This is a genomic window from Microbacterium sp. zg-B96, assembly GCF_030246865.1.
In the GTDB taxonomy this organism is placed as follows: Bacteria; Actinomycetota; Actinomycetes; order Actinomycetales; family Microbacteriaceae; genus Microbacterium.
On record NZ_CP126738.1, the window covers coordinates 2,615,190 to 2,727,078 of the forward strand.

Genomic DNA, 111,889 nt, shown 5'->3' on the forward strand with positions numbered 1-111,889 from the left:
CGGATCCCACCATTCGTCGGCGTTGGCCTCGACGCTTTCGGATGCCGGGATGAGCCAGCCGCCGTCAGCAAGTCGCGCGACCAGGCCGGGCTGCGGGACGATGCCGATGTCGGGGGCGTTGCCGCCCTCTGCGAGCACCGCGATCTGCGCTTCGAACTCACCGGATCCCTGATAGTCGATCGTGATCCCGGTGCACTCTTCGAAGTCGGCCCATGACTCCACCAGCGCATCGGCCTCCACTTCGAGGATCGTGCCGCCGATGGTGACTTCGGCCCCGTCGAACGTGCCGTACTCCTCGTAATCCGCGCAGTCCGCCGCAGCGCCGCCATCCTGCACATCACCCGTACATCCCGCGAGCGCGAGCGCTGCGACCCCCATACCGGCCAGCGCGATCGTCAGCCGGGTGCGTGTTCGGTTCGACATCTTGCCTCCTCGTCGAGTGTGTCCCCGCCGGGCTCGCACAGCGATGTACGGGAACCGATTCCAGGCTCACGGTACGGGAACGCCCGAGTGCACACAACGACGATTGGTCACAACTGCATAACCCCGACGCGTTGCTGTGAACCTCGCCGAACATGACGAAGGCCCCGGATGCCGAAGCATCCGGGGCCTTCATCGAACAAGCGTGATTACTTGAGGGTAACCGTCGCGCCAGCCTCTTCGAGAGCGGCCTTGGCCTTCTCGGCGGCTTCCTTGGTCGCGCCCTCGAGCACGGCCTTGGGGGCACCATCGACGACGGCCTTGGCCTCGCCGAGGCCCAGCGAGGTGAGCTCGCGGACCGTCTTGATGACCTGGATCTTCTTGTCGCCAGCGGCCTCGAGCACGACGTCGAATGCCGTCTGCTCCTCGACCTCTTCGGCGGCCGCACCAGCAGCGCCGGCAACGGCGACGGGGGCAGCAGCGGTGACGTCGAACTTCTCCTCGAACGCCTTCACGAACTCGCTGAGTTCGACCAGCGTCAGGCCGGCAAACTGCTCGAGCAGCTCCTCAGTGGTGAGCTTCGCCATGATGTATCTCCTAGATAGATGGGGTTTGTGGGAAAGAGTCCGCAGGTCGCTTACGCGGCCTCAGCGGTCTCCAGCTTTTCGCGAAGCGCGTCGACGGTGGCCGCAGCCTTGCCCATCGTCGCCTTCATCATGCCCGCCGCCTTCGCCAGCAGAACCTCACGGCTCTCGAGCGAGGCGTACTTGTTGATCTCCTCGGCGGTGAGGGTGTTGCCCTCGAAAACGCCGCCCTTGATCACGAGAAGCGGGTTGGCCTTGGCGAAGTCACGCAGAGCCTTCGCGGTGGCGACGAAGTCGCCGTGCACGAATGCGACAGCCGACGGACCGTTGAGGTCCTCGTCCAGCGCGGTGATCCCCGCGTTCTTGGCGGCGATCTTGGTCAGCGTGTTCTTCACCACGGCGTACTGCGCGTCCTGACGGATGCTGTTACGCAGCTGCTTGAGCTGGGCAACCGTCAGACCGCGGTACTCGGTCAGCAGGACGGCGTTCGAGTTCTCGAAGTTCTTCGTGAGCTCGGCGACCGATGCATCCTTCTGCGCCATGGTCACTCCTTGGTATGTACGAGGCGCTCCGCAGTGGCGGGGCGCCAGCCTCGGTCCGGTGCTCGGGCAACAAAAAAGCTCCGGCGCAAGCGCACGGAGCTGGATTCCGAAGAATAAGTTCTGTACACCTGCGTGGGCCCCTGCTGTGCAGAGCTTCGATCGTCATGCGCTTGCGCGCACACCGATGACCGACGGTCTTTGGCTTGGCACCGAGTCTACGTGACGTGATCGCACCCGCCAAATCCGCCCGACCGCGTGCCGCACTGCGGGCGTCGCGAGGCGGGGTTAGGGTCGAAGACGTGACCCCCGAACTCTCCGCTCGCATCGTCGCGGATTCCCGCGACAGGGTGGCGTGGGTGCGGGCCCGGTCACGCGGCATCACCGCGACCGACGTGGCATCCCTCACGTCCGAGAAGTCGATCGCCCGGGCTGCCGACGCGAAGCTGATGGGCTCGGGGTTCTCCGGCAACGCCTACACCGATCACGGCCGCCGCCGCGAGCCGGAGATCGCCGCGTGGGTCGCCGCGACCCATGGCATCCAACCCTCGTCTGCGCTGTTTCACGCCGTGGTCGAGAAGCGGCACCTGGCAACGCCCGACGGGGTCGGCCTCGACGCCGGCGGTCGGGTGACGCTCGCGGAGATCAAGACGACCAACAAGCACTGGCGGTCGATCCCGCGGTCGTACATGCGGCAGGTGTGGTGGCAGCAGCACGTGCTCGGCGCCGAGCGCACGCTCGTGGCGTGGGAGCAGCATGTGGACTTCGTGCCGATCGGCGACGAGCCGCGCTGCGCCTGGGTCGACCGGGACGAATACGAGATCGCCAAGCTGGTCAAGCTCGCGACCGCGCTGATCGACGAGCTCTACCACCGCACCACCCAGCGCCGCGCCCTCATCGCTCCCCCCGTCGCCCCGCGCGAACCCTTCCGCGCCCTGGCCCTCGCCGAGTGAGTATTCCCGCCGCCGAGTGAGTATTCGCGGCCTCGAGTGAGTATTCGCGGCGTCGAGTGAGTATTCGCGGCAGCGCCCGCCCCGTGCCTCTTGGTTGATGAACGTCAACAAGTGACCTATAGTTGACCAGTCTCAACTATTGACTCGCATCAACTTTCCGGTCGCCAGTGTCGTCGCGCGGACTCGCACCGACCCGCCAAGGAGCTCCATTTGTCCACCCCGGCAACCCCCGCCGCACCCTCGAAGATGACGCATCGCCAGGTGCTCGAGGCACTGTCCGGCCTCATCCTCGGCATGTTCGTCTCGATGCTCGCCTCGACGGTGGTCTCCACCTCGCTGCCGGTCATCATCCACGATCTCGGCGGCGGCCAGTCGGCGTTCACCTGGGTCGTCACCGCGACGCTGCTGACCACGGCGATCTCGACCCCGATCTGGGGCAAGCTCGCCGACCTGATGAACCGCAAGCTGCTGTACCAGATCTCGATCGTCATCTTCGTGCTCGCCACCGCCGCAGCCGGCTTCTCGCAGAACCCCGAGACGCTCATCGCCTTCCGTGCGCTCCAGGGCATCGGCGCCGGTGGCCTGGCCGCCCTCAGCCAGGTGCTGATGGCCGACATCATCAGCCCGCGTGAGCGCGGCAAGTACATGGGCCTGTTCGGTGCCGTCATGGCCGTCGCGACCGTGGGTGGTCCGCTCCTGGGCGGCCTCATCACGGATGCCTGGGGCTGGCGCTGGAACTTCTTCGTCGCGCTTCCCGTCGCCGTCGCCGCCCTCATCATCGTGCAGCGGACGCTGCAGGTGCCGGCACGCCCGAAGGTGAAGGCCAAGATCGACTACCTCGGCATCGTGCTGTTGTCGGTATCGGTGTCGCTGCTGCTGGTGTGGATCTCGCTCGCCGGCGACTCCTTCGCCTGGTGGAGCCTGGAGACGGTGCTCATGGCCGGCGGCGCGCTGCTCGGCGCGGTGTTGTTCGTGATCGTCGAACTGCGCTCCCCCGAGCCGCTGGTGCCGCTGTCGCTGTTCCGCGACCGCACCTTCTCACTGTCGGTCGTGGCATCCATCGCCACCGGCATCGCGATGTTCGGCGCGTCGGTCTACCTCAGCCAGTACATGCAGCTCGCGCGCGGAGCGACGCCGACCGAAGCCGGCATCATGACGATCCCGATGATCGCCGGTCTGCTGATCGCGTCGATGGGCGTCGGCGCCCTGATCACCAAGACCGGCCGCTGGAAGGCGTTCCTCGTGGTGGGCGCGGTCCTGCTCGTCGCCGGCTCCACGATGCTCGCAACCATCGAGTCCGACACCAACTTCGTGCTCGTGTCGATCTACATGTTCCTCCTCGGCGCCGGCATCGGCATGACCATGCAAAACCTCGTGCTCGTGGTGCAGAACACCGCCAACCCCAGTCAGATCGGAGTCGCCAGCTCCGGGGTGACGTACTTCCGCAGCCTCGGCGGCACGATCGGCGTCGCCGTGATGGGCGCCGCGCTGGCCACCCGCGTCAGCGACCTCGTCACCGAACGCACCGACGACATCACCGCGGCGCTGGCCAGCCTGGGCGACGAGGGCGTGAGGTGGGCCGCGCAGCTGCAGACCGGCGCGCTTCCCGAGGTCGCCGCCATGCCCGAAGCCTTGCGCGTCGTCTTCGAGCAGATCTATGCCAACGGCATCTCCCGCGCGTTCCTCATCGCGGTGCCGTTCGCCGTGATCAGCCTCATCGCGATCGTGTTCCTGCCCAGCACCCCGCTGACGAACATGACCACCGCCGAGCGCCTGCGCGCGGCGGAGGCAGACCTCGCGACGGTCTCGGTCCCGGTCGGGATGGCCACCCTCACCGCGACGGGATCCCTGCCGCAGGTCGATGCGGATGCGGATGCGGATGCCGCAGTAGACGCGGATGCCGCATCCGAGGCATCCAGCGCACGCGACAGCCGACGCTAAAGTGAGCGCGATGGCCGGTGATGAGACCCCCGTGGAGCGCACCGTCGCGGTGCGCGCACTGGAGGCCGAGTTCGGCGAACTGATCAACCGGTTCCGCCGGATCGTCACCGACAACGCCCACCGGGTGAACCCCGGCATGCTCCCCGGCGCCTACAAAGTGTTCACCACGATCGTGCGCCGCGAGTCGGTCACCCAGTCGGCGCTGGCCGAACAGCTGCTCCTGGACAAGGGGCAGCTCAGCCGCACCGTGCGTGAGCTGGAGGAGCTGGGCCTCATCCAGCGAACGCCGGACCCGACCGATGGCCGCGCGAGCCTGCTGTCACCGACGGCCCTGGGCCTGGAGCGGCTCGAAGCCGCCCGCGCCCCCCAGCAGGACACCATGATGGATGCGCTGGATGCCTGGTCGGTCGCCGACATCACCAACCTCACCCGGCTCCTGCACGCCCTGACCGCCGGCACCCCGCCCGAGCCCCCGACCCCGGCCCCAGCACCCACCCCGTGAGACCACAGCTGGTCGCCGAGACCGTGGGAAGTTCCCAACGTCTCGGCGACCAGCTGTGGTTTCAGCGACTGAGCGGCGCCGACACCGCGCGTCACTGGGTGCGGAAGGCGGCGTCGAACGGGGCGTCGGGCGGCGGCCACAGCAGGGAACGCACGAAGTGCAGCGCCTCGGCGGCGCCGTGCAGGCGGTCCATGCCGGCATCCTCCCACTCGATCGAGATGGGCCCGGTGTAGCCGACCGCATCCAGCGCCCGGAACGAGTCCTCCCACGGCACATCCCCATGCCCCGTTGAGACGAAGTCCCAGCCGCGCCGCGGGTCCCCCCACGGCAGGTGCGACCCGAGCACCCCGGCGCGGCCGTTGCGCGGCCGCATCCGGGTGTCCTTGCAGTCCACGTGGTAGATCCGGTCCTGGAAGTCCCAGATGAAGCCCACCGGATCGATGTTCTGCCACATCATGTGGCTCGGGTCCCAGTTGAACCCGAACGCCGGCCGGTGATCGATGGCCTCCAGCGCCCGCACCGAACTCCAGTAGTCGTACGCGATCTCCCCCGGGTGCACTTCGTGCGCGAATCGCACCCCCTCCCCGTCGAACACGTCGAGGATCGGATGCCAGCGCGTCGCGAAATCCTCGAAACCCGCCTCGATGACCGACTCCGGCACCGGCGGGAACATCGCCACGAACGGCCAGATCGACGACCCGGTGAACCCCACGACCGTGTCGACGCCGAGCTTGCGGGCCACCCGCGCGGCGCGCTGCATGTCCTCGGCAGCGCGCCGCCGCACCCCCTCCGCGTCGCCGTCTCCCCAGACGTAGTCGCGCAGGATCGCCTGGTGGCGGAAGTCGATCGGCGCATCGCACACCGCCTGCCCGGCGAGGTGGTTCGAGATCGCGAACAGCCGCAGTCCGTGCCGATCGAGGATCTCCAGCCGCGACCGCGCGTAGGCGTCGTCCTCGTCGGCCCGGCGCAGGTTCAGGTGATCCCCGGATGCCGCGACCTCCAGCCCGTCGTAGCCCCACCCGGCCGCCAGGCGCGCGACCTCCTCGAACGGCAGATCGGCCCACTGTCCGGTGAAGAGGGTGACGGGATGTTCTGCCATGGCTCGGCTCCTTCGGGTGGGATGACCGTCAGCGCGCGGTCAGCGCGGTCAGGTACGCCAGCGATCGTTCGGCGAGCGCATCCGGGGATGCCGCGAGCGGCCGCCACACCGACGCTGCCACCGCGATGGTGGCATTGTCCCCCGTGAAGCTCTCCACGCCCAGGATCCCGTCGTAACCGGCGTCGTCGAGCGCGGCGAGCGTCGCGGGCCAGTCGGTGTGGTCGTCGCCGACCGGGCCGCGGTCGCTGCCGCACACCTGCACGTGGGTGATCGCGGCGCCGGCGGCGCGGATGGCGTCGGTGGGCCGCTTCTCCTCGATGTTCAGGTGATAGGTGTCCAGCGCCAGGCCGACCCCGGCCCCGAACAGCGGTCCGAACACCTCCACCGCCTGTTCGACGGTGTTCACCACGCTCGTCTCGTAGCGGTTGAGCGGTTCGATCGCGAGGGTCACACCGACTGCGGATGCCGCGTCGGCAAGCGGCGCGATGTTGCGTCGCAGCTGCGCGGTGGCATCCTCCCGCTCCTCCGGACTCATCCGCCAGGTGACGCCGGTGGGGGTGTAGAAGGGACCTGCCACCACCGGGCTGCCCAGCACGCGCGCCGATTCGATGCACACCGTCAGGTACTGCTGGGTCGCCGCGACGTTGCCGGCGCGCTCGAGCAGCGACCGGCCCGGACCCATGGCCCCCACTACGACCGCCGCGAGCCCCAGCTCCGCCAGCAGGTCCCGGGCCCGCTGGGCCGACCAGTCCCCCACGCTCTCCAGCGGCAGCTCGATCGCCCCGAACCCCATCGCGGCGATGCGCGGAGCCAAGCGCGCGAGGGACTCATCGGTCAGCGGGGAGGTCCACACCCAGGTGTTGACGCCGATCGTGCGGGGCATCATGGCATCTGGCGCTGCTGCCAGACTTCGGGGTATCCGGGCAGGTTCTCGCCGCCGAACTTGGCGTAGTGCCCGTCGGGCATGCCGTCGTTCTCGGTGAGGTACTGGTCGAGTTCCTCGGCGGTGATCGGGCTCTGCGGCAGTACCCACTCGGCCGGCACCTCCTCGCCGGCGAAGATCATCTGGGCCGCCAGCAGCGGGGTACGCCACTGGAAGTTCGAGTACACCGGCGCGAGGCCGGTCAGCCCCGTCTCCTGCCACTTGCGCAGGAAGCTCATCTCGTCCTCTCCGGTCATGACGGGGTAGTCCACCCCGGCATCCTCGAAGGCCTCGATCGCGGCGACCGCGCCGTCACCGGCATCCATCCAGATGCCTGCCACGTCGCCGGTGGCCAGCTCGTCCGCGATGATGTTCTTGATCTCGGCGGGGTCGGCTCCGGTGAAGTAGTCCACCGCGTCGATGCCCGCCTCGTTGAACAGCTTCTCGGCCGCGGCCCACCGGTGTTCCAGCACATCGACACCGGGGAGGATCCGCAGCGCCACGACCTTGTCGCCCTCCTCGAGGTTGTCGATGAGGAACTCGGCGGTGTCGATGCCCCAGGCGAACCCGCCAATGGGATGGATGAAGGTCACCGGGCAGTCGGTGTTCACGCCGCGGTCGAACACGATCACCGGCTTGCCCGTCTCGCACGCCCGCTCCACCGCCGGAGTCAGAGCCGCAGTGGAGTTGGGCGAGATGATGAACACGTCGCACTCGCCCTCGGCGATGAAGTAGTCGATGTCGGCGATCTGGGTGTCATCGGAGTCCTGCGCGTCGCGGGTCTCCATCTCGCTGATCGCACCGGCATCCTGCAGCGCCTGCAGCTGCTGGTTCATGGTGATCCAGCCGGTCTGGCGCCACGGGTTGGAGATCGACGCGTTGGCGAAGCACGCCTTCTTGGCCCCGGTGCTCGCGAACTCGGACGTGTCGACCATCTCGGCGTCGATGTGCTGCAGGTAGGGCTCGTCCTCGGGGCCGGCCGGCGCCACCTCGCGCTGCGCGAGCTGGGTGTCGTACATCTCCTGGTCGAACCACTCCTGCTCCTCCTCGGCGGCGGGGCTCTCGGTGTTGGCGGGGTCGACGTTCGGATCGGTCGTGCACCCCGCAAGCGCGAACAGGCCGACGAGGGCCACCGCCGCGGTGGCGATCTTCATTGATCGTCGCATTTCTAGTCTCCTCTGGTTGCTGTGCCACCGTCGGCGGCAGGGGCAGGTGATGCGGATAGTCGAGCCGAGGCGCCGGCGGGCGCGTCGGGCTCCTTCCCCTGATCGGGAGAAGCGGGTGGTGTCGCGCGGGGCCGGCGCGCGCGGAACGCGACGCCCGAATAGGCCACGGCCGCGATGATGATGACGCCCTGCACGGCATCGCGCAGCGTCGCGGGCACCTCGGCGATGTTCATCAGCAGGAACAGTGCTTCGAGCACGAATGCACCTGCCACGGCCGCGACGATCCAACCTCGGCCGCCCCCGAGCACGACACCGCCGAGCACGACCGCCGTGATAGCGACGAATTCGTAACCGCGCCCGACCGACGGGTGCACGCCGGCGTGGCCCACCAGCACGACGGCCGCCAGGGTCGCCGACAGCGACGAGATGATGAACGCGCGCGTGGTGACCCACCAGTCGCGGGCGCCGGCGTACCGCACCGCCCGGGCGTTGTCGCCCACGGCGATGAGCGTCTTGCCGAGCGGCCGGGTGGTCAGCCAGATGCCCAGCGCCAGCCAGGCCGCCAGGATCAGCACCGACCACGGCACGAAGTCGATCAGCGGCAGGTCCCGGATGCCACCGCGGCCGATTTGCCGGAAGCTGTCGGCGGGGTTCCCGGTGGCGGCCCCGCCGGTCCACCACATCACCCCGCCCAGCAGCGCCAGCATCATGCCGAGCGTCACGATGAACGACGGCACCTTCAGCAGTGTCGTGAGCAGGCCGTTGACGATCCCGACCATCACGCCGAACACCGCCATCAGTGCCAGCACCGGGAGCGTCCGGGAGTCGTCCTGCCCGACGAGGTTTCCGGCGATGATCACCTGCGCGGTGATGAGCGACCCCTGCGACAGGTCGAACTCGCCGGCGATGATCACGAAGTACTGTCCGATGGCGACGATCGCGATCGGGGCGACCCGCTGGATGAACCGCATGATCTGACCGGGTTGGGCAAACGACGGGTTGAGGATGATCACCGCTACCAGCAGCACGATCAGCAGCAGGAACACCGCCCCGCGCGGGCTCAGCAGGGTGCGGATGACGTTCATCGGCGGTCACCGCCTTCCGGTGCGTCCCCTGAGCCGGGCCTGCCCGGCGCATGCTCGGCCTCGGCGATGAGGCCGGCGGAGGCGGCGACCATCGCCGGAGCGGCGGTGGCCGCCGCGGCATCCCCGCCGGTGCGGGTACCGCCAGGGCCGAACCGCGCACGCCGGCGCACGATGGCGCGACGACTGTAGACGGCCACGGCGGCGACGATGACGACTCCGCGCACGACGTCCTTGAGGAACGGATTCACCTGCATGACGCTCATGACGTTGTCGACGACGGCGAAGATCGCGACTCCGCCGATCGTGCCCCACACCGATCCGCGTCCACCCAGCAGCAGCGTGCCTCCCAGCACGACCGCCGCGATCGACAGCAGCGCGTATCCGCCCTGCTGCCCGACGGTGGGGCTGCCCACCCCCAGGCGGCTGGCCAGCAGCAGGCCGGCGAGCCCGGCGAACACCGAGCACAGCACATGCGCGACGATCAGCGGCGGCTGGGTGCGCAGGCCAGACAGTCGCGACACGACGGGGTCGCCGCCGACGGCGAACAGGTGCGCACCGGTACGGGTGCGATCCAGCAGGAACCACACCACCGCGGCCAGCGCCAGCATGATGATCGTCGACACCGGCACCGGCCCGATGCCGGTGGCGCCCAGCAGCTGGAACGCCCAGGGCACCGAGCCGGCGCTCCCCTGGAAGTTCGTGTTGAGCACGCCCTGCAGGATGAGCCCCACCCCGAGCGTGGCGATGAACCCGTTGACCTTCAGCACCGTGACGATCAGCCCGTTGGCCAGGCCGATGCCGGCGCACACCAGCAACGTCAGCGTGACCGCCCAGGGGATGTTCGCCGGGTTTCCCGCCATGGTCGTCGCGGCGATGAGGCTCGCCAGACTCATCACGTAGGTCACCGACAGGTCCAGCGACGCGCCCAGGATCACGAGGGTCTGCCCGATCGCGACGAGCCCCAGCACGCTCATGCCGGTGAGGATGTCGCGGATGTTGCCGGGGCTGAAGAAACTGCGCCCGGTGGTCGCCACCAGGATCGCACCCACCGCGATCACGAGGATGAGGATGCCCAGCACGATGAGACTGGCGTCCAGGCGCACGCGCTTCATGGCTGCCTCCCTTCGGCATCCGGGGCCTGATCGAGGTCGTCGGATCCGGTCGCGGCGGCCAGCACCTCATGCTCGGCCGACCCCGCCGGCAGCTCCGCGATGAGTTCGCCGTCGCGCATGACGAGGATGCGGTCGCTCATGCCGATGACCTCCGGCAGTTCGCTGGAGACCATCAGCACCGCTTTGCCCTCGGCGGCGAGCTGGCGCATCAGCTGGTAGACGGCGATCTTCGCGCCGACGTCGATGCCGCGGGTGGGTTCGTCGAACAGCACCACCTGCGGGGCGGTGACGAGCCACTTCGCCAGCACGACCTTCTGCTGGTTGCCGCCCGAGAGGAACCGCACCTCCTGATCGAGCCGCCCGGCGGTGATCTCGAGGGACCCCAGGATGCCGGGTACCTCACGCCGCGCAGCGCGGGTGCGTCCCGCGAAGACACTGCGCACCACCAGCAGGGTGTTGTCCAGCGCCGATTGGCTCAGCGCCAGGCCCTGCGCCTTGCGATCCTCGGTGACCAGCGCGAGCCCCGCCTTCACCGCGGCGCGGGCGGTGCTCAGCTTCACCGGGCGGCCGTCCAGGCGCATCGTGCCGCGGCTGAAGCCGTGCACCCCGAAGATCCCCTCGACCAGCTCGGTGCGGCCGGATCCCTGCAGCCCTGCGACGCCCACGATCTCGCCGGCGTGGACGGCGAGGGTCACCGCGTCGACGAAGTCGTTGCCGCACCCCGCCAGCTCCACCCGGGCGGCGCCCCGCTCGGTGCCGGCGACCGGCCCGGGGAAGTACGCCTGGATCGGGCGGCCGACCATCCGCCGCACCAGCTCACCGGTGGTGAGGTCTGCGGTGGCATCGGTGGAGACCAGCGCACCGTCTTTGAGGATCGTGATGCGGCCGCACAGGTCGAAGATCTCCTTCAGCCGGTGCGAGACGTAGATCACGGCGACACCGCGCGAGGTGAGTTTGCGGATGATCGCGTACAGCAGCTCCACCTCGTGGTCGCTCAGCGCCGCCGTGGGCTCGTCCATCGAGATGACCCGTGCGTCGAACGAGAGCGCCTTGACGATCTCGACGATCTGCTGCTCGGCGACGGTGAGCGACCCGACCCGTCCCGCCGGGTCGATGAAGGTCACGCCGAGGTCGCTGAGCAGGTCGCGGGTGCGCCGCACCATGGCCCGCCTGTCGACGAAGCCGCCGCGGCGGGGCTCCCGGCCGAGGAAGACGTTCTGCGCGACGGTGCGCTCGGGCAGCAGGGTGAACTCCTGGAACACCGTGACGAGCCCCGCATCCATCGCCTGCCTCGGGTGTGTGAACGAGACCGGGTGGCCCTCGTACTCCACCGTGCCGGCGTCTGCCTGGTAGACCCCGGCGAGGATCTTCATGAGCGTCGACTTTCCGGCGCCGTTCTCGCCGACCAGGCCATGCACTTCGCCCCGGCGCACCTCGATGCCGACGTCCTGCAGCACGGACACCCCGAAGAAGCTCTTGCCGATGCCGTGGGCGCGCAGCACCACGTCGCCCGGACCAGCCGGGACGGGGGCGCCGGCCAGCGCGGTGTCGGTCATGCGTCCACCTCCACCCATTCCCGGCGCTCCGCCGAGGCCAGCACCGCCTCGGTGAGCTGCGCCGCCCGGAGGCCATCGGCGAAGGTCGGCAGCCCGTCCGGCGCACCTCCCCGGATCGCGGTGTGCACGTCGGCGACGAAGTTGTCGAAGGCATCCTGATACCCCATCGGGTGCCCCGCCGGCATCCGCTGCAGCCGGGCGGATGCCGCATCGGCGGTGGCGGGATCGCGCAGGAGCAGCTGGGAACCGTGACGCCCCCCGACCCACAGCTCCTCCGGCCGCTCCTGCGCGAATGTGAGGCTCTCGCCGGTGCCGTGCAGCTCCAGGACGAGTCCGTTCTTGCGGCCGGGGGCCATCTGCGACACCAGCAGCGTCGCGACGGCCCCGGAGCCGAGTTCGGCGAGCACGGCCGCGATGTCCTCGTTGCCCACCTCGCGATCGGCGCGCCGATCGAACACGCGCCGGGTCACCGCGGTCAGGCGCGCGATGCGCTCCCCGGTGACGAATTCCAGCAGGTCGCACAGGTGCGAGCCGATGTCGGCGAACGCCCGCGACGGGCCCCCGGATTCGGCATCCACCCGCCAGTCGTCGTCGGACGCGGCGAGCATCCAGTCCTGCAGGTACGCCGCCTGCACGCTCAGCAGCGTGCCGGTATCCCCACGGGCGACGCGGGCGCGGGCCTCGCGCACCATCGGGTGGTAGCGGTAGACGAACGGGACGGCGGCGACCACACCGGCATCCGCCGCCGCATCGACGAGCCGGCGCGCGTCGGCGGCGGTCGTCGCCAGTGGCTTCTCGCAGACGACGTGGTGCCCGGCCGCGATCGCGGCGAGCGCATAGGGGGCGTGCGTGGCGTTGGGAGTGCACACGTGCACGATGTCGATATCGGATGCCGCCACGAGCGCCGCGGCATCCGCCTCGATCCGCCCAGCCCCGAGTCGGCGCGCGGCGTCCGCGGCGCGAGCCGGTGTGGAGGAGGCGACGGCGACGAGCGGGGAGCCTGCCGCCTGCGCGGCGGCGGCGTGCACGCGGGCCATGAAGCCCCCGCCGAGTACCCCGGTTCGGATCGTTCCGACGCCGGTGTCGATGACGCCCGTTGTCATGCCGGCGATTCTCACAGCAGCGGGGGACTTTTGCTAGTGGGGTGGCAAAAGGGACCGAGTTGAGATGCGAATGGTGTGCGAGTGTCGAGGAGAAGTCCTGTGATTTACTGTGCCCATGGTCGATGCCGCACGCAGCACAGGAGCTGCGAATCCGGAGGCGGGAGAGATCTTCCAGATCCTTCGCGACGGTAGGGCGCGCACGAAGGCCGAGCTGGCGACGCTGACCGGACTGGCGCGGTCGACCGTGTCGTCCCGGGTCGATGCGCTGCTGGCATCCGGTCTCGTCCGCCCCGCAGGCGAGGCGGTCTCCACCGGCGGGCGGCCGCCCGTGCGAATCGCGTTCAATCCACTCGCGGGGTTCGTGCTCGCCGTGGATCTCGGTGCGACGCACGCCACCGTTGCGGTCGCGGACCTCGCCGGGCACATCCTGGGTTCCCGCACGCGGCAGCTCGACATCGCCGATGGACCCGAGCCGGTGCTCGACAGCGTGCTGGCCGATGCCGACGCGCTGCTCGGCGACATCGGCGCCCCGCCGGAGCGGCTGGTGGGGGTCGGCATCGGCGTGCCGGGGCCTGTCGAGCACTCCACCGGCCGCCCCACCAACCCGCCGATCATGCCGGGGTGGGATCGGTTCGACGTGCCGGGGTACGTGCAGGCGACGTACCAGGTGCCGGTGCTCGTGGACAACGACGTGAACATCCTCGCGCTCGGCGAGCAGGCGCTCGGCTGGCCTGGTGTCGAGGACCTGGTCTTCGTGAAGGTCGCCACCGGAATCGGCGCGGGCATCATCTCCGGTGGGCAGCTGCAGCGCGGCGCGCAGGGATCGGCCGGCGACATGGGCCACGTGCAGGTGCCGTACAGCCACGACTCCCCCCGGCCACCGGGCGACGAACGCGACCTCGAGGCCATCGCCAGCGGCACCGCGATCGCCGCGGAACTGCGCGCACAGGGCATCGAGGCGAGGGCGAGCTCGGACGTGGTCACGCTGGTGCGCTCCGGGAACCCGGCGGCCATCGCGGCGACCCGCCAGGCCGGCCGCGAGGTCGGTGAGGTGCTGGCGACGGTGGTGAACATGCTCAACCCCTCCCTCATCGTGATCGGCGGCAGCATCGCCCGCGCCGGCGAACACCTGCTCGCGGGGGTGCGCGAGGTCGTCTACCGGCGGTCGATCCCGCTGGCCACCCAGCATCTGGGCATCGTGCAGTCGCAAGCAGGCGAGACCGCCGCGGTGCTGGGGGCCGCGATCATGGTCACCCGGCACGTGCTGGCCCCCGCCAACGTCGACGCCCTCGCCGCCCGTGCCTGACCCGGCCCGGGTCCCCACCCTCCCCAAGACCGTGAGACCACAGCTGGTCGCCGAGACGTCGGGAACTTCCCACTGTCTCGGCGACCAGCTGTGGTCTCAGCGGGGGGTGCGGTCCGCGGCGGGGGACGCGACCCTGAGCGGATGCCGCAGGCGGCGGGCACGGGCGGCGCGGCATCCGCGACGCGGGGGCGAGTCTTTTCACCCGCGTAACACGGGCGAGACATACTCCGGGTTGACTGGGACCCCCAGCCCCATCCCGGGCCGAACCGAGCAGCACCTGCCGCCACCCGCGGAGCGCGAAAGGAGCGACCGATGAGATTCCGGCCGCTGAGATCGACCGCCGTACCCGATGCGGGACCCCTTGTCGTGTCCGACCCGCCCCCGATGATGAAGGCGGTGCTGTTCGACAAGCCCGGCCCTGCCGACGTGCTGCACGTCGCCAAGGTGCCGGTGCCCGCGCCGGTGCTCAGCGAGGTGCTGGTGCGCGTCGTCGCCGCCGGCGTCAACCCGATCGATGCCAAGACGCGCGGCGGCGGCGGCGCGACTGCCGGGATCACGTCCTACCCCAGCACGATCGGCTTCGACTTCAGCGGCGTCGTCGTGAAGACACCGTATGAGTCCCACCCGCTGCCGCCCGGCACGGAGGTCTACGGGATGGTGCCGTTCCCCCGGTCCGGCGGCACCTACGCCGAGTACGTGGTCGTCCCGTCGCTGTCGGTCGCCCGGAAACCCGCATCCCTCTCCCACGCCGAAGCCGCCGGCGTCCCGCTGGCCGCCCTGACGGCCTGGGGGCTCGTCGTCGAGACCGCCCATGCGCACGAGGGTCAGCGCATCCTCATCCACGCCGGCAGCGGCGGCGTCGGCCACTTCGCCGTACAGCTGGCGGCGTACTTCGGCGCCTACGTCATCGCGACCGGTTCGGAGCGCAACCTCTCGTGGCTGCGCGACCTCGGCGCATCCGTGGCGATCGACTACGCCACCACGCGCTTCGAGGACGTCGCCGGCGAGGTGGACGTCGTGATCGACCTGGTCGGCAACGTGTACGACGACACCGGTTCGCGGTCGCTGTCGGTGCTGCGTCCCGGCGGGCTGTACGTGCTGGTGCCCACCGGCGGGTGGCCGGGCTACGCGGAGGCGGCCGCGGCCGCCGGCATGCGGGCGACGTCGTACAAGGTCATCCCGGACGGCGGGGTACTCGCGACGCTCGCGCGCCTGCTGGAGTCGGGCTCGATCCGGGTGTTCCTGGACCGGGTCTTCGACCTCGACGAGGCGGCAGCGGCGCATCTCGAACTCGAGCGTGGGCACACCCGCGGTAAGTCGGTGCTTCGAGTCAGCGACGACTGACCGCCCCGAGCCCACCCGCCCGCTGCCGCCCGCTCACGGCCGCGTTCTTCCTGAGTCATGCGCCGGAAGGGGCGAGCACCCGCCGCGCCTCGGCGATCAGTTCGCCGGCAACCGCATCCAGCAGCGGGGAGCGCAGGTTCCACTGCTGCCAGTACAGCGGCACGTCCACGCCTGCCCCACCGATCGGCACCAGCTCACCGGCATCCAGCGCTTGCTGCGACTGCAGGCGGGGCAGCATCGCCCAGCCGAGGCCGAGTCGCACGGCGGCGGCGAAGTCGTTGGATGCCGGCACATAGTGCCGCGGCGGTGCATCCGGGTCGACGCCGCGACCGGCGAGCCAGGTGCGCTGGATATCGTCGCGCCGGTCGAAGTCCACCAGCGGCGCGGTGGCCAGCGCACTCGCGCTCGCCCCGTCGGGCAGGTGGCGGGCGACGTAGGCCGGCGTTGCAACCGCCTCGTACCGCAGCGTGCCGAGGGCGCTGACCGCGCACCCTGCGACCGGGGTCGCCCGCGACGTGACCGCGCCCATGACGGTGCCGTTCTCCAGCAGCGCTGCCGTGAAGTCCTGGTCATCGCGGTGCAGGTCGAACACGACCGGATGCCGCGCCGCCAGCCGCCCCAGCGGTGGCAGGAACCAGGTGGCGAGGGAATCGGCGTTCACCGCGAGCGGCACCGAGACCACACCCTCGTCCGGGTCGCCGAGCTCACGCAGCGCGTCATGCTCGAGCAGCCCCACTTGGCGGGCCAGGCGCACCACGGCTCCCCCGGCCTCGGTGAGCCGCACCGGTTTCGCCCGCACCAGCAGCACCCGCCCGACGTGCTCCTCGAGTGCCTTGATGCGCTGACTGACGGCGGACGGGGTCACGTGCAGGCGGCGCGCCGCGGCATCCAACGTGCCCTCGTCGACGACGACGGCGAGGGTCTCGGCCAGCTCAGCAGGAATCCGCATCATCAATAATGCTAATGGTACGGAAGAATCCTGAGCTGTACTGATAGCCGCCGCGGTCGTAGCGTCGAACCGTGCTCCCCTCCCTCGCCGCCGGATTCGCCCTCGGCCTCTCGCTCATCGTCGCGATCGGCGCGCAGAACCTGTTCGTGCTGCGGCAGGGGGTACGCCGCGAACACGTCGCGGCCGTGGCGACGGTGTGCGCGGTGTCGGATGCCGCGCTGATCGCGGCGGGGGTATCGGGACTCGGCCTCGTGTTGCAGGCGGTGCCCTGGCTCATCGACGTGGTGCGCTGGGCGGGCGCGGTGTTCCTGCTCGGCTACGCGCTGCTGGCGGCGCGGCGCGCGTGGCGGCCGTCGGGCGCAGCACTCCGGGCGACTGCGGCGGGTGGGGCGCCCGCGGCGGAGTCGGCTCCGGCGACGCCGGACGGCGCCGTCTCGACGGGCACGCGCCTGGGCCCTGTGCTGCTCACGTGCCTTGCACTGACCTGGCTGAACCCGCACGTCTACCTCGACACGGTGTTCCTGCTGGGCAGCGTCGCCAGCACCCACGGCGACCATCGTTGGGTGTTCGCCGCGGGTGCGATGACCGCGAGCGTCGTGTGGTTCTTCGCTCTGGCATACGGCTCCCGCGTGCTGGGCCGATGGCTGGCGACGCCTCGCGCATGGCGGGTGCTCGACGGGATCATCGCCGTCGTGATGGCGGCGCTCGCGGTCAGCCTCGTGCTGCCGCGGTGAACACGGTCGCGGTGACACCCGATGCACGGCACGATGGAGGCTATGAGGCGCGTGCACGTGATCGTTCGAGGCGACGTTCAGGGCGTCGGCTACCGGTACACGATGCGCATGGTGGCACGGGATGCCGGCACCTCGGGATGGGTGCGCAACCGCCGCGACGGCTCGGTCGAGGCGGAGATCGAGGGCACCGACGACCAGGTCGATGAGGTGCTCGCGTGGATGGCCGAGGGCCCGCCGGGATCCCGCGTCGACGACGCCGCCGTCACTGAGCGCGACCCGAGCGGCGAGGCCACGTTCGAGGTGCTCCCCGACGCCTGAGTCGCCCGTCCGCGCGTGCCCGCAACACCCGCTCCCCTGTCACGAATGAGGGCCGGCGGCGACCATCTGCGACGGGCGAGGGATCAAGCGAAGAGCCCCGGGAACGACGAAGGGACCCCGCCCGAAGGCGAGGTCCCATCGTGTAAGCGCGGTGGCTCAGAACACGTTGACATCCAGCGGGATGCCGGGGCCGAACGTGGTCGACATGGCACCCTTCTGGATGTAGCGGCCCTTGGAGCTGGACGGCTTCAAACGCACGATCTCTTCGAGAGCGGCGTTGAAGTTCTCATCCAGCTGCTCAGCGGTGAACGAGGCCTTGCCGACGACGAAGTGCACGTTGGCGTGCTTGTCGACGCGGAACTCGATCTTGCCGCCCTTGATCTCCTCCACGGCCTTGGCCGGGTTGGGGGTCACGGTGCCGGTCTTGGGGTTCGGCATGAGGCCACGGGGACCCAGCACCTTACCCAGGCGACCGACCTGGCCCATGAGCTCAGGGGTCGACACCGCGGCGTCGAAGTTGGTCCAGCCGCCGGCGACCTTCTCGATGAGCTCGGCGCCACCGACCTCGTCGGCGCCTGCGGCGATGGCGGCCTCAGCGGCCGGGCCCGTCGCGAAGACGATGACGCGGGCGGTCTTACCCGTGCCGTGCGGCAGGATGACCGTGCCACGGACCATCTGGTCCGCCTTGCGCGGGTCGACGGCGAGCTTGAGCGCAACCTCGACGGTCGAGTCGAACTTCTTCGACCCGGTCTCCTTGGCCAGCTGCACCGCCTCGGTGGACGAGTAGAACTTGCCGGGCTCGATCTTCTCGGCGGCAGCGTTGTAAACCTTGGACTTAGCCATGTTCGTTATCCCCTCAGTCCTCAACCGTGATGCCCATGGAACGGGCGGTGCCGGCGATGATCTTCGAGGCGGCCTCGATGTCGTTCGCGTTCAGGTCGGGCTGCTTCGCCTCGGCGATCTGACGGACCTGGTCCTTGGTGAGCTTGCCCACCTTGGTGGTGTGGGGCACGGCGGAGCCCTTGGCCACACCGGCGGCCTTCTTGATCAGCTCGGCTGCAGGCGGCGTCTTCAGGATGAACGTGAAGCTGCGGTCCTCGTAGACGGTGATCTCCACGGGGATGACGTTGCCGCGCTGCGACTCGGTCGCGGCGTTGTACGCCTTGCAGAACTCCATGATGTTGACGCCGTGCTGACCGAGCGCGGGGCCGATCGGCGGCGCCGGGTTGGCGGCGCCAGCCTTGATCTGGAGCTTGATCAGGCCGGTCACCTTCTTCTTGGGTGCCATGTGTTGCTTCCTCTCCTCGAGGGACCGGTCCTTAGCGCGGACCGTATCCATCTCCCGCGAATCCGGCGGTTCCGGACGGCGGTTCGTCTGCGCGCGCGTTAACGAACGTGCAAACCCCACAATCTTACCCGATGCCCGGTGCACGCGAGAACGCCCCGTCTGGCGTGAGCCGGGCGGGGCGTTCTCGGGTGCGTTCGGGGGTTTCGATACGCCGCCTGCGGCGGCTACTCAACCACCGGGCCGAATCAGAGTTTCGTGACCTGGTCGAACGAGAGCTCGACGGGGGTCTCGCGCTCGAACAGGGAGACGAGCACCGTGAGCTTGCCGCTCTCGGGCTTGATCTCGCTGATCGTGCCGGGAAGACCGGCGAACGAGCCTTCCTTGATCGTGATCGTCTCGCCGACCTCGAAGTCGACCTCGGCGGGGATGGAGCGCGCCTGCGTCGCGGAGCCCTTGGCGCCGCCACCCTTTGCGGATGCGACCTCCTTGATCTCCACGAGCGACTTGAGCATGTTGAAGGCCTCTTCGAAGCGAAGCGGCGTGGGGTTGTGCGCGTTGCCGACGAAGCCGGTCACGCCGGGCGTGTGACGCACGACCGACCAGGTGTCCTCGTTCAGTTCCATGCGCACGAGCACGTAGCCGGGGATCCGGACGCGCGTGACCATCTTGCGCTGACCGTTCTTGATCTCGACGACGTCCTCCATGGGGACCTCGACCTGGTAGATGTCCTCTTCCACCTCGAGCGTCGACTTGCGCTGCTCGATGTTCGCCTTCACCTTGCGCTCGAAGCCGGCGTAGGAGTGGATGACGTACCACTTGCCCGGCAGGCTGCGAAGTTCGGTGCGGAAGGCCTCGTACGGGTCCTCTTCGGCGTCTTCGTCGGCGTCTTCAGCGGCGCTGGCGGTACCTGCGGCGGCCGCGAAGTCGCTCAGGAAGTCGTCGTCCAGGGCGGGCTCATCGGGCTCGCCGTTGACGTCGGGGCCGTCGTAAGGAGTGACCTCGTCGGCCTCCTCCGCGACGCGCTCGGCCTGCTCTTCGGCGAGCGAGTCGGTGAGCACCTCGGCAGCAGCCTCGACCTCGGCGGCCTCGTCGATCTCCAGGGCGTCGTTCACGATGGCATCCGCCTCCGGGTCGTCGATTTCGATGTCGTCCAGCTCGCTCAGGTCCGCGTCGTCGCCGTCCTGGTCCTCGGCGTTGTCGTCCACGATGTGCAGCGCGAGGTGCTCAGCCGGCTCGGCGGCGCGCTCCTCAGCGGCGAGCACGTTGCCCTCCTGGGCTTCGTCGTCCTCGCTGGACTGCTCTGCGGCGGTCGCCCAGTCGGCGTCGTCGACATATTTTTCAGTCACTTGGGTTCTCTTCCGTTCGTGGTTCCGGTGACATCTCAGCCGAGGTCACCGGATTGCGTACGTCTGCGCGGCTCAGCTCGGGACGCCGAAGACGATCTGGACGACCCAGGTGAACACCCAGTCGAGACCGTAGACGATCGCCATCATGACGACGACGAATCCGAGCACGACCCCCGTGAACTTCAGGAGTTCTTGGCGGGTCGGGGTCACGACCTTGCGGAGCTCCGCGAAGACCTCGCGGAAGAAGTTGGCGATGCGCCGGAAGAAGTTGGCGATGCGCTGGAAGAAGTTGGGCTTCTTCGAGCGCGGCGTGTCGCTGGGGGCGACGCGCGGAGCATCGCCGGTCTCGACGACCTCGCCCTTCGATTCGTCCTGGACCATCAACTCCGCCTGTTAGTGACCTTGGTGTGCCAGCATGTGCTGACGCGCAGGGCGGACAGGAATCGAACCTGCAACCTGCGGTTTTGGAGACCGCTGCTCTGCCAATTGAGCTACCGCCCTAAGACCCGGAGGTCTTGGGTGAAATCGCACTCCTGTCGTGTCGCTGCGGGGCTTCCCGTCGGCGGGCACGGCGAAAGAATGCAGATTTCGACTGCACATCCCAGTGTACGGCATGCCTTCACTGCCCAGCGAATCACCCGGGGTCGGCGGCGGCCGGGATCAGTAATCTGCGATGCCGTAGCGGTCTGGCTCCGGCCACCGCTGGAAGGCCCTCCCCGACAGCACGTGCGGATCGATCCGGACATAGTGGTACTTCAGGGTGGGCACCCACGGCCGCAGCGCCAGCGCGTCGGCGGCGCGCACCTCATCGCTGGTGTCCAGCACGCGGGCACGGCCGCGGGCGACCACGCTCCACGCGTCGACATCGGTGTGATCGTCGACCTGGAACAGCACCTCGTCGTTCACGCTGAGCTCGAACAGCTTGCTCCCCGGCGCGGTGCGGAACAGGATCGCCCCGTCGGCGACGACGTAGTTCACCGGGAAGATGTCCATCACGTCGTGGACGTGCGTGACGATGCGGCCGAGCTCCTGCTCGGCGAGCTTGTCCCAGCATTCCTGGTCGGACAGGGCGGCAACGGGTTCCTGCGTCTGGTCCATGCCCACATCCAAGCGTGGAGGGGGCGCGGATGCCAGTGCTTTACGCCCCGCCGGCCCCACCCGCCGCACCCGGCGCCACCCGGATGAGCTTCTTGTTGACGAACTCGTCTGCTGCGAGCAGGCCCAGTTCGCGTCCGGTGCCGCTGCGCTTGACCCCGCCGAAAGGCAACTCCGGCGAGTCGGCGAGCACGAGGTTGACGTAGACCATGCCCGCTTCGATCCGGTCGGCCACGCGTTCGGCCTGCGCGGGATCCGTCGTGAAGACGTAGGAGCCGAGTCCGAACCCGGTGTCGTTGGCGATCTGGACGGCCTCGTCCTCGTCCGCGACGCGGTAGACCACGCCGACGGGTCCGAAGAACTCCTCCTGATAGGCATCCATGTCCGGCGTGACCCCGGTGAGTACGGTGCCGGGGTAGAACGCGCCATCGCGGGTGCCCCCGGTGACCAGCGTCGCCCCCTGCGCGACGGCGCGGTCGACCTGGTCGGCGAGGCGCTCGGCGGCGGTCACCGACGACAGCGGGCCCAGCACGGTGTCCTCCGCGAACGGGTCGCCCACGGTTGCTGCCGCCATGGCAGCGGTGAACTTCTCCAGGAACGCGTCATACAGCTCGTCCACGACGAGGAAGCGCTTGGCGCCGTTGCAGGACTGCCCGACGTTGTCCAGCCGCGCGTCGACGGCCGCCTGCACCACCTGGTCGAGGTCGTCGGTGGACAGCAGCAGGAACGGGTCCGAGCCGCCGAGTTCGAGCACGGCCTTCTTCAGGTTGCGGCCGGCGACCTCCGCCACGGCGGCGCCGGCGCGCTCGGACCCGGTGACGGAGACGCCCTGCACCCGCCGGTCGGCGATGACCTCGGCCGCCTGTTCGTTGGTGAGCCGCAGGTCGGTGTACACCCCCGCAGGGAAGCCTGCATCGGCGTAGATCTCGGCGATCGCGGCGGCCGACTGCGGGCACTGCGAGGCGTGCTTGAGCAGGATCGCGTTCCCCAGCGCGATGTTGGGGGCAGCGAAGCGGGCCACCTGGTAGTACGGGAAGTTCCACGGCATGATCCCCAGCAGCACGCCCAGCGGCGCCCGGCGGATGACGGCGGTGCCCTCCCCCAGGATGTCCACCGGGGTGTCCCCGGTGATCTGGTCGATGTGGTCGGCGTAGTACTCGGTGATGTCGGCGGCGAAGTCCACCTCGCCCTCCGCGGCGGCCAGGGGCTTGCCCATCTCACGCACGATGATCGCGGCGAGGTCGTCACGGCGCTCGCGGTGCAGTTCGGCGACGCGGCGCAGCAGCCGCGCCCGCTCGGCGGTCGATGACCGGCGCAGCCAGCCGCGGTAGGCCGCGTCGGCGGCGGCGAGGGCGGATTCCACCTCATCCGCGGTCGCAGTGGGGTAGGTGGCGAGGGTCTCGCCCGTGGCCGGGTTGACGACCGCATACGTGCTCATGATGCTCCGTTCCCCCGGTCAGTCGACGGGGATCAGCGTGTACTTGGTGGAGAGGTATTCGTGGATGCCTTCGAGGCCGCCTTCGCGCCCGACACCGGATTGCTTGACCCCGCCGAACGGCGCGGCGGCGTTGGAGACGACCCCGACGTTCAGGCCCATCATGCCCGTCTCGAGGCGGTCGATCATCCGGTGTCCGCGGGCGAGATCCTGCGTGAAGACGTACGACACCAGGCCGTACTCGGTGTCGTTGGCCAGGCGCACGGCTTCGTCCTCGTCGGTGAAAGTGGCGATCGCCAGCACCGGGCCGAAGATCTCCTCGCTCAGGATCGCGCTGCCGGCGGGGACGCCGGCGACCACGGTCGGCTGGTAGAAGGTGCCGGGGCCGTCGAGGGCGCTGCCGCCGGTGAGCACGCGGGCACCGCGCGAGACGGCATCCGCCACCAGTTCGGTCGCCTTCGCGACCGCCTTGTCGTCGATGAGGGGGCCGATCTGCACGCCGTCCTCGGTGCCGCGACCGACCGGCATCGCGGTGACCCGCTCGGTCACCCGGCGGGTGAATTCCTCGGCGACCGCGGCGTGCACGATGAACCGGTTCGCCGCGGTGCAGGCCTGCCCGATGTTGCGGAACTTCGCCAGTATCGCCCCGTCGACCGCCTTGTCGAGGTCAGCGTCGTCGAACACGACGAAGGGCGCGTTGCCGCCCAGCTCCATCGACACCCGCAGCACCCCCTCCGCCGCCTGCGCGATGAGCTTGCGCCCCACCGGGGTCGACCCGGTGAACGAGAGCTTGCGCAGTCGCGGGTCGGCGATGATCGGGCCCGACACATCGGCCGAGGTCGTCGTCGTGACGACGTTGACCACCCCGGCGGGCACACCCGCCTCCACCAGCAGCTGCGTGAAGAAGAGGGTCGTCAGCGGCGTGAGCTCGGGAGGCTTGATCACCACGGTGCACCCCGCTGCCAGCGCGGGAGCGATCTTGCGGGTGGCCATCGCGAGCGGGAAGTTCCACGGTGTGATGAAGAAAGACGGCCCGACGGGGCGCTGCGAGACGATCATCCGCCCGGTGCCTTCGGGGTTCAGTCCGTAGCGGCCGGCGATGCGCACCGCCTCCTCGCTGAACCAGCGCAGGAACTCGCCGCCGTACCCCACCTCGCCGCGGGCTTCGGCCAGCGGCTTTCCCATCTCCAGCGTCATCAGCAGCGCGAGGTCCTCCTTGTGCTCCTGCACCAGGTCGAATGCGCGTCGCAGGATCTCGCTGCGCGTGCGCGGCGCCGTCGCCGCCCACGCGTCCTGCGCGGCGACGGCGGCGTCGAGGGCACGGATGCCGTCTTCGGGCGAGGCGTCCGCGATCTCGCGGATGACCTGGCCGGTGGCGGGGTCGCGCACCGCGAAGGTGCGGCCGCCGGCGGCATCCGTCCACTCCCCGTCGATGAACAGGCGGGCCGGAACCCGTTCGAGCAGGTTCGCTTCGTTCGCTGCGGTCATCATGTGACTCCAGTTCGGTTGTGCTTTGCCCGGCGCAGGCTCGGCGGGGCATCGATTGAGAGGGTTTCGCCGCGGAAGAAGACGGGCCGCTTGATGGCCTGCCACACCATGATCACGATCCCGAGCAGGATGATCGCCACGCCCAGGATGAACACCAGCCCGACGCCGGCGATATTCGAGCCGCTGCCGTAGTCGGCTTTCATGCTGTCGCGCAGGGTGATGACGAACAGCGCCGCCAGGCTCACCCCGCCCACGAGCGGGAACAGCAGCGTGAAGAAGAACGAGCGGGCCGAATCGAACCACTGCTTGCGGAAGTACCAGACGCACGCGAACGCCGTCAGGCCGTAATAGAAGCAGATCATCATGCCCAGCGCCGTGATGGTATCCCACAGCACGTTCTCGCTGACGAAGCGCATGACGGCGTAGAAGCCGGATGCCACGACCGCCGACACAACGGTGGCGAACCCGGGCGTGAAGAACCGGGGGCTGACGGTGGCGAATTGCTTCGGCAGCGCGCCGTAGTGCCCCATCGCCAGGAGCGTGCGGGATGGCCCGACGAACGTGGACTGCAGCGACGACGCGGAACTGGTGAGCACCGCGAGGGAGACCAGGAACGCCAGGGGCCCCAGGATCGGTCCCGATAGGAAGAAGAACACGTTGTCCTGGATGTCGGGGTTTCCGAGCCCCAGTTCGCCGTCGCCGATGCCGGCGAACGACAGCAGCGCGATAGCAAGCAGGAGATACAGCACCACGATCGTGACGACGGTCAGCGTCGCTGCCCGGCCGGGGGTGCGCTCGGGGTCCTTGGTCTCCTCGTTCATGGTGAGGGTGACATCCCACCCCCAGAAGATGAAGATCGACAGCGAAAGGCCCGCCACCACCGCGGCGAGGTCGCCGACGGCGAACGGGTTGAACCAGGAAAGCTCCACCGGGCTGGCGTCGAACGCGCTGCCGCCGGCGACGTGCACGAACGCGGCGATGGCGAAGATCACCAGCACCACGACCTGGAATGTGACCAGCACGTACTGCAGCTTCTGCGTGGTCTGCATGTCGCGGTAGGACACGAACGTCGCCCCGACCATGAACAGCAGGCACACCGCGACGTTGATGCCCGGTTCGGCGGCGAGCGCCGCGATCGTCCCGGGGCTGCCTGCGATCTGATCGATCAGCAGGAACAGGAAGTCCACCGCGACCCCCGCCAGGTTCGACAGCACCAGGATCATCGCGGCGATCAGTCCCCACCCTGCCATCCAGCCCACCCAGGGCCCGAACGCGCGGGCACCCCAGGTGAAGGACGTGCCGGCGTCGGGCATCTGCTTGTTGAGCTCGCGGTAGCCGAACGCCACCAGCAGCATGGGGATGAACCCGACGAGGATGATCGCCGGCACCTGGAAGCCGACCTCCGACACCGTCGGCCCCAGCGCCGCGGTGAGGGTGTAGGCGGGGGCGATGCAGGAGATCCCGATGACGATCGCGCCGAGCAGCCCGACCGTGCCGGCGCTCAGGCCCTTCTTGGACAGGCCGCCGGTCGTGGTATCACCTGCAGTGCGTTCTTGCTGGCTCATGCTCCTGCTCCTTCGCGGGTGCGGGTGCGAGGCACGACGACCATCGGCACCGGGACTTCGTGCAGCATCTTCGCTGCGGTGGAGCCGAGGAACAGCCGCCGCGGCTGGGCGAGCCGGCTGGAGCCGACCAGGATGACTTCGCCCGGTTGCCAGTCGAGGTGGGTCACTGCCTCTTCGATGCTCGCCCCGCGCGCTGCGACTGCCTCGGCCTCGACCCCGCCGGGGAGCGCCTGCCGCGTCTCGGCGAGCACCTCTTCGGCGTGTGCAGCCCCGGCGATGCGGATCACGCCGGTGTCCACCGAGGGCGGCAGATCCACCGTCACCAGCGACAGCAGGCGCAGCGGTGCGCCGGTCGCCCGCGACAGCGTCACGGCCTCGGCCATCAGGGCCTCCGCGCCGGGGCGTGTGCCGACGGCGACCGTCAGCCGGCTGATGCCGACCTCGGGGGCGACCTTGCGCGCCCCCCGTGGCACCAGCACGACCGGCACGTCGGAGGAGTGCAGCAGCTGCGTCGTGGTGGATCCCAGCCGGTGGCGGCCGCGGGAACCGCCGTTCGCCGCGCCCACGACGATCAGACCGGCGCCGAGTTCACCGGCGATGTCGATCAGACCCTCGGCGAACGAGTCGGCGTAGCGGGCATGCTCGCGGTGCACGACGGACTCGGGCACCCCGGCGGCGGCCTCGGCCAGCCAGGTGTCTGCCTGTTCCCGCAGGTACCGGTCGTACCCGGCATCCGGCGGTGTGATGACGCTGCGCCCGTCGGAGGGCAGCACGATCACGATGTCGAGCTCGGCGGCGGATGCCGCGGCCAGCCGTGACGCGAAGGCCACCGCATCGCGCCCTGCCTTGGTGGCGGTGTAGCCCACGACGATGTGTGCGGTCATGAGCGACTCCCCTCGATGATGCCCTGCGCCGCGAGCCGTCCCATGCGGATCGCGCCGTCCACGTGCTGGTAGCCGGCCCCCGCCAGGTCGCTGCACGCGAAGCGGATCGGGCCGACCGGCGTGCGCAGATCGGCGCCGTAGCGGTGCAGGCCGCCCAGGTCGAAGCTGGCCGCGTACGCACCCCGCGTCCACTCCTCGCTCCCCCAGTCGCTCTCGTAGTACACGACCGGGTTCTTCGCGTCGGGGCCGTAGTAGTGCGACAGCGACTCGAGGATGCGCTCCTTGCGCTCGGTGGCGCTGAGGCGGAAGACATCGTCGGCGTTGCGGTCGGAGACGAAGCCCACGAGCGTGCCCCGCTCGTCGCCGTGGTTGGTGTTGTCGTACGCCTCGTGCGCCAGCTCGTAGGGGCTGAACGCGGTGCCCGACAGGCCCCGCTCGCGCCAGAACGGACGGTCGTACACGGCGTGCACCTTGATGACGAACCCCATCGACAGGTGCTGGTGCATCTGGTGCTGCAGCCGCGGCAGCGCCGGGACGAACGAGATGCGGTTGTAGAGCACGGGGGCAAGGGCGAGGATCGCCGCGCGCGCCCGCACCGTCATGCCGTCCGCGGTCGCGGTCACACCGGCATCCGACCACGCCAGCGTCCGCACCGGCTGCCCCAGGAACACGTCGTCGCCGAGACGCTCGGCCAGCAGCAGCGGCACCTGCTGCAGCCCGCCCACGACCCGCTTGTCGAGGATGAAGTCCGCGTCGACGAGGTTCGAGTAGCTGCCCGCACTCGCGGCCATGAGCAGCGACTGCAGCAGCGAGAACGCGTGCGTGGGCTTGGTGAGCATCGCCGACCCGGTGGCGAACGCGAGGTTGCGCACCGCTTCATCGTCGTCGGTCTGCAACCGCAGCCAGGCGTCCCACGAGATCGTGTCCCATTCCTGCGCCCTCGGATGGGCGTAGGGCCGGTCGGGGTCGATCTCGGCGACCATCGCGTCCAGGCGCTCGGTGATCTCCGCGATCACGCGCTCGGTGTCGGCGGCGACGGGGAACGCCTCACCGGTGAAGCGGGAAGCAGTGCCGTCGGGGCCGATGTAGACGCTCTCGCCCTCGCGGTAGCGATTGAAAGTCTCCAGGCCCAAGTCGGCGAGCGTCTCGATGAGCGCTTCCTGATCTGGTGACACCCACTGGCCGCCGATCTCCAGCATGGCCCCGTCGATCATGTCGGTCCACAGCCGCCCGCCCACGCGGTCGCGGGCCTCCAGGACGGCGACGGACAACCCGGCCTCGCGCAGCTCGTTGGCGGCGGTGAGGCCGGCAGCACCGGCCCCGACGATGACGACGTCTCGGGTGATCTCAGTCATGCGGGTTCCTCCGGTGGGCCGTCAGGTCGATGTCATCGTGCGGCGAGCGCGGATGCCACGACGTCCACACCCTCGTGGAGCAGCTCGTCGGGGATCGACAGCGGTGGCAGGAAGCGGATCACGTTGCCGTACGTGCCGCACGTGAGCACGATCACCCCTTCGGCCAGGCACGCCTTCGCGACCGCTCCGGTCAGCGCCGCGTCGGGGGCGCCGGTGGCGGGGTCGACGAACTCGGCGGCGATCATCGCGCCGCGGCCGCGCACCTCGCCGATGCGCGGATCGGCGGCCGCGATGGCCTCCAGGCGGCTCAGCAGGATCTGCTCGATCTGCTGAGCCCGTTCGATGAGGCCGTCGTTCTCGAACGCGTCGATCGCGGCCAGGGCGGCGGCGCACGCCACCGGGTTGCCGCCGTAGGTGCCGCCCAGGCCCCCGGCATGGGCGGCATCCATGATCTCGGACCGGCCGGTCACGGCGGCCAGCGGCATGCCCCCCGCAATTCCCTTGGCCGTCGTGACCAGGTCCGGGACGATGCCGAACAGTTCGCTGGCGAACATCGCGCCGGTGCGGGCGAACCCGGATTGCACCTCGTCGGCGATGAAGACCACGCCGTTGTCGCGGCACCAGTCGGCGATCGCCGGCAGGAACCCGTCGGCGGGCACGATGAAGCCGCCCTCGCCCTGGATCGGCTCGATGATGACGGCGGCGAGGTTGTCGGCGCCGATCTGCTTCTCGATGAGCCCGATCGCCCGCACCGCGGCATCCGGTCCGCTCAGCCCATCGCGCAGCGGGTACGACGCCGGGGCGCGATAGACCTCGGGGGCGAACGGCCCGAACCCGCTCTTGTAGGGCATCGACTTCGCCGTCAGCGCCATCGTCAGGTTGGTGCGGCCGTGGTAACCGTGATCGAACGCGACGACGGCCTGCTTGCCGGTGTACTTGCGGGCGATCTTCACCGCGTTCTCGACCGCTTCCGCGCCGGAGTTGAACAGGGCGCTCTTCTTGGCGTGGTCACCAGGGGTGAGGCGGTTGAGCGCCTCGGCGACGGCGATGTACGACTCATATGGCGAGATCATGAAGCAGGTGTGGGTGAACTGCGACGCCTGCGCCGTGATGGCCTCGACGACCTTCGGGTGGGCAGATCCGACCGTGGTCACCGCGATGCCCGAACCCAGGTCGATGAGCGAGTTGCCGTCGGCGTCGACGACCACCCCGCCGCCGGCGGCCACCGCCGCGATCGGCACGGTGTGCCCGACTCCCGCCGGGACCGCCGCGGCCTTGCGCTCGAGGATCTGCTGCGAGCGGGGTCCGGGGATGGCGGTGGTCAGCCGCCGCACCTGCGGCAGGCCGGGTCCGCCCTGCGGCGTCGTGGGGGTCGCGTCGATGAGGGTCATGGGGCGAGCGTAGGAGCCTGCGGGCGTCACGACACTCGCCACGCGGTATATTTCATGGCAATTGCTATACCTGGCGTATAAGAGCGGAGCGTGTCGTGGCGGCCACAGCGGACCTCGAACCGACGCTGGGGGCGCTGCTGGGAAGGCGGGAACTGCGCCTGCGGCTCGCGTCCGACGTGCACGATCTGCCGGGCGACGCCCTGGATCGCCCGATCCGCTGGGTGCACGGTTCGGACCTGGCCGACCCCACCCCGTTCCTGGCCGACGACCTCGTGCTGCTGACCACCGGCACCCAGTTCGCCGCCGCCGGCGACCTGGACGCGCAGCCGTACGTCGACTACGTGCGGCGGCTGAGCGGCCGCGCCGTCGCCGGGCTCGGCTTCGGTACCGAGGTCGCCCGCACCGGCATCCCACCTGCCCTGGAGCGGGCGTGCCGGGACGCCGGGATGCCGCTGTTCGAGGTGCCGTATGACACGCCGTTCATCGCGGTCGCCCGCGCGAACGCCGAGACGATCGCGGCGCAGGCGTACGCCCGGCGCAGCTGGGCGCTGGCCGCGCAGCGGGCGATCTCGCTGGCGGCGCTGCGCCCCGACGGCTTGGGTGCCACGATCGGCGAGCTGGCGCGCCAGCTGAACACCTGGGTGGGCATGTACGACGCGGCCGGCGAGCTGGTGCGTGAGCATCCCGCGGACGCGCTCGACGCCGACGCTGCACGGAGCGTGCACCACGAGGTCGGCGCCGTGCTGCGGCGCGGTGCCCGCGCCGGGTCGTCGCTGCGGCGCGACGGGCGCGCGTTCACCCTGCAGACCCTCGGCCGCGGCGGGAGGCTGCGCGGCGTGGTGGCGATCGCGGCGGGTGACCTGGACCGTGAAGGCCGCGACGTCGTGACGTCGGTGATCTCCATGGCCAGCCTCGCGCTCGAGCAGCATCAGCGACTGGGACGGGCGCGCGACGTGCTGCGCACCGGGATGCTGCAGTCGCTGCGCACCGGCGACCCGGGACTGGCGAGGCGCATCTCGCGCGACGCGTGGGGGCCGATGCCGGTCGCCCCGATCGTCGTGGCGGTCACGGATGCCGCCGCCGCGGCATCCGACGCCCTCGGCGAACTGCTGGAGTTGCGTGCCGACGAGCGACGCGGCGCACTGTTCTACGGGCAGGGCGACGACGGCATGGTGCTGGCGGTCGCCGCGGCGGAGACGGAGATCCTCGATGAGGTCGCGACGCTGTTCGCGCTGGCCCTCGGGGTCTCCGCGCCGACCGGGTACGACGGGTTCGACGCCGCGCTCCAGCAGGCCCGCGTCGCCCGCGACCGCGGCGGACGAGGGGTGACGCACTTCGCGGATGCCTCGCGCACCGGCATCCTCTCTGCGCTGTCCACTCACGAAGGCCGGGCGCTCGCGTCGGCGCTGCTGCAACCGCTGGTGGCACACGACGCCGCCCACGCGACGTCGCTGGTGCCGACCCTGCGTGCGTGGCTGGATGCCGACTGCTCGCACGAGGCCGCGGCGCGCGCTCTCGGGGTGCACCGGCACACCGTGCGCACCCGGCTGGCCGCGGCCGAGGCCGCGCTCGGGCGGGATCTGGCGGCGTTCGCGTTCCGCGCCGAGCTGTGGGCCGCCTTCGCCGCGCTCGGCTGACCCGGCGGCCGTCGCGCGGCCCGTCACCCGGCGTCGTTCGGTCGTCGCATCCGGCCCTCCCGGGCGCGCTCGAGCGCGCATTCGTGACGACCGAGCCCCCGGGCTCCCCCACCGGGATCGCTCGGTCGTCGCATCCGGCCCTCCCGGGCGCACTCGAGCGCGCATTTGCGACGACCGAGCGCCCGGGCTCCCCCACCGGGATCGTTCGGTCGTCGCATCCGGCCCTCCGCACCGGAGCGGCTCGCGGCGGGGGGCGCCCCGCAGGGCAGCAGGCTCAGCGGGGGGCGTGGGCCTCGAGGAACTCGTACACCTCGGTCGTGTCCACCCCGGGGAACGCCCCCGTCGGCAGCGTCGCCAGCAGGGTGCGGGGCGTGCGCACGTTCGGCCACGACTGCTCGCGCCACGCGGACTCGAGGTCGGCCGGGGCACGCCGGCAGCACACCTCGACGGAATGCTTCGACACCCCGCGGTTGGTGGTGTCGCGCCCGAGGAACCACTTGGTGTCGTCGAAGCGCACCCCCACGCTCACCGAGTGAGCGCCTTCGCTGGATGCCTCCACGCGCGCGGTGCACCAATACGTGCCGTTGCCGGTGTCGGTGTACTGGTAGTACGGGTTGAAGTGGTCGTCGACGTCGAACACGACGCGGCTGGTCCACTTGCGACAGCACAGCTGCCCCTCGATGGAGCCGAGGCGGTCGGTCGGAAAGTTGACGTCGTCATTCTCGTAGGCCTTGGTGATCGTGCCCGACTCGTGCACCTTGAGGAAGTGCACCGGAATGTCCAGGTGCATCGTCGCGAGGTTGGTGAACCGGTGCGCGGCTGTCTCGTACGACACCGAATAGGTGTCCCGCAGGTCCTCGATCGACAGCGCCCGGCGCTGCTTGGCATCGTGCAGCGCCGGCACGACGTGGGCTTCGGGGATCAACAGCGCCCCGGTGAGGTAATTCGTCTCGACCCGCTGGCGCAGGAACTCGGCATAGCTGTGCGGCTCGGAGTGGCCGAGGATGCGACTGGACAGCGCTTGCAGCACGGCGGTGCGCGGGTCCGCCTTGGCGGTCACGCGGCTGGACAGGTACAGCCGGCCGTTCTTGATGTCGGCCACGCTGCGGGTGGTCTGCGGCAGATCCGGCACGTAGTGCAGCGTGAAGCCGAGGTGCGCGGCGATGTCGGATGCCGTGCGCTGCGTGATCGGTCCGCCGGGGTGCCCGACGGCGTCCAGGATGCCGCGGGCGTGCTGTTCCAGGTCGGGGAAGTAGTTGTTCTGCGTGCGCATCAGCCGCCGCAGCGCCACGTTCGCGCGGCGCGCCTCTTCGGGGGTGGCCGACCGCTCATCGCGGAGGCGCTCGATCTCGCCCTGCAGCGCCATCATCGCCTTCAGCACCTCGGTGGGCACGGTTTTGCCGACCCGGAACGGCGCGATCCCCAGCGCCTGGAACGTCTGCCCGCTCATCGCCCGCTCCAGCTGGATCTCCAGTGTCGAGCGCTCGTCCAGCGGCTCGGTCTCCAGCAGCGCGTCCAGCGACGTGTCCAGCGCCCGCGCGATCGCACGCAGCAGGGTGAGCTTGGGCTCACGCCGGCCGTTCTCGATCATCGACAGCTGGCTGGGCGCGCGCGCGACAGCACGTGCGAGTTCGTCGAGGGTCATCCCCCGCGCAGTGCGCAACTGCCGGATGCGCCGGCCCATCGTCAGCGGGTCCATCTCCTCATCGTCTGCGGTGACGGGCCCGGTCTGGCCATCGAGATGCGTGGTCATGCCGGGATTCTGTCACGAAAGCAGAAGTATCCCGAAAGTTCACCTCCCTCCTGGTCGTTTGCGGGGTCGAAGTTCACCGAATAGTGGAGGCACGACCTTCCGCACTCGTTCATAGGAGGACAGGACATGACACCTGCAACGGCCACCCCGATGCGTACGCGCACCGGCCCCATCTCCATCCAGACCTCCGAGCCGACGATCGCGGTCGCCGGCCGCATGGGCCCCCGCTACGACGAGGTCCTCACCCCCGAAGCCCTCGCGTTCCTCACCGACCTGCACCACCGCTTCGCAGCGCGTCGGCACGACAGGCTCGCCGATCGCCTCCGTCGCCGCTTCGAGATCGGCAACGGGCACGACCCGCGCTTCCGCGACGACACCCGCCACATCCGTGAGGACGGATCATGGCAGGTCGCCGGGGCGGGACCGGGTCTGGAGGACCGCCGCGTGGAGATCACCGGCCCCACCGACCCCAAGATGACGATCAACGCACTCAACTCGGGTGCGAAGGTATGGCTGGCCGATCAGGAGGACGCGACGAGCCCCACCTGGAAGAACGTCATCGAAGGGCAGTTGAGCCTGCGTGACGCGATCCGGGGCGAACTGGCGTTCACAAGCCCCGAGGGCAAGCGCTACGAGGTCACCGCCGAGCGCACCCCGACGATCGTGATGCGGCCTCGCGGCTGGCACCTGACCGAGCATCACCTCCGCTTCACCGACCGCTTCGGCCGCGAGATGGCGGCCTCCGGCTCCCTCGTCGACTTCGGCCTGTACTTCTTCCACAACGCCGCCCAGTTGATCGCGAACGGACGCGGCCCCTACGTCTACATCGCCAAGCTCGAATCGAGCGAGGAGGCCAAGCTGTGGGATGACATCTTCACCTTCAGCGAGCAATACATCGGCATCCCGCACGGCACGATTCGCGCGACGGTGCTCATCGAGACGCTGCCCGCGGCGTTCGAGATGGAGGAGATCCTCTACGAGCTGCGCGACCACTGCGCGGGCCTGAACGCCGGCCGCTGGGACTACATCTTCTCGATCATCAAGAACTACCGCGGCCGCGGGGCACGGTTCGTTCTCCCCGACCGCAGTGAGGTCACGATGACGGTGCCGTTCATGCGGGCCTACACCGAGCTGCTCGTGCAGACGTGTCACCGCCGCGGCGCATTCGCCATCGGCGGGATGAGCGCCTCCATCCCCAACCGGGGTGACCCCGAGGTGACCCAGCGCGCGTTCGAGAAGGTCGCCGCCGACAAGAAGCGCGAGGCCGGCGACGGCTTCGACGGCACGTGGGTGGCCCACCCCGACCTCATCCCGGTGGCCCGGGCCGAGTTCGACGCGGTGCTCGGCGACCGCCCCAACCAGGTGGACCGCCAGCGCCCCGAGGTGACCGTCACCGCCGCCGACCTGATCGACGTGCGCATCGGGCGCCCCATCACCGCCCAGGGCGTGCGCGACAACGTGTCGGTCGCGATCCGCTACATCGAGGCTTGGCTGCGGGGCCTGGGCGCCGTCGCGATCGACAACCTGATGGAGGATGCCGCGACGGCGGAGATCTCCCGCTCGCAGGTGTGGCAGTGGATCCACCAGGGCCTTTCCACCGCCGAGGGCGACCGCATCACCCGTGAGTACATCGAGTCGCTCATCAGCGAGGTGCTCGGCGAGGTCGGGCGGCGCGACGACGACCGGTTCGACGACGCCGCGGCCGTCTTCCGCGATGTCGCCCTCGGCCAGGACTTCCCGGCCTTCCTCACCCTCTCGGCCTACTCGAGATTCCTCGTCGAATCCGAGTAGTCCCCCACCGTCAGCCCGATGAAGGGAAAAGAAATGACCGCCTACCAGGACGACATCGACGCCATCCAGGCACTCAAGGTGGAGCACGGCTCCGCATGGGATGCCATCAACCCCGAGTCCGTGGCTCGCATGCGGGCGCAGAACCGCTTCAAGACGGGACTCGAGATCGCGCAGTACACCGCCGACATCATGCGCCGCGACATGGCCGAGTACGACGACGATTCGTCGGTCTACACCCAGTCGCTCGGCGTCTGGCACGGCTTCATCGGTCAGCAGAAGCTGATCTCGATCAAGAAGCACCTCAAGACCACGAACAAGCGGTATCTCTACCTCTCGGGGTGGATGGTCGCCGCGCTCCGCTCGCAGTTCGGCCCGCTCCCCGACCAGTCGATGCACGAGAAGACCTCAGTGCCGGCCCTGATCGAAGAGCTCTACACGTTCCTGCGCCAGGCCGATGCCCGCGAACTCGATCTGCTCTTCACGCGGCTCGACACAGCGCGGTCGGCCGGCGATGAGACCGCGGCCGAATTCATCCAGTCGCAGATCGACACGTACGAGACCCACGTCGTGCCGATCATCGCCGACATCGACGCCGGCTTCGGCAACCCCGAGGCAACGTACCTGCTCGCCAGGAAGATGATCGAGGCGGGCGCCTGCGCCATCCAGATCGAGAACCAGGTGTCCGACGAGAAACAGTGCGGCCATCAGGATGGCAAGGTCACCGTTCCGCACGAGGACTTCATCGCCAAGCTCAACGCGGTGCGTTACGCGTTCCTCGAGCTGGGCATCGACAACGGCATCATCGTCGCCCGCACCGACTCGCTCGGCGCAGGCCTCACGCAGAAGCTCGCCGTCACGCAGGAACCCGGCGACCTGGGCGACCAGTACAACGCGTTCCTGGATGTCGAACAGGTCTCGGACGCCGATCTCGGCAACGGTGACGTCGTCATCAAGCGCGACGGCACGCTGCTGCGCCCCAAGCGGCTCCCGAGCAACCTCTACCAATTCCGCCCCGGAACCGGTGAGCAGCGTGTCGTGCTGGACTGCATCACGTCGCTGCGCAACGGCGCCGACCTGCTGTGGATCGAGACGGAGAAGCCGCACGTGGAGCAGATCGCGGGCATGGTCGACGCGATCCGCGAGGAGATCCCGAACGCGAAGCTCGTGTACAACAACAGCCCGTCGTTCAACTGGACTCTCAACTTCCGCCAGCAGGCCTACGACCTGCTCGCCGAACAGGGCAAGGACCTCTCCGCCTACGACCGCAGCGACCTGATGAACGTCGCGTACGACGACACCGAACTGGCGCAGCTGGCCGACGAGAAGATCCGCACCTTCCAGCGCGACGGCTCTGCGCGGGCCGGGATCTTCCACCACCTCATCACGCTGCCGACCTACCACACGGCCGCCTTGTCGACCGATGACCTCGCCGAGGGTTACTTCGGCGACGAGGGCATGCTCGCCTACGTGCGGGGGGTGCAGCGACGCGAGATCCGCGGGGGCATCGCGACCGTCAAGCACCAGAACATGGCGGGCAGTGACATCGGCGACACCCACAAGGAGTATTTCGCCGGCGCCGCGGCCCTCAAGGCCGGCGGTCAGCACAACACAATGAATCAGTTCGGCTGAGCGCTCGAACGAGAGCGGATGCCTCGGACCGCCCGGTCCGGGGCATCCGCCGTGTTCGCAGGAATGTCGATCTCGGCCGCCCGCTGCTCGACGCGCTGTCGTAACGTCACTCACAAACGAAAGGCAGTGCGATGCGATACCTCATGCTGGTCCTCACCGATCCGGATCTGGAAGCCAACGAGGAGGTGCCCGTCTCCATCGAGGCCTGGGTCGACGAGGCCTACGGAACCGGACGTGCAGTCGAAGGCGATCGGCTGCGGCCGGCCACCGAGGCCAAGACCATCCGCCGGCGCCGGCGGGAGGTCATCGTCAGCGACGGACCGTTCGCCGAGGCGTACGAACTGATCGGCGGCTTCGACGTGCTCGAGTGCGAGACGGTGGAGGATGCCATCGAACTCGCGTCGCGGCATCCGATGGCCACGTCCGGCGTGATCCAGCTGCACCCTGCCTGGCCGCTGGACCTCTGACCCGCGCCGCCGCCGCGATCACTTTGCGGGTTCGATGGCTTCGGCCAGTTGCGCCCGCGAGCCGATGCCGAGCTTGGTGTAGACCTTGCGCAGGTGGTACTCCACCGTCTTCGGGCTGAGGAAGAGAGCGGCGGCGGCCTCCCTCGTCGTGCGGCCGTCGGCCAGCAGCACGCTCACCTGCAGTTCCTGCGGGGTGAGCGCCGACAGCGCGGGTGCCTGCGGCTGCTGTACCCGCTCGCCGGTGGCCGTCAGTTCGGCCGCGGCCTGCGCGCGCCATACCTGGGCGCCCAGGTCACCGAACTCGGCGAGCGCGGCCCGCAGCTGCACGCGGGCATCCACGCGGCGCCCGGCCCGGCGCAGACGCTCCCCGAAGGCCAACCGGGTGCGCGCCGTCTCGAACCGGTCGAGGGTTTGGTCGTGCCGCACCAGCGCGGCGTCGAAGCTGCGCTCGAACCGGTCATCGGATGCCGCCAACGCGGTTCCGCGGTGTGCGCGCGCGAGCGACCACGGCTGTCCCTTGCGCCGCGCAGCGGCAAGGAACCTCGCCGCGACCGACTCCGCTTCCGCGCGCCGGCCCAGGCGCAGCAGCGCATCGGTGAGCTCGGGGGCGGGATCGAGGTCGGCATCCTGCAGGCCCAGTCCTGCGAGCAGCCCGGCGAGATCGGTGAAGTGCGCGACGGCCAGCTCGGCGTTGCCCAGCGACAGCTCCAAGTCACCCAGCGCGTACAGCACCCACACCCGGCCCATGTGGATGTCGCGCGCAAGGCACAGCTGCGCCGCCTGGCCGGCATGCGCACGGCAGGCATCCGCTTTGCCTGCGCGCGACTCCAGCCCGGCGAGCCCGGCGAGCGACATCGCGCGCTCGGTGTCCTGCCCGGTGTCGGCGGCGAGGTGGATCGCCTCGCTATAGGTCGCCTCCGCGTGCGCCCACCCCGCCGTGGTCGCTTGATCCCGCGCCAGGTGGAACAGCACGGCGGGCAGGTCGCCCACTCCCGCCGCCCCTCGCACCTCATCGGCCAGCGCACGCAGCCGCGCACCGTCGGTGTCGTCCCGCAGGAACAGCGGCGCCAACAGCAGCCATGATTGTCGCCGTGGGTCATGGCGCAGGTCGGGGTCGTTCTCGAGGAGAGGCACCGCGGCCCTGATCTCCCGCGGCCCGCCCTGCCCGGCGAGGATCCGCGCGATGCCGGCTGCCGTCAGGCCCAACGCCCTCGACCGCGACGCGGTCACCGCAGGGAGTGTCTGCGCGAGCCGCTCCGCGAGCGCCATCGCCGTCCGCGCGTCGCCGAGGTAGTACGTGGCCTGGACGGCATCGGCGAGCACGACGGCAAGATCGTCGGGGTCGCGGGTGTCCGCGGCGACGGCGAGGAGGATGTCCAGCGCCTCCCGCAGCGAACCGGTGCGGGCCGCGATCGCCGCGCGCAGCTGGAGTTCGCGCAGGTCGCCGCCGCCCTGACGCGCTCGGTCGTCGAGCAGGGCCAGCGACCGCGCGCCGTGACCGGCCGACCACGCGACCTCGGCCGCGCGCAGGAGCAGTTCAGTGCGGGCGCCGGCATCCGGCGACAGCCGCGCGGCGCGTTCGAACGCCGTGGATGCCACCGCGAACGCCGCACGCCCCTCGGCATGCGCGCCCGCTTCGGCCAACAGGCTCGCCACCGCGGCGTCGGGGTACCACACCGCCTCCGAGAGGTGCCAGGCGCGACGGTCGGCATCCCCCGGCGCGACCGCGCCGGCGGCGGCCAGATGCGCCGCGCGTCGGTCGCGTGTCGCCGCTCCCGAATACACCGCGGCACGCACCAGCGGATGCCGGAATTCGACCCGGCCGGCATCCACTCTCACCAGCCCCTCGTCCTCCGCGTCACCGAGACGACCGGCATCGACGGTGAGCGCCCCGCAGGCGGCGGCGATCACTTGCAGGTCGGTGCCGCAGACCGCAGCGACCAGCAGCGCGGCACGGCAGCCGTCATCCAATTGGGCCAGCCGCCGCCCGAACGCCTCGGTGACCGCGCTGGTCACCCGCAGCGGCAACCCCGTCTCGGCGCTGTCGAGCACCTCTCGGTCACTCGCCCCCAGTTCCCGCAGTGCGAGCGGATTGCCCGCGGTCGCCCGGTGCAGCAGCCGGACAAGATCCTCCGATGCCGCGGCACCGTGCGCGTCGGCGACCAGCAGCCGCGCGGCATCGAGATCGATCCCGTCCAGACGTAGCATCGGCAGGCTCGCGACGGCGTGGTCGCCCTCCGGGCTGCGGGCGCCCAGCAGCACGAGCACCGGGTCGGCGGCGAGCCGGCGGGCCGCGAACACCAGCGCGTTCACCGATGGACTGTCGGCCAGGTGCACGTCGTCGACGACGACGGCGACCGGGCCGTCCTCCGCGTAGCGGCAGATCAGGCTCAATACCGCGGCGCCGACGGCGAACCGCCCGGGCGCACGCCCGGCCACCCCGCCCGACCGTGGCAGGGCGAGCGCCGCGGCGAGCGCGTCGGATTGCGCCGGCGGGATGCCGCCCAGCACGGGCAGCGCTGGCCGCACCAGCTGCATGAGCGTGGCGAAGGGGATCTCGCTCTCGGATTCGATGCCGGTCGCTCGCAGCAGGCGCATGTCTGTGAGCGTGTCGATCACGCCGCCCAGCAGCGCGGTCTTGCCGACGCCGGCCTCGCCGATCACGGCGAGCACCCCGCTAGCTCCGAGGCGAGCGGCGGCCACCAGGCGCTCGACGGCCTGCTGCTCGGCCTGCCGACCCACCAGCATGGGGCGAGTCTAGGCCGCGCCGGATCACTAGGGGGGTCCCCTGATGCGCCCGACGACCGGTGGTCCCTACCGTCGAGGCATCCGCATGCCATCACTCAGGAACATCAGGAAAGGAACGATCCATGTCCACTCCCACCGTCGATCAGCCCCCCGAGGTGGCCATCGACGCAGACAAGCTCATGGGCTTCGTCTTCCGCGCCGTCGACGAAGTCGGCGCGGCGCTGGGCGCCGCCCTGGTCGTCATGGGCGACAAGCTCGGCTACTACCGGGATCTCGCCGACAACGGCCCGTCGACGCCGGCACAATTGGCAGAACGCACTCAGACCGCCGAGCCCTACGCGCGCGAATGGCTCAACGCGCAGGCCGCCGGCGACTACGTCACGTACGACCCGCAGACCCGGCTCTACACGCTGCCGCCGGAGCACGCCATCGCGATGACCGATCCGGACAGCCCCGCGTTCCTGCCCGGGCTCTTCCAGATCGCGCTCGGAACGGTGCACGACACCCAGCACATCGTGGATGCCGCCCGCAGCGGCGCCGGCTACGGCTGGCACGAGCACGGCACCGACGTGCACATCGGGTGTGAGCGGTTCTTCCGCCCGAGCTACCACGCGTACCTCGTGAACGCGTGGATCCCGGCGCTGGACGGTGCCGAGGAGAAGCTGCGCGCCGGGGCGAAAGTCGCCGATGTGGGGTGCGGGCATGGCGCCTCGACGATCCTCATGGCACAGGCGTTCCCTGCTTCCACGTTCGTGGGTTTCGACTACCACCCCGAGTCCATCGAGGTCGCCCGGCAACGGGCCGAGGAGGCCGGCGTCGCCGACCGCGTGCGGTTCGAGGTCGCCTCTGCGGCGGACTTCGGCGGCACCGACTACGACCTCGTGGCGATGTTCGATTGCCTGCACGACATGGGCGACCCGGTGGGGGCGGCCGCGCACGTGCGGGAGGTCATCGCCGACGACGGGGTCTGGATGGTCGTCGAGCCGATGGCAGGCGACCACGTGGAGGACAACCTCAACCCGATCGGTCGCGCCTACTACGGGTTCTCGACGCTGCTGTGCACGCCGGCGTCGCTGTCGCAGGACGTCGGGCTGGCACTGGGCACACAGGCGGGACCGGCGCGCATCCGCGACGTGACCGCGGCGGGCGGGTTCACCCGGTTCCGCAGCGTCGCCGAGACGCCGTTCAACCGGGTGCTGGAGGTCCGCCCCTGACGTCGAACCCGCTCCGGCAGCAGCAGGTCACGACGAGAGCAGCCCGCGAGGGTCACGGCGCGGGTGCGGTCGGCGACGCCGAGCTTTTCGAACACCCGCAGCAGGTGCGTCTTGACCGTCGATTCCCCGATGCCCAGCGCCACCGCGACCTGTTTGTTGCTGTGGCCGGTGGCCACCAGGCGCAGCACCGCGGTCTCGCGAGGAGTCAGCAGCGCCTCCGGCTCGGGGCGCCGCATCCGCTCGACGAGTCGCACCGCCACCTGCGGCGACAGCGCCGTTTGACCGGCGGCGACGGAGCGGATGCCGGCGACGATCTCCTCCCGCGGTGCGGCCTTCAGCAGGTAGCCGCTCGCGCCCGCCTCGATCGCCGCGAGGATCTGGTCGTCGGTCTCGTAGGTCGTGAGAATCAGCACCCGAGGTGCGGGGTCGCCGGCCGCGCCCCCCACCAGCCGGGCGGTCGCCGCCACGCCGTCGACCCGCGGCATCCGCAGGTCCATCAGCACCACGTCGGGCCGGGTCGCCGCCGCGATGCGCACAGCTTCGTCGCCGTCTGCGGCCTCGGCGACCACGTCGAACCCCGGTTCGTCCGAGAGCAGACCTGCCAGCCCGGCCCGCACCACCGGGTGGTCGTCGACGATCATGAGTCGGATCATGCCGGTTCCACCGCCGGCTGTGCCGCGTTCGAGGTCGGCAGCGTGACGCGCAGCGCGGCGCCCCCGCCGGGCCGCGCCTGGATGTCGAGCGCGCCGCCGGCCAGCGCGATGCGCTCGGCCATGCCATCCAGACCGAAACCCGACCGCGGCGCGAGCGGGTCGAAACCACGACCGTCGTCGATGACCTCGAGCACGACGGTGCCGTCCATGGCGGCCACGCGCACACTGGCCCGCGCGGCGTCCGCGTGCTTGCGGACGTTGGCGAGCGCTTCCTGCACGCAGCGGAGCATCACCACCTGCGCGTCACGGTCGACGTCGGCATCCAGGGCGGAATCGAGGTCGATCTGCAGCCCCGCCTCGGCCCGGAACCGCTCGACCAGCCGCTCCAGCGCCGCATCGAACGCCGCTTCGGCGGGGACGGCGGCGGTGCGGGCGACCAGCGCCCGGGCTTCGGCGAGCGCCTCTCGGGCGACGGCTTCGACCGTGGCGATGGACTGCATCGCGGCATCCGCTTTGCCCGACCGATACTGCCCGCCGGCACGTTCGGCGATCAGCACGAGACCGGCGAGCGTCTGCGCGAGGGTGTCGTGGATCTCGCGCGCCATGCGCTCCCGCTCCTGTGCGGCGCCCCGGTCGCGGCTGAGCGCCTGCACGGCATCCTGAGCCGACGTCAGTTCGGCCAGCAACCGGCCCCGCTCCTCGGCACTGTCGGCGATGCTCGCGATCCACAGCCCGAACACGACCGCGAACAGCAGCGAGAAGCCGGCGGTGACCAGCCCCGAAGCCCAGCCGCCCGCCGAGAAGTCCTCGCCGGCGGCGAAGCCCACCAGGATCGTTAGGGCCGGCAGCGCAGACCCGACGATCGCCTGCCGGTTGTTCGCGGTGATCATCCACACCAGCGGATAGATGATCGTCTGCAGCATCGCCAGGAACGGGTTGACCGACACCCCGATGCCCACCGCGACGCTGACCGCGACGATGAACACCGGAACGCGCCAGGTGGGCGGGTCCTCACCGATCTCGTGCCGGGCCAGCAGCAGATAGGCCAGCACGACGGCGGCGACCGAGCCGATCGACACGGCCTGCTCGCCCGGTGTGCCTTCGTTGTAGATCAGCACTGCGAACACGGCGACGATGATCCCCGCGCCGAGGATCGCGATGTCCCACCCTCGCCGATTCACCATGTCAGGCCCTTCTCGCGGCGCATCGAGCCCGTCGGCACCAGGCTACGCGTCGCGCCGGATCCACCGGAACGTCGCTCTGCTCATGATCAGTCCGATGACCAGCCAGAGCGCGAGAGCGATCGCGACCCAGCCGAGCTCCCAGCCGTTGCCCGGCTCGAGGGCGGCGTACTCGTTGGGCAGGAACGCCGCCCGCATGCCGCGCGCCATCCACACCAGCGGGAACGCGCTGGCGACGTACTGCAGCCAGTCGGGCAACTGCCAGAAGAAGATGTAGACGCCCGAGATGAACTGCAGCACCAGCGCGATCGGCACGACGACGGCGCTCGCGCTGCGGCCGGATCTGGGCAGTGCCGACACGGCGATGCCCAGCAGGGCGGATGCGACCAGCCCGAGCAGGAACACCCACGCGAACGTCCCCCAGTCCTCGAGGCTCGACGGCAACGGCACGTTGAACACGACCGCGGCGACGGCGACGAGGATGGCCGCCTGCAGGATGCCGGTGGCCAGAACCTGGCCGATCTTGCCGGCGAAGTAGCTCACCGGCGACAGCGGCGTGCCGCCGAGGCGTTTGAGCGTGCCGTCGGAGCGTTCCATCGCGATGTCCACCGCCAGGTTCTGGAATCCCGACAGCAGCAGGCCGGCGGCGAGCATGGCGGGCAGGTACAGCTCAGCGGCCGACAGTGCCGGCATCCCCGGTCCGCCGCTGATGCCGCCCTCGGTGTCGAAGATCGTGCTGAACAGCGCGAGCATGAACACCGGGAACAGGAAGGTGAAGAACAGGGTGTCGCCGGAGCGGAAGTAGCCGCGCACTTCGTAGGCGGCGCGGTGCGCGCCGAGGGCGATGGTGCTCATCGTCCGACCTCCTCTTCGATGGTGGCGATGCTGGGAGGGGCGGTCTCGGCCGTCTCGGCCGTCTCGGCCGTCTCGGGCGTCTCGGCCGTCTCGGGCTCGTCGACCATGCCGAGGTAGATCTCCTCGAGCGAGGGCCGGCGGATCTCCAGTGCTTCCGGCTCGCCGCCCAGGCGAGCGGCGAGCGCTGCGGTGAACTCCCACGGGGTGGCCGTGCGCGCTTCACGCATCACGCCCCCTTCCCGCCACACAACCCGGGGCATCCGTGCCTCCTCACCGCCGAACGTGGCGACGGCGCCGATCGCGCGCAGGCGACCGTGGTTGATCACAGCGACGCGATCGGCCAGCTGCGCCGCTTCGTCGAGATAGTGCGTGGTGAGCAGGATCGTCGTGCCCTCGCCCTGCAGTCGGCGGATGAGCTCCCAGAACTCGCGCCGCGCGTGCGGGTCGAATCCGGTGGTGGGCTCGTCGAGGAACAGCAGCTCGGGGCGGCCGATGATGCCCAGGGCCACATCCACGCGTCGCTGCTGACCGCCGGAGAGTTTCGCGATGCGCGTGCCGGCCTGGCTCTCCAGTCCGACCGAGGCGATCACCTCGTCGACGTCGCGCGGGCGGGGGTAGTACGCGGCGAACTGGCGCAGCTGCTCGCGCACCGTGTAGGCACCGGCCTGACCGGTCGACTGCAGCACGATGCCGATCTTCGCCTTCCAGTCCAGGCCCGCGGACTCGGGGTCCACGCCCAACACCGTGACTTCGCCGCCGGTGCGGCGCCGGTAGCCCTCGAGGATCTCGACGGTGGTCGACTTGCCTGCTCCGTTCGGCCCGAGGAGCGCGAACGTCTCGCCGCGGGCGATCTCGAAGCTCACGTCGTCGACCACCGCGGCGGCGCCGTAGGTCTTGCGCAGGTTCTGCACCCGCACCGCATCTGTATCCATGGTTCCAGCGTGCGCTCCCGCGGCCGCTTTCCCCAGGGGTCTTCCGGCGGAGCCGCCGTCCTCCATTCGGTGGACCCGCGTGGCGTGTCGCGGGCGGATGCCGCGGCACGGGGTGAGCACATCCGCCGCGCGCCGCGCGCCAGTTCTTCGGAGATCTACGCGTCTCCGGTGCCGATCTCGGCATCCACTCCGAAATACTGCCGATCTCCGAAGTCGTGGCGACAGGGAGGGCGGATGCCACGGCACGGGGCGAGCCCGAGACAGCCGCGGGCTACGCTCGTTGTGTGACTGATCGAGCTCCTCTTTCCCGCAAGCTGTCCGCCATCGCCGAGTCCGCGACGCTGAAGGTGGATGCCAAGGCGAAGTCGCTGCAGGCGGCCGGTCGCCCTGTCATCTCGTACGCGGCCGGCGAGCCCGATTTCGCCACGCCGCAGTTCATCGTGGATGCCGCCGCCGAGGCGCTGCGCGACCCCGCGAACTACCGCTACACCCCGGCGGCCGGCCTGCCCGTGCTGCGGGAGGCGATCGTGGCCAAGACGCTGCGCGACTCCGGGCTGGAGGTCACGCCCGCCCAGGTGGTCGTCACCAACGGCGGCAAGCAGGCGGTGTACCAGGCGTTCCAAGCCGTGGTGAACCCGGGCGATGAGGTGCTGCTGCCCGCTCCGTACTGGACGACTTACCCCGAGGCGATCGCGCTGGCCGACGGCGTGCCGGTGGAGGTGTTCGCCGGAGCCGACCAGGAGTACAAGGTCACCGTCGAGCAGCTCGAGGCGGCCCGCACCGCCAAGACCACGGTGCTGGTGTTCGTCTCGCCGTCGAACCCGACCGGGTCGGTCTACACGCCCGAGGAGACCGCCGAGATCGGCCAGTGGGCGCTGGAGCACGGCATCTGGGTGATCACGGACGAGATCTATCAGAACCTCGTCTACGAAGGCGTGCGTGCCGTGTCGATCGTCGAGGCCGTGCCGGAGCTGGCCGGCCAGACGCTGCTGGTCAACGGCGTCGCGAAGACCTACGCGATGACCGGCTGGCGGGTGGGCTGGATGGTCGGCCCCGCCGACGCGATCAAGCTCGCCGGCAACCTGCAGTCGCACCTGTCGTCCAACGTCAACAACATCGCGCAGCGTGCGGCGCTGGCGGCCCTGACCGGACCGCAGGACGAGGCGGAGCAGATGCGCCTCGCCTTCGACCGCCGCCGCCGCCTGATCGTCGAGGAACTGTCGAAGATCGAGGGCGTCACCGTGCCGAACCCGCTCGGGGCGTTCTACGCGTACCCCGACGTGACGGGCCTGCTCGGCCGCACGTACGGCGGAGTCACCCCGACGACCTCCCTGGAACTGGCCGATCTCATCCTCGAGCAGGCCGAGGTCGCCGTGGTGCCGGGCGAGGCGTTCGGCCCCTCCGGATACCTGCGACTGTCCTACGCGCTCGGCGATGAGCAGCTGCTCGAGGGCATGCACCGCCTGCAGGACCTCTTCGCCTGACGCCGGACAGGCGAACGCGACCCACCCCGCCCGGCTACAGCTGGATGCCGACCAGGACGGGTTCCGGCTGCAGGATCAGGCCGAACTCGGACTGCACGCGGTTCAGGACGAAGCGGGCGAGCTCCGCGAGCTCCTCCGCCGTGGCGGATCCCCTGTTGGTGATCGCGAGCGCGTGCTTGGTCGACAGTCCGGCACGGGAGCGCGGCAGGTGGAATCCCTTGGTCAGTCCGGCGTGCTCGATGAGCCACGCTGCGCTGACCTTGACGTCGGATTCCGCGACGACCGGCGGCGGGATGTACCCGTCGAAAGTCGCCAGCGGAATCACCGTGACCGTCGGCACGTGCGGGGTCACCGGCCACCGCGGGCACTCGTCAGGGAGGGTGCGGGCGAACTCGGCCGAGACGATCGCGTTCTGGAAGAACGAGCCTGCACTGTAGGTGTCGGGGTCGGCGTCGTCGAGCACCATCCCCTTCGCGCGGCGGGTGGCCAGCACGGTCTCGCGCACCCAGGCCAGCGACACCGCGGCATCCGGAGCCAGGCGCAGCGCCTGCCGCAACTGCTCACCCCGCACCGGCACGTCGCCGTGGCCGACCTCGGCCAGTTCGAGCGTCACCGAGAGGATCACGCCGCGGCGCACCGCGCCGATTCCGTAGTGGTCCTTGAGCACCGATGTGCGAAAACCCAGACCCAGATCGGCGGCGGACACGGTCTCGATCTCACCGGTGGCTTCGTCGAGCAGCTCGACCTCGACCAGCGTCTGCACGATCTCCTGGCCGTACGCGCCGACGTTCTGGATCGGTGCGGCACCGGCGGTCCCGGGGATGCCGGACATCGCCTCGATCCCGGCCAGGCCCTCCTCGACGGTGTACGCCACCAGCGCGTCCCAGTCGTGCCCGGCTTCCACGCGCAGGCGCACGTGCCCCTCCCGGGGGGACGGCACACGCTCGATGCCGCGCGTGCGCACCAGCACGACGGTGCCGTCGAAGGGCTCGTCGGACACCAGCAGGTTGGAGCCGCCGCCGACGACCAGCCACGCGGCGTGGTCGGCCCACAGGGTGCGCATGGCGTCGACCAGCTCGTCGCGGGTGTGCGTTTCGATGAGCCGGGTGGGGATGCCGCCGGCGCGCAGTGTCGTCAACTGGGCGAGCGGAACGGGGGTCAGTTCGGGCATGTCAGAGACGCACTCGCACCTGTGCTTTGCCAAGCACGGATGTTCCGCCGCTGGTCACCGTGAGGTCGACACGGGCGGTCTGCTCATCCACGGCACCGATTGTGGCGGTGACCTCCACGTCGGCGCCGTTCTCGGCGTCGACGATGACGGGGCGGGTGAACCGCACGCCGTACTCCAGGATGCGACCGGCGTCACCGAGCCACGGCACGATCGTCTCGACGGCGAGCCCCATCGTGAGCATGCCGTGTGCCAGCACGCCGGGCAGCCCCACCCGCTCGGCGACGGCGTCGCTGTAGTGGATGGGGTTGAAATCCCCGGATGCTCCGGCGTACCGCACCAGCGACTCGCGAGTGAGGTGCACGGTGCGCTGGGCGACGACGTCTCCGACGGTCAGTTCGCTCATGCGTCCTCTCCCCCGATCAGCAGCACCGAGGTCGCTGTGACGACGTGAGCGCCGGTGGCGTCGGTCATCTCCGCTTCGCTGGTGACCATCGCGCCCTTGCCGAACGGGCGGACCGTGGCGACCTTCAGGGTCGCGGTGATCTCGTCACCGGCCACGATCGGCCGGGTGTAGCGGAAACGCTGCTCCGCGTGGATGGTGCGCTCCAGCGCGATGCCGGAATCCGGCTCGGCCAGCAGCTGCTGCAGGGTGAGGTCCTGGACGACCATCGCGAAGGTCGGCGGGGCGACCACGTCGGGGTAGCCCAGTGCCTGCGCGGCGGCGGGGTCGGTGTGCTGCGGGTCGGTCGCGTGAACGGCGCGGGCGAACTCGCGCACCTTCTCACGCCCCACGAGGTACGGCGTCGTCGGCGGGAAGACACGACCGACGAGCTCGGGATTCACGGACACGCGTTCCATCCTTTCACAGCCGCGTGCGGCGGCCGCGGCGTCACGACCGGCGGCCGCGCAGCGCGCGCAACGCCATCTGCACCGCGATGAAGGCGAGGAACACCGCGAACAGCATGTTGGCGGTGAACGGGTCCAGCAGCGTGGCGATCCAGGCACCCAGGGCTGTCGTGGTGCATGCGGCGACACCCACCAACGCTGCGGCGAGCAGGTCGACGTTGCCGCGGCGGATGTTGCCGATCGTGCCGGAGAGCGCGGTCGGAATCATCATGAGCAACGACGTGCCCTTGGCGATGAGGTCGCTCGTGCCGAACAGCAACATGAGCGCCGGCACCACCACGACGCCGCCGCCGACGCCGAGCAGGCCGGCCAGGATGCCGGTGACGAACCCCAACACGACCAGGCCCGCTCCGCTGAACCACGTCAGCACGAGTTCGGCGTCGCGGGACGGGATCACCAGGAACAGCGACACGATCACCACGACCAGGAACCCGACGAACCCCCACCGCAGGGCGTTCTGCGGCAGCCGCGCCAACAGCCACGAGCCCAACTGCGCGCCGATCACGGCGGCGACGGCGAGGATCAGCGCCGGGATCCACGCGACCGAGTCGTTCAGCGCGTAGGAGATGACGCCGACCGTCGCCGTCGGCACGATCGCCGCGAGCGACGTGCCTGCGGCGAGGCGCTGGTCGAAGTGCAGCAGTAGCACCAGCAACGGCACGATGACGGTGCCACCGCCCACGCCGAACAGACCCGAGAGCAAGCCGGCGCCGAGGCCGATACCCAGGCACGCGAAGATGAACCGGGCCGAACGTTCGGCCCGTTGGGGGGATGAGGGCATCGCTTACCAGACGTCGTCGATGGCCCAGCCGTCGCCGGCGGGGACAAGGGTGTACTCGTACGGGGTCGAGACCGCCTCCGGCGTCGCCAGCGGCTGGTCGTTCTCGTCGATGAGGCTGAGGAACGTTTCGGTCGTCATGACCGTGATGACGTCATCCTCCCGCTCCACCGAATCGACGGCGATCTCGTACTCATCGGTGGATTCACCGAAGATCTCGGCCTCGGCCTCGAATGCCGCGCAGTCGGTCATGCCGACGGCGGTGCGGTAGTCCTCGGTGGTCGAGGCGAAGTACAGGGCGCAGTCCGCTTCGTTCCAGGCCTCGTCATAACGCTCGACGGTCACAATGGCTGCGCGTTCCGCGTCGCCGCCGGCCGCGCCTTCGGTGGGGACGAGTGCGCTGATGATCCGCGGGATGAACACGGCGGCCAGCACGATGAGCCCGATCACCACGACGCCCAGCACGACGAACACGATCCACAGCTTCGACTTCTGCGCCGGGGCCCCCGGGGAGGACGGTGAGGACTGCGGTGTCTGGCCGGCGTATCCCGGATAGCCGGCGGGTGCCTGCGGCTGCACGTGCTCGGTCCAGGCGGATCCGTCCCACCACCGCTGGGTGCCGCTGCCGTCGTCATACCAGCCCGGAGGGGTTGTGCTCATGGCGTTCCTTCGCGTCTAGGACGACCCAAGCCCGGCGACGGATGCCGCCGTGATTCAGCCTAGGGCCAGCCGTTCCGGCGCCACAGCTACCGCACGCCGCGCGGAGAACCAAGCGGGAGCGATGAGATTGTTCTCACCTTCGCGCACGCTTCGGCCGCATCCGGGTTAGCGTTGCAGTGCACTACCCCGGTTGCGCGGTGTTCGGGTCACCCCGACCGGGAAGACGGCCCGGGCGTTCACGCCCGGGCCGTGTCATTTACCGGACGATCAGAAGGTCGCGAGGTCCGGGTCGGCGCCCACACGCTGCCCGCGGTCGATCGCATCGATCGCGGCCATCTCGGACTCCGACAGCTCGAACCCGAACACGTCGAAGTTCTCCGCCATGCGCTCACGCGAGTTGGACTTGGGGAACACGATGATGTCCTGCTGCAGGTGCCAGCGGATGACGACCTGCGCGGGCGTGGCGCCGTGGGCGGCGGCGGCATCCGCAATCGCCTGCTCGCCGAACAGGTCGTACTTGCCCTGCCCGAGCGGGCCCCACGCCTCGGTGCGGATGCCGAGCGGCTCGGCGAAGGACCGCAGCTCGCGCTGCGCGAAGGCGGGGTGCAGCTCGATCTGGTTGACCGCGGGCACGGTTTCCGACTCGGCGAGGATGCGCTCGAGGTGCGAGCGGTGGAAGTTCGAGACGCCGATCGAGCGGGTCAGTCCCCGGTCGCGCAGCTGCTCTAGCGCCCGCCAGGTCTCGGCGTAGCGGTCCAAGTCAGGGCGCGGCCAGTGGATCAGATACAGGTCCACCTGGTCCAGGCCCAGCTTGTCCAGGCTCGTCGCCAGCGCGTCGAACGATGACTGGGTGCCCTGATCGGCATTCCATAGCTTGGTGGTGACGAACAGTTCGTCACGGGGGATGCCGGATGCCGAGATCGCACGGCCGACACCCTCCTCATTGCCGTAGACGGCTGCGGTGTCAATGTGGCGATAACCGACCTCGAGCGCGTCGGTGACGATGCGCTCGGTCTCGGCGGGGTCGACCTTGAAGACGCCGAAGCCGAGTTGCGGGATGGTGTGGCCGTCGTTGAGCGAAAGAGTGGGAACAGTCATAGCTCCCAGCCTGACACGACCGGGCTCACCGCGTCGCGTCCTGGTGCCAGGTCACACCCCGTGTTCCGGCGCTCCCGTCCACACGGCCTCCTCAGCGACGAGATCCTCGAAGATCGTGACCACCCCCGATCCGCTTTCGGATGCCACCAGGCGGTAGCCACGGGGAAGATCATCCACGAGCTGCCGTGCCCTCGGTCCTCCGACCAACAGATACACCATGCAGGCACCGTATGCCCGGTGGAGCAATATGCGGGAGAGGTTGCGCTGGGACGCTGAGGGCTCTAAGAGATAAGCTCGGTCGTGCTGCACGCCACCCGCTCGGGTGTGTGACTCACCCAGCCAGAAGGAAGTGTTGCACCGTGGGTACCTTGTACTACGGCGGCGAGTCGACGCCCGTCAACATCGAGGATCGCGCACTTGCGCACCTGAAAGTCGTGATCGCTACCAAGCTGCGCCGCGGCGAGAGCTTCACCGTTTCCTGGCGGCATCCCGACGACCAGCCGCGCGGACGCAGCACGGTGTGGATCCACCCCTCCATCCCGCTGCGCTTCGTCTTCGACGATCCAGAGCCCACACAGCTCAGCCGCAGCTGGGTCGAGGAGCTCGCCAGCAGCGCGAACTCGTCCGGTGGCGTCATGCTCATCGCAGAGCACTTCGACACCGAGGCGATCGACGTGGTCGATGACCACCGCGAGGACTCCTCGGCAGCGCTCGCGTAACAGCCCCGCTCACAGGCACGGCCTCACGACGGGACCCGGTGCGCCCGGCCCGTCTGCGGGATAGGTTTCGGTCATGCCGAACGCCCTGACCATCGGCACTCGACACGGCTCGAGCGCCACTGCCCACGTTCTCGCGACGAAGCTGAACCGGCACACCTTCTGGTGCGGCCAGAGCGGGTCGGGGAAGACCTATGCCCTCGGCGTGCTGCTCGAGCAGCTGATCCTCGGCACCCGACTGCCGATCGTGATCCTCGATCCGAACTCGGACTTCGTGCGCGTGAAAGAGCTGCGCGACACCGCGCCCGACACGGCTGCCGCGCAGTGGCGGCAGCGGGACATCCGAGTGCTGCGGCCCGGCGACGGCGAGGCGGATCGTCTACGTGTGCGGTTCCTGGGGATGACTCTCCAGGCGCGCGCCGCGGTGCTGCGGATCGATCCCATCATCGACCCCGAGGACTACAACGCCATGCTGCGGCTGGAATCGCATGTGCAGACCAATCTGCGCGGTCACCTCGTGCAGTGGCTGCGCGATCAGGACGATCCGTCGTGGCATCGCCTGGCGTTGCGGCTGGAGAACCTCGGCATCGCCGACCTGGACGTCTGGGCGTGGGGCGGTGAGGACCTCACCCAGGTCATCGATCAGCGAGCCGACGCGACCGTCATCGACCTGGGCGGCTTCGCGACGCCGATCGAGCCGAAAGCCGCCGCGCTCGCGTCCCTGGACCACTTGTGGAGCCGCCGACATGAGCGCATCGGCCGTCTCATCGTCATCGATGAGGCGCACAACCTCTGCTCCCCCGACCCTGCGACCGAGATCGACCGGCTGCTCACCGAGCGGATCGTGCAGATCGCCGCAGAGGGACGCAAGTACGGGCTCTGGTTGCTGTTGTCGACCCAGCGCCCCTCGAAGGTGCACCCGAACGCGCTGTCGCAATGTGACAACCTCGCGCTGATGAAAATGAGCTCGCTCGCCGATGTCGCCGAGATCGGACGGCATCTCGGATACGCCCCCGACGACCTGCTCGCCCAGGCACCGTCGTTCCGGCAGGGTCAGGCGCTGTTCGCCGGTGGCTTCACCGAGGCGCCGCAGATCGTGCAGATGGGCGCACGACTCACCCAGGAGGGCGGGTTCGACGTCCCGATCGAGCTGCGGTAGCGCCGTAGCGGATCGAGATGTGCGCCGCGGGCGACGCCGAGGGCGCCTCGGCGCCCGCCTTCCAGACCTGGCACACCCTGCCGGTCCCAGCATCACGATCCCGCGCGCCTCTCCATCGGTCAAGCGCCCCAGATCGTGACCAGCGCTCTCTCGCTCGCCTCGACGCTGCCGATCCTCTACCTGCCTTCGCGGCAGTTGCACCGCGGCTTCTTCGTGACTCTGCTTCCTGGGCTCGGGCTCGCGGCCGCGATGATCCTCGTCGACCAGACCTTCGGTTCCGGCGCCTTCGGGGCGGTCGCGATCATCCCCGCGGTCCTGTCCAGGAATGGGATCGCACCGCGGAAATGAACGTCGCGATGCTGCGCACGGAAGCGGGACGCGATCCGCACAACAAGGATCTGCATGATCTCGTCGGCGAACTCTCAACGCGTAGCGACCACTTCCGCCGGCTGTGGAGCCGTCATGACGTGTGGCACCACGAGTCGGGTGTCAAGAAGTACCACCACCACATCGTCGGTGACCTCACGCTGAGCTTCAACGGACTCGACCTCGTCGGTCATCCCGCGATCCAGCTCACGGTGCTGACGGCCGAGCCCGGCTCCGAAACGGACCAGGCCCTGCACCTGCTCGGTACATGGTGGAAGACGCAGAGTCAGACGGTGCCCGCGTCGCTCTGACTATGCGGTCAGGTCGCGCAGGGCGAGGGGAAGCTCCGTCACGAGCTCTCGTGCGAGAAAACCGAGTCCGAGCCGGTCGGTCAGGCGGTCGCCCGCTCGCGCGTGCACCGACGCTCCCCACACCGCTGCCCGTGCCAGGCCAGTACCGCGTGCGACGAACCCGGTGACAGCGCCCGCCAGCACGTCGCCGCTGCCCGAGGTGGCAAGCCCCGGCCCGCCGCCGCTGATCCGGAACGCGGTGCCGTCCGCGTCGGCGACGACGTCGTAACAGGCGACGACCGCCCGATAACGGTGCGCAGCCTTGCGCACCGGGAGTGCCAGGTCGTCGCCGATCTCATCGCCGGCAGAATCCACATCCAGCAGGATCGCGAGTTCCTCGCGGTTGGGAGTGAGCAGCAGGTCGTCCGGCAGCCGCGCCCGGTCGACCTGCGGCAGGATGCCGAGGGCGTACGCGTCGAGCACAAGTCGGCGCGGACCCGCATCGGCGACGGCGAGCAGGGTGTCCCGCGTCTCGTCGGCGTCGTCGAAGCCTGGACCGACGAGCACGGCGTCCGCGTTGGCGATGTTCTGCCGCGCCGAGTCTTCGAACGGGTCGGATGCCTTCTCCGGCAGGGCGTAGATGGCCGCTTCGGGCAGCACGGTGCCCACCTGCGCGTCGATGGAGCCCGGCACGAAGACGCCGAGCCTGCCGGCACCGACCCGCAGGGCCGCTTCGCCTGCCAGCATCACGCCGCCCGGGGTGCGGCGCGAGCCGCCGACGACCAGCACGTCGCCCCGCGACTTCTTGTCGGCGCCGGGATCGGGCAGCCCCCATGACGTCAGCAGGTCCGGCGTGACCGGCTGCGGGTTACTTTGCGCGGGCATCAGAACCTCCGGGGAACCCGACATCGGGGGTGCCGGGGTGAACGGTGACCTCGGCACCCTCCTCGCGCAGATGGCTGACATCGGCGAACATCGACATCCGCCACCCATCTTCTGAGAAGTCCAGGCGCGTGATCGAGGCGTTGAGCACCGGATTGGCCGAGGCGAACTCGAGCACCTCCTGCTCCTGCAGGTCCAGCAGCAGCGAGGCGATGAGGGTCACGACCGCGTCGTGGGCGACGATGAGCGCGGACTCCTCCGGGCGGGGGAACAGGTCGTTCAGGAACGACCGCATCCGCAGCACGACGTCCGCCCACGATTCCCCGCCGGGCGGTCGGTGATAGAACTTGCCGAGCCGCCGGCGCCGCTCGGCCTCCTCGGGATGCAGACGCGCGACGCCCTTGCTCGTCAGAAGATCCAGGATGCCGAGCTCACGGTCACGCAGTCGTTCGTCGACGCTGGCGACGGCGGGACGTTCGCCCAGCGCGATGGCCAGGGTCTGCCGGGCGCGCAAATATGGCGAGACGCAGTAGGCCTCGATCTCGTGGGCGTGCTCGTCAAGCCACCCGCCCAGCGCCGCGGCCTGCTCCTCCCCCGTCTCGGAGAGGGGCACATCCGCATCGCGGATGTCGAGCGGGATCCGTTCGAGGCCCTCCCGCTCGGCGCGGGTCGCCGCGACGTTTCCCACGCTCTCACCGTGTCGTACGAGCCACAGAGTCTTCACCGGCATCCGCCCACCCTAGACGGTGGTCGTTCATCGGCAGCGGGGGTTGCGCTGGGACCGATTCGCTGTGCGCGCCACTTACGCGTGCGCGGCGATCCCGCGGAGGAACCGACGCGTCACGATGCGGTGCGCCCCCGAGTGGATCACAAGTAACCGATATGCCCATCCCAGAACTCCCGGGAACTCCGCGGTGGTCTGCGCCGACAGTGTCGCGCCGGTAGCGGCGGGCTCGATCGTGAACACCAACGCGTAACGCGAGAATCGGTGATGGCCGGCGAGGACCAGTTGTTTCCCCGGCACCACGCCACGGACGGCGAATCCCGGAATGGTTGCGCCCACGGCGGGGAAGACCCCTGTTGCACGCGAGGGATGCGCGCCGATGAGGCGCAGATACCGGCGCGGAAGCGCAAGCCCGGTGGGGATGCCGGAGATGAGCGCGTCCCACACGCGGTCCACGTCAGCGGCCACACGCACCGAGTTCACATCGATCTGCCCGAGCGGGCGCTCGCCGTGCGGCGTGATCATGTCCACCCACCCCCTGCGCTTTCTCTCCCCAGTGGGTACCAGACCTCGCGACACCGCGAACAGGCGGGAAAGGTACGAACACCAGCGAATGACAGCCAACTCGACGCCTGCATCGTCCCAGGAAATCGGCTCTCGCGGCCAGGGCCCGTCCGCCCTATCCTGAGCGATACCGGTGACGGTTGGAGGGGCGATGGCGATCTTCTCGCGGGGTTTCGGCGGACGGCGGCGCGAGTCGGACCGAACCTGCCCCCAGGGCAATACCTCACGGAGGACTTCCCCGTGCTCTCCGCCGGTCCGACGCCGCGGATCTCCACCGACGAGTGGGCGTTCCGGATCGTCACCGCGAGCGGCAGCCAGACCACCTGGACGTGGGACCAGTTCTTGGCCCTGCCGATCGAAGACGTGCACACCGACATCCACTGCGTGACCCGCTGGTCCAAGCTCGGCACCAGCTGGCGCGGCGTCTCGGTCGACACCCTCCTGTCGGCGGTGGACACGGATGCCGAGTTCGTGATGGCCCACTCGTACGGCGGCTACACCACCAACGTGCCGATGGAGGATTTGCTCGGCGGCAAGGCCTGGGTCGCGTTCGAGTTCGACGGCGCACCCTTGGAGCCCGAGCACGGCGGCCCGGCGCGGCTGCTGGTGCCGCACCTGTACTTCTGGAAGAGCGCGAAGTGGGTCAACGCCCTGGTGATGCAGGACCGCGACCGGCCGGGTTTCTGGGAGCAGAACGGATACCACCTCCACGGCGACCCCTGGCAGGAGGAGCGCTACTGGTGATCGTCGGCGACTGGCGGCCGGCCCACGTCGCAGCGGTGTCGCAGGCCACGGCGCATGCCCGCATCCTGTGGCTGGACGTCCCCGGGTGGCCGGGCAACCTTCCCGGGCAGCACCTCGACCTCCGCCTCACCGCCGAAGACGGCTACCAGGCCGAGCGTTCCTACTCGATCGCCACGTCGGGGCCGGCACAGGCGATAGAACTCGGGGTCGACCGCGTCGACGACGGTGAAGTCTCGCCGTACCTCGTGGATGTCATCGAGCCCGGGGACATGCTCGAGGTGAAGGGCCCGCTGGGCGGCTACTTCGTGTGGGATGCCGCGGACCCATCCCCCGTGCAACTGGTCGCCGGCGGCTCCGGGATCGTCCCGCTCATCGCGATGGCGCGCGCCCGCGCCGCCGCCGGTGGCGGTGCCCCGTTCCGCCTGCTGTACTCGGTGCGCTCGCCTCACGACGCGATGTACCGGGCCGAGATCGCGGAACTCACCGCCGCCGGCCTGGAGACGACCTGGATCTACACACGCGAGGCACCTGCCGGGTGGTCGGGCGGCGTCGGCCGCCTGACGCCTGCCGTACTCGCGGCATCCGTCTGGCCGGTCGAGGCGGCCCCGACGATCTTCGTCTGCGGGCCGACCGGGTTCGTCGAGGCCGCCGCCGACATGCTGGTGCAGGCGGGGCATCCGCCGCAGCAGGTGCGCACCGAGAGATTCGGAGGGTCGTGATGGACAGCACGCCTCATCCTGCGACGGATGCCGATCGCACCGTCGTCCGCCACGTCGACGGCAACGCGCTGGCGGGTTTGCTCGCCGACGTCTTCGCGACGGACATCACCGTCGCGGTGATGGTGTGCGCCGGTTGCGGCGCGAGAGGCCCGCTCGGGGGTGCCGACGTCGAGGACGACGGCGTGGCCGCGATCGTGCGCTGCCGCTCCTGCACCCACACGATGCTCACCGTCCTCCGCTGCGCGAACGGGCTGACGCTACGCGTGGGCGCCCTCGACCGGATCGAGCTGCCGCGGGAGATCCCGAGCCCCTAGGGACTCCCGCGGGCACGAAAAAACCCCCGGAAATCCGGGGGTTTCAATCTGTAGCAGGAGAGAGATTCGAACTCTCGACCTCACGATTATGAGACGTGTACCCGTAGCCGCTCGCCATGCGAGCCGACTCCGAAACCATCGAACCGGGCAAGGCAGACGTACTCGCGCGCGGCTGCTCCTCGCCGATCAAAACGGCGACGGGCGTTTGGGTGCGCTGCGGCTCGCGCATCAAAAGCAAATGCGCGTCGTGCGCTGAGCTCTACCGCGGCGATTGGGCGGCAATTGCTCGATCGGGTGTGTTCGATGGCCCTGTCGAGCGTTACCGGTTCTACCTGCTGACGCTCACCGCTCCGTCGTTCGGGCGGGTGCACCGGGTGCCGCGGTCCGGTCCGGCCCAGCGCTGCGGGTGTGGCTCGACGCACTCCGCAGCGGACGTCGCGCTGCGCGGGGTGCCCCTCGACCCTTCGCAGTACGACTACGCGGGCCAGGTGGCTTGGAACCGGGATGCCGGGGTGCTCTGGGATCGGACGCGCCGCCGCCTTCGTGACCGCTGGGACTCGCTCGAGTACTTCATCGTCCGCGAATGGCAGGACCGCGGCGTCCTCCACGTGCACGCGATCATCCGGGTGGCGCGCGCCGAGGCTCCTCCCGCGGGCCTGCTACGCGACGCCGCGCGGACGGCGACCGTAGTCTCGAAGGTGGACGGTTCCGTAGTCGAATGGGGCGCTCAGGCGAAGTGCGACGCCTTCCGCGCTGATGGTGACGGGGCCAAGACGATCTGGTACCTCTCGAAAGCGCTGAACTACGTCCTGAAGGACGTGGCAACGGACGCGGACGAGGTGCCGGTTTCAGTGTGGCGGCATCAGGTCGCGCTGGGCGATGCGGCGCGGCGGATGCGCTGCGGGGTGGGCTGCGAGCCGCAGAACTGCTCGAGCCTCGTGCACAAGCGGTTCGGGTCGCGCTCTCAGGTTGTGTCTGCTTCGCGTCGGACGAAGCATCGCTCGGGTTGGTCGTTCACCGGCCTGACGCGGACGGTCCAGCGGCGGCTTCGTCGCGAGTGGTGGCTGGCGCGGCAGGAGTCACCGGAGACGACGAGCACCGCTGGGCCGCCACCACTTGAAGACCTCGCAGCCCGCTCGCGTCGCGAGTTGATGGGGCGCGGATGGTCCGCGCCATGAGAAAGGACAACGGCATGCCATGTGCAAACGCGGCGACAGTCAATCGGAACTGAGAGATACACCTTCGCGATCTGTGGGGACGCCCAGCGGAACCGGTCGGCGGCGTGACCGCCCCGATCCGTTCCGCCGACAGCGCGTTGAGCGTGTTCCTGGGCATGTATCCCGAGCTCGCTCGCTACCCGCTGATCGCGGTGCAAGCGCCGCTCGGCAGCACCGGAGCGGCACCCGGAGGTGCGTGAGCGGGCCAGGCGGAGCGCAGCGGGTGCCGCTCGCGGCAGCGCGCGCCCGCCTGGCCGGCTCGCGCGCCCCGGCGGACGGTCGGATACTTCGACGCCGATGGCAACCGGAGCGCGCAGCGCGGAGGGCGGCAGCCCTAGGACTGAACCCGTGCCGCATTCGCTTGGAGACGTGTCCGTGCCTTTTCCGCGGCCTCACGCACCTTCATGACGTCGTCGGCGATCGCTTGCAGCGACACCTCCACATCGAGGACGGAAATGCTGAGCTTCGCGTTGTCGATCAGCCGCAAGTACATTGCCGGTTGGTCACCGACGATGACTGCGGACTCGCGCGGTCCGATCGTCCTATCAACCACATAACTTCCTCCGCCGAAGAAGTAGGCATCCAGGCGTTCATCGAAGTGTTCGAAGGCATTCCGAACGTTTCGATCCTTCAAAACGAGCCCGTGGGACGGCTGAAGTTGCAGCGCCTCGCACAGCCGCGCCCCTCGATTCAGCGAGAACTGCCGGATCGCCTTCTTGCGTGCGCGCTGAGGATCACTACTCCGGGGCATTGGCGGAGCAGGCCAGAGTAGCTTGGATATCTGTGCCGCAGCGCCGAGCAGTGACTGAGCCGCTGCGAAGGCTCGCGCGATCGATTCCAAGGCGCTGGTCTGCATCGCACCGTTGAAGGCATCTATCGCCATCGCAGCGGCTTCGGCCTGATGCTCCAGCTCTCCCAAGTACGTCAAGAGCTGCCATTCAGTGATCTCCACCGCGAGTTCGTCCCCCACACGGGAACGCTATCGGACCCTTGATCCTGTGTAGAGGATTTCGGGAGCGGCCTCCGCGGGTATGTCGGTAGCGGGTGCCATGCTCGCGCCATGGGGAAGAACGCACAGCGTCGCCGGGCGGCGCGCAACGCATCCACTGGCGCACCGCATACCGCCGGGTCGCAGGGTGGCATCGGGGTTGATTCGCTCGGGGCCGGCGGAACCGCATGCACTGCGTGCTCCTCATCCAAGCTGACGTGGTGGCCGAGCCTGGCCGATGCGCTCTCGTTCGGCTCCGCCGGAGCACCCGTTCGACGGGCGGACAGCCGCGCATGGAGTTGCGGGGACTGCGGGCTCCTTGGCTTCGCTGACGCCGCGCCGAGTGACCACGGCCTAGCCTGGTAGTCCCGACAACTGAGACTAGGCGGACGCATGGCAGACTTCCGATCTGAGCGGATGGCCTCTCCTGAGGGGGAAGGCCGCGCAAAGAATGCCCTCGAGGGCGCCTGGGATACGTACTACGCGGCCAATCGGGCGGTGAACAAGCCGATCTTTGCCGCTTTCCCGTGGATCAAGACGATGATGCGCGGGCAGGCCGCCTCGGCTGCCGTCGATGTATTCGGCTTCTGGCTCGCGTGGCGTCTCTTCGGTGGTTTCGAGGGTTTGCAGGAGCACCTCGGCATGAGCCGCTCCACGATCTATCGCCGGATCGCCGCGTTCCGCTCCGTGTTCGGGGAACACCCTGACGTATACGAATTCCCCGGCATCACAGTCGATGTCGAGGCCTTCTACGCGGGACTGACCGCACAGGGCGGCCCCAAGAAGGAAGACTCCTAGTCTCGGAGTTGACACTACGCGGCGCGCAGGCCTACAGTCTCAATTGTGAGACTAGACCCTGCGACGACGACTCTTGCTGAGTTCTTCAGCGAGTATCGCGCGCTCTTCCTCGATGGCCTCACGTCCAACGCATGCCAGTCCTACGAGCGCGCGTGGGCGCTGCGCGTGGAGCCGTCCCTCGGCGCGCTGCCGCTCACGGATCTCCGCCCTCTGACGATCGCCAAGGCGCGCGCGGACTGGTCGGGTGCAGCGTCCACCAAGGGCGACGCTCTCGCGCTTCTATCGAAGATCCTCGGCTTCGCCGTCATGGACGGATTGCTGCCGTCGAACCCGTGTCGTTCGCTCCCCCGCTCTCGCGGCAAGGCGTCAGAGCCTGAGTGGACGTCGCGTGCGCTCGATGACCTGCAGGTGCGGCGGATGCTCGCCCTCACGGTCTTTCACCCGCACGGGCAGCGCGCTCTTGCAGGCCTTGCGTTCACCGGCCTCCGCCTGGGGGAACTCGTTGGCCTCCGCTGGGAGGACCTGGACGAGCAGCGCGGCCTGCTGACCGTTCGCCGTACCTTCTCGCCTGACGGGCATGGGCGACTGGTCGAGCGGTCAACCAAGAGTGGCAAGTCCCGCCAGGTTCCGATCATCGACGAGCTGGTGCCCTGGCTCGACGCCGCACGCGGCGCAGGACACGATCACATCTTCACCGGGAAGCTCGGCGGCCCTTTCGACAGCGGCAACCTCGCCCGCGCTGTCCGGTGGCACGCGATCCGTGACCAAATCGCGACGTTCGCTGACGGCCACCCTCTGCGCTTCCACGACCTACGGCACACGTTCCTGTCGCGGCTGGCCCGCCACGGCATCGCACCTGCCCACATTCAGAAGGTCGCAGGGCACGCGTCGATCACGACCACCGAGCGGTACACCCACCTGTCAGGCACGGAGGCAGCTCTCGCGGTGCGAGCCGCGGTCAACGGCGCGATTCGTGAGGTCACTTTCCGAGGGGGTGAGATCGCGGCAGAAGCGGGCCACACACGAAAAAACCCCCGGAAATCCGGGGGTTTCAATTTGTAGCAGGAGAGAGATTCGAACTCTCGACCTCACGATTATGAGTCGTGCGCTCTCACCAACTGAGCTACCCTGCCGCGACGCATCCGGTGGATGCTTCGAGCCCCGAGTCAGGATTGAACTGACGACCCCTTCCTTACCATGGAAGTGCTCTACCACTGAGCTATCGGGGCGTGCAGCCTGCAAGCAGGCAACTAGACGAGGATATCAGAGCAAAAGCATCCTCAGAAACGCGGGTCACCCCACGGTGTGCTGGTACATCCACTCGAGGGGGTCGACCTTGGTGGTGCCGTTCTGCCACACCTCGAAGTGCAGGTGCGCGCCGAACGAGTAGCCGGTGTCCCCGACGGTCCCCAGCACGTCGCCCGCCTTGACGGTGTCGCCGGTGCTGACCCGCAGCGAGCCGTACTCCATGTGGGCGTAGTGGCTCGAGACGAGCTCGCCGTTGATCTCATGGTCGACAACGACGTGCACACCGTAGAGGCCGCCCGATTCGGTCGCGATGCGAACCGTGCCGTCGGCGATCGTGTGGATCTCCGCGCCCTGCCCCGGCACGAAGTCGACGCCGTGGTGCATGCTGCCGTCGCGCATCTGGAAGCCCCACGTGTAGGGCACACCCACCGGGAAGGGCCACTGCACGGGAGAGCTGGGGTTGCTGATGAAGGAATTGTCGAAGTTGCGCACGCCCGAGGCGGCCGCCAGATCCGCCATCGTGGCGGTCGAGTAGCTCTCGGTGCGTTCGAGGGTCACGTCGTGCACGGTCGACGAGGCGACGAAAGCCTGAATCTCTTCGCCGTCGGCCGAGGCGGCCGCGCTGGGCGACGCGGTCGCCACATCGGCCTTCAGATCTGCGGAGGCCGAAAGTGCCGCAGCGGGAGTCGTCAGCCCGACTGCGAGCAAGCCGACCACGCTCATGGCGCCGATGGACACGGATGCCGCGGCGAGACGCTTGCGGGCCGACGTCCACAACGGGTGGCGGGGCTGCGCGCTGGCCGGCGCACAGGGCGACTGCTCCTGCGCGAGCGCGGCGGCAGCCACCTGCACGGGCGTCTGCCCAGTGAAGGCGAACAGCCGGGCGGCACGCTCGAACTCGTCGCCCTGCAGCGGGGCGGGCACGTCGCCCACGACGCGGCGCGCGCGGCGGGAAGCCGGGGGCGAGACGGCCTCACCGACAGCGGCGGACCCGATAGTGGTTTTCCTTGGCCCTGTCAAGGGGTGCGCATCAGGAAGCAGGGATGCGGGAAGCTCTACTTCAGCAGCCGCGACAACAAAGGCTGCACCCTCACCGGCTTCGCTTTGCGGCGTCGTCGGCTGAGCAGCACGGCGGCGCAATTCAGCGCGCGTGAGGGCGCCCGAGGTCTCGGGCGCTGGTTTGGCGACGGTGCGGCTGGACCGGCGCGAAGGCGCAGGAATTGCCGGATGGGCGTCGAAGGTCAACTCGTGGCTCTCGGGTCAGCCGCTCGGGGGGCGGAGGGACGTCTTCGGGTGGAAGTGACGTCACCTTCGTCGTTCGGGCCGAGAAAGTAACGATCGTATAAACACTACCGCGCGCACGCTCGAAATGCCACGCGAGTATTGGACCGATTCATTCGGCGCGCCCAACCTCCGGCGCGGCGCCCGAGAACAGCACCTGCGACAGGCGCTCGACCAGGGTCGCGTTGCCCACGATCGTCATCTCGCGCGTCGGCGCGGCGCCCGGGACCCCGACCGCCACTCCCCCGGCTTCTTGCACCAGCAGCACTCCGGCGGCGTGGTCCCACGGGTTCAATCCGCGTTCGAAGTAGCCGTCCAGTCGGCCCGCCGCGACGTAGGCCAGATCAAGCGAGGCGGCGCCGATGCGGCGGATGTCCCGCGCGAGCGGCATGACCCGTCCGAGCAGCGCGAGCTGCGGGGCGTGGCTGGCCGGGTCGTAGCCGAAGCCGGTTGCCAGCAGCGACCCGGCCGGGTTCACCTCGCTGTTGACGGCGATGCGACGGCCACCCAGCCAGGCGCCGCCGCCGCGCACGGCATGGAACATCTCGCCCAGCGCCGGGGCATACACCGCTCCGGCGAGCGCGGTCCACGTGCGCGGATCGGGGTCGCCGCTGACGGCGGCGATGCTGACGGCATACGACGGGATGCCGTAGGCGTAGTTGACCGTGCCGTCGATGGGATCGACCACCCAGGTGATGCCGGTGGTGCCGGGTTCGGCGTCGGACTCCTCCCCGAGGAACCCGTCGCCCGGTCGGGCTGCCGCGATGCGCTTGTGGATGAGAGCCTCGACCTCACGGTCGGCCTCGGTGACGATGTCGGCGAGCGCCGACTTGCTCGCCGCGATCGACACTCCCTCACTGCGGCGCGCGTGCGCGAGCGCCCCGGCCTCCGTAGCGATCTCGATGGCGAGCGTTCCAAGTTCTTGCTCCAGACTCATGCGCTCCACGCTACGCGCACTATCGTGGCGCCATGGTCGAGGCAGCCCGCACGCACGACGTCGTCATCGTCGGGGGTGGGCATAACGCCCTCGTCGCAGCCGCTTACCTGGCCCAGGCCGGCAAGACCGTGGCGGTGCTCGAGCGGCTCGCGCACTTCGGCGGTGCCGCGGTCTCGGAGCAGCCGTGGGCCGGCATCGAGGCGCGATTGTCGCGCTACTCCTATCTGGTCAGCCTGCTCCCGGCACGCATCGTGGACGACCTCGGGCTTCGCATCACGCTGCGCCGCCGCCGTTACTCCTCCTACACGCCCGACCCGGCACGACCCGAACGCGGCATCCTGATCGACACGGCGGATGCCGCCGTCACCGCCGAGAGCTTCACCCGCACCACCGGCGATGCCACCGAAGCGCAGCGGTTCGCCGCGTTCGGGGCACGACTGAACCCGCTCGCCCGAGCGATCTTCCCGACGGTCACCGAGCCGCTGGCCCGCGCGAGCGAGCTGCGCGCCCGCGTCGGCGACGATGCCCTCTGGGAGGCGGTGACGGCGGCCCCGCTGGGCGCACTGCTGCGCGAGAGCCTGCACACCGACCTGGGGCGGGGCATCGCGCTGACCGACGGCCTCATCGGCACGTTCGCCGCGAGCGACGACGCGAGCCTGCGACAGAACCGCTGCTTCCTCTACCACGTCATCGGCGGCGGCACCGGAGACTGGGACGTACCGGTGGGCGGCATGGGCCACGTCTCGGCAGAGCTGGAGCGCGCCGCGCGCGCGGCCGGCGCCCAGCTCATCCCCGGCGCGCGCGTCACATCGGTGGCACCCGACGGTGAGGTGCGCACCGCCGACGGCAGATCCTTCTGCGGCCGGATCGTGCTGAGCGGCGTGGGTCCCGCGGTGCTGCACGAACTTCTCGAGGCGACGGGCGCGGCCTCCGCGGTTCCGCGGCGTCCAGAGGGGGCACAGGTCAAGGTGAACATGCTGCTGCGCCGCCTGCCACGGCTGCGCGACACCGCGGTGGCACCCGCTGCCGCATTCGCCGGCACATTCCACATCAACGAGACGTTGACACAGTTGGATGCCGCGCACGCTGCGGCATCCGCGGGGCGACTGCCCGAGCCGCTGCCGGCGGAGATCTACTGCCACTCGCTGACGGACCCCACGATCCTGGGACCCGAGCTGCGCGCGTCCGGCTCCCACACCCTGACCCTGTTCGGACTGCAGGTGCCACACCGGGTGATTGCCGGTGTGGACCCCGAGCGCGCGCGCGCCGACCTGCTGAGCGCCGCGCAGGCGACGCTGGACAGCGTGCTCGCCGAGCCGATCACCGACGTGCTCCACGGAACCGCCGACGGCACGCCCTGCATCGAGGCGCGCACCACCGGCGACCTCGAAACGGCACTGGCAATGACGGGGGGCGACATCTTCCACGGCGACCTGTCGTGGCCCTGGGCGGATGACGACGACCCCCTCGACTCCCCCGCGCACCGCTGGGGCGTGGCCACCGACCACGCCCACGTGCTGTGGTGCGGGTCGGCGGCACGCCGCGGCGGCGCGGTCAGCGGCATCGGTGGCCACAATGCGGCCATGGCCGCGTTGGAGCTTCTCGGGCGATAGGCCTTACGGCTTCGGCGGCAGCGGCGGCACGGGGGGCAGCGGCGGCACGGGCGGCAGCGGCGGCTCGGCCTCGGGCTGCGGCGCGGGCGTGTGCGAGGACGGTCGCGTCTGCTCGGTCGCATCGTCGACCGGCGCCGGCTCGTACGCGACCGCCGCATACGGGTCGTGTGCCTGCGCCGCGGGCGCACTCTGCTGCTCGACAGCGGGCGTGGATGCCGCATTCGCCGGTTGCGAGTACGTGGGGTACCCGGTGTAGTACGCGTTCCAATCCGGCGAGCCGTCAGGCATGACCGGCAGCGGCGTGTAGCCGTCGGCGTACGTCGGCCACTGCTGCGTGACCGGCTGCTGCGCCTGAACCGGCGCGACGTGCGCGACGGGAGCGGCGACCGGGCGGGGCTTCTTGGGGGCGAACAGCACGTTCACGAGCGGCACGAGAGCCGTACCGACGGCGGCGAGGATCGAGATGGCCACGACGATGCGCCAGTAGATGGCGAGGAACTCGAAGAACTCCGACAGCATCAGCGGGATCACCAGCATGACCGCAAGGATCACGACCAGCCCAATGGTGACGTAGGTCACGATCGTGGTGAACGACGTCGCATACCGCGCGTGCGCCTTCGTGAAAAGTCGAATGTGCAGCAGGGCGAGTTGCAGCACCAACACGATCAGCAGGAAGCGGAAGAAGCGGTCAGCCCCCACCCCGAAGTAACGGTCGGCCTCCGGCATCCAGATCATGAATGCGCCGATGAGGAGCGTCGCCACCCATACGGCCATGCTCGCCAGGGCGAACCAGGCGGGGCGTCGGTCGGCCAGTTGCGCCTCGAGGATCGAGACACCGGCGAACGACGCCAACAGCAGGATCGTCAGGAATGCACGGCCGACCAGGCCGTTTTCTGGGCCGAACAGCACCCAGACTACGCACACCAGGGCCGCGGCGATCATCGCTCCGATCGCGACCCAGATCGCAGTGCGAAGTAGTTTGGCGGACGCGGGGCTTGTGATGGGCTCGGTCATCGTCGATCCTCTCCCGCAGCACGACGGCGGCGGCGTTCCCCATCCTGACACGCCGGGAACGCGCGAACCACTTGACGTAGGATTCGCACGTTCGCAGGCTGGCCACCATGCGGGTGGTCACCTGGAACGTGCTCTGGCGCTTCGCTCCCGATTGGCGGGCGCGCGAGCGAGCGCTCCTGACCGTGCTGGACCGGTTGCAGCCGGACATCGTGGGGCTGCAGGAGGTATGGCGCGAGCCCGGCGGCCGATCGCAGGCCGACATGGTCGCACAGCGCTTCGGCATGCATGCGGCGTTCGCCGGACCCTCCCTCCCACCGGTACCGCACGCGCCGGAACACCCCGAGCAGGCCGGCGTGACACTGGGCGTCGGACTGGTTTCGCGCTGGCCGCTGACACTGACCGCGGAACACGTCCTGCCTGCCACACACCGGCAAATAGCGCCGGTCGCGCTGGAGGCACGCGTGAAGCACCCCGACGCCCCGTTCGACGTCATCGTCGCCGCGACCGAATGGGAGCCGACCTTCGCCGATGACCACCTCACCCAGACGACACGGCTGGCCGAACTGCTGCGGGCGGATACCGGCGTCCCGCGGATCCTGCTCGGCGACCTCAACTGCGATGTCACTCAAGCCGAGTACGCACCGTTGCAGGTGGGGGTCGACAACGCGTGGGATCTCGGAAGCGGAGACCCTGCCACCGTCACCCTCAGTTCGGCGGTGCCGTTCGCGCCGGTCGAAGCAGGCAAGGAGATCGACCGGCGCATCGACCACATCCTCCTCGCGCAGGGACACGACGTGCGGGTGGATGCCGCCTTCGCCGTGCCCGACGCTGTGGATGGCATCTATCCGTCGGATCATTTCCCTGTCGTCGCCGACGTGACGTTCGCGGATGAGTAGCGCCGCATTTTCCCCGGCCCCCACGCCAGCCTGCGAATGACGCCGACGCGTTAATCTGTGGTCAGACCACAGGCCAGACACGTAGCCGACCGCTGCGGACTGGCACCCATCAGAAGGGATGCACCATGTCCACAGTTGCCATCATCGGCGGAACCGGACTGCTCGGCCGCGCCACCGCCGAGGAACTCCTCGCCCACGGTTACGACGTGCTCTCCATCGCGCTCCCGCCCGAGACCGCCCACCCGCTCGACGGCGTACGGTACGTCTACTGCAACGTCACCGAGGCATCTGACGACGAGCTGCTCGCACTGCTCGACGGCGTGGATGCCGTCGCCTACGCGGCCGGCGCCGACGAGCGCATCGCCCCGAAGGCGCCCGCAGCCGGCTTCTTCTACCGCGCCAACGTGCTGCCCACCCAGCGGATGGCGCGGCTCGCCCGTCAGGCAGGCGTGCGCTCGTTCGTCGTGTTCGGCTCCTACTTCGCCGAGTTCGCCGAGCGCTGGCCGGAACTGGGCCTGCGCGAGAACGCGGGATACGTCCGCACCCGGCTGCTGCAGGAGCAGGTGGCGTTCCTCGAGGGCGATGGCGCCATGACGGTGACCTCCCTCCGCCTCCCCTGGATCTTCGGCACCATGCCCGACACGATTCCGCTGTGGAACATGTTCGTGACGATGGATGCCGCCCTCCCCGAGGACTCCCCCATCGCCGTGGCATCCGGCGGCACTGTGATGGTGACCACCGGCCAGGTGGCGGCAGCGGCGCGCGGTGCCATCGAACGCGGTGAGCACGGCAAGACCTACGCGCTCGGCGGCATCAACATGACCTACGCCGACTTCCACCGCATGATCGCCGAGCAACTCGGCACCGACCCGGCGCGCGTGCAGGCGCTGCCGGCCGAGGCGTTCCTGCCCGGCATGGCGGCGTACGACCAGGCCGAGGCGGCACGCGGCATCGAGCACGGCATGCACCAGGCCGACGCCGTGCGCGTGCAGGAGCGGTTCGCGTACATCGATCCCGAGCCGGTGCAGGCAGCCCTCGGCTACGGCCCGGAAGACGTCGAAGCGGCCATCCGTGAGAGCCTGCGCGTGTGCGTCGCGTCGCGGACTCCGATCGCCTGAACGCCTGAACGCCTGAACGCCTGAAGCGGAGCACGAGAGCCCGGCCACAACGGCCGGGCTCAGATCGACGGCCTAAGGAGTGCGGATTCAGTCGCGATGGCCCCCAAAGGCGTCGGATCACTAATGGTGCCGAGGAACTCGGATCCGGCAGACCCAATGAAGGTCATGAGTACCGGTACGCCAGCACGGTCGTGGACGATTCGGCCCGCGTAGTGAGGGGCTGCGGCGATCAGTTCGGCGTCGTCAACCTGGACGTGGCGAGGAAAATCGGGGCACGGCACTGCCCAGATCCCCGTGGTCACCTCGTCTCTTTCGAACCCCACGCGCGTACGGGGTCCGCAAAACAGCAGAATCGACTGGCTACCTACCTCTGCAATCTGCAAGACCTCGAGGTGAGGGAAATCGTTGGCGCGCGGCCCAACCGGGGGACGAACGGCCCATGAGTCAAGGTCGGCCGACCACGCGTGACCGACCACCCCGCCGTTCGTGACGCCGCTGTCCTTGGCACGCGCTGTGATGAGCATGTGCCAGCCGTGCCCTGCCGGGTCTCTGAATACCCAAGGGTCCCGCCACGCTTCTTCCGGCCAAGGACTCTCCCCGAGCTTTTCGTAGTGGGCGATGTCGGCTCGCAGTACGAACGACTCGCGCTTCGTCCACGTAGAGAGGTCCTGGGACGTCGCTATGCCGATGCACTCCGTGTTGACGGAGCTGTCCGCCGAGGGGAAGGACGCTCCCGTATAGAACATCCGCCAAATCCCGTCATTCCCACGAATGACTGAGCCGGTCCACGTCGCGGTCTCGTCGAAGCTCCCGGCCGGGCCGGGCCCGAGGACTTCTCCGTGATCGGTCCAATCGATCAGGTCCGTCGACGTCGCATGCCCGATTCGCGCGTTGCGGTGGCGCAGCTCGGGGTCCTTCAGCGACTTCGGTGCATGCAGATAAAAGAGGTGGAAAGTCCCGCCATCATCGGCGATCCAGAAGTCCCACACCCAATACGAATCCAGGCTGAATGTCATCTCATCCTTCAGTAATGTGCGCCGTGGGATCTGCGCGCTTCCCCGTGGTTCAGCCCTTGAGTGAGCCTTGCATCAGGGCCGAGACGAACTGACGCTGGAAGATCAGGAAGATGATCAGGGTCGGGGTGAGGATCAGTAGCGAGCCTGCGCACAGCAGCGGGATGTCCGTTCCGTACCTCCCCTGGAAGGCACCTAACGCACCCGCCATCGTCCGTTTGGCCGGGTCGTCGACGAGCACGATTGCCAGCAGGAACTGATTCCACGTCCATAGGAACAGCAGGATAGCGAGCGAGGAGATCGCTGGCACCGACAGCGGCACGTGGACGCGCCAGAACAGCTGCCACGTCGTGGCACCATCCACTCGTGCCGCCTCCGAGAGCTCTTGCGGCATCGTGACGAAATGCGCTCGCATCCACGTGACCGCGAACGGCATGAACAGCCCGATCAGTGGCAAGATGATCGCCCACCTCGTGTTGAGCAGCCCCATTTCTCTCACCTGGAAGTACAGCGGCGTGACGATGCCCTCAAAGGGGAGGGTCAGTCCCAGGAGGAAGAAGATGAAGACGAAGGATTGGCCCCACGGCTTGAGGTGACCGAGCGCGAATCCCGCGAGCGTCGCGATGAGCACGGCGATCGGCACCACTCCCAGCTCGATCAGGAAGCTGGAACCGAGAAGGGCGAGCATATTCGCGGACTGGAATGCGAGGACGAAGTTTCCCCAATGCGGGGTGTCCGGCCATTCGAGCCCCCGGGGATATGTGCCCGGCTCGTGCAGCGCTGTCACGAACAGACTGAGGAACGGAAGGATCGTGACGATCATGAGGACGACGAGCACGACTCGCCCCATCCAGGTCTCGCGAGCGCTGACGATCACGATTCTCTGCCTCTGAGAACTCGTTGGAGAGGGACGACCACGACGAGCACGAGCACCATGAGCACTATGGCGAAGGCCGATGCCGTGCCGATCTCCCGCTCATAGAACGCCAGGTAGAAGATCTGGAGACCGGGCACAAGCGTGCTGTCACCTGGGCCGCCCTGGGTGGAGATGTAGATGATGTCGAAGCTCGCGAGGGCGGCGATGACGGTGACCGTGACGCACACCGCGACTTCTTGGCGGACACCGGGAAGCGTGATCGTGAAGAACTCGCGCACCGGCCCCGCTCCGTCGATTCGTGCGGCCTCGTAAAGCGCGGGATCGATCTTGGTCATGCCGGCGAGGATCAGCACCAGGCACAGCCCTACGAGCACCCATGCGCCGATTACCCCCACGGCCGGAAGTGCCGTGTCGAAATTGCCGAGCCATGCTCGCGTGATTCCGCCCAGACCTAAAAGTCGGAGTATCTGGTTGACAAGGCCGTCCGTGGAGAGTTGCCAACTCCACATGATGCCGGCGGCGACGAGCGGGATCACTTGAGGGAGGAAAAGAACCGTTCGCGCCACCCCCGCGAGCCGGCTCGCCGCGATAGCCCGGATGAGATTCGCCGCGAGCAACGCGATCGCAACGGGCAGCACTGTGAAGTAAAGGATCAGCTCGAACGCGTTGAGGATCGCGCCAACGAGCTTGGGGTTGGTGAACACCTCTATGTAGTTGGTGATGCCCACCCATGTCGCCGGGCCGATGCCATTCCACTCGTAGAACGAGTACTGGGCGGAGAGGACGATCGGACGGACGACGAAGAAGACGTAGAACCCCGCCGCTGGCAGTACGAGCCCGTAAGCACTCAGGTTGCGGATTGCCTTCCTGCGGCGTCGTCGACGCAGAAGAAGGCGTTCATCCGTCAGCGCTGCTGCGCCGGAGGACTCCACCGGCGCAGCAGCTGTTCGAACGCCTTCCATCGAGGCTCAGTTCCCGACTTGGCTTTCGTAATCAGCCTGCACAGACTCGAGGAGACCGGCGGGGGTCTGCTCCCCCGCGACCATCTTCTGAAGGTTGGGAGTCCAGCTCTGCGCGTAGATCGCCCCAGTGGCGTTGGCGATGAAGTCCATGCCGCCGTTGGCTTCGCCCATGATCGAGCCCGCAGCGAGCGTCTCGTCGGTGGTCGAACCCTCTTCGATCGCCGGCATGAAGGCGTCTGCCGGTCCCATCGGGTGCGAACCGCCGACCTCGACAGTGAGCGCACGGGCGTCCTCATTCGTTGCCGTCCAGTCAAGGAAGAACGCCGCGCAGTCCGGGTTCTCCGCCGCCGCAGCTACGCCGAACGTGAGGGGGGCTGACATCGCTCCGATTTGCCCGCCTTCTTCAACCGGTGGCACGAGGAAGAAGCCCGCGTTACCGGCCATCTGAGCATCAAGATTCCCCGATTCCCAGTCGCCGTTGAACATGAACAGCGACTCTCCACCGATGAACCGGCTCATCATCTGCGCGTAATCCATTGAGTTGATGTCCTCGGCGAAGAAGCCGGCGTCGATCCAGCTCTGCAGGTGCTCCGCCGCGGCGAGATTCTCCGGGGTGTCGATCGTGGCACCGGGTTGTTGGAAGATCCACTCATTGATCGCGGCCGGATCGCCGTAGGACGCCATCAGCCCCTGGAGTGGGAACGCCAGGCCGCCGGTAGCGCCCCCATTGAACTGCGCGATCGGAACGATCCCGGCATCCTTCGCCGCCTGCAGAGCGGCGTCGAACTCTTCAAGGGTTGCGGGCGCTTCGTCCATGCCGATCTGCGCCGCGAGTTCCTTGTTGAAGAACACCCCGGTCATCGAGTAGTTGAGCCCCTGCGCGTAGAGAGGCCCCGAACCGCGCCTCCCTTCCTCGTCCACGCGAAGCTGCGTGAGCTGGGACTGCGGCCAGTCGGTCCATCCGAAACCTTCGGCGTAGGGGTCAAGATCGAGCAACAGCCCGTCGGTGGCGAGCTCGGACATCTGCGGAAGCCGCATGAGGTCCGGCGGCGAATCCTGCAAGACGCGCGGGGCGTTCTGCGTGATGATCGCGAACTGGTCCTCGCGAATGTCGAACGTCACGTTCGGGTACTGGCGGGTGAACTCCTCAGCGAGAGCTGACGGGAGTGGAAACCCCGTTTCGAAGTACCCCTTGAGAACGACGTCCTCGTCGCCGCATGTGGCAGCTTCCCCACCGTTGGGCGCCGCCGAAGCGGACGGGGCCGCGGACCCTCCGGGAGGCGCGCAGGCGGCCAGTGCGAGCGCGACCGAGGTCACTCCCAATAGGACGATCGGGCGCAAGGTCTTGTGCATCTGAGACACCGGTGTCTCCTTTCCGAACGGCATTGCTCGGGTGCGATCGTCGAACCGACCGATCACATGCTAAATCGGATTAGCGTCGCTATACTCTGCCTGTCTGCAATCCGTTGTCAACTGCCCAGGGGTAACGAATCGGCGGCGTTCCGCGTCTGGCTCAATAGGCTCGCGACCGAGGAAGGTGACGGATGAGCACTCGACGCGTCACGCTCGCAGACGTCGCGGAAGCGGCGGGGGTCTCCCGCACGACCGCCTCGCTCGTGCTCTCCGACCGGGGTACGGAACTGAGGATTTCGGAAGGCTCGCAGGAGCGCGTTCGCCGTGTGGCCTCGGAGTTGGGCTACCGCCCAAACATGCTCTCCGCCAGTCTCCGCAGCGGAACAAGTCGCACCATCGGCTTCATTTCGGACACGGTGGCGACATCTCAACTCGCCGGCGACATGATCAAGGGTGCGCTCGAAGGAGCGCGCCAACACGGTTACATGCTCTTCATCGGCGAATCGGAGGGCGACGACCAGCAGCACGCGCTCTTGGCAGAGGCAATGCTCGACAGACAAGTGGACGGGTTGGTCATCGCATCGATGTTCACCCGCCAGCGCACCCTCCCGAAGTCGCTTTCCGGGAAGAAGGTCGTGCTGGTCAACACGGTGCCCGGCCCAGACGGGGTACTCGTGCCCGCTGTGATACCTGACGAGTTCACCGCCGGACGCGAGGCGGCTCGCCTTCTGCTCGAAGCGGGCCACCGCGACATCCACCTCATCGGAGCAGGTCCAGGACCCACCGACGTCGCCCCCGACACGATCGCTGGACAGGAGCGCCTCGCTGGCATTCTGGAAGAACTCGCGGCCGCCGGACGCCGACCGGCCAGTGGGCACAGGTCTTCGATCTGGCTCCCGCTAGACGGCTGGAACGCAATGACGGACCTCATCCGGTCCGGCGTCGACCGCGGAGCCATCATCACCTTCAACGACCGGCTGGCGTTCGGCGCATACCAGGCGATCGCAGAGGCGGGGCTCTCGATCCCATCGGACTTCTCGATCGTGTCGTTCGATGATCATCAGCTCGCGAGCTGGCTGCATCCCGGGCTCACGACATTCGCCATCCCGCACCGGGAACTCGGGCTACGCGCCATCGACATCTTGCTGGGCCCGAGCCCCGCCGGGGATCCGGCGATCGAACGATTGCCTCTGCCGCTTCGACTCCGCAGCTCGGTTCGGCTCAGTGGCGATGTCGAAACGGGCTAGCCCGTCGGAGCACGGTCCGCCGGCTCGGCGCTTTCGATTCGTACGTCGTCGAAGCAGGGGAAACCGTGCGTCGGCAGCAACTGGCGAAACCAAGAACGAGAGCCCGACCAGTGGCCGGGCTCTCGTTCTTGGTTGTGGCTCAGATTTTGGTGGCGAGTGAGGGATTCGAACCCCCGAATGCTGAGCAGTCTGATTTACAGTCAGATCCCTTTGGCCGCTTGGGTAACTCGCCAGGTGCGCACCCGCCCAGCTTGTACAGTCGACCGGAGGCGCGATTGTCAATCGTACTCTGTCCAGGCGGGTAGCTGAAATCGGATCAGGCAACGCCCTCGAGCACCCGCGCGACGAACGCCTCGGTGCGCTGTTTCGTGCCGTCGATGCGGCGGTCCACGCTGGCCCGCACCTCGCTCGGAGCCAGCGGCGCAGCCAACCGCACGTTCTCGTGGCAGGACAGATCCGCGCAGATGTAGGTGCCCACACTGTCGCCGTGCGCACCGGCATCCCCGGCCTTGCGGGCGGTGAACAGCGCCACCTGGTCGGCGGGCTGCATCGTGTGGCAGAGGTTGCACATTGCCGACCGCGCTCGGCTTGATCCGTCTGCGGCGCGCAGCACCACCCCGGCAAGCTCGCCCTCGACTTCGGCTACCAGGTAGCCGCGCCCGCGGTTGCGAGGGTCCCGCCAGGCGTAGAAGTCCAGATGGTCCCAGTCGGCGAACAGAAAGTCGGCGGGCACTGTGACCAGTCGGATGTCGTCGGGGCCGGCGTTGACGAACGACGTACGCAGTTCGTCCTCGGTGAGCGGACGCATGGCTGCCAGTCTACGAAGGCGCTGGCGTTGCGGCATCCTCTCTGCGTGCATCGGATGCCGCGGTCGACCTGTCGCGGATGAGAAAGCCGAACCCGAACGCGATGAAGAACATGAGCACGCCGTACACGGCCGCCGGCAGGCTGAGCTCCACCGACCCGAGCACGGTCTGCGCGATGACGATCGCGAGCGTTGCATTGTGGATGCCGATCTCGAACGACGACGCGATCGCTTGACGCTTGCCGACCTTCAGCAGCAGCGGCACGACGTAGCCGATCGCCAGGCTCACGAGGCAGAAGAGCACCGTGATGAGCGCGAGGCTCGCAACGTTCTCGATCAGCAGCTCCCAGTTGGATGCCACCGAGCCCGCGATCACGACGATGAGCACGATCACCGACACGATCCGCACCGGCTTGTCCATGCGGTCCGCGAACGCGGGCCAGACGCGCCGCACGACCATGCCGAGGGCGACCGGCAGCAGCACGATCGCGAACACCTCGGCGGCCTTGGCCCACTGCATCCCCAGTTCACCGTCGAACGGGTCGAAGTAGGCGATCGCCAGGTTCGTGATGATCGGAAGCGTGATCACGGCGATGACGGAGTTGATCGCCGTGAGTGAGATGTTCAGGGCGATGTCGCCGCGGAACAGGTGGCTGTAGAGGTTCGCCGTGGTGCCGCCGGGCGAGGCGGCCAGCATCATCATGCCGACGGCCAGCACCGGCGGCAGCTGGAAAAGCAGCACGAGGCCGAAGCAGATCGCCGGCAGCAGCACCAGTTGGCACAGCAGCGCGACGATCACCGCCTTCGGCTGCTTCGCGACCCGCGCGAAATCGCGCAGGGTGAGACTCAGGCCCAGGCCGAACATGATGATGCCGAGGGCGACGGGTAATCCAATGGTGGTCAACGCTGATCCCATGAGACACATAGTGCCCGACCCGGGGCTCGGTAGACTCACGACATGGCTGATTCCTCCTTTGACATCGTTTCGAAGATCGACCGCCAGGAGGCGGACAACGCCCTCAACCAGGCGCGCAAAGAGGTCGAGCAGCGCTACGACTTCAAGGGCACTGGCTCGTCGATCGATTGGAGCGGCGACTCCATCCTGATCAAGTCCAACAGCGAGGAGCGGGCGAAGGCCGTGCTGGACGTGTTCCAGTCGAAGCTGATCAAGCGCGGCATCTCTCTCAAGAGTCTCGAGACCGGTGACCCCGTCGCCAGCGGCCGCGAGTACCGCATCACCTCCACGCTGAAGGAGGGGATCTCTCAGGAGAACGCGAAGAAGATCGGCAAGATCATCCGCGACGAGGGCCCGAAGTCTGTGAAGTCGCAGATCCAGGGCGACGAACTGCGCGTGCAGTCCAAGAGCCGCGATGACCTGCAGGAAGTCATGCGGATCCTCAAGGCCTCCGACCTCGACGTCGACCTGCAGTTCATCAACTACCGGTAGAGCACCCCTCTGAGTCGGGTCTCTGGGGACTCATCTCCTTCGTTCGACGTAGGTCTTCAGGGACTTCATCGTCCGCTCACTTTCGGCGGCGGCCATCCGCAGAAGGATCGGCTGAACCAGGCGAAGTGCTCCGTGGGTCGTCAGCTCGCCGACCCTGGTCAGGTGCGTGCTTGTGTCGGCGGCCTCCAGGTCGTACCGGATCAGCGCATCCAGGCGGCCGGACGGCTTGCGCTGGTGGAACTGCAGCACCTGATCGGGTACGTCCGCGACGAGTTCACCACGCATTCGGCCGAGCATGGTCGAGTCTTCGTAGATAAGCCGCGCCCCCGCCTCAGGCGTTCGCATCCTCGTTCCTCGATACACCATGGAATGTCTGAGCCAGGTCGGATAGGCGTCGAGAGCGCGGAGAGCCGAATAGACCTGCTGGGGAGACGCGTCGATGTCGATCGTGTTGGTGATCCGGGCCATGGGCCCAGTTCTACGCTCTGCTGTGCGTCCGCGCCAGCCCGGGCACCAGGCCACGTGCCCGGAATAGTCGGCGACTGCGGCTCAGGTCCCGCAGAAGGTGCGGTAGGGGCCGAAGGTGTCCGGTGCGGGATCCGCGTAGCGCTCCAAGCCCGGGCGCGGCGTGTACGGGTCGGTCACGACCGCGACGAGCTGCTCGAACGGCGCCAGGTCGCCTTCGGTGGCTGCGGCGAGCGCCTCCTCCACGAGGTGGTTGCGCGGGATGTAGACCGGATTGACGGCATCCATCCCATCGGGGTCGGGGCTCAGGCTCAGCCAGCGCTCCGCCCAGATGTCGAAGGGGCCGGGGTCGGCGAACAGCGCCCGGACCTCTGACGCGTCGCCGCGCGCGACGGCGCTGAGGCGCCGGAAGAAGCCGGTGTAGTCGACACGGCTCACCTGCAGCAGCTCGATCAGGTCGGTGCACAGCCGCGTCGTGACCTCGTCGTCCAGACCTTCGGCAAGCCCGAGCTTGACGAGCATGCCAGCGAACCAGGCCGCGTTGTACTGGTCGCGGTACACCCCCAGGACGTCCTGGGCGAGGCTGATCGCCTGCTCGGTGTCGTCGTCGAGCGTGGGAAGCAGCGCCTCGGCGAGGCGCGCGAGGTTCCACTCGCCGACGAGCGGCTGCGCGCCGAAAGCATAGCGACCGCCCAGGTCGATGGAGCTGTACACGGATGCCGGGTCGAAGGCATCCATGAAGGCGCACGGCCCGTAGTCGATCGTCTCGCCCGAGATGGTCATGTTGTCGGTGTTCATCACGCCGTGGACGAAGCCGACGAGCATCCAGTGCGCGATGAGTGACGCCTGAGCGTCAGTCACGGCCTGCAGGAGCGCCAGCGAGGGGTTCTCGGCATCCGCCAAGTGGGGGTAGTGACGGTCGATCGCGTGGGCGACCAGGCGCCGCAGCAGGTCCACGTCGCCGGTGGCCGCGGCGTACTGGAAGCTGCCGACCCGCAGATGACTGCTCGCGACCCGGGTGAGCACAGCACCGGGCAGCACGGTCTCGCGGTAGACGTCCTGGCCCGTCGCGGTGACGGCCAGCGCGCGGGTCGTGGGAATGCCCAGCGCGTGCATCGCCTCGCTGACGACATACTCGCGCAGCATGGGGCCGACTGCCGCCAGCCCATCGCCGCCGCGAGCGAACGGGGTCACTCCGGAGCCCTTGAGATGGATGTCCCGCAGGGCGCCGTGAGCGTCGACGACCTCACCGAGCAGCAGTGCGCGCCCATCGCCCAGCCGCGGTGAATAGCCCCCGAACTGATGACCCGCGTATGCCTGCGCCACCGGCGTCGCCCCGTCGGGGAGCAGATTGCCGGTGAGAAGGCCCACCCCGGCGGGGCTACGCAGGGACGCGGGGTCCAGGCCCAGTTCGGCGGCCAGCGGCTCGTTGAGCACGAGCAGGCGGGCATCGGGAAACTCCGCCGCCTGCCACGGCACAGCCAGCTCCGGAAGCTCCGTGGCGAAGTGGTTCCCCAGGGTCATGGTCGACTGCAGCGCGACACTCATACCTCCAGGCTACGCGCGGTGGCAACGATGGGATCCGATCGTGCGTCTCACCACCCGGAGGCCACGGCAATGGCCGCCGCGAAGCCGCAGACGACGAGCGCGAGCCCCGACCACACCACGATCCTCACGACGTCGTGGTACGGCCGCGACTTCACGCCCGGCCCGAAACCCCCGGCATCCGTCTGCCGCACGAATTCGTCGAAGCGAAGAGTCGTCCGAGGCGGCCGGTCCGTCACAGCGGGTTGCGGTCGTTGTGCGCGCGCTGCTCGCCGAGTGCCAGGCTGCGGCGGGGGGCTCGCCGGTGGTGGCGGTTTGCTCGCCGGCGGCGCCTGGCGTGGCGTCTGCGCCTGTCCCGCAGCCGCCGGAAAACCCCTGCTCGCCTGCTGGCCAGGCTCGGGGACGAGAAGCAGCAGGATGTCGCGCGCCTCGCGCGCTCGATCGAATTCGTGGGCATGATGCGCACGTGCTCGCTCATCCGCGCCCGGGTGGCGGTCGGGGTGAGCTTCGCGCGCACGCCGCTGGAACGCCTTGCGGATCTCCTCCCGGCTCGCGCCGCGCTCCAGGTTGAGGATGGATCGTGCTTCCTCGAGCGTCATCCCGGGTCCGCCAGATAAGCCTGGTAGTCGCGGACGAGCCGGCGCTGTCGTTCTTCCGCCGCACCGATCGCCGCGTGTGCTGCGCTGTGCCGGATAAGTTGCGCCTTGCGGGATTCCCGCACGAGGAGGCACACGACATTGCCGCACGCGGCAGCGGACACGATGAAGGCCAGCGTGGGTACGCGTTCGGCCCCGGCTAGCGGCAGAAGTACGTTGACGGCGAAGGTGACCACCATGACAGTGGCGAGGACGTTCGAGATCCGCCGCCACATGGCGAGGGTTGCGTCGGTTGCGATCCGCCGGGGCTGGAATTGCGGGTTGGGCTTCCAGAACTGCCAGTCGGCCGGCGCCGACGGGAGTCCGCCGATGGGGATCCAGTCGACGGGTGGCTCCCAGAACGCATTGGCACGGATCCATTTGTCTGTCGGTATGGGCCATTTGGGCGGCACGAGGAAATCTGCCGCAACCCCGCGGACTCGGATTCTGCGCACGCGGTTCCCTCAGATCGTCGCGGCGGACGCGGCACCGGCGATGGCCGAAAACCAAAACCCGGTCGTAAGTACGCAGATTCCCAATGTCACGTACCCGAGGATCGCCCCGGCCAGCGAGTTCCCGCGCCCCATCCCCACGCGGCGCGCGGTGCTCATGCCCAAATGGCCCAGGATGATCGCGACGACGCTGAGCGGGAAAGCCAGGAAGCTCACGATCAATCCCCATACCGGAATCGGGACCGAGACACCGAAAAACACCGCTATCACGCCGACGACGAGCGCAGCGACGCCTTTCCCGTTCGAAGGCCCCCGCACGAAGTGCTGATGGACGTGCTGCTGGTTCGGGTACGAATCGGTCATTTCTTCGTCGACGCTTCCTCGTGAATGCGGATTGCCTCCGCAATGGGGCCTATGGCCCGGGAAGTGTCACCACCGCCGCGCAAACGACAATTGTTTACCAGCGCACGAATTCCCAATTAAGCTCCCCAGCCGCGCCCATCCTGTCAGAACAAACGGCCACGCCGCAAACATTTCCCGGTGCGTTGTGCGCATATCGTGAAGCCCGATTACCACCGCCTAATGCGCCGTTCGGAGCGGTCTCTTTTCAGTGCGTGGCGGCATCTCACCACGCCGTATTTTCGGGAGGCGCTACCGTCGGGCGCTCGGTGGAGGAACGTGTTCGGGTTGCGCGCACCTGACTCTCACGCAGCCTGAGGATCACCGCTCGCGCAGCGCACCTCGAGTGAGCCAGTGCTGCAGCGCCTCGTATGCTTCGGCGCGGGGCCCCGGCGCCGAGAGGAACAGGTCGTGGATGCCGCCTTCGATGCGCTCGACGCTCACCCGGGCACCGATGCGAGTCGCGGCCTTGGCGATGTCGTCGACGACGAGGACCGAATCGGTCGAGGTCATCTCGGGCGCCCAGACCAGCGGGTTCGACCAGCCAGCCGACAGCATGACCAGCGCCGGGCAGCCGACCTCGACTCCAGCCGCGACCCGGCTGTGTCCCTCCAGGATCGCCAGGAGCCAGCCGGGATGCGTCGGGAATCCCCGGTCCGGCCGCCATAGCGCGCGATGTTCGCCGGCCGGGAGTGACCCCAGCTCGGTCTGCGCGCGGGTGTAGAAGCCGAGGTCCACGGCCGGGTGGGTGCCCAGCGGATCCAAGCGCGCCCGTACCTGCACCAGCGGCGCGATGGCCTGGCGCCCGATCGCTCCCAGCTGCAATTCGAGCCACGGGCTGTTGAGGACGAGCGCCGCGGCGACCCCGGAGTGCCGCGCCGCCCACAGCGTGAGGGTCAGCCCACCGGTGGAATGGCCCAAAAGCACCAGGCGGCGGTCGGGATCGTCATCCTGCCCGTACCCCATCACCTCCAGCGCGGCTTGGATGTCGGGGTCGTAGTCGTCGAGGCTCGTGATGTAGCCAGGTGTCTGCCCGACGCGCAGGCTGCGGCCGTATTTGCGCAGATCCACGGCGTAGAAGCGGGCGCCCAGGTGGTTCCAGAAGCGGGCGAGCTCGGTCTGGAAGAAGTAGTCCGACCAGCCGTGCACGTACAGCACGTCCACATCGCGCAGCGGCTGGGCGATCCGCTGCACCACCGTTGGGAGACTGCGCACGAGCGTGGCGACAACGGGACCTTCGTCGTCCTCAGGTAGCGGGAGGGTGAGACTCTGGAACGGTGCCCCAAGGATGTCCGTGACCCACTGCTCCGGCATGTGGTCAGCCTACTTGGCGGGTCCTCCGAGCGCAGGGTGCCGGTGCGGCGCCATTGCTGCCGCGAGCGCGCGCTCCCTAGACTGCGGCACATGCATCCCCTGCCACCCGTACCGCGCGCGTCGGGTGAGCGGCAGCGACTCGCTCTCTGGGTAGCGGCACTCGGCGTTGGTGCGATGGTGCTGGCGGTCGGGCTGGCCGTTCCGCTGGCACCCCTCGTCACGCCGTTCGCCGGCATCCTTGCCGTGATGCTCCCGACCTACCGGTCGGAACCGCCCGCCGCGGCGGGCACACGGGTGACGCTCGGTGTCGCCTTCGGTCTGACGGCGTTGACGCTCGTGGTGCTGTCGGTCGCGCAGATCCTGGTGTGGAACCCGCTGGCCAAGGTGCCCGGGCTCACGCTCGAGCAGATCTACGCGGAGATGACGGCGGCCGGCCAGCTGCCTCCGGCCGGTCACGTCATCTTGGGCATGTGGGCGGTGGTGTGGGGCCTCGCCGCAATCGTGTTCCCGATCGGGGTGCGGGTCCCCTGGGTCAGCGCGCGGCGCGTCGCCGTGATGGGATTCGCGATGGTCGGCCTGATCGGGACGACCCAGTGGATTCCGGCCTTTGGAATCGGCATGGCGCTGGCCGATACGTTCCTGACGTCGGGCGAGGATGCCTCCCCCGTCGGGGCCGTGATCATGATCGCCGGGAACGTCGCCCTCGCGGCGGCCGCGCTCATCGCGATCGCGCCCTTGCGGGCCGGGGCCGCCTCAGCCGAGCCCACGGCCGCGCCCGGTCCCACGCCCGCTCCGGTCGCGTGAGCGCGCGGCTTCCCCGCTCACCTGTCGGATATGGGCGCCGGGGGCGACCATTCGTGACAGGGGAAGCGACGAGTTACTCGCCGCGCGAGACGGTGATCATCTCTTCGCGGGGAACGACCTTGATGCGGGGACGCTCCTTCGCCGCACCCAGGGCGATCTCGTACTCGTCCAGGCGATGCCAGCCCTCGAGGTCGGTCCAGCGCACGCCGCGCGTGGCCAGCAGCTCCGGGATCGCCGACTCGGACGGGTCCTCCGGGTCCCACCAGGAGCCCTGATCGTTGATGATGTGGCTCACCGTCTCCATGGCATCCGACTTGGTGTGTCCGATGAGGCCGACGGGGCCGCGCTTGATCCAGCCCGTCGCGTAGACGCCCGGCACCCGATCGTTCGACTCCTGGTGCAGCACCTGACCCTCGTGGTTGGGGATCACGCCGTGGCGCTCGTCGAACGGCACGCCGGGCAGCGGTGAACCAAGGTAGCCGACCGCACGGTACAGCGCCTGCACGGCGACTTCGCGCAGCTCGCCGGTGCCGACGACGCCGCCCTGACCGTCCGGGCGGGTGCGCTCGTACACGAACGCACTGACGCGGCCGAAGGCATCCTTCTTGACCTCGACGGGCTTGGCCCAGAAGTGCAGGTGCAGCCGGCGGGATGCCTCGCCGCCGGCGTTGTTTGCCGACGGCCGCTTGCGCCAGGACTGCAGCACGCGGTCGATGACCATGACCTGCTTGTTGCTGGCGACGGCGGTCTTGGATGCCTCGTCGTAGTCGAAGTCCTCGTCGTAGACGACCATGTCCACGTCACGCAGCTCGCCGAGCTCACGCAGCTCGAGCGGGGTGAACTTCACCTGCGCGGGGCCGCGGCGCCCGAACACGTGCACGTCGGTGACCGGCGACGCTTTGAGACCCTCGTAGACGTTGTCGGGGATCTCGGTGGGCAGCAGATCGTCGGCGTGCTTGACGAGCATGCGGGTGATGTCCAGGGCCACGTTGCCGTTGCCGATGACGGCGATCGACTCGGCCTCCAGCGGCCAGGTGCGGGGCACGTCGGGGTGCCCGTCGAACCAGCTGACGAAGTCGGCGGCGCCGTAGGAACCCTCGGCGTCGATGCCGGGGATGTCCAGGGAGGAGTCGCGGATCGCGCCCGTCGCGAAGATGACGGCGTTGTAGTGACGCTTGAGATCGTCGAGGGTGATGTCCTCGCCGAAGCGCACGTTGCCGAACAGGCGGATGTCACCACGGTCGAGCACCTCACGCAGCGCGGTGATGATGCCCTTGATGCGCGGGTGATCGGGGGCGACGCCGTAACGAACCAGCCCGTAGGGCGCCGGCAGCTGCTCGAACAGGTCGATCGACACATCGAAGCGACGCTCGGCCTTGAGGATGATGTCGGCGGCGTAGATTCCCGCCGGGCCGGCGCCGACGATGGCGAGTCGGAGCTTGGTCATGGTAATCCTTTCGTGGTCGACACCGGGAACGCCGTTCCCGCGCCCGTCGAGAGCGATGCCGTCAGCTGGAGCGGTCGGCGACGGCGCGGGCGAAGCGGGTGAGCGCCTCACGCACCGGACCGTCGGGGATGGGCGCGAGCGCCGCGATCGCGGCATCCGACCAGTCGCCGGCAAGCGCCTGCGTCGCGGCGGTCGCCTCATGGTCGCGCAGCTGCGCGAGCGGCTCGTCCAGCACGGCCGGGTCGGCACCGTCGGCGATGCCGGCGACGCCTTCGTCGATCTCGGCGCGCAGCGCCTTCGACGCAGCATCCGTCCGCGTTCCCAGCAGCAGGTAGGGCATGGTCGGCACGCCGGCACGCAGGTCGGTACCAGGCACCTTGCCGGTCTCGTCGGGGTCGGCGGACAGGTCGATGACGTCGTCGAGCAGCTGGAAGGCCACTCCGGCCCGCTCGCCGAACGCGATCAGCGGCGCCTCGAACTCGCGTGGCCCATTGCCGAAGGTGATGCCGGCCTGCGCGGATGCCGCGATGAGCGAACCGGTCTTGTCGGCGAGCACCTGCAGGTAGAACTCGACGGGATCATCGGATGCCTGCGGGCCGACCGTCTCGTGCATCTGACCCAGCACGAGCCGCTCGAAGGTGTCAGCCTGCAGGCGGATGGCCCGCTCGCCCAGTCGCGCCATGATCTGGCTCGCCCGCGAGAACAGCAGGTCGCCGGTGAGGATCGCGAGGCTGTTTCCCCACACCGCATGGGCGCTGGGAACGCCGCGGCGCACATCGGCACCGTCCATGACGTCGTCGTGGTACAGCGACCCGAGGTGGGTGAGTTCCAGGGCGGTGGCACCCGAGATGACCTCGTCGGTGGCGCCGTCGCCCAGCTGCGCGGTCAGCAGCGCCAGCATGGGGCGCACGCGCTTGCCGCCTGCTTCGTAGAGGTAGCGCGTCGTGGCATCCACGAGCCGGTCGGCACTCTTCAGCTCGACGGCGATGTTCGCCTCGACGCGGTCCAGGCCCTCCTCGACGACGGAGATGAGTTTCCGTCCGCGGGGTCCAGCGAACACCCGCTCGGTCAGTCCGAGACGGCTGGCCAGGCGCGTACCCGGCGCAGGGGGGCTCGCAGTCACGTCATCAAGCCTACCGGGGTCGCGGCGGGTGCTGCTGCGCGGTCCGGACCCACGGAAGAGTCTCAGGCGGTGGGCTCGGCCAGCGGCTTGCGGGCGCGGTGCAGCGCGACGATGCCGAAGGTCAGGTCGCGGTGTGCGACGTCGGTCCAGCCGGCCTCGCGCAGCCACGCACTGAGCGTCGATTGGTCGGGCCAGTCGCGGATCGATTCGTTGAGGTAGTCGTACGCGGCGGCGTTGGAACTCACGGTGCGGGCAATGACGGGCAGCACGCGGTCGCTGTAGAACCGGTACAGCCCGGCGAAGGCCGCCGACCGCGGGTGCGAGAACTCGCAGATCACCAGGCGACCGCCGGGAGCGGTGACCCGCAGCAGCTCGGCGAGCGCTTTCTTCGGCTCGTTGACGTTGCGCAGGCCAAAGGAGATCGTCACCGCGTCGAACGAGCCATCCTCGAACGGCAGCGCCGTGGCATCCGCTTCGACGAACGACAGGTTCGCCACGCCGCCGTGACGGCGACGGCCCTCGGCGATCATGCCGGGCGAGAAGTCGGCGGCGACCACCTCGGCCCCACTGGCGGCCAGGGCGACCGAGCTCGCGCCGGTGCCGGCGGCGAGATCGAGGATGCGCTGACCGGGCCGCGGGGCGATCGCCCGCGTCGTGGCGACGCGCCAGAGCCGGTCGTTGCCGAGGCTCAGCACGGTGTTGGTGCGGTCGTACGCCGGGGCGACCTCGTCGAACATCCCGCTGACACGCGAGGGGTCTTTACCAAGGTCGGCGCGATGCGAGTCGGAGGTCACGGTTCGATCCTATGGCGCGGGGCTGGCGGGGATGTCGAGGGGGAGGTCGACCGCGAGGCTCCGGTAGCGGCGGGGCTTGCCCTCGCCGAGGTCGGTGACCCGGTCGACCCGCTGCACCTCGACGGGCTGGTCCAACAGGGCGCCCAGCGCCCGCGCGATGAGGGTCTGGTCGCCGCCTGCGATGCGCGCGAGGACCCGCCCGTCGGCGTGCTGCGTCACGCTCCACCCCCGCGCGCCGTAGGTCTGCAGTTGCTGCGTCAGGTCGACGCACGCGATGCGGCGCCCGCCGCCACCCAGGAACACGGTGTGCTCGCGACCCTCCAGATCGGCGATGCCGACGCCGCCGCCGGGCAGCTGCACGAGCCTGCCGAAGTCGCCGGTGCGGTAGCGCACAAGCGGCAGCAGCGGGTTCTCGCCCGCCGTCACGGTGATCTCGCCCACCTCACCGTCGGCGACGGGCTGCCCGGCCTCGTCGAGCGTCTCGACGATCACGCGACGGTCCAGCACGCGGAACGGTCCATCATCGGTGCGCACCGCGATGGGGCGCGTCTCATGCAGGCCGTAGACGTCGAAGACGGGGCAGCCGAACGCGTCCTCGAGGTCGGCGCGCAGCGGCCTGGTCAGCGCCATCGCGCCCGAGAACAACGCCAGGGGGCGCACCGCTTGTCGCAGGTCGGCGGCGAGGAGTTCGGCGAGACTCGTGGGGTTGCCGGAGATCACCTGCGGGTCGGCGTCGGCGAGGAATCGGGAGCGATCGGATGCCGCGCCCCAAGCGCCCTCGGCGAGGTTCAGGCGTGCCATCGCGCGCTGTGCGAAGCCGCTGATGAGTGAGACGTAGGTGAAGGCCTGCCGCTGATGCACGACCGCGGCCAGCGCCAACCGTTCGCCGTCCGGATGCCACGCGACACCGGCGCCCTGCACGAGTGCGACCAGATGGTGGAAGCCGCGGGCGACCTCTTCGACGTCGTCGGGGATGTTGAGGGCTGCGCCCGTGGAGCCCGAGCTCGTGCCGTGCAGCAATCGGTCCAGGTCCGCGTCGAGCGGCACGAACGCGGCGATGTCGGCGGCCAGGTGCGCACGGCTGATCGGCGGGAAGTCGGCGACCGTGTTCAGCCCCACCATCCCGCGGTAGTGCAGGAGACGCCGCGCGGTGCGCAGGTGCGCGTCGAGCCACCCCTCGGTGGGCAGCGGTGCGCGCACCCGGTCGAGCATGTCGGGGGTGAGCCGGTCGCCGGTCTCATGCACCCACTCAGGCGCGGCCGGATGGGTGCGCCACCGGTGCAGCCGCGCCGCCCCCGCGGCATCCATTGTCGGCCAGCGTTCGGCGTCGGTGAGCACCGCGGCCCCGCCGGGGACGTACTCGGCCAGCGCGAGCGGATCGTCGGGCGGGTCACTCATGGCTGTACCGCGCCGCGGCCTCCTTGGCCCGGGCCGCGGCGAGGCGCCGCGCGATCTCGGCGCGATGCCGGTGGGCCTCGTACGCCTCGGCGAGCGCACTGTTGCGACGCAGCGAGTCCCGCGCGTCCAGCAGCGAGCGCGCCGTCGTGGAGTCCTCCCCCGCAGGGCGGTACCCGCACCACAGCAGGAAGGTGCGCACCGCCTCCTCGCGGCGTTCGTCGTCGGAGAGCCATTCGAGCGGATCGGCGACCGGGGCCAGGCGCAGCGCGAGCGCGTCGACGGCGAGCGAGCCGGTGCCGTCCGCCAGCGGCGGGTCGAAGGGCTCGACGATGGCCTCGCTGGCGAAGAGCCACAGGCCCAGTGCGGCGCCCAGCCGCACGCGGCGGTCGCCGGCGTGTGCGGCCGCGACCACGTCGCCGGCCCGCACGTCCCCGGCCAGGGCGGTGATCGAGACCTGGTCGTCCAGGAACGACCTGGGCACGCTCGACAGCCGCGCGGCGACGGCCGCGAGTGCGGGCCCGGGCCGCGTGGCGGCCCAGATCGCGTCGTCGGCGGGCGCCATGCCCGACCACACCGCGAGCAGTTCGTCGGCCTCAGCCATGCAGCACCTCCGCCAGTCGTGCGCACACCCGGGGCGCGTCGGCCATCAGTTCCAGATAGAGCACGTCGTAGCCCGCGGCCCGCGCGAGCGGCTCGACCCGCCGCGCCCGGGCAAGGACGACGAGGGTGGCCGTGGTCAGTTTCGTGCGGGTCCGCGCCGCCACGTCGGCGAACGGCTCGTTGCCGTCGCCGAACATCGACGTCAAGCCGTCATCGGAGAGCACCACGAGGTGGCGGCGCTCCTCGCTGCGCGGCGGCGCCAGCGGCGCGTAGCGCCGATCGAGCAGATCCAGGGGGAACGACGTGACGTGGCCGAAGTAGCAGGCCAGGTCTGCTGCAACCCGGGCGGCGTCCCAGGTGAACCTTTCGCTGCCGGCCACCTGCCCCGGGCCGGAGAAGCTCGCCACCCGCACCCGGCCGCCGCCCCGCAGCACCGACAGCGCCAGGATCGTCCCGGCCAGCACGGCCGGCGACCCGGCGTGGGGGTGGAGCATCGACCCTGAGGAGTCGATGTACAGATCGAGTTCGATGCTCCCCTCCTGCTTCTCAGGTTCATCGTCGAGGACCGAGCGGCGACGCGTCGTCACGCCCGGGATCACGACCGCGCCGGCCTGCAGCGTCGCCGGCCAGTCGAGGTCGGCGAGGTCGTCGCCCGTCTCCCACAGCTCGAGGGGTCCGGGCAGGCTCGCCGCGGGACGGGAGGACACTCGCTGGGTCATTGGTTTCACCCACGGCGCGGCCTGCGCCCGGTACCACGCCGCCACCACCGCAGCGGCATCCGATGTGGCGTACAGCTCGAGGGTGCGCGCCACATCCAGCCGCTGTCCGCGGCCCTGCCCTGTCGTCCCCGCGCCGTAGCCCGCCTCGTCGCTGTCGCGGCCGGACCGGTCCGGCACCGGTCCCTGCAAACGGCGGTCGGCCAGGATGCGGCCGAGTTCGCCCGCCGTCGCGGGGGCGTGATCGGCGGAACACCCACCGCCGGGCATGCGCCCACGCGCGGCAGCCCCGGCGGCCCCCGCGGCCCGCTCTTCGACGAGGTACGGCGCCACCAGCACGCCGAACCGCAGCGCACCCGTGACGGGGTCGCCGGCGAACGTGCGGACGATCCCGGCGAGCAGGTCGGCGTCGAGCACCGGGTGGGTCGTGATCGCCCCCGCCAACTCCTCGGCGACCCGCCGCGCCTCGCGCCGCGCCGCGCGCAGGGCCACCTCCTGTTCGCGCAGTCGCTCCGGGACCCGCTCCAGCGGCAGCTCGTCGACCGGCGCAGGCGCGGCGGGTCCCGGCGCCTCCGGCGGCTGCACCGGCACCAGCGCGCCGGCGGGGAGGTTCCACAGCAGCTCGTACGCCCGCAGGTACAGCCACCACAGCCGGCTCTGCGTTCCGGCGGATTCCCGGTACAGCTCGCGAGCAAGCCGCACGATGCCCGGCTCCGCGCCGTCCGCGTCGCGTCGCCGCTGCAGCAGCCCCACCCGGGTGTTCACCAGCAGATCGGTCCACAGGTTCGACAGCAGGGCGACATCGCCGTCGGCGATGGTCTCGGCCCCCGCCGCGACCAGCGCCCGCGCGAGCTGGTGGCGGATCTTCAGCGCGTCGATGCGGGTGCTCGGTGCCAGCACGTGGTGCCCCAGTTCGTGGGCGAACACACTCTCGAGCTCGGCCGCGCCGCCGAGGGCCTGCACCATGTCGGGGTCGACCGTGATGGCGGGAGGGAACGTGAACCACGCCGGCGCGCCCTGTTCGGCCCCGGCGCCGGGAAGCAGCTGCGCGTCGTGCATGTGCACGCCCCACAGGGCCAGCGCGCGTTCCCAGGCGCCGCGCGCCGCGGCATCCATCGGGACGCCGCCGTGCGGTGCGCTCACGCCGCGTCCTCCACGTGCACCCAGGCGAGGTACGTGTCGGGGAGGCAGACGATGGATGCCGCCTGGTCGGGGCCGCGCTCCTGCGGCTGCGCGTCCAGCGGCAGCAGGCGGGAGCCCCACACATCGGCATCCAGGCGCCACCACCGGTCGCCGGTGCGGATCGCGAACGCGCCGGGTTCGCCGAGCGGGTACCAGGCGTCGGCCGGCGCGACCCACGCTCCGCCGAGCCCGGCGAAGCCGCCGACGGCGCACACGTAGCCGTCCAGGGCGGCGCGGCCCGGCCACCAGAACCGGTCGGTCCGCTGCCGCTTCGCGAACTCAGCGAGGCCGGACATGTCCAGATCGAGCGCGGCGGCGGCGGCCCGGCGTGCGGCGTCGGAGGCGAGCGCGTCGATCCGGGCGAGCGCGTCCTGGCGGTAGGCCAGGGCACCCGCGCGCCACGCGGCGATGCCGGCGATCCCGGCGAGCAGGGCGGTGTCGTCCGGTCCGCCGGCGGCGCGCTGGGCGGCGGCCATCGCCCCGGTGAACCGGTCGGGGCGTCCGCCGGCGCGCTGCACGCTGCGCTTCGCGACGGCCCAGTCCAGGCCCGCGACCGGCTCGGGCTCGCCGATGGGACTCCCGCGGTCGGCGAGGTGCCCGGGCACTTGGATCACGCCTGCTGCTCCGCCCACCGCAGGTATGCGGTGTAGCGCTGGTGCAGGTACTTCAGCGCGGTGAGGTCGTCGAAGTCCCGGCCGTACAGCTTGCCGGTCGCGGCGATCGCACGCACGCGCGATTCGATCTCGGTCACCCGGCGCGACGCGTCCACCGCGCTGAGGCCGTCCAGACCGGCATCCAGCTGCGCGAGCAGGTCGCGCACCGGGTCGTCCTGGCCGCGGCCGAGCGCGTCGTACTGCCGGCAGGACTGCGCGAACAGGTCGGCGAGCCAGCTCATCACGTCGGTGGTCAGTTCCCGCTCGGCGCCGACGTCGAAGCGCGGATGCGTCGGGTTGGGCAGCAGCTTGCCGCGCAGCACGAACGGCAGCACCGCGGCGACGTCCTCGACACCCACGGCGCCTCGGCCGCGGAACCAGGCGACGGCCTTGGCGTAGACGATGAGCGTCTGCAGCGCCCGGACGGACAGCCCATTGATCGACTGCGCGCCGAGATCGACGGCCAGATCGGCACCCGAGTTCGCTTCGATCGCCTCAGGGACGCGGCCGCCGGCGGTGGTGACGGTGTCCTTCGTGCGGTACTCGAAGCGCCGGCCGCCTGCTTGCACGAACTCGAAGTGACTGAGGAAGAACTCCAGGCGCCGGCGCACTTCGGGCGGCACCGGCACCGCGCGGATGGCCGCGCGCATGTGCGCCTGCTCGTCACCGGTGAACACGAGCTCCTCCGGCACGTGCTCCTCGGGCTTCTCCCCCGCCTCCACCCGGGCGACCAGCTCGTCGAAGAACCGGCTGTTGAAGCTCGCGGCCTGCACCGTGACATCCATGCGGTCGCGCAGCGCCTGGATGACGGGGAACGTACCGCCGCCGCCGTCGTCGTTCGCGGTGAAGAACCAGCTCTCCACCCCCGACGCCGGCGCGGTGCGGTGCAGCTGGTCGTGGCTTTCGACGTACCCCTCGGCGACCATCGTGAGCAGCGCCGACTGGGTCTTCGTGGGGATGCGGTTGTACTCGTCGATGATCTTCACCGGCCGCGTCAGCCATTCGCGCCACGCGATGCCGATGTCGGTCATGCGGCCGGCGTTGATGAGGTCACGTGGCAACGGGATGCCGACGAGGTCGCTGATCGTCAGCTGCGGCTGGCCCTGCTGCACGCCGCGGCGCACGTCCTCGGCCGACGACCCGGCGATCACTCCCATGAGCACCGCGAGGGTCGTCTTGCCCCGGCCCGGTCCGCCCACGAGCAGGCACTTGCCGCCGACGGCGAAGGTCAGCAGAGGAAGCAGCACGTTCGAGGAGAAGGATGCCTCGGTCGGCAGCGTCAGCTCCGCCCCGGCGTCGCCGAGCGGGAAGGTGACGGGGGCGCCGGTGGAGAACTCCACGTCGTAGTAGGGCGAGATGACGGCCCGGTTGACGATCCAGTAGTAGGTGCGACGCAGCTTCTCATCCAGCGGGACGGGAGAATCGGCATCCGCTCCCCGGAACAGATCGTCCGCGGTGAGCTGCAGCACGCCACCGGACGCCAACGGGGTCGTGGGCGACTCGGAGACCTTGTGCCAGCGATCCAACATCGCGCCAGCCTAACGGGCGCCCAGTCGCTGCAACGCGAGCTGCTCCGCCAGCGGCCGGCCCTCCAGCGGCGCGGCGAACGACAGCGCCCGGGCCACGGCGTCGTGCACCGCCGGCAGCGCCGCCTGCACCCGGGTGGCCACATCGCCGCGCACTTCGAGCCACGGCACGGGCTGGTCCTCGAGCACGGCGCGGAACCTCTCCTGCATGCGGGAGCGGATGTGCTCGCCGTCGCGGGTGCCGTCCTGGACGAATGGGATCTCGTCGCCGGTGAGCAGATACAGCGCCGGCCGGTGCTCGGCTGCGCGGTCATGGATGCGGGCCGCGCGCTGCCCGACGTAGCGCTCGTGCCACAGCGCGGTGGCCAGCACATCGGTGTCGCACACCAGCACCGGGGCGGGCGTCTGCCGCAGCGCGGCATCCTCGAGCGCGACCTGCCGGTCGACGATGACGTCGAATTCGTCGCTGCGCCACGGTGCGGTGAGCCCGCCCGCGCGGGTGATCGAGTGCTCGCGGCCGTACTCGGGCACCCAGTGGGTGCCGAGCTCTGCGGCGAGCGCGGCGGCCAGCGTCGTGGAGCCGGTCGATTCGGCGCCGAGCACGACGATGCGCGACGTGAGGCTCGCGCGCACCGCGGGGGCCAGTTCGTGCCAGTGCGCGGCGGGGTCGGCACGCACCGCGGTGCCGGAGACGGGGGTCATCACCCGGCCGGGGTCGACCTGCACCCACGTGGCATCCAGGCGCCGGGCGAGCTCCTCGCCGTACGCATCGGAGGTGAACACCGCGTCGACGGGGCGCTCCAGCGCACCGGCGATGATCGCGGTGTGCGCGTCCCAGGCCGTGTCGGAGCCGAAGTCGACGGGGGTGTCGTCGACGAAGGCGACCACGTGCACGGTGGGGTGCTCTTCACGGATCCACCGTTCCCGGGTGGCGACCGTGATCGACTCCACCGACGCGCCGATCACCTGAACCGTGACCCGGTCGCAGGCGCGCGCCGCGGCGCGGATGAGGTGCGAGTGGCCCGCGTGCAGCGGGTAGAACTTCCCGATGACCAGGCCGTGACGAAACCGTGGTTCAGGCACGGGCGGCGACCGCGTGCGGTTCGGGGTCCGTGGCCGGCGTCTCGCCCTGCACGCGCCGCCACGACCGCCACCCGAAGATGCACAGCGCGACGAACAGCACATACAGCGCCGCCACGATCCACAGCCCCGTGACGATGGACAGTGCGACGAAGGCGATGTCCACGCCGATCCACACGAACCAGTTCTCCAGCCACTTGCGGTTGAGCATGTACTGCGCCACGAGGCTCGCCGAGGTCGTGGCGGCGTCGGCGAGGGCGACCTGCGAGTCGGTGAACGTCGACAGCACCCAGGTCAGCACGGCGGCGAGAGCCACGCCTGCGACCACGAGCCACACAATCGCGCGGCGGGGCGTGCGCGCGATGTAGTGGCGATCATGCTCGACCCGGCGGGTCCAGCGGAACCAGCCGTGGATGCCCAGCGCCAGATACACCACCTGCAGGGCAGCCGAGGCGTAGAGACCGGCGGGCAGGAACACGGCGAGGAACACGAGGTTGTTCGCGATGCCGAGCGGGTACGTCCACACGTTCCGCAGTGCGGACAGCAGCACGCACGCCGCGCCGGTGGCGAACCCGAGGATCTGCATCCACTCGGCGAGAATCCATTCGATCACCGGACGAGCCTACGGAATCGGCGGCTCCCCACCTGCCGCGAGGCGGTCGAGCCAGTGCTGGGCGGTCGTCTCGTCGAACGGCGCCTCACGGTTGCGCACCCGCGTCTCGAGGTCGACGGCGACCCGCTCGAGGCGATCGACGATGTCCAGCGGATAGCCGTAGGCCACTCGGTGCTCGTCCCACTCGTCGCGGTCCTCGATGTAGACGTCGGCGCCCACCCGCTGCACGACATCGAGATCCATGTCGATACCGCCGGGTTCGCCGTCGATCCACGTCACATCCCACGCGAGGTCGATGTAGATGTGAGTGCGGTGCGGTGGCGCGTTCGTCGTGAACACCCAATCACCGTCGGGCGGGATGAGGGTGACGTTGGGCTGCGGCGCCGGGATGTCGCGGCCGGGGCGCACGCTGCGATCCCCCACCCGCTGACCGACCCAGTCACCCCAGCGGTCACTGCCGAGATACACGCACTCGTGCACCCAATGCGCCCCACCGTCCCACTTTCGCCAGCGGAACAGCAGCGGGGTGCCGGGGGCAGGACGGGCGGATACCGCGGAGATCGCGTTCACCCTGGCGAGTCTAGGCTTGAGGGGTGACTTTGACCCCTCCCCGCCTCGTCGTCCAGACACGGGAGATCGACCACATCGAGGATCTGCTCCCCTTCACCTCCCCTTCCGACCCGACCGCGTGGATCCGACGCGGCGACGGCATGGTCGGGTACGGGGACGCGTATTCATTCACGTACGGCGGCCCCGACGGGCACGCGTCGCTCGCGGAGGCGTGGCAGCAGTTGGCCGCCGCTGCGGTGATCGACGACCCGCTGCAGCTGCCCGGCACCGGGCTCGTGGCATTCGGCGCGCTCACGTTCGATCCCCGCTCCGCACGGCAGAGCGTGCTGACCGTCCCGCACATCGTGGTCGGCCGCCGCGGCGGCCGGTCGTGGGTCACCACGATCGGGCCCGAAGGCGGCACCCCGGCGGAACCCGTCGAAACGCCCTATGGCGTGCACTGGTCGGGCACCGTCGGACCCGGGGCGCAATCACCGGACGGCTACATGACCGCCGTGCGCGCGGGGCTCGACGCGATCGCCGCCGGCGAGGTGGAGAAGGTCGTGCTGGCCCGCGACCTGCGCGGCACGGTGCCCATCGGCTCCGACCTGCGCCGGCTCGCGCGCGCGCTGGCATCCGAATACCCCGACACGTGGATGTTCGCCGTCGACGGCCTCATCGGCGCGAGCCCCGAGACCCTCGTCACCGTCCACGGCGGCACCGTCACGGCCCGCGTGCTGGCCGGAACCACGCCGCGTGGCGCGGATGCCGATTCCGACACCGCCGCGGCGGCCGCGCTGGCATCCAGCACGAAGGACATCGACGAGCACGAGTACGCGGTGCAGAGCGTGCTGGCTTCGCTTCGCCCCCACACCCGCGCGCTCGTGGCCAGCGAGGCGCCGTTCACGCTGAAGCTGCCGAACGTGTGGCACCTCGCCACCGACGTCGAGGGGGAACTGGGCGGAGTGGCATCCGCTCTGGATCTCGTCGCCGCGCTGCACCCGACCGCCGCCGTCGCCGGCACGCCGACGGCTGCCGCGATCGAAGTGATCCACCGCCTCGAGCCGTTCGATCGTGGCCGCTACGCCGGTCCCGTCGGGTGGATCGACTCCCGCGGCGACGGGGAATGGGCCATCGCGCTGCGCTGCGCCCAGTTCGACCCGCACATCGTGCCCGCCGGCGGCTCCGATGACATCCCGGTCACCGCGTATGCCGGCGCCGGGATCGTCGCCGACAGCGACCCGGAGACGGAGCTCATCGAGACCCGGGTGAAGTTCCGTCCGATCGTGGACGCGCTGGCCTAGCCCGCCGCGCGCGTTCAGTCGTCGCAAACGTCCCCGCCCCGCGCGCCGGACGGGCCCATCGCGACCACCGAACGCACGGGGTCGCGCGCCGCGCGCGCTGGGTCGTCGCGAACGTCCCCGCCGACGCGCGCGCGAGGGCCGGATGCGACGACCGAACCGGGCCGCCGCCGGCGCACGCGACGCGTCAGGTCGCCGCGAGCCGCGCCTTCTCGGCCTCGACGTCGAACGTCGCCGCAGGCCACTGCGGGTCGATGCGCTCCAGCGCCTCCAGCAGCAGGTGCTGCACCGCGAGCCGCGCGTACCACTTGCGGTTCGCCGGCACGACGTGCCACGGGGCGTGGTCGGTCGAGGTCCGGTCAAACACGGTCTGGTACGCGTCCATGTACTGCGGCCAGAGCTTGCGCTCGTCCACGTCGCCGGTGTTGTACTTCCAGTGCTTCTCCGGCCGGTCCAGGCGCTGCATGAGCCGTTTCTTCTGCTCGTCCGGCGAGATGTGCAGCATGACCTTCACGATGTGGGTGCCGGTCTCGACCAGGCCCTGCTCGAAGTCGTTGATGGCGCCGTATCGGCGCTCGATCTCCGCCGCCGGCGCGAGCTGGCGCACCTTGCCGATCAGCACGTCTTCATAGTGCGACCGGTCGAAGACCGCGATGTACCCTGCCTCGGGCACGTGCTCGTCGATGCGCCACAGGAAGTCGTGGGCGAGTTCTTCGGGCGTGGGCTTCTTGAACGCCTTGAGGTGGATGCCCTGCGGGTCGGTCGCCCCGATGACGTGCCGCACGATGCCGCCCTTGCCGGCGGAGTCCATCGCCTGCAGCACCAGCAGCAGCGAGGGCTTGGTCGGGTCTTCCCGGCTCTGCGCGAACAGCCGCTCCTGCAGCTCGTCGAACTCCTCTGCCCCCGCCTCGAGGTCCTGCGCGGCGTTGCTGCGGTCGCTGCCGTAACCGGGCGTGGCGCCCGGGTCGACGTCGGCGAGCCGAAAGCCCGCGCCCACCCGCAGCAGTTCGGCCACGTCGCCGTTCCAGTGCTTCTGACTTCTCGCTGTCATGCAGTCATCATGGCGGATGCCGCGTGCGGCGGCATCCGTGCGCGTGCGATTCAGCGCGGCAGCGGCACTTCGATGATCTGGCGTCCGCCGACCGGAGCGGTGAGCGCCTGGTCGAGCGCGGCGCGCGTGGTCACCCGCTGGTACTCCCACCCGTAGGCGGTGGCCAGCTGCTCCAGCCGCACCGTCTGCGGCGTGTACAGCACCCGGTCCATAGCTTCGGTCGAGGCCACCGCGGCGACCTCCAGGCTGTCGAAGATCGTGCCCCCGCCGTCGTTGCCGACGATCACCTGGATGCGCGGCTCGGCCTCACCCGGCGGCAGCAGCAGCGCCCCGACGTCGTGCAGGAAGGCGAGGTCGCCGAGCAGCAGGCGCGTGACGCCGGCTCCTCCCCCGCTCTGCGAAGCGGCGGCGATGCCGAACGCGGTCGCGATCGTGCCGTCGATACCGGCAAGACCCCGGTTGGCATGCACCGGCACCTTCTTGCCGCCCAGCACCGCGTCGGCCACGCGCACCAGGCGCGATGAGCCGAACATCAGCCGATCGTGCGGCCAGGTGGCCCGCCACACCGCGTCGACGAGCGACTCCCGGTCCAGCGGCGCGCGGATGGCCTGCATTTCGGCGGCGATCGCCCCCAGGCGCTGCGCCGGTTCGGCCGATGCCAGTGCGTCGGCGTCCGGGGCGGGCGGGGTGAGGTCGACAGAGGCCTCACGCGACGCGCGCATCCACTGGCCGAGCCATTCCCGGTCGGGTTCGGCCGCGGCGACGCCGATCGCGCCGACCGCGGTCGTCGCACCGTTGAGGTTGAGGGGCTCGCCGGGGCCTCGTACGGCGAGCACCTCGACGTCGTCACGAGACAGGAGCGCGACCACTTCGCGGCTGAGGGTCGGGTGTCCGAAGACCACGGCGCGCTCCACGCGTCCACCCAGCTGCGGGTCGCGCAGCAAGGCGCGGTAGCCGTGCACCAGGTTGCGGCCGAAGCGGGCGCCGCTGACGATCTCGGCGATGAGCGGCCACGAGGCGCGGTGCGCGAGTTCTTCGGCAGCCGCTCCGGCGTCCGCACCGGCCACCACGACGGTGCGCCGTCCCGCCGGCAGCAGCAGCGGCTGGTCGTCGGCTTCGAGTGGCACGTCGGCCTGCCCGATGCCGCCGCCGCCCTGGTACAGCGCGCCGGATGCCTCATCGGTCGTGAGTTCTTCGACCGGCACGTCGTCGGCGTCCACGGCGACCGGCGCGGCGAGCAGCCATGAGGGCAGCACGCCGCCCAGCGGCTCCCGCGAGGGGAGGTTCAGGTGCACCGGTCCGCTCGGGCGGTTGCCCCAGCCGATCGCGGCGGCGAACGCCTCGTCTGCGACGCTGCGGAACATCGCGGACTGTTGCCCGGAGCCGTCGGCATCGGTCTGGTCCGGCACCGGAAGGTCGGCTTCCCACCGGGCGCACGCGGCGAACATGCCGGGCTGGCGGGTGGTCTGGTTCGCGCCGACGCCGCGCAGTTCCGGCGGCCGGTCGGCGGTCAGCAGCAGCAGCGGCACGCCGGCATGGTGGGCTTCGAGTGCGGCCGGCAGCAGGTTGGCCGCCGCCGTGCCGGAGGTGCAGATCACCGCGGCGGGTGCGCCGGACTCACGGCCGAGTCCCAGCGCGGTGAATCCCGCGACGCGTTCATCGATGCGCACGTGCAGCCGCACGAGCCCGCGGGTCTCCAATTCGGCTGCGACGAGGGCGAGAGCCTGCGAGCGGGAGCCCGGGCTGAGCACCAGGTGCCGCACGCCCAGCTCCACGAGCCGGCCCAGCAGCGACGCTGCGGCATCCGTTGCCGGTGCCTGTTCCCCCGCGCTCATGCGTCGGTGGGGCGCTGTGGCGGGTTGCCCGACCGGGGGTCGTCGTCTTCGGAGTCGAGCGCCTTGAGCTCTTCCTCGATGCGCCGGATGCGCTCGTCCTGGTCGCGGATCTCGCCGATGCGGCCGAGGAACTCGGGATCGTCATCGGGCGCTTTCACCCGCGGGATGGCCGATCGGCGGGTACGGCCGACGGCGAACCAGAGGATGCCGCCGAGCACCGGCAGCGCGATGACGATGAGGATCCACATCGGCTTGCTGACGCCGCGATGGCGGGACGGGTGCTGTACGGCGCAGTCGACGATGCTGTAGACCCAGAAGACTGCCAACAGCAGCGCAACGATGAGAAGGATACGCGCCACGCCTCCATCCTAGGCGCGCTCGGGCGGGCGGTGTCCTACCGTGACCGAACCGAAGCCGGATGCAGGCGACGCCTAGGATGGAAACGTGAACGCACGCTCCGCAATCGTCTACTCGGTGCTGCGACTGCTGGCATTCCTGGTGCCGTTCGGCCTCATGATGCTCTCGCCGGTACTGCGGGAGTACTACTGGCTCGCCGCCATCTTCGCCGCCCTCATCGGGCTGAGCCTGTCGCTGCTGTTCCTGCGGCGCCCCCTCGCCGACGTCACGTCGGGCCTGGCGGAGCGCCGCGCGCGCGGCAGCGCGGCGGAGAACGACGCCGATGCCGAGGATGCCGCCCGCGACGCGCTCGGCGACGACGCGGCATCCCGCTGACTCAGGCCGCGAACGCCCACAGCAGCAGCGCGCCGTAAGCGACCGACGTCAGCGACGTCACGCCCAGGGCGACGACCAGTTCGCGCGGAGCCCGGTACGTCCAGACGATCAGGATGGCCGCGGCGGCCGGGATGAGCGCGAGCAGCGTGAGCAGCGCGATCGGGTACAGCAGCGCGAGGTAGCCGGAGATCGCGAACGGCACCAGCAGGAACACCGTGAACAGCACCTGGGTGGCGCGCTTGCCGATGCGCACCGTCAGGGTGCGCTTGCCCGCGACGCGGTCCTGGTCGATGTCGCGCAGGTTGTTCGCCAGCAGCACGGCGCACGCCAGCAGCCCGGCGCCGACGGCGGCGAGCCAGGTCTCCTGCAGCACGGCGCCGGACTGCACGAATGCGGTGCCGGCCGTGGCGACGAGCCCGAAGAAGACGAAGACGAACACTTCGCCCAGGCCCGCGTAGCCGTAGGGGCGCTTTCCGCCGGTGTAGAACCAGGCCGCGACGATGCAGACGGCCCCCACCGCCAGCATCCACCAGTGCTGCGTGCGGATGACGATGGCCAGACCCGCGAGCGCGGCGAGCGCGAAGAACGACAGCGCCACGATCAGCACTGTGCGCGGCCTCACCTTGCGTGATGCCGTGAGGCGCGCCGGCCCCACCCGGTGGTCGTCAGTGCCGCGGATGCCGTCGCTGTAGTCGTTCGCGTAGTTCACGCCGATCTGCAGCGACACCGCCACCACGAGGCACGCCAGGGCGATCACCCAGTGGAACGCCCGGTCGACCAGCAGCGCGCCGCCGGTGCCGATGAGCACCGGCGTGACCGCCAGCGGGAGCGTGCGCAGCCGGGCTGCGCCGATCCAGTCCCGCAGCGTCGCCTTCGACACGTGAGCGGGGTCCCCGGAGACCTGCGGCTTCTGCGGGTTGCCGCGAGGCTTGCGAGCGGATGCCGGTTTGTTGCGCTTCTTGCGCGTAGGTGCTGCCACGAGCAGTCAGTTTAGGCGGCAGTCAGGACGTCAGGTCGCGCACGGCCCGGCGGATCGCCTCCCGGTCGGGTTTGCCGCTGGCAAGCGTGGCGATCTCGTCCACCAGAACGAGCCGCGTCGGCCGGGCGTGGGGTCCGATGACCGCGGCGACCGCGTCGCGGGCCGAGTCCAGCTTGTCCGCTTCGCTGCGGCGCAGCGCCTCGCCCCGGGTGGCCACGACCACCGACGCCTCTCCCCACCGCTCGTCGGGTACCGCGACGACGACGGCGGACGACAGTCCCGGGATGCCACGGACGATCTGCTCCACGCGATCCAGTGACACGTTGATGCCGCCGCTGACGATGACGTTGTCAAGCCGGCCGCGCACCTGCAGCACACCCCCGGCGACGATGCCGGCGTCGCCGGTGCGGTACCACCGGGTCCCGTCGCTGTCGCGCGGGAAGGCGGCGGCCGTGCGGTCGGGGTCGTCGAGGTAGCCGTCGGCGAGGGTGGGCCCGGTGATCTGCACCTCCCCCTCGATCGTGCGCAGGCCCACCCCGTCCAGCGGGACGCCGTCGTAGACGCACCCGCCGCTGGTCTCGGTCGACCCGTAGGTGCGGACGATCCGCGCCCCCGCCGCCTGCGCGCGTTCGAGGGTGGCCGCCGGCAGCGCCTGGCCGCCGACCAGGATCGCCTCGAACGAGCGCAGCGCCGCGGTCACCACGGTCTCGTGCTCCGCGGCATCCAGCAGCTTCGACAGCTGCGCCGGGACGAGTGACGTGTACGTGGCGATGCGTTCGCCGTGATGGGTGGATGCCATGGTGAGAGAAGCTGCGGCGAACGCCTGCGGAGTGAACGCGCCCGACAGCAGCGCCGGCTCGCGACCGGAGACGATCGCCCGCACCAGCACCTGCAGCCCCGCGACGTAGGACGCCGGCAGGGCCAGCAGCCAGTCACCCTCACCGATGCGCGCGGTCGTGGCGATCGCGCTGGCCGTCAGCGCGTTGCGGCTGAGCACGACCGACTTGGGCACCCCGGTCGAACCGGACGTCGTCACCACGACCGCGGTGCCGGCCGGCACGGCACGCGGCGCGGGCTCCACCATGCCGAGCCCGAGCGCGGGTCCCGCGCCGTGAATGGCGGCCCGCAGGCACCGCAGCACTCCGCGCGGGTCTTCGCCTGCCACCGCCTCAAGTTTCATGTTCGCCTCAGTAGTGCCAGGGGTAGGGCGACCAGTCGGGATCGCGCTTCTCGAGGAAGGAGTCGCGTCCCTCGACTGCTTCATCGGTGCCGTAGGCCAGGCGGGTCGCTTCGCCGGCGAACACCTGCTGGCCGACCATCCCATCGTCGACGGCGTTGAACGCGAACTTCAGCATGCGGATCGCGGTGGGCGACTTGGTGAGGATGGTGCGCGCCATCGCGATCGCCTCGCGCTCGAGCTCGGCGTGCGGCACGACGCGGTTGACGGCGCCCATCTCATACGCGCGGTCGGCGGAGTACTCCTCGGCGAGGAAGAACACCTCGCGGGCGATCTTCTGCCCCACCTGCCGGGCCATATACGCCGAGCCGTAACCGGCGTCGAACGAGCCGACATCGGCATCCGTCTGCTTGAACCGGCCCTCTTCGCGGGACGCGATCGACAGGTCGCACACCACATGCAACGAGTGGCCGCCACCGGCCGCCCACCCCGGGATCACCGCGATGACCACCTTCGGCATGAACCGGATCAGCCGCTGCACCTCGAGGATGTGCAGTCGGCCGGAGCGCGCCGGGTCGGGCACCTGAGCCTGGTCGCCTTCGTACTTGTAGCCGTCGCGGCCGCGGATGCGCTGGTCCCCGCCGGAGCAGAACGCCCACCCGCCGTCTTTGGGGCTCGGACCGTTGCCGGTGAGCAGCACCACGCCGATGCGGGAGTCCTGCCGCGCGATGTCCAGCGCCTGATACAGCTCGTCGACGGTGTGGGGGCGGAAGGCGTTGCGCACTTCGGGCCTGTCGAACGCGATCCGCGCGATGCCCCCGTCCCGGGAGACGTGCGCGGTGATGTCGGTGTAGGCATCGGCGCCGGGCGCCGGCTGCCACATCGTCGGATCGAACAGCTCGGAGACCATGACTCCAGCCTATTCCGGCGGCAACGGCTGCCGCAGACGGTCAGGCGTTCTTGCCGTCACGCCAGCGCAGCCAGCGCTCGATGATCGAGTAATCCCAGTCGGGACCCTGGAACCCGAGCGTGAACAGGCGCACGCCGCTGCCGTACAGCGCGTCGGCGAAGTCCTCGTCGCGGTCCTTCAACTCGTTGGAGATGACCAGGCCACTCGTTTCGCGCTGCTCGGCCTCGGCCCACTTCTCGATCACGGACAGCTTGTGCGGCAGCTCGTCGGGCCCCACGAAGCTGTGCCATATGTCGGCGTGACGAGCGACCAGGCGCAGCGTCTTCTGCTCCCCCTTGCCGCCGATCATCACCGGGATGCGCCGGGTAGGGGCGGGATTGAGCTGAGCCCAGCGCTGCTCGATGCGCGCGAGCCCCTGCTCCAGGTCGCGCAGCCGGGACCCGGGGGTGCCGAACTCGTACCCGTACTCGTCGTAGTCGCGCTCGCACCAGCCGGCCCCGGTGCCGAAGATGAACCGTCCCGTGCCGCCCTTGGCCGAGATGTGGTCGAGGGTACGGGCCATGTCGGCCTGCAGGTCGGCGTTGCGGTAGCTGTTGCAGTTGACGAGGGTGCCGAATTCGACCCGCTCGGTCTGCTCGGCCCACGCACCGAGCATGGTCCAGGCCTCGAAGTGGAAGCCGTCGGGGTCGCCGGACAGCGGGAAGAAGTGGTCCCAGTTGAACAGGATGTCCACGCCCATCTCCTCGAGCCGCTGCACGGCCTCGCGGAAGGCGGGGTACGGGGCGTGCTGGGGCTGCAGCTGGATTCCGAGGCGCACGGGGGTGTCGAGGAGGGGCATGAGGATCAGTTTAGGACGGGCTTCAGCGCGCGCCGGAAGGCCGCGAAAGCGCTCCACCCCGTGATTGCGAGCGTGCCGACCACGACCAGCAGGGTGATCACCAGCTGGGCATCGTCGTCGATGTCGAGGTAGGCCACGAAGGCCGGATCGAACAGTCGACCGGTCACTGCGAGCCCCACGACGGGAGCAGCCCAGGCCAGCGCGAGTATCGCGACCGCCGTCGCGCTCCCTACTCCCCACCGGCCGGTCGCCCGCGCCCGCAGAGTGACGACGGCCCCGACGAGGACCAGCAGGATGCCGACGATCAGGCTCCCCGGCCACAGCGCGGCATCGAGCACCGATAGGTGTCCGGCATCGTCGATGGGCCAGGGGACGGTGACCGCCAGGAGCCCCACGATCGCGAAGACGACGGCGACGAGGTGAAGGGTCATCTCGACCGGGCCCAGCCGGGTGCCGGCATCCATTTCTCCGCGCGGTAGGTGGTCGACGGTCCACGTCCCGACGGGCTCACCCGTCCGCTCCAGCGCGGTGTAGACGATCGTCATGCCGGTGAAGATCACTGCCCCGACGCTGAGCGTGATGCCGATGGTCGGCCCGATGATCCCCCACGGCGACCTTTCCGCCAGGACCATGGCCACGACGACACCGAACGCCACCGGCGGCAGCGCGCTCCACAGCACGATCCGCAGGACGCGACGCCACGTCGGGTACCAGCGTGGGCCGATGAGATACAGCGGCCGGTCGGCGTATCCGGCGGCGAGCACGGCGGGGTCCCCCAGGCCGTTCAGCACGGCGACCTCGGCCGCCGCCGGCTCCTCCCCCTGCGCCACGCGGCCTTCGATCTGGTCGCGTATCGACGCGCGCAGCTCGGCGGCGTAGTCGACGCGCTCGGCGGGCCGTACCGCCGCGGTCGCGGCCGCAACGTAGCGGCCGGTGTAGTCGTCGCCTGTGATTGATCGCATGTCCGTGCCTTTCTGGCCAGTCGGGTGCCTCAGCGCGCGCGGCGCGCCTTCAGTGCGGCGTCGATGATGTCCCACGCGGCCACACCGACGATGACGATTCCCAGCGCGGCCGCCGAGATCGACGCGGCCTGATCCGACAGGGCAGGGAAGCCGCCGGGGAAGAACGCCGGATTGACCAGCATCCCGCCCCCGAGCAGGACGAGCGCAGGCACCGCGACCGCCAGCGCGACCCCCGCGTTCGCGACGACGAACGGCCACGTCCACCGCCCGCGCACGTACACGGCGACGGCCAAGGCCGCCTCCGCGGCGAGCAGCACGAGCAGCGCCGCGATCCCCCAGGGCCACAGCCGAGGGTCGAGCATCGGCATCCACTGATCCTGCAGGTACACCACTCCCCTGACCTGGTCCCAGATCACCGCGCCCGCGGCTATCGCGACGAAGACGAGCGAGGCGATGAGGTCGCCCAGACCCTGTCCGGCGGGGCGGACCTCGCGCAGCTGGTCGACGGTCCAGGCAGTGAACGGCGTGCTCTTGCCGCTGAGCGCGCGGTCGGCGATGGCGAAGGCGAGGGTCACCCAGAACGCCACGTGGATGCCGACGGACAGGGTGCCGCCGATGACGCCGCCGATCACCTCGCTGATCATCTCGACGGCCTCGCCGCCGGCGAGCACCGCTCCGACGGCGAAACCGATCGCGGCCAGTGGCAACACGATCCACAGCAGCAGCTTCAGCACCCGGAGCCAGTCCAGGTACAGGCGCGGACCGATCAGGTGCAGCGGGCGGTCGGTGTACCCGGCGGCGAGCCTCTCGGGGTCGCCGAGCTCGCTCAGCACGGCCCGCTCCGCGTCGGCGGGAGGTTGGCCCGATGCCGCACGGGCATCGACCTGGTCCTCGATCGAGGCGCGCAGTTCGGCGGCCAGATCGGGGCGCTGCTTCTCTGGGACGGAGCGCGTCGCTGCGTCGACGTAACGATCGGTGAAGGTGGACTGCACTGTCATGTCATTTCTCCTCGGGGAGGCCGGCGATCGCGTCGGCGATCGCGGTGAAGTCGTCGGTGAGGGCGCCGGCCAGGCGCTGCCCGGCCTCGCTCGTGCGATAGAACTTGCGGGGCCGGGCCTCGTCGGTGTTCCACTCGCTCGTGAGATGCCCCTGCTTCTCCAGGCGGCGCAGCAGCGGGTAGAGGGTGTTCGCGTCGGTGCCGAAGCCGCGACGGCTGAGCTCCTCGAGCAGCCCGTACCCGTACCCGGGCTCCTGCAGCAGCCGCAGGCACGCGAGCACGATCGTGCCGCGCCGCAGTTCCTGCAGGTGCGTATCGAGGGCTTCCGTCTCGCTCATGCCCCACACGTTACTGTGTCTCACACACTATTGTCCACCACAAGATGCAGCTGTCTCCGCACTGACAGGATGGGAGGGTGAACCCGCTCCCCGCACTGACCGAACTCCTCGACGGCGCCGTCGTGGTCGCCCTCCCACTGGCCACCCGCTTTCGCGGCGTGGACACCCGTGAGGCAGTGTTGCTGCGGGGGCCCGCGGGGTGGACCGAGTTCTCCCCGTTCACCGAATACGACGATGCCGAGGCGGCCACGTGGCTGGCCGGCGCGATCGACTTCGGCTGGCAGGAGTCCCCCGCGGCGGTGCGCGACCGGGTGCCGGTGAACGCCACCATGCCCGCCGTGGAGGCGGGCCGCGTGCCCGAGGTGCTGGCCCGATTCGACGGATGCCGCACCGTGAAGGTCAAGGTCGCCGAGCCAGGGCACTTGCTCGCCGACGACGTCGCCCGCGTGCGCGCCGTGCGGCAGGCGCTGGGGCCGGAGGGGCGCGTGCGGCTCGACGCCAACGGCGCCTGGAACGTCGATGAGGCCGAGCACGCCGTGCACGCCCTCGCCGAGTTCGATCTGGAATACATCGAGCAGCCGTGCGCGAGCGTGGCCGAGCTGGTCGAGCTGCGCGGTCGCATCCGCTACATGGGGATCCCGATCGCCGCCGACGAGAGCGTCCGCAAGGCATCCGACCCACTCGCCGTCGCCCGCGCCGGCGCCGCGGACATCGTGGTGGTCAAGGCCCAGCCACTGGGCGGCGTGCACCGTGCCCTGCAGATCGTGGCCGAGGCGGGGCTTCCCGCCGTCGTGTCCAGTGCACTGGAGACCTCGATCGGGCTCTCGATGGGCCTGGCGCTGGCCGCCGCGCTGCCCGACCTCGAGTTCGACTGCGGGCTGGGGACGGCCGCGCTGTTCACCGGCGACGTCATCGCCTCCCCGCTGGTCCCCCAGGGCGGCTGGCTGCCCGTCGGGCGAGTGCAGCCGGATGCCGACGCGCTGGCGACCCACGCGGCATCCGACGATCGCCGGGACTGGTGGCTGGATCGCGTCGCGCGCTGCCACGCCCTGCTGTCGGTCAGCTGAGCGGAGCGTCCACCAGCGCGTTCGCGAGGCGTTCCGCGCGTGCGTTGAGGAGCTCGCCCGCCTCGGCGGCGCTCAATCCCTGCAGCGCGGCGCGCACGCTGGTGTCGTCGGCGACCTCTATGAACAACCGGGCAGCTTCGTCCGCCGGCAGGCGCAACCGCAGGCCGTACGCGTCGACGAGCCCCGAGATGATCTGCGTGGTGCGCTCGACCATGCCGTCCTGCCAGGCGAGATACGCCTGGGCCATCTGCGGGTCACGCAGCGCCTGCGCGCGGATCTCGCTCACCAGCGCCGGATCCATGTCGCCGCCCAGCGACAGTCCCACGACCCGCCGGACGAGTTCGGTCGGCGCAGCAGGGACGTGGTGCGCCTCGAGCTCGCGCACCCGGCTTTCGACCTCTTCGAGCTTCGCCTCGGCGAGCCGGGCGATGAGTGCCAGGAACAGCTCGTCCTTCGACGCGAAGTTGGAGTAGAAGGCACCGCGGGTGAAGCCCGCGCGTTCACACACCGCCTCCACAGAGGCCCCGTCCAGCCCGATTTCGGCGAAGACCTCGAGTGCGGCATCCATGAGCCGCCCTCGCGTGTTCTCTCTGCTGCGGGTGAGCGGTCGCACCTGAGTCATCTCGGTCCTGTCCGTTTCACATGAACCGCACAGACTCGCGGTTCCGGCAGCTATTACGATACACCTACGTATCGGATACAGCGCTGTATCGAACCTGCCGACCGCCGATCGAAGGACGCCGTGTCCACTCTCCTGTTCTCCCTGGGCCGCTGGTCGTACCGTCACCCGTGGCGGGTGCTGCTGTCGTGGCTGCTGCTGCTGACGATCGTCGGCGGAAGCGCGGGACTGTTCATGAAGGGCACCGACAACGCCTTCTCGATCCCGGGCACCGAGGCGCAGGAGGGCATCCTGCTGCTGGAGCGCACCTTCCCGCAGGCCAGCGGCACCAGCGCCCAGCTGGTCGTGGTGGCCGCCGACGGCGCCCAGGTCACGGACGAGCCGTATGCGGATGCCATCGCCGACACGGTGACCGACCTGACCGATCTGGACGACGTGCTGGCGGTGACCGACCCGTTCGACGAGATGGTCACGGGTCTGGTCTCCGAAGACGCCCAGGCCGCCATCGTGCGGGTGCAGTTCGACGGGCAGGCCACCGACGTGAGCGAGGCCGCCACCGACGCGCTGCAGGATGTCACCGCGCAGCTGCGCGACTCGCTGCCGGCGGGCTCGCAGGTGGCGCTGGGAGGCGATCTGTTCTCGGCATCCATCCCCGCCCTGACCATCATCGAAGCCGTCGGCGTGCTGCTGGCGCTGTTCGTGCTGATCGTGACGTTCCGCTCGTTCGCGGTCGCCTGGTTCCCGCTGGTGAGCGCCCTGATCGGGGTGGGGCTGGCGATCGCGCTGATCTACGTCGCGACCGCGTTCTCGTCGATCTCCTCGACCGCGCCCATGCTCGCGCTCATGCTGGGCCTGGCGGTCGGCATCGACTACGCCCTGTTCATCGTCGCGCGACATCAGGATCAGGTGCGCGAGGGCATCGACCCCGAAGAGTCCGCCGCCCGAGCCACCGGCACCGCCGGCTCCGCCGTGATGTTCGCCGGGGTCACCGTGCTCATCGCCCTGATCGGCCTGGCGTTCGCCGGCATCCCGTTCCTCACCACGATGGGCATCGCCGCGGCCGCCGCCGTCGCGATTGCGGTGGCCGTCGCAGTCACCCTCACCCCGGCACTGCTCGGCTTCGCCAAGGGCCGCGTGGTCGGCTGGGCACGCCGCGCACCCCGCCGGCCCCGCAAACCCCGCTCCAGCGGTGGTTTCGCTCAGCGCTGGGTCACCGGGGTCACCCGTTACCCGGTCGTGACGACGGTGGCGATCGTGGTGGGCCTGGGGATCGTCGCGATCCCGGCGGCATCGCTCGGGCTCGCCCTGCCCAACGCCGGCGTGCAGCCGCCGTCGAGCCAGGCGCGTCAGGCGTACGACCTCACCGCCGAGCACTTCGGCCCCGGCACCAACGGGCCGCTGGTCATGACCGGCACGATCGTCACCTCCACCGACCCGCTGACGCTCATGACCGACCTCGGCGACGAGATCGCGCAGATCCCCGGCGTGGCCGAGGTGGCACTGGCGACCCCGAACGAGACCGCCGACACCGGCATCGTCCAGATCGTGCCCGAGACAGCACCCGATGACCCCGCCACCGCTGACCTGGTGCGGGAGCTCCGCGGGCAGCATGACCGCCTGCTCGAGGAGTACGGGGTCGATCTGAAGGTCACCGGGTACACCGCCGTCGGCATCGACATCTCCGACCGGCTCGGCGCCGCTCTGGTGCCGTTCGGCATCTTCGTCGTCGGGCTGTCGCTCGTGCTGCTGACGATCGTGTTCCGCTCGATCTGGGTGCCGATCACCGCTGCCGCCGGCTACCTGCTGTCGGTGGCGGCATCCTTCGGCGTCGTGGCGGCGGTGTTCGAATGGGGCTGGTTCGCCGACGCGCTGCATGTCGCCCGCACCGGCCCGGTCATCAGCTTCATGCCGATCATCCTGATGGGCGTGCTGTTCGGCCTCGCGATGGACTACCAGGTGTTCCTCGTCTCGCGCATGCGCGAGGACTACGTGCACGCCCGGCGGGAGCGGGGCGGCCGCGCCGATCGACTCACCGCGGTGGCAGCGGTGCGCTCCGGCTTCACCGCGTCGGCACGCGTCGTGACGGCGGCGGCGGTCATCATGTTCGCCGTCTTCGCAGCCTTCGTGCCCGAGGGCGATTCGTCGATCAAGCCGATCGCCCTGGGGCTGACCGTCGGCATCGCGATCGATGCGTTCCTGGTGCGCATGACCCTCGTCCCGGCGGTGATGGCCCTGCTCGGCGAGAAGGCGTGGTGGATGCCGCGGTGGCTCGAGCGTCGTCTGCCCCACTTCGACATCGAGGGCGAGGCCGTACAGCGCGAACTCGCCACCGCCCACTGGCCCGACCGGCCCGCCGCCGTGGCGGGCGAGGGCGTGACGGTGCGCGCCGATGACGCCCACGGCGACGAGGTGACGCTGTTCGCCGGCGCATCGTTCCATGTCGAGGACGGCGGCACGCTGCTGGTGGCAGGGGAACCCCGCGCGGCGCGTGCGTTCGCGCTGATGGCGGCCGGGCGGGTGACGCCCGACGACGGCCTGCTGCGGGTCGCCGGACACCTGCTGCCCGGACGCGCCGCCTGGGTGCGTGCGCACGTCGGCGTGGCCCTGCTCGACGGCGCCGCCGACCCGGTCGGTGCGCTGCACGCCGCGTGCAACGGGTCACCGCGTCTGGTGGTCGTCGACGGACTCGACGCCCTGCCCGCCGAGCACCGCGACGCCGCGGCAGCGGTGCTGCGCGACGCGGCCGCCGCGCTGCGCGAGCGGTCCGACGATCCCCGCGCCGCGCTCACTGTCGTCGCGACCGGACAGCCCGACGGCCCCGCGAGCATCGTGCTCGCCGCCGCTCACCGCGCCGGGCCGGCCGTCCTCGAACTGCACGACGTGCCCGCGACCGCGTCGGATGACGCCGCCGCGGCATCCATCTCCGAAAGCAAGGCCCACGCATGACCCTCTTCCTCGAGCGCGCCCGCTCGCGCCGACCCATCACCTGGCTCACCCTCGCCGGCGTGCTGCTGTTGCCGGTGGTCATCGGCGGCATCCTGATCGCCGCGCTGTACAACCCGGTGGAGCGGCTCGACGCGATGACCGTCGCCGTCGTCAACGACGACGAGCCGGTCACCCTGGACGGGCAGATGGTGCCGCTGGGCCGCCAGCTCACCGCGGGCCTCGTCGAGGGGTCCGATGAGACCCCCAGCAACCCGACCTGGACCATCACGAACGATGATGACGCCCGCGAGGGCCTCGCCGCTGGCAGCTATGACGCCGTCGTGACGATCCCGGAGAACTTCTCCGCCGCCGCCACCTCCACCGCCCCCGGCGCCACCCCGGAGCGGGCCACGATCTCGGTGACCACCGCGCCGGACAGCCTGGTCGTGGACGATGCGATCACGGCGCAGGTCACCGGGGCGGCCGCGACGCTCATGGGCACCGAGCTGTCGCAGGTGTACCTCGAGAACGTGTTCCTCGGCTTCACGACCCTCGGCGACCAGCTCGGCGAGGCCGCCGACGGCGCGACCGAACTCGCCGGCGGGGCGCGCACGGCCTCCGAGGGCGCAGTGAGCCTGGCCGACGGCATCCGGCTGCTGTCCTCCGGTGCCGCCGAACTCGGCACCGGAGCGGACGGCATCGCGTCGGGAGCAGCCGGGCTCGCCGGCGGGGCGACCGAAGCGGCAAATGGCCTGGATGCCTGGGCCGGCGGGGCCACCACCCTCGCCGACGGCACCAATCGCATCGCCGGCGCCCTCGGCACGATCGCCGGGCAGTTTCCGGCCGACATGCCGCAGGTGCCGCAGGAGGTCATCGATGCCGCGTACGGGATCGGCGCGGACAGCGCCGCGATCAACCAGCAGCTGACTTCGTCGGCGGCGGAGCTGGCTCGCCTCGCGGAGCAGTGCGACGCGGCGGGCACCCCCGAGATGTGTGCCGACCTGACCGCCGTGGCGCAGCAGGCGCAGGCCGCGCTGCCGACGGCGCAGGCCCTGATCAGCCAGGCGGGGACGATCGCTGCGGGCCTGGAAGGACTCAACCAGCTGCCCGCGCTCGGCGCCGGGCTGCAGGAGCTCGCGACGCAGTCCGCGCAGGTCGCCGGCGGCATGCAGGGTCTCGCCGACGGCGCACAGCAGGCGGCCGGCGGCGTGCGCCAGCTCGCCGACGGTGCCGGGCAGCTCTCCTCCGGCGCCGCGCAACTGGCGTCGGGTGCAGACGCGCTCGCGTCCGGGGCAGCGGATGCCGCGGACGGCGGCGCCTCGCTCGCCGACGGCGCCGGGCAGCTCGCCGATGGCACCGACACGCTCGCGGCCGGTCTGCACACCGCCGCCGACTCGCTCCCGTCGTACACCGACGCCGAGGCCAGCGACTTGGCGTCGGTCGTCGCCGACCCCGTCGGTGCCGAAGGCTTGGGCACCAACCTGTTCGGTGAATCGGCGGTGCCGCTGCTGACCATGCTGGCGCTGTGGTTCGGCGGGCTCGGCTCGTTCGTGGCGCTGCGGGCGGTGTCCGCCCGGACGCTGACGTCCCGTCGCCCCTCGGCGCTGCTGGCGCTGCGCTCCCTCGCCCCGGCGGCGGCGATCGGCGCGGCACAGGGGCTGCTCGTCGCGGGCATCGTGCAGCTGGCGGCCGACTACGACGGCGGCCAGTGGTCGCTGTTCGCGGTGCTGTGCATGCTCGCCGGTGTCGCCTTCGCCGCCGTCAACCAGGCTCTGGTCGCCGTGTTCGGCGGCGCGGGACGGTGGGCCGCCGCCCTCGTCGGCGTGCTCGCCATCGCCACCGGCATCGTCTCGACGGCACCGGGCGTGCTCAGTTCGATCGCGTCGCTCATGCCCACCGCCCCGGCCTACCAGGCGTTGCTGGGCGCCCTGGCCTCCACCGGCGGCGTGGGTGCGGCCGTGGTCGGACTCCTGACGTGGGCAGTCCTGGCGTTCCTGGCGACCACCATCGCGGTGGCGAGCCGGCGCACCATCTCCGCCCGCGCGGTGCTGCAGCCCGCTGCGGCCTGAGCGCCCCTCTCCCGACACAGGAGATCTCCCCGCAACAGGACGATTCCCCGCGAAACGACCTGTACCGGTGAGATCGCCTGTACCGGGGAGATGGCGGCTCAGCCCGCGGCGGCGCGAGTGCGGGCGTAGTAGCCGCGCACCCGGTTGCGGTTGCCGCAGTCCTCGCTGACGCACCAGCGGCGGTTGTGCCGGGGCGAGGTGTCGAGGAACACCCAGCCGCACTCGGCGTCGCCGCACTGGCGCAGGCGGTCGGTGCGACCATGGCGAAGCAGGTCGAGCATGGCGATCGCAATCCGCCGCCGGGGCAGGGCGAGGTCCACCGGATGCCGCCACCGCCACTCGTCGTCGTGCTGCTGCAGCCCGCCCGCCGCCACCGCTGCCGCGTGCTCGGCGGTCACCGGATCGGCGGGCCCGGCCTCGAACGCGGCGGCGTAGAACGCCTCGCGCAGCGCGACGACGCGGTCGAGTTCGGCGACGGCGGCCTGCGGATCGACCTCGGCCGACGCGGTGAGCGCGGCAGCCTCCGCCGCATCGATCAGCCCGGTCTGCACCGCCCATCGCACCAGGTCGGCGAACTCGGCCAGGTGCTCGATGCGCCGGGTCGCGCTGAGCCTCCAGTCGACGGTGTTGACCAGATCGAGGCAGACATCTCCCCCGATGCGAGAGAAGACCTCTCGCGGCTCGACGCGGACAGATGCGGCATCCATGCCGGCAGACTAACGCACGATTGCCGCTTTACACATGTGCATCTCATATGGGAGCGTCACATGCATGAAACCCCAAACGCCCATGTGGATGCCGGACTTCCGTCGCGTCTGGACGGCTCAGGGTGCGGCCGTGCTCGCCGATGAGATCGGCGAGCTGGCCATCCCGCTGCTGGCGGTGCTGATGCTGCACGCGTCGGCGGCCGATCTCGGCCTGCTCGGGGTGGCACGGTGGGCGCCGTTCCTGATCCTCGCGCTGCCGCTGGGGGTGCTCGTGGATCGGCTGCGCCGCCGCCCCCTGCTCGTGACCGCGAACGTCGTGCGGGCGGTGGTGATCACCGCGACCGCGATCATCGCGGCA

Annotated in this window: 112 protein-coding genes, 4 tRNA genes and 1 pseudogene (2 of these 117 only partly in view); 36 read left to right on the forward strand and 81 right to left on the reverse strand. The window is 69.8% G+C overall.

The genetic code is table 11. The annotated features are described in order from the left end of the window. From QNO11_RS12335 to rplJ, 3 genes are all read right to left on the reverse strand, one after another. Positions 1–423 carry the start of an ABC transporter substrate-binding protein gene (locus QNO11_RS12335; protein WP_257507988.1) on the reverse strand. It extends 924 nt beyond the left edge of the window, so 423 of the gene's 1,347 nt are visible here — the first part of the coding sequence; the start codon lies at positions 421–423; its stop codon lies off the left edge, out of view. A 206-nt stretch (positions 424–629) separates the two neighbouring features. Beyond that, positions 630–1,007 (reverse strand): 50S ribosomal protein L7/L12, encoded by a 378-nt coding sequence (rplL, locus tag QNO11_RS12340; RefSeq protein WP_257507987.1) that lies wholly within the window; start codon positions 1,005–1,007, stop codon positions 630–632. A gap of 50 nt (positions 1,008–1,057) precedes the next feature. Then, the gene (gene rplJ / locus QNO11_RS12345) at positions 1,058–1,546 is read right to left on the reverse strand and encodes a 50S ribosomal protein L10 (protein WP_257507986.1); all 489 of its coding nucleotides are present in this window, start codon (positions 1,544–1,546) and stop codon (positions 1,058–1,060) included. Positions 1,547–1,845: 299 nt separating this feature from the next. Here rplJ and QNO11_RS12350 point away from each other — a divergent pair, with 299 nt between their 5' ends. From QNO11_RS12350 to QNO11_RS12360, 3 genes are all read left to right on the forward strand, one after another. Beyond that, a complete protein-coding gene (locus tag QNO11_RS12350; protein WP_257507985.1) occupies positions 1,846–2,496 on the forward strand; it encodes a YqaJ viral recombinase family protein in 651 nt (216 codons plus the stop codon). Between the two features lie 246 nt (positions 2,497–2,742). Then, complete coding sequence (locus QNO11_RS12355; protein ID WP_257508730.1) at positions 2,743–4,437, forward strand: MDR family MFS transporter; 1,695 nt, start codon at positions 2,743–2,745, stop codon at positions 4,435–4,437. Positions 4,438–4,447: 10 nt separating this feature from the next. Continuing rightward, entirely contained in the window at positions 4,448–4,939 is a 492-nt protein-coding gene (locus QNO11_RS12360; RefSeq protein WP_257507984.1) for a MarR family winged helix-turn-helix transcriptional regulator, read from the forward strand. A 91-nt stretch (positions 4,940–5,030) separates the two neighbouring features. Here QNO11_RS12360 and QNO11_RS12365 read toward each other — a convergent pair whose 3' ends face one another. Genes QNO11_RS12365 through QNO11_RS12395 form a run of 7 tightly spaced genes read right to left on the reverse strand, consistent with a single transcriptional unit; the run spans position 5,031 to position 12,982 of the window. Then, positions 5,031–6,038 (reverse strand): sugar phosphate isomerase/epimerase family protein, encoded by a 1,008-nt coding sequence (locus QNO11_RS12365; protein WP_257507983.1) that lies wholly within the window; start codon positions 6,036–6,038, stop codon positions 5,031–5,033. Positions 6,039–6,066: 28 nt separating this feature from the next. Beyond that, on the reverse strand, positions 6,067–6,921 hold the full coding sequence (locus tag QNO11_RS12370; RefSeq protein ID WP_257507982.1) for a sugar phosphate isomerase/epimerase family protein: 855 nt from the start codon (positions 6,919–6,921) through the stop codon (positions 6,067–6,069). Further along, positions 6,921–8,114, reverse strand: coding sequence for a substrate-binding domain-containing protein (locus tag QNO11_RS12375; protein WP_374113795.1), 1,194 nt, complete (start codon positions 8,112–8,114; stop codon positions 6,921–6,923). Before QNO11_RS12375 ends, QNO11_RS12370 begins: the two co-directional genes overlap by 1 nt. Positions 8,115–8,128: 14 nt before the next feature. Then, positions 8,129–9,211: an ABC transporter permease gene (locus tag QNO11_RS12380; RefSeq protein ID WP_257507980.1), complete on the reverse strand. Its 1,083-nt coding sequence runs from the start codon at positions 9,209–9,211 to the stop codon at positions 8,129–8,131. Next, complete coding sequence (locus QNO11_RS12385; protein ID WP_257507979.1) at positions 9,208–10,323, reverse strand: ABC transporter permease; 1,116 nt, start codon at positions 10,321–10,323, stop codon at positions 9,208–9,210. Before QNO11_RS12385 ends, QNO11_RS12380 begins: the two co-directional genes overlap by 4 nt. After that, the gene (locus QNO11_RS12390) at positions 10,320–11,879 is read right to left on the reverse strand and encodes a sugar ABC transporter ATP-binding protein (RefSeq protein ID WP_257507978.1); all 1,560 of its coding nucleotides are present in this window, start codon (positions 11,877–11,879) and stop codon (positions 10,320–10,322) included. Before QNO11_RS12390 ends, QNO11_RS12385 begins: the two co-directional genes overlap by 4 nt. Next, positions 11,876–12,982 carry a Gfo/Idh/MocA family protein gene (locus tag QNO11_RS12395; RefSeq protein WP_257507977.1) on the reverse strand — a complete coding sequence of 369 codons (1,107 nt, stop codon included), beginning with the start codon at positions 12,980–12,982 and terminating at the stop codon, positions 11,876–11,878. The genes QNO11_RS12390 and QNO11_RS12395 overlap by 4 nt, the downstream gene beginning before the upstream one ends. Before the next feature lie 115 nt (positions 12,983–13,097). On the opposite strand from QNO11_RS12395, the gene QNO11_RS12400 reads away from it, so the two are divergent. Together QNO11_RS12400 and QNO11_RS12405 are read left to right on the forward strand one after the other, a co-directional pair. Then, positions 13,098–14,288 carry an ROK family transcriptional regulator gene (locus QNO11_RS12400; RefSeq protein ID WP_257507976.1) on the forward strand — a complete coding sequence of 397 codons (1,191 nt, stop codon included), beginning with the start codon at positions 13,098–13,100 and terminating at the stop codon, positions 14,286–14,288. A gap of 312 nt (positions 14,289–14,600) precedes the next feature. Next, positions 14,601–15,632 carry an NADP-dependent oxidoreductase gene (locus QNO11_RS12405; protein WP_257507975.1) on the forward strand — a complete coding sequence of 344 codons (1,032 nt, stop codon included), beginning with the start codon at positions 14,601–14,603 and terminating at the stop codon, positions 15,630–15,632. A 55-nt stretch (positions 15,633–15,687) separates the two neighbouring features. Here QNO11_RS12405 and QNO11_RS12410 read toward each other — a convergent pair whose 3' ends face one another. After that, positions 15,688–16,584, reverse strand: a complete 897-nt coding sequence (locus tag QNO11_RS12410; protein ID WP_257507974.1) for a LysR family transcriptional regulator ArgP — start codon at positions 16,582–16,584, stop codon at positions 15,688–15,690. 68 nt (positions 16,585–16,652) lie between these two features. Here QNO11_RS12410 and QNO11_RS12415 point away from each other — a divergent pair, with 68 nt between their 5' ends. Together QNO11_RS12415 and QNO11_RS12420 are read left to right on the forward strand one after the other, a co-directional pair. Beyond that, positions 16,653–17,315, forward strand: a complete 663-nt coding sequence (locus QNO11_RS12415) for a LysE/ArgO family amino acid transporter (protein WP_257507973.1) — start codon at positions 16,653–16,655, stop codon at positions 17,313–17,315. Between the two features lie 42 nt (positions 17,316–17,357). Further along, positions 17,358–17,633, forward strand: coding sequence for an acylphosphatase (locus tag QNO11_RS12420; RefSeq protein WP_257507972.1), 276 nt, complete (start codon positions 17,358–17,360; stop codon positions 17,631–17,633). A gap of 156 nt (positions 17,634–17,789) precedes the next feature. On the opposite strand, the gene rplA is transcribed toward QNO11_RS12420, so the two are convergent. From rplA to gabT, 12 genes are all read right to left on the reverse strand, one after another. Continuing rightward, complete coding sequence (gene rplA, locus QNO11_RS12425) at positions 17,790–18,476, reverse strand: 50S ribosomal protein L1 (protein WP_257507971.1); 687 nt, start codon at positions 18,474–18,476, stop codon at positions 17,790–17,792. Positions 18,477–18,489: 13 nt separating this feature from the next. Further along, on the reverse strand, positions 18,490–18,921 hold the full coding sequence (rplK, locus tag QNO11_RS12430; protein ID WP_257507970.1) for a 50S ribosomal protein L11: 432 nt from the start codon (positions 18,919–18,921) through the stop codon (positions 18,490–18,492). 245 nt (positions 18,922–19,166) lie between these two features. After that, entirely contained in the window at positions 19,167–20,267 is a 1,101-nt protein-coding gene (gene nusG, locus QNO11_RS12435) for a transcription termination/antitermination protein NusG (protein ID WP_257507969.1), read from the reverse strand. A gap of 72 nt (positions 20,268–20,339) precedes the next feature. Then, positions 20,340–20,648: a preprotein translocase subunit SecE gene (secE, locus tag QNO11_RS12440; protein WP_257507968.1), complete on the reverse strand. Its 309-nt coding sequence runs from the start codon at positions 20,646–20,648 to the stop codon at positions 20,340–20,342. 47 nt (positions 20,649–20,695) lie between these two features. Continuing rightward, positions 20,696–20,768, reverse strand: a tRNA-Trp gene (locus tag QNO11_RS12445). 159 nt (positions 20,769–20,927) lie between these two features. After that, the gene (locus QNO11_RS12450) at positions 20,928–21,365 is read right to left on the reverse strand and encodes a pyridoxamine 5'-phosphate oxidase family protein (RefSeq protein ID WP_257507967.1); all 438 of its coding nucleotides are present in this window, start codon (positions 21,363–21,365) and stop codon (positions 20,928–20,930) included. 40 nt (positions 21,366–21,405) lie between these two features. Next, complete coding sequence (locus QNO11_RS12455; protein WP_257507966.1) at positions 21,406–22,800, reverse strand: NAD-dependent succinate-semialdehyde dehydrogenase; 1,395 nt, start codon at positions 22,798–22,800, stop codon at positions 21,406–21,408. An 18-nt stretch (positions 22,801–22,818) separates the two neighbouring features. Continuing rightward, positions 22,819–24,285, reverse strand: a complete 1,467-nt coding sequence (locus QNO11_RS12460) for an NAD-dependent succinate-semialdehyde dehydrogenase (protein ID WP_257507965.1) — start codon at positions 24,283–24,285, stop codon at positions 22,819–22,821. Beyond that, the gene (locus QNO11_RS12465; protein ID WP_257507964.1) at positions 24,285–25,850 is read right to left on the reverse strand and encodes an APC family permease; all 1,566 of its coding nucleotides are present in this window, start codon (positions 25,848–25,850) and stop codon (positions 24,285–24,287) included. The genes QNO11_RS12460 and QNO11_RS12465 overlap by 1 nt, the downstream gene beginning before the upstream one ends. Then, entirely contained in the window at positions 25,847–26,734 is an 888-nt protein-coding gene (locus QNO11_RS12470) for a universal stress protein (protein WP_257507963.1), read from the reverse strand. Before QNO11_RS12470 ends, QNO11_RS12465 begins: the two co-directional genes overlap by 4 nt. Further along, positions 26,731–28,089, reverse strand: a complete 1,359-nt coding sequence (locus QNO11_RS12475; protein ID WP_257507962.1) for a flavin monoamine oxidase family protein — start codon at positions 28,087–28,089, stop codon at positions 26,731–26,733. The genes QNO11_RS12470 and QNO11_RS12475 overlap by 4 nt, the downstream gene beginning before the upstream one ends. Before the next feature lie 32 nt (positions 28,090–28,121). Continuing rightward, positions 28,122–29,480, reverse strand: coding sequence for a 4-aminobutyrate--2-oxoglutarate transaminase (gene gabT, locus QNO11_RS12480; protein ID WP_257507961.1), 1,359 nt, complete (start codon positions 29,478–29,480; stop codon positions 28,122–28,124). A gap of 95 nt (positions 29,481–29,575) precedes the next feature. Between gabT and QNO11_RS12485 the strand changes: the two genes are divergently transcribed. Continuing rightward, positions 29,576–31,117, forward strand: coding sequence for a PucR family transcriptional regulator (locus tag QNO11_RS12485; RefSeq protein WP_257507960.1), 1,542 nt, complete (start codon positions 29,576–29,578; stop codon positions 31,115–31,117). A gap of 274 nt (positions 31,118–31,391) precedes the next feature. Here the strand turns inward: QNO11_RS12485 and QNO11_RS12490 are convergent, their stop codons facing one another. Continuing rightward, complete coding sequence (locus tag QNO11_RS12490; RefSeq protein ID WP_257508729.1) at positions 31,392–32,816, reverse strand: helix-turn-helix transcriptional regulator; 1,425 nt, start codon at positions 32,814–32,816, stop codon at positions 31,392–31,394. A 180-nt stretch (positions 32,817–32,996) separates the two neighbouring features. Between QNO11_RS12490 and aceB the strand changes: the two genes are divergently transcribed. From aceB to QNO11_RS12505, 3 genes are all read left to right on the forward strand, one after another. Next, positions 32,997–34,661: a malate synthase A gene (gene aceB, locus QNO11_RS12495; RefSeq protein ID WP_374113794.1), complete on the forward strand. Its 1,665-nt coding sequence runs from the start codon at positions 32,997–32,999 to the stop codon at positions 34,659–34,661. 33 nt (positions 34,662–34,694) lie between these two features. Beyond that, positions 34,695–36,290 (forward strand): isocitrate lyase, encoded by a 1,596-nt coding sequence (locus tag QNO11_RS12500; RefSeq protein WP_257507959.1) that lies wholly within the window; start codon positions 34,695–34,697, stop codon positions 36,288–36,290. A 131-nt stretch (positions 36,291–36,421) separates the two neighbouring features. Then, positions 36,422–36,757: a YciI family protein gene (locus QNO11_RS12505; RefSeq protein ID WP_257507958.1), complete on the forward strand. Its 336-nt coding sequence runs from the start codon at positions 36,422–36,424 to the stop codon at positions 36,755–36,757. 18 nt (positions 36,758–36,775) lie between these two features. On the opposite strand, the gene QNO11_RS12510 is transcribed toward QNO11_RS12505, so the two are convergent. Then, positions 36,776–39,505, reverse strand: coding sequence for a helix-turn-helix transcriptional regulator (locus QNO11_RS12510; protein ID WP_257507957.1), 2,730 nt, complete (start codon positions 39,503–39,505; stop codon positions 36,776–36,778). Positions 39,506–39,627: 122 nt separating this feature from the next. On the opposite strand from QNO11_RS12510, the gene QNO11_RS12515 reads away from it, so the two are divergent. Then, on the forward strand, positions 39,628–40,719 hold the full coding sequence (locus QNO11_RS12515; RefSeq protein ID WP_257507956.1) for a class I SAM-dependent methyltransferase: 1,092 nt from the start codon (positions 39,628–39,630) through the stop codon (positions 40,717–40,719). Between the two features lie 44 nt (positions 40,720–40,763). Here QNO11_RS12515 and QNO11_RS12520 read toward each other — a convergent pair. The 4 genes and pseudogenes from QNO11_RS12520 to QNO11_RS12535 form a co-directional block, all read right to left on the reverse strand. Beyond that, positions 40,764–41,372: pseudogene (locus tag QNO11_RS12520) on the reverse strand (response regulator); the annotation flags it as partial. After that, positions 41,369–42,556, reverse strand: a complete 1,188-nt coding sequence (locus QNO11_RS12525) for a sensor histidine kinase (RefSeq protein ID WP_257507955.1) — start codon at positions 42,554–42,556, stop codon at positions 41,369–41,371. The pseudogene QNO11_RS12520 and the gene QNO11_RS12525, both read right to left, overlap by 4 nt. A gap of 42 nt (positions 42,557–42,598) precedes the next feature. Continuing rightward, positions 42,599–43,408, reverse strand: a complete 810-nt coding sequence (locus QNO11_RS12530; RefSeq protein ID WP_257507954.1) for an ABC transporter permease — start codon at positions 43,406–43,408, stop codon at positions 42,599–42,601. Further along, a complete protein-coding gene (locus QNO11_RS12535) occupies positions 43,405–44,340 on the reverse strand; it encodes an ABC transporter ATP-binding protein (protein WP_257507953.1) in 936 nt (311 codons plus the stop codon). Before QNO11_RS12535 ends, QNO11_RS12530 begins: the two co-directional genes overlap by 4 nt. 284 nt (positions 44,341–44,624) lie before the next feature. Here QNO11_RS12535 and QNO11_RS12540 point away from each other — a divergent pair, with 284 nt between their 5' ends. Then, positions 44,625–45,824 (forward strand): pyridoxal phosphate-dependent aminotransferase, encoded by a 1,200-nt coding sequence (locus tag QNO11_RS12540; RefSeq protein ID WP_257507952.1) that lies wholly within the window; start codon positions 44,625–44,627, stop codon positions 45,822–45,824. 34 nt (positions 45,825–45,858) lie between these two features. Here QNO11_RS12540 and QNO11_RS12545 read toward each other — a convergent pair whose 3' ends face one another. The 7 genes from QNO11_RS12545 to QNO11_RS12575 all read right to left on the reverse strand — a co-directional run bounded on the left by QNO11_RS12545 (position 45,859) and on the right by QNO11_RS12575 (position 50,656). Further along, positions 45,859–46,995: a UDP-N-acetylmuramate dehydrogenase gene (locus tag QNO11_RS12545; RefSeq protein ID WP_257507951.1), complete on the reverse strand. Its 1,137-nt coding sequence runs from the start codon at positions 46,993–46,995 to the stop codon at positions 45,859–45,861. Between the two features lies 1 nt (position 46,996). Next, positions 46,997–47,398 carry a MaoC/PaaZ C-terminal domain-containing protein gene (locus QNO11_RS12550; RefSeq protein ID WP_257507950.1) on the reverse strand — a complete coding sequence of 134 codons (402 nt, stop codon included), beginning with the start codon at positions 47,396–47,398 and terminating at the stop codon, positions 46,997–46,999. Then, positions 47,395–47,844 (reverse strand): MaoC family dehydratase N-terminal domain-containing protein, encoded by a 450-nt coding sequence (locus QNO11_RS12555; protein ID WP_257507949.1) that lies wholly within the window; start codon positions 47,842–47,844, stop codon positions 47,395–47,397. The genes QNO11_RS12550 and QNO11_RS12555 overlap by 4 nt, the downstream gene beginning before the upstream one ends. Positions 47,845–47,884: 40 nt before the next feature. After that, a complete protein-coding gene (locus QNO11_RS12560) occupies positions 47,885–48,682 on the reverse strand; it encodes a sulfite exporter TauE/SafE family protein (RefSeq protein WP_257507948.1) in 798 nt (265 codons plus the stop codon). A 3-nt stretch (positions 48,683–48,685) separates the two neighbouring features. Continuing rightward, positions 48,686–49,339: a DUF2510 domain-containing protein gene (locus QNO11_RS12565; protein ID WP_257507947.1), complete on the reverse strand. Its 654-nt coding sequence runs from the start codon at positions 49,337–49,339 to the stop codon at positions 48,686–48,688. Positions 49,340–49,606: 267 nt separating this feature from the next. Then, positions 49,607–50,437, reverse strand: a complete 831-nt coding sequence (locus tag QNO11_RS12570) for an aldo/keto reductase (RefSeq protein ID WP_257507946.1) — start codon at positions 50,435–50,437, stop codon at positions 49,607–49,609. Positions 50,438–50,488: 51 nt separating this feature from the next. After that, on the reverse strand, positions 50,489–50,656 hold the full coding sequence (locus tag QNO11_RS12575; protein WP_257507945.1) for a hypothetical protein: 168 nt from the start codon (positions 50,654–50,656) through the stop codon (positions 50,489–50,491). 140 nt (positions 50,657–50,796) lie between these two features. Here QNO11_RS12575 and QNO11_RS12580 point away from each other — a divergent pair, with 140 nt between their 5' ends. The 4 genes from QNO11_RS12580 to QNO11_RS12595 all read left to right on the forward strand — a co-directional run bounded on the left by QNO11_RS12580 (position 50,797) and on the right by QNO11_RS12595 (position 52,989). After that, positions 50,797–51,156 (forward strand): DUF7882 family protein, encoded by a 360-nt coding sequence (locus QNO11_RS12580; RefSeq protein ID WP_257507944.1) that lies wholly within the window; start codon positions 50,797–50,799, stop codon positions 51,154–51,156. Positions 51,157–51,229: 73 nt separating this feature from the next. After that, positions 51,230–52,312 carry an ATP-binding protein gene (locus QNO11_RS12585; protein ID WP_257507943.1) on the forward strand — a complete coding sequence of 361 codons (1,083 nt, stop codon included), beginning with the start codon at positions 51,230–51,232 and terminating at the stop codon, positions 52,310–52,312. Positions 52,313–52,447: 135 nt separating this feature from the next. Then, positions 52,448–52,660 (forward strand): hypothetical protein, encoded by a 213-nt coding sequence (locus tag QNO11_RS12590; protein ID WP_257507942.1) that lies wholly within the window; start codon positions 52,448–52,450, stop codon positions 52,658–52,660. An 8-nt stretch (positions 52,661–52,668) separates the two neighbouring features. After that, entirely contained in the window at positions 52,669–52,989 is a 321-nt protein-coding gene (locus tag QNO11_RS12595; RefSeq protein WP_257507941.1) for an MmyB family transcriptional regulator, read from the forward strand. Here QNO11_RS12595 and QNO11_RS12600 read toward each other — a convergent pair whose 3' ends face one another. The 3 genes from QNO11_RS12600 to QNO11_RS12610 all read right to left on the reverse strand — a co-directional run bounded on the left by QNO11_RS12600 (position 52,990) and on the right by QNO11_RS12610 (position 55,099). Then, entirely contained in the window at positions 52,990–53,853 is an 864-nt protein-coding gene (locus QNO11_RS12600) for an NAD(P)H-hydrate dehydratase (RefSeq protein ID WP_257507940.1), read from the reverse strand. Continuing rightward, entirely contained in the window at positions 53,837–54,580 is a 744-nt protein-coding gene (locus QNO11_RS12605; protein ID WP_257507939.1) for a histidine phosphatase family protein, read from the reverse strand. The genes QNO11_RS12600 and QNO11_RS12605 overlap by 17 nt, the downstream gene beginning before the upstream one ends. Positions 54,581–54,652: 72 nt before the next feature. Continuing rightward, entirely contained in the window at positions 54,653–55,099 is a 447-nt protein-coding gene (locus tag QNO11_RS12610) for a hypothetical protein (RefSeq protein WP_257507938.1), read from the reverse strand. A gap of 279 nt (positions 55,100–55,378) precedes the next feature. On the opposite strand from QNO11_RS12610, the gene QNO11_RS12615 reads away from it, so the two are divergent. The 5 genes from QNO11_RS12615 to QNO11_RS12635 all read left to right on the forward strand — a co-directional run bounded on the left by QNO11_RS12615 (position 55,379) and on the right by QNO11_RS12635 (position 58,332). After that, positions 55,379–55,882: a molybdopterin-dependent oxidoreductase gene (locus QNO11_RS12615; RefSeq protein ID WP_308211117.1), complete on the forward strand. Its 504-nt coding sequence runs from the start codon at positions 55,379–55,381 to the stop codon at positions 55,880–55,882. Beyond that, the gene (locus tag QNO11_RS12620) at positions 55,879–56,601 is read left to right on the forward strand and encodes a ferredoxin reductase (protein ID WP_257507937.1); all 723 of its coding nucleotides are present in this window, start codon (positions 55,879–55,881) and stop codon (positions 56,599–56,601) included. The genes QNO11_RS12615 and QNO11_RS12620 overlap by 4 nt, the downstream gene beginning before the upstream one ends. Beyond that, positions 56,601–56,915, forward strand: a complete 315-nt coding sequence (locus tag QNO11_RS12625; protein WP_257507936.1) for a DUF6510 family protein — start codon at positions 56,601–56,603, stop codon at positions 56,913–56,915. The genes QNO11_RS12620 and QNO11_RS12625 overlap by 1 nt, the downstream gene beginning before the upstream one ends. A gap of 116 nt (positions 56,916–57,031) precedes the next feature. Then, the gene (locus tag QNO11_RS12630; RefSeq protein WP_257507935.1) at positions 57,032–58,093 is read left to right on the forward strand and encodes a replication initiator; all 1,062 of its coding nucleotides are present in this window, start codon (positions 57,032–57,034) and stop codon (positions 58,091–58,093) included. 104 nt (positions 58,094–58,197) lie between these two features. Further along, positions 58,198–58,332, forward strand: coding sequence for a hypothetical protein (locus QNO11_RS12635; RefSeq protein WP_257507934.1), 135 nt, complete (start codon positions 58,198–58,200; stop codon positions 58,330–58,332). 134 nt (positions 58,333–58,466) lie between these two features. Here the strand turns inward: QNO11_RS12635 and QNO11_RS12640 are convergent, their stop codons facing one another. After that, complete coding sequence (locus tag QNO11_RS12640) at positions 58,467–59,102, reverse strand: hypothetical protein (protein WP_257507933.1); 636 nt, start codon at positions 59,100–59,102, stop codon at positions 58,467–58,469. Between the two features lie 411 nt (positions 59,103–59,513). Between QNO11_RS12640 and QNO11_RS12645 the strand changes: the two genes are divergently transcribed. Beyond that, the gene (locus tag QNO11_RS12645) at positions 59,514–59,918 is read left to right on the forward strand and encodes a hypothetical protein (RefSeq protein WP_257507932.1); all 405 of its coding nucleotides are present in this window, start codon (positions 59,514–59,516) and stop codon (positions 59,916–59,918) included. 45 nt (positions 59,919–59,963) lie between these two features. Further along, the gene (locus QNO11_RS12650; protein ID WP_257507931.1) at positions 59,964–60,980 is read left to right on the forward strand and encodes a tyrosine-type recombinase/integrase; all 1,017 of its coding nucleotides are present in this window, start codon (positions 59,964–59,966) and stop codon (positions 60,978–60,980) included. Here QNO11_RS12650 and QNO11_RS12655 read toward each other — a convergent pair. From QNO11_RS12655 to QNO11_RS12670, 4 genes are all read right to left on the reverse strand, one after another. Beyond that, positions 60,978–61,051, reverse strand: a tRNA-Met gene (locus QNO11_RS12655). The genes QNO11_RS12650 and QNO11_RS12655 overlap by 3 nt on opposite strands. Before the next feature lie 24 nt (positions 61,052–61,075). Further along, a tRNA-Thr gene (locus QNO11_RS12660) sits at positions 61,076–61,147 on the reverse strand. 64 nt (positions 61,148–61,211) lie between these two features. After that, positions 61,212–62,099 carry a M23 family metallopeptidase gene (locus QNO11_RS12665; protein WP_257507930.1) on the reverse strand — a complete coding sequence of 296 codons (888 nt, stop codon included), beginning with the start codon at positions 62,097–62,099 and terminating at the stop codon, positions 61,212–61,214. A 460-nt stretch (positions 62,100–62,559) separates the two neighbouring features. Next, the gene (locus QNO11_RS12670) at positions 62,560–63,384 is read right to left on the reverse strand and encodes an inositol monophosphatase family protein (RefSeq protein ID WP_257507929.1); all 825 of its coding nucleotides are present in this window, start codon (positions 63,382–63,384) and stop codon (positions 62,560–62,562) included. A gap of 32 nt (positions 63,385–63,416) precedes the next feature. On the opposite strand from QNO11_RS12670, the gene QNO11_RS12675 reads away from it, so the two are divergent. Next, positions 63,417–64,997 (forward strand): phytoene desaturase family protein, encoded by a 1,581-nt coding sequence (locus tag QNO11_RS12675; RefSeq protein WP_257507928.1) that lies wholly within the window; start codon positions 63,417–63,419, stop codon positions 64,995–64,997. A gap of 3 nt (positions 64,998–65,000) precedes the next feature. On the opposite strand, the gene QNO11_RS12680 is transcribed toward QNO11_RS12675, so the two are convergent. Continuing rightward, positions 65,001–66,011: a hypothetical protein gene (locus QNO11_RS12680; RefSeq protein WP_257507927.1), complete on the reverse strand. Its 1,011-nt coding sequence runs from the start codon at positions 66,009–66,011 to the stop codon at positions 65,001–65,003. A 107-nt stretch (positions 66,012–66,118) separates the two neighbouring features. Between QNO11_RS12680 and QNO11_RS12685 the strand changes: the two genes are divergently transcribed. Beyond that, complete coding sequence (locus tag QNO11_RS12685) at positions 66,119–66,907, forward strand: endonuclease/exonuclease/phosphatase family protein (protein ID WP_257507926.1); 789 nt, start codon at positions 66,119–66,121, stop codon at positions 66,905–66,907. Between the two features lie 125 nt (positions 66,908–67,032). Continuing rightward, the gene (locus tag QNO11_RS12690; protein WP_257507925.1) at positions 67,033–68,025 is read left to right on the forward strand and encodes an NAD-dependent epimerase/dehydratase family protein; all 993 of its coding nucleotides are present in this window, start codon (positions 67,033–67,035) and stop codon (positions 68,023–68,025) included. A 59-nt stretch (positions 68,026–68,084) separates the two neighbouring features. Here the strand turns inward: QNO11_RS12690 and QNO11_RS12695 are convergent, their stop codons facing one another. The 4 genes from QNO11_RS12695 to QNO11_RS12710 are packed head-to-tail and all read right to left on the reverse strand — an operon-like array spanning position 68,085 to position 72,230. Continuing rightward, positions 68,085–69,041, reverse strand: a complete 957-nt coding sequence (locus QNO11_RS12695; RefSeq protein ID WP_257507924.1) for a glycoside hydrolase family 68 protein — start codon at positions 69,039–69,041, stop codon at positions 68,085–68,087. A gap of 49 nt (positions 69,042–69,090) precedes the next feature. Continuing rightward, complete coding sequence (locus QNO11_RS12700; RefSeq protein WP_257507923.1) at positions 69,091–69,915, reverse strand: carbohydrate ABC transporter permease; 825 nt, start codon at positions 69,913–69,915, stop codon at positions 69,091–69,093. After that, positions 69,912–70,877, reverse strand: coding sequence for a carbohydrate ABC transporter permease (locus tag QNO11_RS12705; protein WP_257507922.1), 966 nt, complete (start codon positions 70,875–70,877; stop codon positions 69,912–69,914). The genes QNO11_RS12700 and QNO11_RS12705 overlap by 4 nt, the downstream gene beginning before the upstream one ends. A 6-nt stretch (positions 70,878–70,883) precedes the next feature. After that, the gene (locus QNO11_RS12710; RefSeq protein WP_257508727.1) at positions 70,884–72,230 is read right to left on the reverse strand and encodes an ABC transporter substrate-binding protein; all 1,347 of its coding nucleotides are present in this window, start codon (positions 72,228–72,230) and stop codon (positions 70,884–70,886) included. Between the two features lie 191 nt (positions 72,231–72,421). On the opposite strand from QNO11_RS12710, the gene QNO11_RS12715 reads away from it, so the two are divergent. Further along, positions 72,422–73,477, forward strand: a complete 1,056-nt coding sequence (locus tag QNO11_RS12715) for a LacI family DNA-binding transcriptional regulator (protein WP_257507921.1) — start codon at positions 72,422–72,424, stop codon at positions 73,475–73,477. 147 nt (positions 73,478–73,624) lie between these two features. On the opposite strand, the gene QNO11_RS12720 is transcribed toward QNO11_RS12715, so the two are convergent. The 3 genes from QNO11_RS12720 to QNO11_RS12730 form a co-directional block, all read right to left on the reverse strand. Next, a tRNA-Tyr gene (locus QNO11_RS12720) sits at positions 73,625–73,709 on the reverse strand. A gap of 84 nt (positions 73,710–73,793) precedes the next feature. Next, positions 73,794–74,285, reverse strand: a complete 492-nt coding sequence (locus QNO11_RS12725) for an FBP domain-containing protein (protein WP_257507920.1) — start codon at positions 74,283–74,285, stop codon at positions 73,794–73,796. Positions 74,286–74,295: 10 nt separating this feature from the next. Beyond that, on the reverse strand, positions 74,296–75,237 hold the full coding sequence (locus QNO11_RS12730; RefSeq protein WP_257507919.1) for a bile acid:sodium symporter family protein: 942 nt from the start codon (positions 75,235–75,237) through the stop codon (positions 74,296–74,298). Positions 75,238–75,240: 3 nt separating this feature from the next. On the opposite strand from QNO11_RS12730, the gene QNO11_RS12735 reads away from it, so the two are divergent. After that, positions 75,241–75,729, forward strand: coding sequence for a YajQ family cyclic di-GMP-binding protein (locus QNO11_RS12735; protein WP_257507918.1), 489 nt, complete (start codon positions 75,241–75,243; stop codon positions 75,727–75,729). A gap of 30 nt (positions 75,730–75,759) precedes the next feature. On the opposite strand, the gene QNO11_RS12740 is transcribed toward QNO11_RS12735, so the two are convergent. From QNO11_RS12740 to QNO11_RS12765, 6 genes are all read right to left on the reverse strand, one after another. Next, a complete protein-coding gene (locus tag QNO11_RS12740) occupies positions 75,760–76,197 on the reverse strand; it encodes an SRPBCC family protein (RefSeq protein ID WP_257507917.1) in 438 nt (145 codons plus the stop codon). An 81-nt stretch (positions 76,198–76,278) separates the two neighbouring features. Further along, positions 76,279–77,742, reverse strand: a complete 1,464-nt coding sequence (locus QNO11_RS12745; protein ID WP_257507916.1) for a protein adenylyltransferase SelO — start codon at positions 77,740–77,742, stop codon at positions 76,279–76,281. Between the two features lie 47 nt (positions 77,743–77,789). Further along, the gene (locus tag QNO11_RS12750; RefSeq protein ID WP_257507915.1) at positions 77,790–78,338 is read right to left on the reverse strand and encodes a J domain-containing protein; all 549 of its coding nucleotides are present in this window, start codon (positions 78,336–78,338) and stop codon (positions 77,790–77,792) included. After that, the gene (locus QNO11_RS12755) at positions 78,335–78,829 is read right to left on the reverse strand and encodes a hypothetical protein (RefSeq protein WP_257507914.1); all 495 of its coding nucleotides are present in this window, start codon (positions 78,827–78,829) and stop codon (positions 78,335–78,337) included. Before QNO11_RS12755 ends, QNO11_RS12750 begins: the two co-directional genes overlap by 4 nt. Before the next feature lie 9 nt (positions 78,830–78,838). After that, entirely contained in the window at positions 78,839–79,189 is a 351-nt protein-coding gene (locus QNO11_RS12760; protein WP_257507913.1) for a DUF4190 domain-containing protein, read from the reverse strand. A 357-nt stretch (positions 79,190–79,546) separates the two neighbouring features. Beyond that, entirely contained in the window at positions 79,547–80,539 is a 993-nt protein-coding gene (locus QNO11_RS12765; RefSeq protein WP_257507912.1) for an alpha/beta hydrolase, read from the reverse strand. A 90-nt stretch (positions 80,540–80,629) separates the two neighbouring features. Here QNO11_RS12765 and QNO11_RS12770 point away from each other — a divergent pair, with 90 nt between their 5' ends. Continuing rightward, positions 80,630–81,343: a hypothetical protein gene (locus QNO11_RS12770; RefSeq protein WP_257507911.1), complete on the forward strand. Its 714-nt coding sequence runs from the start codon at positions 80,630–80,632 to the stop codon at positions 81,341–81,343. A gap of 73 nt (positions 81,344–81,416) precedes the next feature. Here the strand turns inward: QNO11_RS12770 and QNO11_RS12775 are convergent, their stop codons facing one another. The 11 genes from QNO11_RS12775 to QNO11_RS12825 form a co-directional block, all read right to left on the reverse strand. Continuing rightward, a complete protein-coding gene (locus QNO11_RS12775) occupies positions 81,417–82,790 on the reverse strand; it encodes an FAD-dependent oxidoreductase (RefSeq protein WP_257507910.1) in 1,374 nt (457 codons plus the stop codon). Between the two features lie 61 nt (positions 82,791–82,851). Next, positions 82,852–83,913, reverse strand: a complete 1,062-nt coding sequence (locus QNO11_RS12780) for a polyprenyl synthetase family protein (protein WP_257507909.1) — start codon at positions 83,911–83,913, stop codon at positions 82,852–82,854. Positions 83,914–83,975: 62 nt separating this feature from the next. Next, positions 83,976–84,707, reverse strand: coding sequence for a bifunctional demethylmenaquinone methyltransferase/2-methoxy-6-polyprenyl-1,4-benzoquinol methylase UbiE (gene ubiE / locus QNO11_RS12785; protein WP_257507908.1), 732 nt, complete (start codon positions 84,705–84,707; stop codon positions 83,976–83,978). A 9-nt stretch (positions 84,708–84,716) separates the two neighbouring features. Further along, positions 84,717–86,105 (reverse strand): AMP-binding protein, encoded by a 1,389-nt coding sequence (locus tag QNO11_RS12790; RefSeq protein ID WP_257507907.1) that lies wholly within the window; start codon positions 86,103–86,105, stop codon positions 84,717–84,719. Next, the gene (locus tag QNO11_RS12795) at positions 86,098–86,706 is read right to left on the reverse strand and encodes a phosphohydrolase (RefSeq protein ID WP_257507906.1); all 609 of its coding nucleotides are present in this window, start codon (positions 86,704–86,706) and stop codon (positions 86,098–86,100) included. Before QNO11_RS12795 ends, QNO11_RS12790 begins: the two co-directional genes overlap by 8 nt. Next, a complete protein-coding gene (locus QNO11_RS12800) occupies positions 86,699–88,564 on the reverse strand; it encodes a VWA domain-containing protein (RefSeq protein WP_257507905.1) in 1,866 nt (621 codons plus the stop codon). The genes QNO11_RS12795 and QNO11_RS12800 overlap by 8 nt, the downstream gene beginning before the upstream one ends. Next, on the reverse strand, positions 88,561–89,217 hold the full coding sequence (locus QNO11_RS12805; protein WP_257507904.1) for a potassium transporter Kef: 657 nt from the start codon (positions 89,215–89,217) through the stop codon (positions 88,561–88,563). The genes QNO11_RS12800 and QNO11_RS12805 overlap by 4 nt, the downstream gene beginning before the upstream one ends. Continuing rightward, positions 89,214–90,785 (reverse strand): AAA family ATPase, encoded by a 1,572-nt coding sequence (locus QNO11_RS12810; protein WP_257507903.1) that lies wholly within the window; start codon positions 90,783–90,785, stop codon positions 89,214–89,216. Before QNO11_RS12810 ends, QNO11_RS12805 begins: the two co-directional genes overlap by 4 nt. Positions 90,786–90,794: 9 nt before the next feature. Beyond that, complete coding sequence (locus QNO11_RS12815; RefSeq protein ID WP_257507902.1) at positions 90,795–91,865, reverse strand: AAA family ATPase; 1,071 nt, start codon at positions 91,863–91,865, stop codon at positions 90,795–90,797. Next, entirely contained in the window at positions 91,858–92,475 is a 618-nt protein-coding gene (gene pnuC, locus QNO11_RS12820) for a nicotinamide riboside transporter PnuC (RefSeq protein WP_257507901.1), read from the reverse strand. Before pnuC ends, QNO11_RS12815 begins: the two co-directional genes overlap by 8 nt. A 9-nt stretch (positions 92,476–92,484) precedes the next feature. Continuing rightward, a complete protein-coding gene (locus tag QNO11_RS12825; RefSeq protein ID WP_257507900.1) occupies positions 92,485–93,045 on the reverse strand; it encodes a DUF402 domain-containing protein in 561 nt (186 codons plus the stop codon). A 29-nt stretch (positions 93,046–93,074) separates the two neighbouring features. On the opposite strand from QNO11_RS12825, the gene QNO11_RS12830 reads away from it, so the two are divergent. After that, positions 93,075–94,328: an isochorismate synthase gene (locus tag QNO11_RS12830; RefSeq protein WP_306817182.1), complete on the forward strand. Its 1,254-nt coding sequence runs from the start codon at positions 93,075–93,077 to the stop codon at positions 94,326–94,328. Between the two features lie 184 nt (positions 94,329–94,512). Here QNO11_RS12830 and QNO11_RS12835 read toward each other — a convergent pair whose 3' ends face one another. The 3 genes from QNO11_RS12835 to QNO11_RS12845 are packed head-to-tail and all read right to left on the reverse strand — an operon-like array spanning position 94,513 to position 97,570. Next, positions 94,513–95,376 (reverse strand): polyphosphate kinase 2 family protein, encoded by an 864-nt coding sequence (locus QNO11_RS12835; protein ID WP_257507898.1) that lies wholly within the window; start codon positions 95,374–95,376, stop codon positions 94,513–94,515. A gap of 50 nt (positions 95,377–95,426) precedes the next feature. Beyond that, positions 95,427–97,211, reverse strand: coding sequence for a 2-succinyl-5-enolpyruvyl-6-hydroxy-3-cyclohexene-1-carboxylic-acid synthase (gene menD, locus QNO11_RS12840; RefSeq protein WP_257507897.1), 1,785 nt, complete (start codon positions 97,209–97,211; stop codon positions 95,427–95,429). Then, positions 97,208–97,570, reverse strand: coding sequence for a PLD nuclease N-terminal domain-containing protein (locus QNO11_RS12845; protein WP_257507896.1), 363 nt, complete (start codon positions 97,568–97,570; stop codon positions 97,208–97,210). The genes menD and QNO11_RS12845 overlap by 4 nt, the downstream gene beginning before the upstream one ends. Before the next feature lie 85 nt (positions 97,571–97,655). Here QNO11_RS12845 and QNO11_RS12850 point away from each other — a divergent pair, with 85 nt between their 5' ends. Beyond that, a complete protein-coding gene (locus QNO11_RS12850) occupies positions 97,656–97,943 on the forward strand; it encodes a DUF4229 domain-containing protein (protein WP_257507895.1) in 288 nt (95 codons plus the stop codon). Between the two features lies 1 nt (position 97,944). On the opposite strand, the gene QNO11_RS12855 is transcribed toward QNO11_RS12850, so the two are convergent. From QNO11_RS12855 to QNO11_RS12885, 7 genes are read right to left on the reverse strand one after another with little or no spacing between them, the layout of a single operon-like run. Further along, positions 97,945–98,922, reverse strand: coding sequence for a 1,4-dihydroxy-2-naphthoate polyprenyltransferase (locus QNO11_RS12855; protein WP_257507894.1), 978 nt, complete (start codon positions 98,920–98,922; stop codon positions 97,945–97,947). Positions 98,923–98,944: 22 nt separating this feature from the next. After that, on the reverse strand, positions 98,945–100,102 hold the full coding sequence (locus QNO11_RS12860) for an AMP-binding protein (RefSeq protein WP_257507893.1): 1,158 nt from the start codon (positions 100,100–100,102) through the stop codon (positions 98,945–98,947). A 7-nt stretch (positions 100,103–100,109) separates the two neighbouring features. Further along, the gene (locus QNO11_RS12865; protein WP_257507892.1) at positions 100,110–101,009 is read right to left on the reverse strand and encodes a 1,4-dihydroxy-2-naphthoyl-CoA synthase; all 900 of its coding nucleotides are present in this window, start codon (positions 101,007–101,009) and stop codon (positions 100,110–100,112) included. A gap of 40 nt (positions 101,010–101,049) precedes the next feature. Continuing rightward, positions 101,050–101,847 carry an LLM class F420-dependent oxidoreductase gene (locus tag QNO11_RS12870; RefSeq protein WP_257507891.1) on the reverse strand — a complete coding sequence of 266 codons (798 nt, stop codon included), beginning with the start codon at positions 101,845–101,847 and terminating at the stop codon, positions 101,050–101,052. Between the two features lie 5 nt (positions 101,848–101,852). Then, entirely contained in the window at positions 101,853–102,809 is a 957-nt protein-coding gene (locus QNO11_RS12875) for a hypothetical protein (RefSeq protein WP_257507890.1), read from the reverse strand. Positions 102,810–102,838: 29 nt separating this feature from the next. Beyond that, positions 102,839–103,807: a permease prefix domain 1-containing protein gene (locus tag QNO11_RS12880; protein WP_257507889.1), complete on the reverse strand. Its 969-nt coding sequence runs from the start codon at positions 103,805–103,807 to the stop codon at positions 102,839–102,841. 1 nt (position 103,808) lies between these two features. Further along, positions 103,809–104,144, reverse strand: coding sequence for a PadR family transcriptional regulator (locus QNO11_RS12885; RefSeq protein ID WP_257507888.1), 336 nt, complete (start codon positions 104,142–104,144; stop codon positions 103,809–103,811). Positions 104,145–104,221: 77 nt separating this feature from the next. On the opposite strand from QNO11_RS12885, the gene QNO11_RS12890 reads away from it, so the two are divergent. Further along, positions 104,222–105,211 carry an o-succinylbenzoate synthase gene (locus QNO11_RS12890; protein WP_257507887.1) on the forward strand — a complete coding sequence of 330 codons (990 nt, stop codon included), beginning with the start codon at positions 104,222–104,224 and terminating at the stop codon, positions 105,209–105,211. On the opposite strand, the gene QNO11_RS12895 is transcribed toward QNO11_RS12890, so the two are convergent. Then, positions 105,204–105,779 carry a TetR/AcrR family transcriptional regulator gene (locus QNO11_RS12895; RefSeq protein ID WP_257507886.1) on the reverse strand — a complete coding sequence of 192 codons (576 nt, stop codon included), beginning with the start codon at positions 105,777–105,779 and terminating at the stop codon, positions 105,204–105,206. The two genes, QNO11_RS12890 and QNO11_RS12895, sit on opposite strands and share 8 nt — an antisense overlap. A gap of 174 nt (positions 105,780–105,953) precedes the next feature. Between QNO11_RS12895 and QNO11_RS12900 the strand changes: the two genes are divergently transcribed. Next, the gene (locus tag QNO11_RS12900; protein WP_257507885.1) at positions 105,954–108,776 is read left to right on the forward strand and encodes an MMPL family transporter; all 2,823 of its coding nucleotides are present in this window, start codon (positions 105,954–105,956) and stop codon (positions 108,774–108,776) included. Next, positions 108,773–110,824: a YhgE/Pip domain-containing protein gene (locus QNO11_RS12905; RefSeq protein WP_257507884.1), complete on the forward strand. Its 2,052-nt coding sequence runs from the start codon at positions 108,773–108,775 to the stop codon at positions 110,822–110,824. Before QNO11_RS12900 ends, QNO11_RS12905 begins: the two co-directional genes overlap by 4 nt. Positions 110,825–110,922: 98 nt before the next feature. Here the strand turns inward: QNO11_RS12905 and QNO11_RS12910 are convergent, their stop codons facing one another. After that, on the reverse strand, positions 110,923–111,531 hold the full coding sequence (locus QNO11_RS12910; RefSeq protein ID WP_257507883.1) for a CGNR zinc finger domain-containing protein: 609 nt from the start codon (positions 111,529–111,531) through the stop codon (positions 110,923–110,925). Positions 111,532–111,595: 64 nt separating this feature from the next. On the opposite strand from QNO11_RS12910, the gene QNO11_RS12915 reads away from it, so the two are divergent. Then, a protein-coding gene (locus tag QNO11_RS12915; RefSeq protein WP_257507882.1) for an MFS transporter crosses the window boundary here: on the forward strand, positions 111,596–111,889 show its 5' portion. It continues 957 nt past the right edge of the window; 294 of the gene's 1,251 nt are visible here — the first part of the coding sequence; its start codon is at positions 111,596–111,598; its stop codon lies beyond the right edge, outside the window.

Coding starts and splice junctions, on each gene's coding strand:
- QNO11_RS12410 (WP_257507974.1), bottom strand. CDS start 16,584: ATGATGCGGATTCCTGCTGAGCTGGCCGAGACCCTCGCCGTCGTCGTC.
- QNO11_RS12610 (WP_257507938.1), bottom strand. CDS start 55,099: ATGATCACGCCGCACGGCGAGCGCCCGCTCGGGCAGATCGATGTGAAC.
- QNO11_RS12535 (WP_257507953.1), bottom strand. CDS start 44,340: ATGGATACAGATGCGGTGCGGGTGCAGAACCTGCGCAAGACCTACGGC.
- QNO11_RS12450 (WP_257507967.1), bottom strand. CDS start 21,365: ATGGACCAGACGCAGGAACCCGTTGCCGCCCTGTCCGACCAGGAATGC.
- QNO11_RS12710 (WP_257508727.1), bottom strand. CDS start 72,230: ATGCACAAGACCTTGCGCCCGATCGTCCTATTGGGAGTGACCTCGGTC.
- QNO11_RS12360 (WP_257507984.1), top strand. CDS start 4,448: ATGGCCGGTGATGAGACCCCCGTGGAGCGCACCGTCGCGGTGCGCGCA.
- QNO11_RS12695 (WP_257507924.1), bottom strand. CDS start 69,041: ATGACATTCAGCCTGGATTCGTATTGGGTGTGGGACTTCTGGATCGCC.
- rplL (WP_257507987.1), bottom strand. CDS start 1,007: ATGGCGAAGCTCACCACTGAGGAGCTGCTCGAGCAGTTTGCCGGCCTG.
- QNO11_RS12510 (WP_257507957.1), bottom strand. CDS start 39,505: ATGCTGGTGGGTCGGCAGGCCGAGCAGCAGGCCGTCGAGCGCCTGGTG.
- rplK (WP_257507970.1), bottom strand. CDS start 18,921: ATGGCACCCAAGAAGAAGGTGACCGGCCTGATCAAGCTCCAGATCAAG.
- QNO11_RS12770 (WP_257507911.1), top strand. CDS start 80,630: ATGCATCCCCTGCCACCCGTACCGCGCGCGTCGGGTGAGCGGCAGCGA.
- QNO11_RS12685 (WP_257507926.1), top strand. CDS start 66,119: ATGCGGGTGGTCACCTGGAACGTGCTCTGGCGCTTCGCTCCCGATTGG.
- QNO11_RS12385 (WP_257507979.1), bottom strand. CDS start 10,323: ATGAAGCGCGTGCGCCTGGACGCCAGTCTCATCGTGCTGGGCATCCTC.
- QNO11_RS12690 (WP_257507925.1), top strand. CDS start 67,033: ATGTCCACAGTTGCCATCATCGGCGGAACCGGACTGCTCGGCCGCGCC.
- QNO11_RS12585 (WP_257507943.1), top strand. CDS start 51,230: ATGCCGAACGCCCTGACCATCGGCACTCGACACGGCTCGAGCGCCACT.
- QNO11_RS12775 (WP_257507910.1), bottom strand. CDS start 82,790: ATGACCAAGCTCCGACTCGCCATCGTCGGCGCCGGCCCGGCGGGAATC.
- QNO11_RS12405 (WP_257507975.1), top strand. CDS start 14,601: ATGAGATTCCGGCCGCTGAGATCGACCGCCGTACCCGATGCGGGACCC.
- secE (WP_257507968.1), bottom strand. CDS start 20,648: ATGGTCCAGGACGAATCGAAGGGCGAGGTCGTCGAGACCGGCGATGCT.
- QNO11_RS12525 (WP_257507955.1), bottom strand. CDS start 42,556: ATGGTGAATCGGCGAGGGTGGGACATCGCGATCCTCGGCGCGGGGATC.
- QNO11_RS12875 (WP_257507890.1), bottom strand. CDS start 102,809: ATGCGATCAATCACAGGCGACGACTACACCGGCCGCTACGTTGCGGCC.
- QNO11_RS12865 (WP_257507892.1), bottom strand. CDS start 101,009: ATGGTCTCCGAGCTGTTCGATCCGACGATGTGGCAGCCGGCGCCCGGC.
- QNO11_RS12570 (WP_257507946.1), bottom strand. CDS start 50,437: ATGACTGTTCCCACTCTTTCGCTCAACGACGGCCACACCATCCCGCAA.
- QNO11_RS12870 (WP_257507891.1), bottom strand. CDS start 101,847: ATGCCCCTCCTCGACACCCCCGTGCGCCTCGGAATCCAGCTGCAGCCC.
- QNO11_RS12490 (WP_257508729.1), bottom strand. CDS start 32,816: ATGGACCCGCTGACGATGGGCCGGCGCATCCGGCAGTTGCGCACTGCG.
- QNO11_RS12515 (WP_257507956.1), top strand. CDS start 39,628: ATGTCCACTCCCACCGTCGATCAGCCCCCCGAGGTGGCCATCGACGCA.
- QNO11_RS12465 (WP_257507964.1), bottom strand. CDS start 25,850: ATGAGCCAGCAAGAACGCACTGCAGGTGATACCACGACCGGCGGCCTG.
- QNO11_RS12745 (WP_257507916.1), bottom strand. CDS start 77,742: ATGAGTGTCGCGCTGCAGTCGACCATGACCCTGGGGAACCACTTCGCC.
- QNO11_RS12675 (WP_257507928.1), top strand. CDS start 63,417: ATGGTCGAGGCAGCCCGCACGCACGACGTCGTCATCGTCGGGGGTGGG.
- QNO11_RS12420 (WP_257507972.1), top strand. CDS start 17,358: ATGAGGCGCGTGCACGTGATCGTTCGAGGCGACGTTCAGGGCGTCGGC.
- QNO11_RS12735 (WP_257507918.1), top strand. CDS start 75,241: ATGGCTGATTCCTCCTTTGACATCGTTTCGAAGATCGACCGCCAGGAG.
- QNO11_RS12565 (WP_257507947.1), bottom strand. CDS start 49,339: ATGAGCACAACCCCTCCGGGCTGGTATGACGACGGCAGCGGCACCCAG.
- QNO11_RS12705 (WP_257507922.1), bottom strand. CDS start 70,877: ATGGAAGGCGTTCGAACAGCTGCTGCGCCGGTGGAGTCCTCCGGCGCA.
- QNO11_RS12470 (WP_257507963.1), bottom strand. CDS start 26,734: ATGACCGCACACATCGTCGTGGGCTACACCGCCACCAAGGCAGGGCGC.
- gabT (WP_257507961.1), bottom strand. CDS start 29,480: ATGACCCTCATCGACGCGACCCCCACGACGCCGCAGGGCGGACCCGGC.
- QNO11_RS12810 (WP_257507903.1), bottom strand. CDS start 90,785: ATGTTGGATCGCTGGCACAAGGTCTCCGAGTCGCCCACGACCCCGTTG.
- QNO11_RS12795 (WP_257507906.1), bottom strand. CDS start 86,706: ATGGCTGAGGCCGACGAACTGCTCGCGGTGTGGTCGGGCATGGCGCCC.
- QNO11_RS12370 (WP_257507982.1), bottom strand. CDS start 6,921: ATGCCCCGCACGATCGGCGTCAACACCTGGGTGTGGACCTCCCCGCTG.
- rplJ (WP_257507986.1), bottom strand. CDS start 1,546: ATGGCGCAGAAGGATGCATCGGTCGCCGAGCTCACGAAGAACTTCGAG.
- aceB (WP_374113794.1), top strand. CDS start 32,997: ATGACACCTGCAACGGCCACCCCGATGCGTACGCGCACCGGCCCCATC.
- QNO11_RS12365 (WP_257507983.1), bottom strand. CDS start 6,038: ATGGCAGAACATCCCGTCACCCTCTTCACCGGACAGTGGGCCGATCTG.
- QNO11_RS12750 (WP_257507915.1), bottom strand. CDS start 78,338: ATGACGCTCGAGGAAGCACGATCCATCCTCAACCTGGAGCGCGGCGCG.
- QNO11_RS12475 (WP_257507962.1), bottom strand. CDS start 28,089: ATGACTGAGATCACCCGAGACGTCGTCATCGTCGGGGCCGGTGCTGCC.
- QNO11_RS12575 (WP_257507945.1), bottom strand. CDS start 50,656: ATGGTGTATCTGTTGGTCGGAGGACCGAGGGCACGGCAGCTCGTGGAT.
- QNO11_RS12625 (WP_257507936.1), top strand. CDS start 56,601: ATGGACAGCACGCCTCATCCTGCGACGGATGCCGATCGCACCGTCGTC.
- QNO11_RS12895 (WP_257507886.1), bottom strand. CDS start 105,779: ATGGATGCCGCACTCGAGGTCTTCGCCGAAATCGGGCTGGACGGGGCC.
- QNO11_RS12550 (WP_257507950.1), bottom strand. CDS start 47,398: ATGAGCGAACTGACCGTCGGAGACGTCGTCGCCCAGCGCACCGTGCAC.
- rplA (WP_257507971.1), bottom strand. CDS start 18,476: ATGGCTAAGTCCAAGGTTTACAACGCTGCCGCCGAGAAGATCGAGCCC.
- QNO11_RS12500 (WP_257507959.1), top strand. CDS start 34,695: ATGACCGCCTACCAGGACGACATCGACGCCATCCAGGCACTCAAGGTG.
- QNO11_RS12725 (WP_257507920.1), bottom strand. CDS start 74,285: ATGCGTCCGCTCACCGAGGACGAACTGCGTACGTCGTTCGTCAACGCC.
- QNO11_RS12455 (WP_257507966.1), bottom strand. CDS start 22,800: ATGAGCACGTATGCGGTCGTCAACCCGGCCACGGGCGAGACCCTCGCC.
- QNO11_RS12885 (WP_257507888.1), bottom strand. CDS start 104,144: ATGAGCGAGACGGAAGCCCTCGATACGCACCTGCAGGAACTGCGGCGC.
- QNO11_RS12905 (WP_257507884.1), top strand. CDS start 108,773: ATGACCCTCTTCCTCGAGCGCGCCCGCTCGCGCCGACCCATCACCTGG.
- QNO11_RS12375 (WP_374113795.1), bottom strand. CDS start 8,114: ATGAAGATCGCCACCGCGGCGGTGGCCCTCGTCGGCCTGTTCGCGCTT.
- QNO11_RS12765 (WP_257507912.1), bottom strand. CDS start 80,539: ATGCCGGAGCAGTGGGTCACGGACATCCTTGGGGCACCGTTCCAGAGT.
- QNO11_RS12880 (WP_257507889.1), bottom strand. CDS start 103,807: ATGACAGTGCAGTCCACCTTCACCGATCGTTACGTCGACGCAGCGACG.
- QNO11_RS12395 (WP_257507977.1), bottom strand. CDS start 12,982: ATGACAACGGGCGTCATCGACACCGGCGTCGGAACGATCCGAACCGGG.
- QNO11_RS12790 (WP_257507907.1), bottom strand. CDS start 86,105: ATGAGTGACCCGCCCGACGATCCGCTCGCGCTGGCCGAGTACGTCCCC.
- QNO11_RS12605 (WP_257507939.1), bottom strand. CDS start 54,580: ATGCCGGTGAAGACTCTGTGGCTCGTACGACACGGTGAGAGCGTGGGA.
- QNO11_RS12600 (WP_257507940.1), bottom strand. CDS start 53,853: ATGCCCGCGCAAAGTAACCCGCAGCCGGTCACGCCGGACCTGCTGACG.
- QNO11_RS12400 (WP_257507976.1), top strand. CDS start 13,098: ATGGTCGATGCCGCACGCAGCACAGGAGCTGCGAATCCGGAGGCGGGA.
- QNO11_RS12355 (WP_257508730.1), top strand. CDS start 2,743: ATGACGCATCGCCAGGTGCTCGAGGCACTGTCCGGCCTCATCCTCGGC.
- QNO11_RS12460 (WP_257507965.1), bottom strand. CDS start 24,285: ATGACCGCAGCGAACGAAGCGAACCTGCTCGAACGGGTTCCGGCCCGC.
- QNO11_RS12715 (WP_257507921.1), top strand. CDS start 72,422: ATGAGCACTCGACGCGTCACGCTCGCAGACGTCGCGGAAGCGGCGGGG.
- QNO11_RS12645 (WP_257507932.1), top strand. CDS start 59,514: ATGGCAGACTTCCGATCTGAGCGGATGGCCTCTCCTGAGGGGGAAGGC.
- QNO11_RS12390 (WP_257507978.1), bottom strand. CDS start 11,879: ATGACCGACACCGCGCTGGCCGGCGCCCCCGTCCCGGCTGGTCCGGGC.
- menD (WP_257507897.1), bottom strand. CDS start 97,211: ATGAGCGCGGGGGAACAGGCACCGGCAACGGATGCCGCAGCGTCGCTG.
- QNO11_RS12505 (WP_257507958.1), top strand. CDS start 36,422: ATGCGATACCTCATGCTGGTCCTCACCGATCCGGATCTGGAAGCCAAC.
- QNO11_RS12595 (WP_257507941.1), top strand. CDS start 52,669: ATGCTGCGCACGGAAGCGGGACGCGATCCGCACAACAAGGATCTGCAT.
- QNO11_RS12560 (WP_257507948.1), bottom strand. CDS start 48,682: ATGCCCTCATCCCCCCAACGGGCCGAACGTTCGGCCCGGTTCATCTTC.
- QNO11_RS12380 (WP_257507980.1), bottom strand. CDS start 9,211: ATGAACGTCATCCGCACCCTGCTGAGCCCGCGCGGGGCGGTGTTCCTG.
- QNO11_RS12680 (WP_257507927.1), bottom strand. CDS start 66,011: ATGACCGAGCCCATCACAAGCCCCGCGTCCGCCAAACTACTTCGCACT.
- QNO11_RS12910 (WP_257507883.1), bottom strand. CDS start 111,531: ATGGATGCCGCATCTGTCCGCGTCGAGCCGCGAGAGGTCTTCTCTCGC.
- QNO11_RS12670 (WP_257507929.1), bottom strand. CDS start 63,384: ATGAGTCTGGAGCAAGAACTTGGAACGCTCGCCATCGAGATCGCTACG.
- QNO11_RS12835 (WP_257507898.1), bottom strand. CDS start 95,376: ATGACAGCGAGAAGTCAGAAGCACTGGAACGGCGACGTGGCCGAACTG.
- QNO11_RS12760 (WP_257507913.1), bottom strand. CDS start 79,189: ATGACCGATTCGTACCCGAACCAGCAGCACGTCCATCAGCACTTCGTG.
- QNO11_RS12740 (WP_257507917.1), bottom strand. CDS start 76,197: ATGGCCCGGATCACCAACACGATCGACATCGACGCGTCTCCCCAGCAG.
- QNO11_RS12630 (WP_257507935.1), top strand. CDS start 57,032: ATGCGAGCCGACTCCGAAACCATCGAACCGGGCAAGGCAGACGTACTC.
- QNO11_RS12530 (WP_257507954.1), bottom strand. CDS start 43,408: ATGAGCACCATCGCCCTCGGCGCGCACCGCGCCGCCTACGAAGTGCGC.
- QNO11_RS12545 (WP_257507951.1), bottom strand. CDS start 46,995: ATGCCCGAACTGACCCCCGTTCCGCTCGCCCAGTTGACGACACTGCGC.
- QNO11_RS12860 (WP_257507893.1), bottom strand. CDS start 100,102: ATGAAACTTGAGGCGGTGGCAGGCGAAGACCCGCGCGGAGTGCTGCGG.